The 115,343-nt window shown below is 63.9% G+C and carries 97 protein-coding genes, 3 tRNA genes and 6 pseudogenes (1 of these 106 cut by a window edge); 72 read left to right on the top strand and 34 right to left on the bottom strand.

The window, feature by feature from the left end; translation table 11 throughout:
* On the top strand, positions 1-762 hold the 3' portion of the coding sequence (locus ABIF91_RS40820) for a gamma-glutamyl-gamma-aminobutyrate hydrolase family protein (protein ID WP_028182122.1). It extends 12 nt beyond the left edge of the window; only the last 762 of its 774 coding nucleotides appear in the window; its start codon lies beyond the left edge, outside the window; it ends in the stop codon at positions 760-762.
* Positions 763-902: 140 nt separating this feature from the next.
* On the opposite strand, the gene glnA is transcribed toward ABIF91_RS40820, so the two are convergent.
* Entirely contained in the window at positions 903-2,312 is a 1,410-nt protein-coding gene (gene glnA / locus ABIF91_RS40815) for a type I glutamate--ammonia ligase (RefSeq protein ID WP_028182123.1), read from the bottom strand.
* A gap of 152 nt (positions 2,313-2,464) precedes the next feature.
* Entirely contained in the window at positions 2,465-2,803 is a 339-nt protein-coding gene (locus ABIF91_RS40810; RefSeq protein WP_007603495.1) for a P-II family nitrogen regulator, read from the bottom strand.
* 380 nt (positions 2,804-3,183) lie between these two features.
* Between ABIF91_RS40810 and ABIF91_RS40805 the strand changes: the two genes are divergently transcribed.
* Together ABIF91_RS40805 and ABIF91_RS40800 are read left to right on the top strand one after the other, a co-directional pair.
* Positions 3,184-4,683: a bifunctional ADP-dependent NAD(P)H-hydrate dehydratase/NAD(P)H-hydrate epimerase gene (locus ABIF91_RS40805; RefSeq protein ID WP_028182124.1), complete on the top strand. Its 1,500-nt coding sequence runs from the start codon at positions 3,184-3,186 to the stop codon at positions 4,681-4,683.
* Positions 4,684-4,745: 62 nt separating this feature from the next.
* A protein-coding gene (locus ABIF91_RS40800) for an IS5 family transposase (RefSeq protein ID WP_110115998.1) occupies positions 4,746-5,506 on the top strand; the annotation gives its coding sequence in 2 pieces (ribosomal slippage) (positions 4,746-5,085 and positions 5,085-5,506; 762 coding nt in all).
* A 91-nt stretch (positions 5,507-5,597) separates the two neighbouring features.
* Here the strand turns inward: ABIF91_RS40800 and ABIF91_RS40795 are convergent.
* The 3 genes and pseudogenes from ABIF91_RS40795 to ABIF91_RS40785 all read right to left on the bottom strand — a co-directional run.
* A pseudogene (locus ABIF91_RS40795) lies at positions 5,598-6,289 on the bottom strand (IS5 family transposase); the annotation flags it as partial.
* A 414-nt stretch (positions 6,290-6,703) separates the two neighbouring features.
* Positions 6,704-7,930 (bottom strand): IS91 family transposase, encoded by a 1,227-nt coding sequence (locus tag ABIF91_RS40790; protein WP_424579164.1) that lies wholly within the window; start codon positions 7,928-7,930, stop codon positions 6,704-6,706.
* Positions 7,930-8,790 (bottom strand): tyrosine-type recombinase/integrase, encoded by an 861-nt coding sequence (locus ABIF91_RS40785; RefSeq protein WP_035695117.1) that lies wholly within the window; start codon positions 8,788-8,790, stop codon positions 7,930-7,932. The genes ABIF91_RS40790 and ABIF91_RS40785 overlap by 1 nt, the downstream gene beginning before the upstream one ends.
* Positions 8,791-8,917: 127 nt before the next feature.
* Here ABIF91_RS40785 and ABIF91_RS40780 point away from each other — a divergent pair, with 127 nt between their 5' ends.
* Genes ABIF91_RS40780 through ABIF91_RS40770 form a run of 3 tightly spaced genes read left to right on the top strand, consistent with a single transcriptional unit; the run spans position 8,918 to position 9,977 of the window.
* On the top strand, positions 8,918-9,367 hold the full coding sequence (locus ABIF91_RS40780; protein ID WP_028181335.1) for a GNAT family N-acetyltransferase: 450 nt from the start codon (positions 8,918-8,920) through the stop codon (positions 9,365-9,367).
* Positions 9,368-9,391: 24 nt separating this feature from the next.
* Entirely contained in the window at positions 9,392-9,688 is a 297-nt protein-coding gene (locus ABIF91_RS40775) for a type II toxin-antitoxin system RelE/ParE family toxin (protein WP_028181336.1), read from the top strand.
* A gap of 1 nt (position 9,689) precedes the next feature.
* Positions 9,690-9,977, top strand: a complete 288-nt coding sequence (locus ABIF91_RS40770) for an addiction module antidote protein (protein WP_028181337.1) — start codon at positions 9,690-9,692, stop codon at positions 9,975-9,977.
* A 7-nt stretch (positions 9,978-9,984) separates the two neighbouring features.
* Here ABIF91_RS40770 and ABIF91_RS40765 read toward each other — a convergent pair whose 3' ends face one another.
* Entirely contained in the window at positions 9,985-11,286 is a 1,302-nt protein-coding gene (locus tag ABIF91_RS40765) for a multicopper oxidase family protein (RefSeq protein WP_424579758.1), read from the bottom strand.
* 154 nt (positions 11,287-11,440) lie between these two features.
* Between ABIF91_RS40765 and ABIF91_RS40760 the strand changes: the two genes are divergently transcribed.
* From ABIF91_RS40760 to ABIF91_RS40750, 3 genes are all read left to right on the top strand, one after another.
* Positions 11,441-11,525: transfer RNA gene (locus ABIF91_RS40760), tRNA-Leu, on the top strand.
* A gap of 172 nt (positions 11,526-11,697) precedes the next feature.
* A complete protein-coding gene (gene tig / locus ABIF91_RS40755) occupies positions 11,698-13,059 on the top strand; it encodes a trigger factor (RefSeq protein WP_028181339.1) in 1,362 nt (453 codons plus the stop codon).
* Between the two features lie 280 nt (positions 13,060-13,339).
* Positions 13,340-13,975 (top strand): ATP-dependent Clp protease proteolytic subunit, encoded by a 636-nt coding sequence (locus ABIF91_RS40750; protein ID WP_028181340.1) that lies wholly within the window; start codon positions 13,340-13,342, stop codon positions 13,973-13,975.
* Positions 13,976-14,030: 55 nt separating this feature from the next.
* Here the strand turns inward: ABIF91_RS40750 and ABIF91_RS40745 are convergent, their stop codons facing one another.
* Positions 14,031-14,240, bottom strand: coding sequence for a hypothetical protein (locus ABIF91_RS40745; protein ID WP_155252037.1), 210 nt, complete (start codon positions 14,238-14,240; stop codon positions 14,031-14,033).
* Between the two features lie 179 nt (positions 14,241-14,419).
* Here ABIF91_RS40745 and clpX point away from each other — a divergent pair, with 179 nt between their 5' ends.
* The 3 genes from clpX (at position 14,420) to ABIF91_RS40730 (ending at position 18,912) form a co-directional block, all read left to right on the top strand.
* On the top strand, positions 14,420-15,691 hold the full coding sequence (gene clpX, locus ABIF91_RS40740; protein ID WP_008547851.1) for an ATP-dependent Clp protease ATP-binding subunit ClpX: 1,272 nt from the start codon (positions 14,420-14,422) through the stop codon (positions 15,689-15,691).
* Positions 15,692-16,013: 322 nt separating this feature from the next.
* Entirely contained in the window at positions 16,014-18,437 is a 2,424-nt protein-coding gene (lon, locus tag ABIF91_RS40735) for an endopeptidase La (RefSeq protein ID WP_028181341.1), read from the top strand.
* Between the two features lie 70 nt (positions 18,438-18,507).
* Positions 18,508-18,912, top strand: a complete 405-nt coding sequence (locus ABIF91_RS40730; RefSeq protein ID WP_028181342.1) for a GFA family protein — start codon at positions 18,508-18,510, stop codon at positions 18,910-18,912.
* A gap of 40 nt (positions 18,913-18,952) precedes the next feature.
* Here ABIF91_RS40730 and ABIF91_RS40725 read toward each other — a convergent pair.
* A tRNA-Val gene (locus ABIF91_RS40725) sits at positions 18,953-19,029 on the bottom strand.
* A 302-nt stretch (positions 19,030-19,331) separates the two neighbouring features.
* On the opposite strand from ABIF91_RS40725, the gene istA (ABIF91_RS40720) reads away from it, so the two are divergent.
* From istA (ABIF91_RS40720) to ABIF91_RS40710, 3 genes are all read left to right on the top strand, one after another.
* Positions 19,332-21,053: an IS21-like element IS1631 family transposase gene (gene istA, locus ABIF91_RS40720; protein WP_063824294.1), complete on the top strand. Its 1,722-nt coding sequence runs from the start codon at positions 19,332-19,334 to the stop codon at positions 21,051-21,053.
* Positions 21,054-21,057: 4 nt separating this feature from the next.
* Positions 21,058-21,825, top strand: coding sequence for an IS21-like element IS1631 family helper ATPase IstB (istB, locus tag ABIF91_RS40715; protein WP_038952109.1), 768 nt, complete (start codon positions 21,058-21,060; stop codon positions 21,823-21,825).
* A gap of 97 nt (positions 21,826-21,922) precedes the next feature.
* Positions 21,923-22,744, top strand: coding sequence for a class I SAM-dependent methyltransferase (locus ABIF91_RS40710; RefSeq protein WP_051394075.1), 822 nt, complete (start codon positions 21,923-21,925; stop codon positions 22,742-22,744).
* A 344-nt stretch (positions 22,745-23,088) separates the two neighbouring features.
* Here the strand turns inward: ABIF91_RS40710 and ABIF91_RS40705 are convergent.
* The 6 genes from ABIF91_RS40705 to ABIF91_RS40680 all read right to left on the bottom strand — a co-directional run bounded on the left by ABIF91_RS40705 (position 23,089) and on the right by ABIF91_RS40680 (position 31,192).
* Positions 23,089-24,218 (bottom strand): IS3-like element ISRj2 family transposase gene (locus ABIF91_RS40705; RefSeq protein ID WP_129557670.1). Its coding sequence is split into 2 segments (ribosomal slippage): positions 23,089-23,966 and positions 23,966-24,218, totalling 1,131 coding nucleotides; the frame shifts between segments, so codons are not numbered across the junction.
* Between the two features lie 140 nt (positions 24,219-24,358).
* Positions 24,359-25,315 carry a cation diffusion facilitator family transporter gene (locus ABIF91_RS40700; RefSeq protein ID WP_028178226.1) on the bottom strand — a complete coding sequence of 319 codons (957 nt, stop codon included), beginning with the start codon at positions 25,313-25,315 and terminating at the stop codon, positions 24,359-24,361.
* 2 nt (positions 25,316-25,317) lie between these two features.
* A complete protein-coding gene (locus tag ABIF91_RS40695; protein WP_424579757.1) occupies positions 25,318-28,536 on the bottom strand; it encodes an efflux RND transporter permease subunit in 3,219 nt (1,072 codons plus the stop codon).
* Entirely contained in the window at positions 28,529-29,503 is a 975-nt protein-coding gene (gene ihpB, locus ABIF91_RS40690; protein WP_028178224.1) for a divalent metal ion exporter adaptor subunit IhpB, read from the bottom strand. The genes ABIF91_RS40695 and ihpB overlap by 8 nt, the downstream gene beginning before the upstream one ends.
* On the bottom strand, positions 29,500-30,774 hold the full coding sequence (ihpA, locus tag ABIF91_RS40685) for a divalent metal ion exporter subunit IhpA (RefSeq protein ID WP_028178223.1): 1,275 nt from the start codon (positions 30,772-30,774) through the stop codon (positions 29,500-29,502). The genes ihpB and ihpA overlap by 4 nt, the downstream gene beginning before the upstream one ends.
* A gap of 55 nt (positions 30,775-30,829) precedes the next feature.
* A complete protein-coding gene (locus ABIF91_RS40680; RefSeq protein WP_028178222.1) occupies positions 30,830-31,192 on the bottom strand; it encodes a hypothetical protein in 363 nt (120 codons plus the stop codon).
* 456 nt (positions 31,193-31,648) lie between these two features.
* On the opposite strand from ABIF91_RS40680, the gene ABIF91_RS40675 reads away from it, so the two are divergent.
* The gene (locus ABIF91_RS40675) at positions 31,649-32,539 is read left to right on the top strand and encodes a hypothetical protein (RefSeq protein WP_028178221.1); all 891 of its coding nucleotides are present in this window, start codon (positions 31,649-31,651) and stop codon (positions 32,537-32,539) included.
* 66 nt (positions 32,540-32,605) lie between these two features.
* On the opposite strand, the gene pepT is transcribed toward ABIF91_RS40675, so the two are convergent.
* From pepT to ABIF91_RS40655, 4 genes are all read right to left on the bottom strand, one after another.
* Positions 32,606-33,856: a peptidase T gene (pepT, locus tag ABIF91_RS40670; protein ID WP_028178220.1), complete on the bottom strand. Its 1,251-nt coding sequence runs from the start codon at positions 33,854-33,856 to the stop codon at positions 32,606-32,608.
* Between the two features lie 108 nt (positions 33,857-33,964).
* Positions 33,965-34,279 carry an HU family DNA-binding protein gene (locus ABIF91_RS40665; RefSeq protein ID WP_028178219.1) on the bottom strand — a complete coding sequence of 105 codons (315 nt, stop codon included), beginning with the start codon at positions 34,277-34,279 and terminating at the stop codon, positions 33,965-33,967.
* Between the two features lie 194 nt (positions 34,280-34,473).
* Positions 34,474-34,550 (bottom strand) — tRNA-Asp (locus ABIF91_RS40660).
* A 159-nt stretch (positions 34,551-34,709) separates the two neighbouring features.
* Positions 34,710-34,913: a hypothetical protein gene (locus ABIF91_RS40655; RefSeq protein WP_028178218.1), complete on the bottom strand. Its 204-nt coding sequence runs from the start codon at positions 34,911-34,913 to the stop codon at positions 34,710-34,712.
* A gap of 546 nt (positions 34,914-35,459) precedes the next feature.
* Between ABIF91_RS40655 and ABIF91_RS40650 the strand changes: the two genes are divergently transcribed.
* Positions 35,460-37,712 carry a TonB-dependent siderophore receptor gene (locus ABIF91_RS40650; protein WP_424579756.1) on the top strand — a complete coding sequence of 751 codons (2,253 nt, stop codon included), beginning with the start codon at positions 35,460-35,462 and terminating at the stop codon, positions 37,710-37,712.
* 273 nt (positions 37,713-37,985) lie between these two features.
* Here the strand turns inward: ABIF91_RS40650 and ABIF91_RS40645 are convergent.
* Positions 37,986-39,115, bottom strand: a protein-coding gene (locus tag ABIF91_RS40645; protein WP_086023025.1) for an IS3-like element ISRj2 family transposase whose coding sequence is annotated in 2 segments (ribosomal slippage) — positions 37,986-38,863 and positions 38,863-39,115 — 1,131 coding nt in all. Because the reading frame shifts where the segments join, the coding sequence is not laid out codon by codon here.
* A 686-nt stretch (positions 39,116-39,801) separates the two neighbouring features.
* Between ABIF91_RS40645 and ABIF91_RS40640 the strand changes: the two genes are divergently transcribed.
* The 22 genes from ABIF91_RS40640 to ABIF91_RS40535 all read left to right on the top strand — a co-directional run bounded on the left by ABIF91_RS40640 (position 39,802) and on the right by ABIF91_RS40535 (position 59,812).
* A complete protein-coding gene (locus ABIF91_RS40640) occupies positions 39,802-40,167 on the top strand; it encodes an NADH-quinone oxidoreductase subunit A (protein ID WP_008136158.1) in 366 nt (121 codons plus the stop codon).
* A complete protein-coding gene (locus tag ABIF91_RS40635) occupies positions 40,164-40,745 on the top strand; it encodes a NuoB/complex I 20 kDa subunit family protein (protein ID WP_370124085.1) in 582 nt (193 codons plus the stop codon). The genes ABIF91_RS40640 and ABIF91_RS40635 overlap by 4 nt, the downstream gene beginning before the upstream one ends.
* Positions 40,746-40,756: 11 nt before the next feature.
* Positions 40,757-41,371, top strand: coding sequence for an NADH-quinone oxidoreductase subunit C (locus ABIF91_RS40630; protein ID WP_424579755.1), 615 nt, complete (start codon positions 40,757-40,759; stop codon positions 41,369-41,371).
* Positions 41,372-41,373: 2 nt separating this feature from the next.
* Entirely contained in the window at positions 41,374-42,570 is a 1,197-nt protein-coding gene (locus ABIF91_RS40625; RefSeq protein WP_028178213.1) for an NADH-quinone oxidoreductase subunit D, read from the top strand.
* Entirely contained in the window at positions 42,570-43,532 is a 963-nt protein-coding gene (locus ABIF91_RS40620; protein WP_424579754.1) for an FkbM family methyltransferase, read from the top strand. The genes ABIF91_RS40625 and ABIF91_RS40620 overlap by 1 nt, the downstream gene beginning before the upstream one ends.
* A gap of 10 nt (positions 43,533-43,542) precedes the next feature.
* A complete protein-coding gene (gene nuoE / locus ABIF91_RS40615; RefSeq protein WP_028178211.1) occupies positions 43,543-44,154 on the top strand; it encodes an NADH-quinone oxidoreductase subunit NuoE in 612 nt (203 codons plus the stop codon).
* The gene (locus ABIF91_RS40610) at positions 44,154-44,360 is read left to right on the top strand and encodes a hypothetical protein (protein WP_028178210.1); all 207 of its coding nucleotides are present in this window, start codon (positions 44,154-44,156) and stop codon (positions 44,358-44,360) included. The genes nuoE and ABIF91_RS40610 overlap by 1 nt, the downstream gene beginning before the upstream one ends.
* 15 nt (positions 44,361-44,375) lie before the next feature.
* Positions 44,376-45,701 (top strand): NADH-quinone oxidoreductase subunit NuoF, encoded by a 1,326-nt coding sequence (gene nuoF / locus ABIF91_RS40605; RefSeq protein ID WP_028178209.1) that lies wholly within the window; start codon positions 44,376-44,378, stop codon positions 45,699-45,701.
* Positions 45,702-45,706: 5 nt separating this feature from the next.
* Positions 45,707-47,782, top strand: a complete 2,076-nt coding sequence (gene nuoG, locus ABIF91_RS40600) for an NADH-quinone oxidoreductase subunit NuoG (protein ID WP_028178208.1) — start codon at positions 45,707-45,709, stop codon at positions 47,780-47,782.
* A 10-nt stretch (positions 47,783-47,792) separates the two neighbouring features.
* Entirely contained in the window at positions 47,793-48,860 is a 1,068-nt protein-coding gene (gene nuoH / locus ABIF91_RS40595) for an NADH-quinone oxidoreductase subunit NuoH (RefSeq protein WP_085966504.1), read from the top strand.
* Between the two features lie 8 nt (positions 48,861-48,868).
* Entirely contained in the window at positions 48,869-49,363 is a 495-nt protein-coding gene (gene nuoI, locus ABIF91_RS40590) for an NADH-quinone oxidoreductase subunit NuoI (RefSeq protein WP_191093171.1), read from the top strand.
* A 9-nt stretch (positions 49,364-49,372) separates the two neighbouring features.
* Positions 49,373-50,011, top strand: a complete 639-nt coding sequence (locus ABIF91_RS40585; protein ID WP_028136073.1) for an NADH-quinone oxidoreductase subunit J — start codon at positions 49,373-49,375, stop codon at positions 50,009-50,011.
* On the top strand, positions 50,008-50,316 hold the full coding sequence (gene nuoK, locus ABIF91_RS40580; RefSeq protein WP_008547737.1) for an NADH-quinone oxidoreductase subunit NuoK: 309 nt from the start codon (positions 50,008-50,010) through the stop codon (positions 50,314-50,316). Before ABIF91_RS40585 ends, nuoK begins: the two co-directional genes overlap by 4 nt.
* A gap of 8 nt (positions 50,317-50,324) precedes the next feature.
* The gene (nuoL, locus tag ABIF91_RS40575; RefSeq protein WP_028178205.1) at positions 50,325-52,409 is read left to right on the top strand and encodes an NADH-quinone oxidoreductase subunit L; all 2,085 of its coding nucleotides are present in this window, start codon (positions 50,325-50,327) and stop codon (positions 52,407-52,409) included.
* A complete protein-coding gene (locus ABIF91_RS40570) occupies positions 52,410-53,918 on the top strand; it encodes an NADH-quinone oxidoreductase subunit M (RefSeq protein WP_028178204.1) in 1,509 nt (502 codons plus the stop codon). It abuts the gene before it with no gap.
* A gap of 22 nt (positions 53,919-53,940) precedes the next feature.
* A complete protein-coding gene (gene nuoN / locus ABIF91_RS40565; protein WP_028178203.1) occupies positions 53,941-55,377 on the top strand; it encodes an NADH-quinone oxidoreductase subunit NuoN in 1,437 nt (478 codons plus the stop codon).
* A gap of 1 nt (position 55,378) precedes the next feature.
* Positions 55,379-56,185, top strand: coding sequence for a biotin--[acetyl-CoA-carboxylase] ligase (locus ABIF91_RS40560; protein ID WP_028178202.1), 807 nt, complete (start codon positions 55,379-55,381; stop codon positions 56,183-56,185).
* Positions 56,185-57,855 carry a ribonuclease J gene (locus tag ABIF91_RS40555; RefSeq protein ID WP_028178201.1) on the top strand — a complete coding sequence of 557 codons (1,671 nt, stop codon included), beginning with the start codon at positions 56,185-56,187 and terminating at the stop codon, positions 57,853-57,855. The genes ABIF91_RS40560 and ABIF91_RS40555 overlap by 1 nt, the downstream gene beginning before the upstream one ends.
* A gap of 67 nt (positions 57,856-57,922) precedes the next feature.
* Entirely contained in the window at positions 57,923-58,327 is a 405-nt protein-coding gene (mce, locus tag ABIF91_RS40550; protein WP_028178200.1) for a methylmalonyl-CoA epimerase, read from the top strand.
* 10 nt (positions 58,328-58,337) lie between these two features.
* The gene (locus ABIF91_RS40545; protein WP_028178199.1) at positions 58,338-58,613 is read left to right on the top strand and encodes a DUF1467 family protein; all 276 of its coding nucleotides are present in this window, start codon (positions 58,338-58,340) and stop codon (positions 58,611-58,613) included.
* A gap of 209 nt (positions 58,614-58,822) precedes the next feature.
* Entirely contained in the window at positions 58,823-59,176 is a 354-nt protein-coding gene (locus tag ABIF91_RS40540; protein ID WP_028178198.1) for a hypothetical protein, read from the top strand.
* Positions 59,177-59,191: 15 nt separating this feature from the next.
* Positions 59,192-59,812 (top strand): class I SAM-dependent DNA methyltransferase, encoded by a 621-nt coding sequence (locus tag ABIF91_RS40535; protein WP_035717685.1) that lies wholly within the window; start codon positions 59,192-59,194, stop codon positions 59,810-59,812.
* Positions 59,813-60,156: 344 nt separating this feature from the next.
* On the opposite strand, the gene ABIF91_RS40530 is transcribed toward ABIF91_RS40535, so the two are convergent.
* The gene (locus ABIF91_RS40530; protein WP_028178196.1) at positions 60,157-60,420 is read right to left on the bottom strand and encodes a GlsB/YeaQ/YmgE family stress response membrane protein; all 264 of its coding nucleotides are present in this window, start codon (positions 60,418-60,420) and stop codon (positions 60,157-60,159) included.
* 32 nt (positions 60,421-60,452) lie between these two features.
* Positions 60,453-60,902, bottom strand: a complete 450-nt coding sequence (locus tag ABIF91_RS40525; protein WP_028178195.1) for a YidB family protein — start codon at positions 60,900-60,902, stop codon at positions 60,453-60,455.
* Positions 60,903-61,171: 269 nt separating this feature from the next.
* On the opposite strand from ABIF91_RS40525, the pseudogene mtnK reads away from it, so the two are divergent.
* The 8 genes and pseudogenes from mtnK (at position 61,172) to istA (ABIF91_RS40485) (ending at position 71,347) form a co-directional block, all read left to right on the top strand.
* Positions 61,172-62,460 (top strand): annotated as a pseudogene (mtnK, locus tag ABIF91_RS40520) (S-methyl-5-thioribose kinase).
* Between the two features lie 427 nt (positions 62,461-62,887).
* On the top strand, positions 62,888-64,648 hold the full coding sequence (locus tag ABIF91_RS40515; RefSeq protein WP_424579753.1) for a B12-binding domain-containing radical SAM protein: 1,761 nt from the start codon (positions 62,888-62,890) through the stop codon (positions 64,646-64,648).
* Between the two features lie 486 nt (positions 64,649-65,134).
* Positions 65,135-66,223 (top strand): helix-turn-helix transcriptional regulator, encoded by a 1,089-nt coding sequence (locus ABIF91_RS40510; protein WP_028178193.1) that lies wholly within the window; start codon positions 65,135-65,137, stop codon positions 66,221-66,223.
* A 141-nt stretch (positions 66,224-66,364) separates the two neighbouring features.
* A protein-coding gene (locus tag ABIF91_RS40505; RefSeq protein WP_424579752.1) for an IS630 family transposase occupies positions 66,365-67,307 on the top strand; the annotation gives its coding sequence in 2 pieces (ribosomal slippage) (positions 66,365-66,700 and positions 66,702-67,307; 942 coding nt in all).
* Between the two features lie 156 nt (positions 67,308-67,463).
* Complete coding sequence (locus ABIF91_RS40500) at positions 67,464-67,685, top strand: DUF1127 domain-containing protein (protein ID WP_424579751.1); 222 nt, start codon at positions 67,464-67,466, stop codon at positions 67,683-67,685.
* Positions 67,686-67,744: 59 nt separating this feature from the next.
* Positions 67,745-68,874 (top strand): IS3-like element ISRj2 family transposase gene (locus ABIF91_RS40495; protein ID WP_129557670.1). Its coding sequence is split into 2 segments (ribosomal slippage): positions 67,745-67,997 and positions 67,997-68,874, totalling 1,131 coding nucleotides; the frame shifts between segments, so codons are not numbered across the junction.
* A 378-nt stretch (positions 68,875-69,252) separates the two neighbouring features.
* Positions 69,253-70,521 (top strand): IS256 family transposase, encoded by a 1,269-nt coding sequence (locus ABIF91_RS40490; RefSeq protein WP_014497957.1) that lies wholly within the window; start codon positions 69,253-69,255, stop codon positions 70,519-70,521.
* Positions 70,522-70,567: 46 nt separating this feature from the next.
* A complete protein-coding gene (gene istA / locus ABIF91_RS40485) occupies positions 70,568-71,347 on the top strand; it encodes an IS21 family transposase (RefSeq protein WP_424579750.1) in 780 nt (259 codons plus the stop codon).
* 35 nt (positions 71,348-71,382) lie between these two features.
* Here istA (ABIF91_RS40485) and ABIF91_RS40480 read toward each other — a convergent pair whose 3' ends face one another.
* Positions 71,383-72,609 carry an IS256 family transposase gene (locus ABIF91_RS40480; protein WP_038960272.1) on the bottom strand — a complete coding sequence of 409 codons (1,227 nt, stop codon included), beginning with the start codon at positions 72,607-72,609 and terminating at the stop codon, positions 71,383-71,385.
* 63 nt (positions 72,610-72,672) lie between these two features.
* On the opposite strand from ABIF91_RS40480, the pseudogene istA (ABIF91_RS40475) reads away from it, so the two are divergent.
* The 5 genes and pseudogenes from istA (ABIF91_RS40475) to ABIF91_RS40455 form a co-directional block, all read left to right on the top strand.
* A pseudogene (istA, locus tag ABIF91_RS40475) lies at positions 72,673-73,695 on the top strand (IS21-like element IS1631 family transposase); the annotation flags it as partial.
* Between the two features lie 4 nt (positions 73,696-73,699).
* On the top strand, positions 73,700-74,467 hold the full coding sequence (gene istB, locus ABIF91_RS40470) for an IS21-like element IS1631 family helper ATPase IstB (protein WP_038952109.1): 768 nt from the start codon (positions 73,700-73,702) through the stop codon (positions 74,465-74,467).
* Between the two features lie 195 nt (positions 74,468-74,662).
* Entirely contained in the window at positions 74,663-75,235 is a 573-nt protein-coding gene (locus ABIF91_RS40465; protein ID WP_348522437.1) for a hypothetical protein, read from the top strand.
* Between the two features lie 91 nt (positions 75,236-75,326).
* On the top strand, positions 75,327-75,428 hold the full coding sequence (locus tag ABIF91_RS40460) for a RidA family protein (protein ID WP_162131049.1): 102 nt from the start codon (positions 75,327-75,329) through the stop codon (positions 75,426-75,428).
* Positions 75,429-75,473: 45 nt separating this feature from the next.
* Entirely contained in the window at positions 75,474-76,175 is a 702-nt protein-coding gene (locus ABIF91_RS40455; RefSeq protein WP_028177666.1) for an L-2-amino-thiazoline-4-carboxylic acid hydrolase, read from the top strand.
* 441 nt (positions 76,176-76,616) lie between these two features.
* On the opposite strand, the gene ABIF91_RS40450 is transcribed toward ABIF91_RS40455, so the two are convergent.
* The 3 genes from ABIF91_RS40450 to ABIF91_RS40440 all read right to left on the bottom strand — a co-directional run bounded on the left by ABIF91_RS40450 (position 76,617) and on the right by ABIF91_RS40440 (position 78,969).
* A complete protein-coding gene (locus ABIF91_RS40450; protein ID WP_028177664.1) occupies positions 76,617-77,147 on the bottom strand; it encodes a VOC family protein in 531 nt (176 codons plus the stop codon).
* Positions 77,148-77,244: 97 nt separating this feature from the next.
* Positions 77,245-78,093, bottom strand: a complete 849-nt coding sequence (locus tag ABIF91_RS40445; protein ID WP_028177663.1) for an alpha/beta fold hydrolase — start codon at positions 78,091-78,093, stop codon at positions 77,245-77,247.
* 51 nt (positions 78,094-78,144) lie between these two features.
* On the bottom strand, positions 78,145-78,969 hold the full coding sequence (locus tag ABIF91_RS40440; RefSeq protein WP_028177662.1) for an oxidoreductase: 825 nt from the start codon (positions 78,967-78,969) through the stop codon (positions 78,145-78,147).
* Between the two features lie 304 nt (positions 78,970-79,273).
* On the opposite strand from ABIF91_RS40440, the gene ABIF91_RS40435 reads away from it, so the two are divergent.
* Positions 79,274-80,128, top strand: coding sequence for a LysR family transcriptional regulator (locus tag ABIF91_RS40435; protein ID WP_028177661.1), 855 nt, complete (start codon positions 79,274-79,276; stop codon positions 80,126-80,128).
* Positions 80,129-80,391: 263 nt separating this feature from the next.
* Here the strand turns inward: ABIF91_RS40435 and ABIF91_RS40430 are convergent, their stop codons facing one another.
* The 4 genes and pseudogenes from ABIF91_RS40430 to ABIF91_RS40415 form a co-directional block, all read right to left on the bottom strand.
* The gene (locus ABIF91_RS40430) at positions 80,392-81,417 is read right to left on the bottom strand and encodes an ABC transporter permease (RefSeq protein WP_028177660.1); all 1,026 of its coding nucleotides are present in this window, start codon (positions 81,415-81,417) and stop codon (positions 80,392-80,394) included.
* Between the two features lie 11 nt (positions 81,418-81,428).
* Positions 81,429-82,931, bottom strand: a complete 1,503-nt coding sequence (locus ABIF91_RS40425; RefSeq protein WP_028177659.1) for a sugar ABC transporter ATP-binding protein — start codon at positions 82,929-82,931, stop codon at positions 81,429-81,431.
* A gap of 21 nt (positions 82,932-82,952) precedes the next feature.
* Positions 82,953-83,975 (bottom strand): sugar ABC transporter substrate-binding protein, encoded by a 1,023-nt coding sequence (locus ABIF91_RS40420; protein WP_028177658.1) that lies wholly within the window; start codon positions 83,973-83,975, stop codon positions 82,953-82,955.
* 95 nt (positions 83,976-84,070) lie between these two features.
* Positions 84,071-84,455 (bottom strand): annotated as a pseudogene (locus ABIF91_RS40415) (globin).
* Between the two features lie 498 nt (positions 84,456-84,953).
* Here ABIF91_RS40415 and ABIF91_RS40410 point away from each other — a divergent pair.
* From ABIF91_RS40410 to ABIF91_RS40375, 8 genes and pseudogenes are all read left to right on the top strand, one after another.
* On the top strand, positions 84,954-85,319 hold the full coding sequence (locus tag ABIF91_RS40410; protein ID WP_028177657.1) for a DUF2946 domain-containing protein: 366 nt from the start codon (positions 84,954-84,956) through the stop codon (positions 85,317-85,319).
* Positions 85,320-85,414: 95 nt separating this feature from the next.
* Positions 85,415-87,814 (top strand): TonB-dependent receptor family protein, encoded by a 2,400-nt coding sequence (locus ABIF91_RS40405; protein WP_028177656.1) that lies wholly within the window; start codon positions 85,415-85,417, stop codon positions 87,812-87,814.
* Positions 87,815-87,840: 26 nt separating this feature from the next.
* Complete coding sequence (locus ABIF91_RS40400) at positions 87,841-89,052, top strand: sialidase family protein (protein WP_424579749.1); 1,212 nt, start codon at positions 87,841-87,843, stop codon at positions 89,050-89,052.
* Positions 89,049-89,543, top strand: a pseudogene (locus ABIF91_RS40395) (TlpA family protein disulfide reductase); the annotation flags it as partial. The gene ABIF91_RS40400 and the pseudogene ABIF91_RS40395, both read left to right, overlap by 4 nt.
* 30 nt (positions 89,544-89,573) lie before the next feature.
* Positions 89,574-90,110 (top strand): copper chaperone PCu(A)C, encoded by a 537-nt coding sequence (locus ABIF91_RS40390; RefSeq protein ID WP_028177668.1) that lies wholly within the window; start codon positions 89,574-89,576, stop codon positions 90,108-90,110.
* Positions 90,111-90,323: 213 nt separating this feature from the next.
* Positions 90,324-91,643 (top strand): proline--tRNA ligase, encoded by a 1,320-nt coding sequence (gene proS / locus ABIF91_RS40385; protein ID WP_028177654.1) that lies wholly within the window; start codon positions 90,324-90,326, stop codon positions 91,641-91,643.
* A gap of 73 nt (positions 91,644-91,716) precedes the next feature.
* The gene (locus ABIF91_RS40380; protein ID WP_028177653.1) at positions 91,717-92,997 is read left to right on the top strand and encodes a lipoprotein-releasing ABC transporter permease subunit; all 1,281 of its coding nucleotides are present in this window, start codon (positions 91,717-91,719) and stop codon (positions 92,995-92,997) included.
* A 7-nt stretch (positions 92,998-93,004) separates the two neighbouring features.
* A complete protein-coding gene (locus ABIF91_RS40375; protein WP_028177652.1) occupies positions 93,005-93,709 on the top strand; it encodes an ABC transporter ATP-binding protein in 705 nt (234 codons plus the stop codon).
* Between the two features lie 93 nt (positions 93,710-93,802).
* Here the strand turns inward: ABIF91_RS40375 and ABIF91_RS40370 are convergent, their stop codons facing one another.
* Positions 93,803-94,882: a zinc-binding dehydrogenase gene (locus ABIF91_RS40370; protein ID WP_424579748.1), complete on the bottom strand. Its 1,080-nt coding sequence runs from the start codon at positions 94,880-94,882 to the stop codon at positions 93,803-93,805.
* 108 nt (positions 94,883-94,990) lie between these two features.
* Between ABIF91_RS40370 and ABIF91_RS40365 the strand changes: the two genes are divergently transcribed.
* Positions 94,991-95,776 (top strand): helix-turn-helix transcriptional regulator, encoded by a 786-nt coding sequence (locus tag ABIF91_RS40365; RefSeq protein WP_028177650.1) that lies wholly within the window; start codon positions 94,991-94,993, stop codon positions 95,774-95,776.
* Positions 95,777-96,031: 255 nt separating this feature from the next.
* Positions 96,032-99,183, top strand: a pseudogene (locus ABIF91_RS40360) (GAF domain-containing protein).
* 148 nt (positions 99,184-99,331) lie between these two features.
* Here the strand turns inward: ABIF91_RS40360 and ABIF91_RS40355 are convergent.
* Positions 99,332-100,738, bottom strand: coding sequence for a PLP-dependent aminotransferase family protein (locus ABIF91_RS40355; protein WP_424579747.1), 1,407 nt, complete (start codon positions 100,736-100,738; stop codon positions 99,332-99,334).
* A gap of 115 nt (positions 100,739-100,853) precedes the next feature.
* On the opposite strand from ABIF91_RS40355, the gene ABIF91_RS40350 reads away from it, so the two are divergent.
* A complete protein-coding gene (locus tag ABIF91_RS40350) occupies positions 100,854-101,315 on the top strand; it encodes a carboxymuconolactone decarboxylase family protein (protein WP_028177647.1) in 462 nt (153 codons plus the stop codon).
* 42 nt (positions 101,316-101,357) lie between these two features.
* On the top strand, positions 101,358-101,996 hold the full coding sequence (locus tag ABIF91_RS40345; protein ID WP_028177646.1) for an HD domain-containing protein: 639 nt from the start codon (positions 101,358-101,360) through the stop codon (positions 101,994-101,996).
* Positions 101,997-102,040: 44 nt separating this feature from the next.
* Here ABIF91_RS40345 and ABIF91_RS40340 read toward each other — a convergent pair whose 3' ends face one another.
* Both ABIF91_RS40340 and ABIF91_RS40335 read right to left on the bottom strand, forming a co-directional pair.
* Positions 102,041-102,307: a DUF3551 domain-containing protein gene (locus ABIF91_RS40340; protein WP_028177645.1), complete on the bottom strand. Its 267-nt coding sequence runs from the start codon at positions 102,305-102,307 to the stop codon at positions 102,041-102,043.
* 1 nt (position 102,308) lies between these two features.
* Positions 102,309-102,617, bottom strand: a complete 309-nt coding sequence (locus ABIF91_RS40335) for a DUF3551 domain-containing protein (RefSeq protein WP_028177644.1) — start codon at positions 102,615-102,617, stop codon at positions 102,309-102,311.
* Positions 102,618-102,871: 254 nt separating this feature from the next.
* On the opposite strand from ABIF91_RS40335, the gene ABIF91_RS40330 reads away from it, so the two are divergent.
* The 4 genes from ABIF91_RS40330 (at position 102,872) to ABIF91_RS40315 (ending at position 111,455) form a co-directional block, all read left to right on the top strand.
* Positions 102,872-103,597 (top strand): outer membrane protein, encoded by a 726-nt coding sequence (locus tag ABIF91_RS40330; RefSeq protein ID WP_424579746.1) that lies wholly within the window; start codon positions 102,872-102,874, stop codon positions 103,595-103,597.
* A 470-nt stretch (positions 103,598-104,067) separates the two neighbouring features.
* Positions 104,068-107,571, top strand: coding sequence for a DNA polymerase III subunit alpha (dnaE, locus tag ABIF91_RS40325; RefSeq protein ID WP_028177642.1), 3,504 nt, complete (start codon positions 104,068-104,070; stop codon positions 107,569-107,571).
* Between the two features lie 130 nt (positions 107,572-107,701).
* Positions 107,702-108,445, top strand: a complete 744-nt coding sequence (locus ABIF91_RS40320) for a carbonic anhydrase (protein ID WP_028177641.1) — start codon at positions 107,702-107,704, stop codon at positions 108,443-108,445.
* A 367-nt stretch (positions 108,446-108,812) separates the two neighbouring features.
* On the top strand, positions 108,813-111,455 hold the full coding sequence (locus ABIF91_RS40315; protein ID WP_028177640.1) for a caspase family protein: 2,643 nt from the start codon (positions 108,813-108,815) through the stop codon (positions 111,453-111,455).
* Positions 111,456-111,464: 9 nt separating this feature from the next.
* Here ABIF91_RS40315 and ABIF91_RS40310 read toward each other — a convergent pair.
* Positions 111,465-112,225, bottom strand: a protein-coding gene (locus tag ABIF91_RS40310; protein ID WP_110115998.1) for an IS5 family transposase whose coding sequence is annotated in 2 segments (ribosomal slippage) — positions 111,465-111,886 and positions 111,886-112,225 — 762 coding nt in all. Because the reading frame shifts where the segments join, the coding sequence is not laid out codon by codon here.
* A 276-nt stretch (positions 112,226-112,501) separates the two neighbouring features.
* Here ABIF91_RS40310 and ABIF91_RS40305 point away from each other — a divergent pair.
* The 3 genes from ABIF91_RS40305 to pyrH all read left to right on the top strand — a co-directional run bounded on the left by ABIF91_RS40305 (position 112,502) and on the right by pyrH (position 115,330).
* Positions 112,502-113,497 (top strand): 30S ribosomal protein S2, encoded by a 996-nt coding sequence (locus ABIF91_RS40305; protein WP_028177639.1) that lies wholly within the window; start codon positions 112,502-112,504, stop codon positions 113,495-113,497.
* A gap of 132 nt (positions 113,498-113,629) precedes the next feature.
* Positions 113,630-114,553 carry a translation elongation factor Ts gene (gene tsf / locus ABIF91_RS40300; protein ID WP_028177638.1) on the top strand — a complete coding sequence of 308 codons (924 nt, stop codon included), beginning with the start codon at positions 113,630-113,632 and terminating at the stop codon, positions 114,551-114,553.
* Positions 114,554-114,613: 60 nt separating this feature from the next.
* The gene (gene pyrH / locus ABIF91_RS40295) at positions 114,614-115,330 is read left to right on the top strand and encodes a UMP kinase (RefSeq protein ID WP_028177637.1); all 717 of its coding nucleotides are present in this window, start codon (positions 114,614-114,616) and stop codon (positions 115,328-115,330) included.
* The last annotated feature ends 13 nt before the right edge of the window (positions 115,331-115,343 follow it).

The following is a 115,343-nucleotide window of genomic DNA, read 5'->3' as shown; positions in this document are numbered from 1 at the left end:
GTCGTCGGCGTGATCGGGAATTCCCATCGCGTCGAAAATCGATTTCAGGTCCAGATGGTCGGCGAGCGAAACCTGCGCGCCGTGGCCGAGGTCTCCGGCGGCTTGCCGGTGATGTTCGCGGGCTCGCCCGACATCACAGATGTCGCCGCGCTGCTCGATACCGTGGACGGCATCATTCTCACCGGCGCCCGCGCGAACGTGCACCCGACCCGTTTCAACGTCGATCCTTGCGAGAAGCACGAGCCCTACGACATCCACCGCGACGAGGTGGCGCTGGCGCTCTCCGTCGCCTGCGTCTCCCGCGGCATCCCGCTGTTCGGCATCTGCCGCGGTCTCCAGGAGATGAACGTCGCCTTCGGCGGCTCCCTGCATCCCGAGATCCGCGAGATCCCGGGCCGCATGAACCATCGCATGCCCCGGCTCGAGAACGGCGAGATACATCCCGATCCGACGGTGGTGTTCGCCGACCGCCATGATGTCGACCTGACGCCGGGCGGGGCGTTCGCAAAAATCCTCGGCTGTGAGAAGATCCGGGTGAATTCGCTGCACGGCCAGGGCATTCTCGAACCCGGCAAGCGCGTTCTGATCGAGGGCATCGCCGAGGACGGCACCATCGAAGCGATCCGCATCGCTGAAGCCCCGACCTTTGCGCTCGGCGTGCAATGGCATGCGGAGTACGATCCGCAGCACAATCCGATCAACCGCAAGCTGTTCGAGGCCTTTGGCCAGGCATTGGCCGCGCGGCAAAAGGCGGCGGCGTAGCTCGCGCTTGCGTCCGGGCGCGCTGCAGCGTTCCCAAGCTGCCAGCACCGTCAGCCGTGTCATGCGGCTGCGGCCTCCTCAAACGAAAAGGCGCCTCCTTCCGGAAGCGCCTTTTGCCTGTCGTGGTCTGTTCGAGCCGATCAGCCCGAATAGTACATGTCGAATTCGATGGGGTGCGGGGTCATCTCGAAGCGCTCGACCTCGGTCATCTTCAGCTCGATATAGGCGTCGATGAAGTCGTCGTCGAACACGCCGCCGGCCTTGAGGAAGGCGCGGTCCTTGTCGAGGTTTTCGAGCGCCTCGCGCAAGCTGCCGCATACCGTCGGAATCTGCTTCAGCTCTTCCTTCGGCAGGTCGTAGAGGTCCTTGTCCATCGCCGGACCCGGATCGATCTTGTTCTTGATGCCGTCGAGGCCGGCCATCAGCATCGCGGCGAAGCCGAGATAGGGATTGGCGAGCGGATCGGGGAAGCGCACCTCGACGCGCTTGGCCTTCGGCGAAGCGGTGTAGGGGATGCGGCAGGACGCCGAGCGGTTGCGCGCGGAATAGGCGAGCAGCACGGGGGCCTCATAGCCCGGGACCAGACGCTTGTAGGAGTTGGTCGAGGGGTTGGTGAAGGCGTTGATCGCCTTGGCGTGCTTGATGATGCCGCCGATGTAGTGGAGGCAGGTCTCCGACAGGTCGGCATATTTGTTGCCGGCGAACACCGGCTTGCCGTCCTTCCAGATCGACTGGTGCACATGCATGCCCGAGCCGTTGTCGCCATAGACCGGCTTCGGCATGAAGGTTGCGGTCTTGCCGTAGATATGGGCGACCTGGTGGATGCAGTACTTGTAGATCTGGATGTGGTCGGCCATCAGCGTCAGCGTGTCGAACTTCATGCCGAGCTCATGCTGGGCGGAAGCGACCTCGTGGTGATGCTTCTCGACCTTGACGCCCATCTTGGCCATGGCCCCGAGCATCTCCGAGCGCATGTCCTGCACGGAGTCCTGCGGCGGAACCGGGAAATAGCCGCCCTTGGTGCGGACGCGGTGGCCGAGATTGCCGCCCTCATATTCGGTGTCGGAATTGGTCGGCAGCTCCGAGGAGTCGAGGCGGAAGCCGGTGTTGTAGGGGGTGGAGGAGAAGCGCACGTCGTCGAACACGAAGAACTCGGCTTCGGGACCGACGAACACGGTGTCGCCCACGCCCATCGACTTCACCATCGCCTCGGCCTTCTTGGCGATGCCGCGGGGGTCGCGGTTGTAAGGCTCGCCGGTGGTCGGCTCGAGCACGTCGCAGGTGATGACCATGGTGGTCTCGGCGAAGAACGGATCGATCGTCGCGGTCACCGGATCGGGCATCAGGCACATGTCGGACTCGTTGATCGCCTTCCAGCCGGCGATCGAGGACCCGTCGAACATCGTCCCTTCGGCGAAGATGTCTTCATCGATCATGCTGACGTCGAACGTGACGTGCTGCCACTTGCCGCGCGGATCGGTGAAGCGCAGGTCGACGTACTTGACGTCGTTGTCCTTGATCGATTTCAGGACGTCTTTGGCGGTCTTCATGCATACCCCTTTTGGCTCTGCGGATCGGTTTCCAGATGAGCAAACTCGTTCTCGCTTTGGGCGAGTTTTGCGCGACCGCACAAACGAAATCAGGCCGCCGAAGCAGCCTTATTTCTTGTCGGAGTGTCGCAAAACGCGGGATAGCACCCGGCTCAGATAGCGTCCAGCCCGGATTCGCCGGTCCGGATGCGGATCGCCTCTTCGATGTTGGAGACGAAAATCTTGCCGTCGCCGATGCGGCCGGTCTGCGCGGCGCGGCGGATCGCGTCGATGGCGCGCTCGACCAGATCGTCGCCGATCACGATCTCGATTTTTACCTTCGGCAGGAAGTCGACGATGTATTCTGCGCCGCGGTAAAGTTCGGCGTGACCCTTCTGGCGGCCGAAGCCCTTGGCTTCGGTGACGGTGATGCCCTGAAGACCGACTTCCTGAAGCGCTTCCTTCACCTCGTCTAGCTTGAATGGCTTGATGATGGCTTCGATTTTCTTCACTGCGCGACTCCCGGCCTTTCGATCAAATAGCAACGTCTTCGTCAGGATGCGCATTTCTCAACGCACGATCTTGTCTTCTCTATGCCGGGATCCCTGACCAGTCCGGCAACAACGGCTGGCCACACCCTGTAAGATGCCAGTGAGCACGACGAACCGAAGCGGCTTCCTCGAAAGCAGGGTCTATGCCAAGTTGCACATGCCCTGGTTATTGGAGCGTTATCAGCCTTTTAACGAGCATCCTGGGTGGTGGCGCCGATCTGCACAAAATACCGAAGACTACGAAATAGGCAAACGGTTCAATATATGTGCAGGTCGATGTTTCCGCCGTCGGATCGGCACGGCATGTGCCTGTTGAAGAGGCGTTTGTACTAGGAAGTGGCATGGAAGTTCTGACCAACGCCGAAATGCAGCGCGCCGACCAGCTCGCCATTGCGGCCGGTACGCCCGGTTTCAAGCTGATGCTGAGCGCGGGCCAGGCGGTCGCCAAGGCCGCCCATGCGCTGGCGGAGGAGGGGCCGATCCTGATCGTGGCCGGCCCGGGCAACAATGGCGGCGACGGCTTTGTCGCAGCCGCCGAGCTCGCCGCCCAGGGGCGGGAGGTCTCGGTGATCCCGATGTGCGAGCGCGATCGGCTCCAGGGCGACGCGGCCTCCGCGGCGCGCGGCTGGAAGCATCCGGTGCTTCCGTTCAACCCCCAGGCAATCGGAAAGCCTGCGCTGATCGTCGATGCGCTGTTCGGCGCCGGTCTCAGCCGTCCCGTCGACGGCGAAGCGCGCGAAATGATCGAGGCGATCAACGCCAACGGTGCCCCGGTGCTCGCGGTCGACCTGCCGAGCGGCATCAACGGCACCAGCGCGGCCGTGATGGGGGCGGCGGTGAACGCCACCGAGACCGTCACCTTCTTCCGCAAGAAGCCGGCGCATCTGCTTCTGCCCGGGCGGATGCATTGCGGCCGCGTGCGCGTCGCCGACATCGGCATCGATGCGCAGGTGCTGGACGAGATCGCGCCGCAGACATTCGAGAACGATCCGGACCTCTGGGGCGCCGCCTTTCCGGTGCCGCGCATCGATGGCCACAAATACGCGCGGGGTCACGTGCTGGCGGTGTCCGGTGATGCGGCAGCGACAGGCGCTGCGCGGCTCGCTGCGCGCGGAGCGCTGCGGGCCGGCGCGGGCCTCGTGACGCTGGCGAGCCCGCGCGATGCGCTCGCGATTAATGCGGGCGCGCTGACTGCGGTGATGGTTCGCAGCGTCGACACCGCCATCGAGTTCGGCGAGCTGCTTGGCGACAAGCGCTATAGTACCTGCATCATCGGTCCCGGCGCGGGCATCGGTCAGCGCACCTGCGACCTCGTTCACACCGCTCTCAACGCGCAGCGCCACCTGGTGCTCGATGCGGACGCGCTGACGAGCTTCGCCGCGACCCCCGAGCGCCTGTTCGAATCGATCAAGTCCTCGCAGGACAATTCGGTGGTGCTGACCCCGCACGAGGGCGAGTTTCCGCGCCTGTTCTCCGATCTCAGCAACAAGCATCCCGGCCGCTCCAAGCTCGAGCGCGTCCGCGCCGCCGCCGAGCGCTGCGGCGCCGTCGTGCTCCTGAAAGGCCCGGACACCACCATCGCCGCCCCTGACGGCCGCGCCACCATCGCCGCCAACGCGCCGCCCTGGCTCGCCACGGCCGGTGCCGGCGACGTGCTCTCCGGCATCATCGCAGGGCTCCTGGCGCAAGGCGTCCCGGCTTTCGAAGCCGCCAGCATCGGCGTCTGGATGCACGGCGAGGCGGCAAGCGAGGCCGGGCCGGGATTGATAGCGGAGGACCTGACCGAGACGCTGCCGGCCGTGCACCGGCGGATCTATGACGCGCTGGGGGTGGAGTACTAGGGTCTGTACCTAAATAGCGCCACGTGATTCTCTTGCCTACGTGTTGATTCGGGGGCGAGAGAATGCGCGCTGGTTTGTTTTGGCTGAACGACAGGCAATGGGCGCGTATCGAACCGCATCTGCCGAGGGGACTGACGGGGCCGGATCGGGACGACGACCGACGCATCGTCAGCGGCATCATTCACATGCTGCAATCGGGTGCACGATGGCGTGATTGTCCACGTGAATACGGCCCTTACACGACGATCTACAATCGCTTCAATCGCTGGGCCAAGCGAGGACGATGGTGCGCAATCTTCGAAGCGCTGGCCAAGCCTGGCGAAGACGGCGTCGTACTGTCGCTCGACTCGACCTCGATTAAAGCTCACCGGTGTGCCTCCGGCGGAAAAGGGGGGAGCACAATCAAGCAATCGGCCGCTCGCGCGGAGGCCGCACGACAAAAATCCATGCGCTGAGCGATCCGCTCTGCCGGCCGGTCGTCCTGCATCTGACTCCAGGCCAGGATGCCGATATCGCTGCGGCTCCCGATGTCCTGGCGCTCGCGCCACCCATGAGCGTGCTCCTCGCCGACAAAGGGTATGATGGCGACAAGCTTCGCGGCGAAATCATTCGTCGTGGCGCCAAGCCCGTAATCCCCAATAAATCTAACCGTGTCGTCATCCATCGCTTCAACAAACGCGCCTACAAAGGACGAAATGTCATCGAACGCTGCTTTTGCAGGCTCAAGGACTTCCGGCGCATCGCCACGCGATATGACAAGCTCGCCCGTAATTTTTTGGCCGCTGTTCATCTCGCCGCTCTCGTCGCATATTGGCTCAATTGAGTCCGGACCCTAGGGTCCGGACTCAATTGATCCACCAAGTGATCGCAGCGGCCAGAAGGATTGCAGACAGGAAGATGTCTGCACGCTTGTCGTATCGGGTTGCGATCCGGCGGAAGTCCTTGAGACGGCAGAACATACGCTCGATGACGTTGCGCCCTTTGTAAGCGGTCTTATCGTAGCGATGCGGATGCTTGCGGGTCGGATTTGGCGGGATCACAGCCTTGATGCGGCGTGCGGCCAGTTCGTCGCGCAAGCTCCTGGCATCGTAGGCACGATCAGCCAACAGACGGCGCGGGGTACGAACCATGCTGATCAAACCGCGTGCACCGACCAAGTCGTGGGTGTTGCCAGGGGTAATCAAGAAGGCAAGCGGACGGCCGATATCGTCGGTCAGCGCGTGGATTTTGGTGGTCTGCCCGCCGCGTGAGCGGCCGATCGCATTGTTGAAGGCCCCCCCTTTGCGCCGGCCGCGGAGCGATGGGCTTTGATGTAGCTGGAATCCACCGACATCGATCCGTACATGCCGGTCGATCCGGTCAGGGCGTAAAAAATATCCGTCCAAATCCCCTGTCGGCTCCAGCGGTTGAAGCGGTTGTAGACCGTCGTGTAGGGGCCGTAGACTTCCGGGCAATCGCGCCAGCGCGAACCAGATTTCAGCATGTGCATAATGCCGCTGATCACGCGTCTATCATCGACCCGATGCGCTCCCTTGCGCCCTCGTGGCAACAACGGCTCAATCCGCCGCCATTCCGCATCGCTGAGCCAGTAGACCTGCTTTGCCATTCAAGCCTCCCTTCCGCTGAGAAGCTTGAATCACAGTCCAATTCCAGATGGAATCTGGAGGGTTCTGTGAGGTCGCGCTCACGCGAGGGCGCGGCAAGCGCTTGTAACGCGACCTCATTGAAGCCGGATTGAACGAAGCCGCGGGAGAATATGCACGGTGGTGCGGCTATGGGGATAGTTTGAGATCGCGGGTTGCTATCGGCAGACTGCGGAGCTGACGCGGCGACGTTTTGGTTGCGCAATGGCGGCAACTTGAGACAGAGAGCATTTTACCGGCTGTAGCGATCGATGGCCCGCTGCATCGAACAATTTCCATCGCGCTGTTTGGCCGCACGGATTCGGCAGCGTCTGCGATGATCGAGACGATGGGATCATAATGACGAATGACGATCTTCGTGCACGGTATAAGTTGGCTCACGATGTGTCGCACCGGTACGATTGGGTGGGAGCGCCGGAACAGCTGAAGCTGTGTCGAAAGCGCTCGATGATGCGCATGACGCCACCACAATCAGGGCAGGCGGGAGCCTTGGCCCACGTCAGAGCGTCCGAATCCACAGGCGACGGCTCGCCATCGTTTGGCGGTGTCCGCTCACGATCGAGAAGTTTGCGGCAAAGAGCAAGTTTGGCAGCGCGATGGCCGTTGGCCATGAAGCCGAAGTGGCGGATGCGATGGAAGCCATCGGGCAGCGTGTGAAGAAGGAAGCGGCGGATGAACTCGTCGGGCTTGAGCTTCATGATCTTTGTCGCGCCATTCTGGCGGTAGTCCTTCCAGGTAAAGGCGACGTGATCCTCGTCGAGGGCGACGAGCCGGCTGTTGGCGATTGCAACGCGATGGGTATAGCGGCCGAGATAGGCCAGCACCTGCGCGGGGCCGCCGAACGGCCGTTTGGCGTAGACGACCCAGCTGATGCGCCGCATAGCGACGAGGTGAGCTGCGAAGGCGGCAGGCTCGGCCAGGGATGCGAGATCGCCGAAGAAGTTCAGGGTGCCGGCGTCGAAGGCGGCGGTCAGACGTTCGAGGAACAGGCGTCTGAACAGCCGGGCGAGCGGTTTGACGGCCAGGAAGAAGTTTGGTCGGCTGGCGATCCAGTGCGCGCTATCGGGCGAGAGGCCGCCGCCCGGCACGACGCAGTGGACGTGGGGATGGTGCGTCAGCGCCTGCCCCCAGGTGTGGAGGACGGCGACGACGCCGATCCCGGCGCCGAGCCGGCGTGGATTGGCGGCGAGCGTCGACATTGCCTCGGCGGCGGCTTTGAACAGGATCGCATAAACGATGGCCTTGTTCTGAAAGGCGATCGCGGCGATCGGAGCCGGCAGTGTGAAGACGATGTGGAAATAGGGAACCGGCAGCAGGTCGGCTTCTCGCGCGGCGAGCCACGCGGCTCGGGCTGGCCCCTGACACTTCGGACAGTGCCGGTTGCGACAGGAATTATAGGCGATCCGCGTCATGCCGCAGTCGTCGCAAGCCTCCATGTGGCCGCCGAGCGCCTCGGTCCGGCACGCCACGATCGCGCTCATCACGCGCCGCTCGACCCGACCGAGATGACCGGCATGTACACGGCGATAGGTGTCGCCATGCCGGCGCAGAATATCGGCGATCTCGATGGCGGGCCTGTTGCAGCGGCTGTCGGGGCGGATCATCACCCGCATCCCGCCGCGGCCAGCGACAGGCGATCGAGCGGGCTCTGCGTCGCCCGGATCGTATCGGTGGCGACCTGCGTGTAGCGCGCTGTCGACGACAAATTATTGTGCCCGAGCAAGACCTGGATGATCCGGATATCGGTTCCGTTCTCGAGAAGATGCGTCGCGAAGCTGTGGCGCAGCGTGTGGAGCGTGACGCGCTTGGTCAGGCCCGCAGCCTTCACCGCCGACCGACAGGCGGCGTGCAACACGGTCTGATCGATCGGATGATCTTCGTCACGACCAGGGAACAGATAAAGCCGCGGCCGGGCGAGCCGCCAGTACGTGCGCAGGATACCCAGCAGCTGGGGCGACAGCATCACGTTGCGGTCCTTCGCCCCCTTGCCGTGGCGCACCTGGATGACGCCGCGGGCGCTGTCGATGTCTTCGATCCGCAGTCCCGCGACTTCGGAGGCCCTGAGTCCGGCCGCATAGGCCGTGGTGAGCGCGGCGCGGCTCTTCAGGCTGGACACGGCCTCGAGGAACTGAACCACTTCGTCGGCGCTGAGCACGACCGGCAGCTTGCGCGGTTCTCGCGCATAGGGAATGCGCTCCGGGATCAGTGCCTCGCCGAGCGTGACGCCGTAGAAAAACCGTAGCGCACAGACGATCTGGTTCAGCGCCGGCCATGAGATGCCGGTCGAGACCAGATGCACCTGGAAGGCGCGGACGTCTTCCAGCTCTAACCGGTCAGGCGATCGGCCAAAATAGCGGCTGAACTTCGAAACCGCGCTGATGTAGGATCGTTGCGTCGCCGGCGACAGATTGCGGACGGTCATGTCTTCGATCATGCGGCGGCGAAGAGGGCTCAAATCGGCCATCTCATACTCCTGTCTGAGGGGGTGGGCTCCAACACCCACATCCTCTCAGCCAGGAGGCGATCTACGCCACCTTGCCCCTCACGCCGCGGCAGCGGCTTCGTTCAATCCCTATTGAGTACAGACCCTAGTGCTGAGGCAGCTCGCGCTCGCCGACGTGGACACGGCGGCGGGCGTCCATCGGACGGCGTTTGACCAGGCGATGCCGTGGCTCGCCGGGTTGCACACACCGGACGAGGACCGTTGGTTCTATCGTGAGCGTGTCTTTCCGACGTGCCGCGTGTGGGGCCGTTTCGACGGCGATGAGCTTTGCGGGATCATCGCCTTCCGCGACGGCTGGGTCGAACAGCTCTACGTGCTTCCCTCCGTTCAAGGCTGTGGCGTCGGCACCGAACTCCTGGGCGTCGCCAAGAGTGCCTGCGACCAGCTGGAGCTCTGGACCTTGCAGCGCAACGCGCCGGCACGAAGGTTCTATGAAGGGCAGGGGTTCACACTCGTCGAACTGACCGACGGGGCGCGGAATGAGGAGCGGGAGCCCGACGCGCGCTATCTCTGGCGGCGCCGACCACTTGATACGTGATCGATCGTAGTTTATAAACTACATGTGGTCGAGCTCAAACAGACTGAGACGTTTCGGAAGTGGCGATCGCGTCTCCGGGATGAGCGTGCCAGGGCGCTAATCGCTTCGCGACTGGATCGGTTGGCTCAAGGACACCCCGGAGATGTCGCGCCGGTAGGCGATGGAGTGAGCGAACTGCGTATCCATCACGGCCCCGGCTATCGCATCTATTTTCAGAAGCGGGGCAATACGATCATCGTTTTGCTGTGCGGTGGCGACAAGAGCACGCAGGCGAAAGACATCAAGGCGGCCAAGCGCCTTGGCAAGATGTGGAGCGAATGAGATGGGCGAGAAGCTGACGACTTATGATCCGGCCGAGGACCTTCAGTCCGACGAGGCCATCGCCGTCTTCATGGAAGAGGCGTTCAAGACGGAAGATGAAGCCTATATCGCACACGCGCTTGGTGTCGTCGCCCGTGCCAAGGGGATGACGCAGATCGCCAAGGAGACAGGTCTTTCTCGCGAGCAGCTCTATCGCTCGTTCAGCGCCAACGGCAATCCGACGCTCAAGACGACGATCGCGGTGATGAAGGCGCTTGGAATCGAACTCACGGCCAAGCCGCACGCCTAATGGAGCCTCACTCCACCGCGTACCACCGCACCAGTCGCGGCGCAGCCCAATCGGTTACAACCGACTCGAGCAGCCATCGCCCGGGCGCGGTCGCCGCAAACGCGATGCGCTGGGTCTGGCCGGGCTCGATCGCGAGCGTGTCGAGCCAATAGGGCTTCCAGCCGTCGTCGAGCGTGTCGAGCAGGCGGAAGGGGTGGCCGTGCAGATTGAAGATGGTGGCGATCGGACCGGCGTTCTTCAGCGTCAGCACGACGGTGCGGCCGGTCTTGGCGCGTAAGATGGGGGCGGAGGCCGTTGAGAAGTTCGCGGGCCGCGTCCAGGCGGCGTCGGCCGCGCCAAGCGCGACATCGAACCGCAGGGCGCCTCTCAGATCGAGCTTCTCGGGAAGGTCGTTCGAAGGGAGCGGCTGCGGCGGCAACAGCGGCACGCGCTCCAGCTTCCCGGAGATGGCGAGGCTTCCGACCTGGCGCGCCTCCTTGCCGTCATGGAGCAGGAATGGGGCCGATGTCGCCGCATCCACAAATGCGTCGGCTCGCGCCCCCGGGGCCAGCACCAGGGCGCCATTGCGCGCGGGGAACGGCTCGGCCGGCTGGCCGTCCAGGGCCATCACGCGGACCTCGTGATTTCCTAATTTGATCGCCAGAACAGTACGTTGGGAGCCGTTGATGAAGCGTGGTCGCAGCCGCTCATTGGCCGCGGCTGAGAGTTCGAATGAAGTTCTGCCATTGACCGTGTAGAGCGGTGTCGCGTCCTTCGGGTCCTGGCCCGGCGGGACCGCGGTGCCGTCCGGCCGCAGACGCCATTCCTCGATCAACAGGACCTCGTCACGGTCGGCGGCAACCCGGCTGGTCTCAGCCACGATGATCGGGAGCGGGCGCGCAGGCTGCTTCAGGCTGCCCTCGAAGAGACGGAAGTCCGCCAGCAGGGTTCCCGCGTTTGGTGTTGAAATAATTGATGTTTCGGTCGTGTCTGGTGCAGCGGGCGCGCGCCCTCGCAGCGGGCCGGCGGCAGTCGCGCCATTGAGGCCGTACCAGACCGGCGCAAGTGGCACAGGCAGGTCGTTGCGAAACACCACCTCACATCGGTCGCCGCGCTTGAGACGGACGGTCCCGAGATGGCTTACGGCGGCCAGCTCCCAGATCGCCGTAGCTGGTTGCCCCGCCTTCGAAGCCAGGGTTGCCGGCCTTGCCTGAAGCGCAAGCTGGGCGGTCACAAGCGGGCCTGCGCCGCCGGTCATCAGTCCAGCCGCCGAGGCCCCGAGACCGGTCAACACCTCCCGTCGGGTCGGGTCAAGAATCCGCGGTTTCATGGGTCGATCCGGACCATGCCATGCTGGATAAGTCCAGCCATCGAGCCTACTTGAAGCATGCCTCCAACCGGCCATTTTTTTGCTGCGAACAGTCAGGCACATGCTATAAGCCCGGCCGCCCGCGGCATCGCGGCCGGTCTTGATGCAAATTCACGCGGGCGTGGCGGAACTGGTAGACGCGCTGGATTTAGGTTCCAGTGACGAAAGTTGTGGGGGTTCGAGTCCCTCCGCCCGCACCAAGCGCTTATCGCGTTTGCACGGATTACGAGACCAGCTTCTGCGGATGATCGTCCGTCTGGAGCCGGTCCGATGAACCACCGGTGGTGAGGCGTTTGCCTCGCGCCGGATCGATTAATGACAGCGTCCCGACGCGCGACGTGCCGGGACCGAACGAGAAGAAGATTGGACGCCATGCAGGTCACAGAAACCCTCTCGGAAGGTTTGAAGCACGAGTTCAAGATCAGCGTTCCCGCGTCTGATCTCGATGCCAAGGCCGGCGCCAAGCTCGTCGACCTCAAGGACAAGGTCCGCATCAACGGCTTCCGTCCGGGCAAGGTGCCGGTCGCGCACCTGAAGAAGGTCTATGGCCGTTCTGTGATGGCCGAAACCATCGACCAGACCATTCGCGACACCAACACGCAGCTGTTCTCCGAACGCGGCTTCCGCCTCGCGACCGAGCCGAAGATCACCATGCCGACGGAGCAGAAGGATGTCGAGGAGCTGCTGAGCGGCAAGACCGATCTGACCTACACGGTCGCGATCGAAGTGGTGCCGGCGATCGCGCTCGCCGACTTCAAGACCTTCCAGGTCGAGAAGCCCGTCGCCGACGTCACCGATACCGACGTCGACGAAGCGATCAAGCGCATCGCCGATACCAACCGCACCTTTGCCGACAAGGGCGAGGGTGCCAAGGCTGCCTCGGGCGACCGCGTCACCATCAACTTCAAGGGCAGCATCAACGGCGAAGTCTTCGAGGGCGGCACCGGCGAAGGCATCCAGGTCGTGATCGGCTCCAACACCTTCATCCCGGGCTTCGAGGAGCAGCTGATCGGCATCGGCGCGAACGAGACCCGCACGCTCAAAGTGTCGTTCCCCAAGAACTACATGAACGACAAGCTCGCCGGTCAGCCGGCCGAGTTCGAGACCACCGCGACCCTGATCGAGGCGCCGCAGGACCTTGCGATCGACGACGCATTCGCCAAGTCGCTCGGCCTGGAATCGCTGGACAAGCTCAAGGAAGCCGCGCGCGAGCGCCTTTCCGCCGAGTTCGCGACCGCGACGCGCCAGCGCGTCAAGCGCGCGCTGCTCGACCGCCTCGACGAGGCGCATCGCTTCGAGGCGCCGCCCTCGCTGATCGACGAGGAGTTCAATCTGATGTGGAACTCGGTCAAGGCCGAGATGGATTCCGCCGGCAAGACCTTCGCCGACGAGGACACCACGGAGGACGCCGCCAAGGAGGAGTACCGCAAGATCGCCGATCGCCGCGTGCGGCTTGGCCTCGTGCTCTCCGAGATCGGCGAGAAGAACAAGATCACCGTGACCGACGACGAGGTCGGCCGCGCCGTGATCGAGCGCGCGCGCTCGATGCCCGGCCGCGAGAAGGAAGTCTGGGACTATTACCGCAACAACGCCCAGGCGCTGGCCCAGCTTCGTGCACCGATCTACGAGGACAAGGTCGTCGACTTCATCCTCGAACTCGCCAACGTGACCGAGAAGAAGGTCTCGCGCGAGGACCTCTACAAGGACGACGACGCGGAAAAGACCGCAGCCTGAGGGCCTTGGAACAGTCTTCCATTAAGGATGATCAGCGAAGAGGCCCAGCTAGCCAGATGGCCGGCTGGGCCTCTTTGTGCGAATCAGCTTCAACTGCCGCACGGATTAAGCCTTAATGCGCTCCGCACTTGTCAGAAGCGAATTGGGCTATATCTGTCGCTACGCCTTCTACCTCTACCAAGTTCCTGCATCACAGGACGTCCATTCGCCCTTCCGGCAAATCCAGCCAAACTGGCGGCCAGGCCCGGCGATGTCCGTCTCCGAAAACCCTAGGTGACTCATGCGCGATCCGGTTGAAACCTACATGAACCTCGTGCCCATGGTGGTCGAGCAGACCAACCGTGGCGAGCGCGCCTACGACATTTTCTCGCGCCTCCTGAAGGAGCGCATCATTTTCCTGACCGGGCCGGTCGAGGACGGCATGTCGACGCTGGTCGTCGCGCAGCTGTTGTTCCTCGAGGCGGAAAACCCGAAGAAGGAAATCTCGATGTACATCAACTCGCCGGGCGGCGTGGTGACGTCGGGCCTTGCGATCTATGACACCATGCAGTTCATTCGCCCGCCGGTCTCGACGCTGTGCACGGGCCAGGCGGCCTCGATGGGCTCGCTGCTGCTCGCCGCCGGCGAGAAGGACATGCGCTTCTCGCTGCCGAACGCGCGCATCATGGTGCATCAGCCCTCCGGCGGCTTCCAGGGCCAGGCCACCGACATCATGCTGCACGCCCAGGAAATCCTCAACCTGAAGAAGCGTCTCAACGAGATCTACGTCAAGCACACCGGCCAGACCTACAAGGCGATCGAGGATGCGCTGGAACGCGACAAATTCCTGACTGCGAACGACGCCAAGGAGTTCGGCCTGGTCGACAAGGTCATCGACAGGCGCGCCGAGGAGCCGGCGCCGGTGAAGGCTCCGTAGCACTACGGGGTCGTCACGGCGATCCTCAGATCGCCGTGGACCCGTCGGGGTGCGTTCACGTTAGGTGCGGGTGCGCGCGTCGCAAAACGCGGTTTTGCGCGCTGCGACACGCAGAAAGTTCCGCTTTCGTGCTTTTTTCGTGGCAATCCAGCAACGCCGGGGTGATTTCGATCACTTCGTCCGTGCCAAGACCGGAAATCACGGTATTGTCACGGGTAGCCGGCGGCGTCCGATTAGCGAATTCTTGATAGTCGGGTGACAGCATGGTTGGCTACGACTGATCGGCTATGATCGCGGGAGAATCGAGTGACCGTGATTCGCACGGGATGTGATGCGTAGGGTCTTTTTTGGTACGGAATTTGCTCTACTTAAGCTTCATGCCGGCCATCGTGTCGGAATGGAGCGATCGAGCGGAACGGGATCGAACCGCGGACGGAGACAGGAATGAGTAAGGTCGGCACGAGCGACTCCAAGAACACGCTATATTGCTCGTTCTGCGGCAAGAGCCAGCACGAAGTCCGCAAACTGATCGCGGGTCCCACGGTCTTCATCTGCGACGAGTGCGTCGAGCTCTGCATGGACATCATCCGCGAGGAGAACAAGTCCTCGCTGGTCAAGTCGCGCGACGGGATTCCGACGCCGAAGGAAATCTGCAAGGTGCTGGACGATTACGTGATCGGCCAGAGCCATGCGAAGAAGGTCCTGTCGGTCGCGGTGCACAACCACTACAAGCGCCTCAACCATCAGACCAAGCACAACGACGTCGAGCTCGCGAAGTCGAACATCCTGCTGATCGGTCCGACCGGCTCGGGCAAGACGCTGCTCGCGCAGACGCTCGCCCGCATCCTGGACGTGCCGTTCACGATGGCGGATGCGACGACATTGACCGAAGCCGGCTATGTCGGCGAGGACGTCGAGAATATCATCCTGAAGCTGCTCCAGGCCGCCGACTACAATGTCGAGCGCGCCCAGCGCGGCATCGTCTATATCGACGAAATCGACAAGATCAGCCGCAAGTCCGACAATCCCTCGATCACGCGCGATGTGTCGGGTGAGGGCGTGCAGCAGGCGCTGCTCAAGATCATGGAAGGCACGGTGGCTTCGGTCCCGCCGCAGGGCGGCCGCAAGCATCCGCAGCAGGAGTTCCTGCAAGTGGATACCACCAACATCCTCTTCATCTGCGGCGGCGCTTTCGCCGGCCTCGAGAAGATCATCTCGGCGCGCGGGCGGTCGACTTCGATCGGCTTCGGCGCCCAGGTGCTGGCCCCGGAGGACCGCCGTACCGGCGAGATCTTCCGTCACGTCGAGCCTGAGGACCTCCTGAAGTACGGCCTCATCCCCGAGTTCGTCGGCCGTCTGCCGGTCGTGGCGACGCTCGAGGACCTCGACGAGACCTCGCTGAAGAAGATCCTGACCGAGCCGAAGAACGCGCTGGTGAAACAATACCAGCGGCTGTTCGAGATGGAGAACATCGAGCTGACCTTCGCCGACGAGGCGCTTGGCGCGGTCGCCCGCAAGGCGATCGAGCGCAAGACCGGCGCGCGCGGGTTGCGCTCGATCCTCGAGGCGATCCTGCTCGAGACCATGTTCGACCTGCCGGGCCTGGAAGGTGTGGAAGAAGTCGTGATTTCCCGCGAAGTGGTGGAAGGAACGGCGCGTCCGCTCTACATCTATGCCGATCGATCCGATCGCGCCGTCGAGAACGCCAGCGCCTGATCCGGCGGCGCTGAAACGCTCCAATTGTGTCCCCTCGAGATGGGCTGCGGAACTGTATCTCCGCAGCCGGTGTTGCGTCGCTTGTTTGCGTGCGTAAGCGCCTGATGGCGCGCGTTTTTCAATGACTTGACACCCCCCGGGTCGATAGCCACCTAATGTCGGCGGCGAGCGAAAATTCTCTTCAAGATTCGCCTCAGTCCATCCGGCGAGCCGGTCCAACTCGTAGAGGACCGATCGGTTGTGCGGATCACCTCGGCACCTTGTGGCGGTTGCGCATCATCAGCGGGCTGCGTGCAAGGGGGCAAAGCAAAAGGAAAAGGCCATGACCAATCCCAAACCCCGGCCAACCATCGTCCATGGCGAAACGCACGCTTATCCCGTGCTGCCGCTGCGCGACATCGTCGTCTTCCCGCACATGATCGTGCCGCTCTTCGTCGGCCGCGAGAAGTCGATCCGCGCGCTCGAAGAGGTGATGAAGAACGATGCGCTGATCATGCTCGCGACGCAGAAGAACGCGTCCGACGATGATCCGGCGCCCGATGCCATCTACGAGACCGGGACGCTTGCCAGCGTGCTCCAGCTCTTGAAGCTCCCGGACGGCACCGTGAAGGTGCTGGTCGAAGGGCTCGAGCGTGCGCGCGTGGCGAAGTACACCGATCGCGCCGACTATTACGAGGCGACCGCAGTCGCGCTCGCCGATACCGATGCGAAGTCGGTCGAGGCGGAAGCACTGGCGCGCTCGGTCGTGTCCGATTTCGAGAGCTATGTGAAGCTCAACAAGAAGATCTCGGCCGAGGTCGTCGGCGTCGTGCAGGCGATCACCGACTTCGCAAAGCTCGCCGACACCGTTGCCTCGCATCTCGCAGTCAAGATCGCCGACCGCCAGGGCATCCTGGAGACGCTGTCCGTCACCACGCGCCTGGAGAAGGTGCTGGGCCTGATGGAGAGCGAGATCTCGGTGCTGCAGGTCGAGAAGCGGATCCGCTCGCGCGTCAAGCGCCAGATGGAGAAGACCCAGCGCGAGTATTATCTCAACGAGCAGATGAAGGCGATCCAGAAGGAACTAGGCGACGACGATGGTCGCGACGAGCTCGCCGATCTCGAAGAGAAGATCTCCAAGACCAAGCTCTCCAAGGAAGCGCGCGAGCGGGCGCAGCATGAATTGAAGAAGCTGCGCCAGATGTCGCCGATGTCCGCGGAAGCGACCGTCGTGCGCAACTATCTGGATTGGCTGCTGTCGATTCCGTGGAACAAGAAGTCCAAGGTGAAGAAGGACCTGGAGGCTGCACAGGCCATCCTGGATTCCGATCACTATGGGCTCGAGAAGGTCAAGGAACGCATCGTCGAGTATCTCGCGGTGCAGTCGCGCGCCAACAAGCTGACGGGCCCGATCCTGTGCCTCGTCGGACCTCCCGGCGTCGGCAAGACCTCGCTCGGCAAGTCGATCGCGAAGGCGACGGGGCGCGAATTCGTGCGTGTCTCGCTCGGCGGCGTGCGCGACGAGGCCGAGATCCGCGGTCACCGCCGCACCTATATCGGCTCGATGCCCGGCAAGATCATCCAGTCGATGCGCAAGGCGAAGTCGTCCAATCCGCTGTTCCTGCTGGACGAGATCGACAAGATGGGCGCCGATTTCCGCGGCGATCCGTCCTCGGCCTTGCTCGAGGTGCTCGACCCCGAGCAGAACGCGACGTTCAACGACCACTATCTCGAGGTCGACTACGATCTGTCCAACGTGATGTTCATCACGACCGCGAATACGCTGAATATTCCCGGCCCGCTGATGGACCGCATGGAGATCATCCGGATCGCGGGCTACACCGAGAACGAGAAGGTCGAGATCGCGCGCAAGCACCTGATCCCGAACGCGGTGTCCAAGCACGGCCTGGACTCCAAGGAGTTCTCGATCGACGACGACGCGCTGCTGCTTCTGATCCGCCGCTACACCCGCGAAGCGGGCGTGCGCAATCTGGAGCGTGAGCTCTCGACACTCGCCCGCAAGGCGGTGAAGGAGCTGATGATCTCCAAGAAGAAGTCGGTCAAGGTCACCGAGAAGACTCTGGAAGAGCTGCTCGGCGTGCCGAAGTACCGCTTCGGCGAGATCGAGAGCGAGCCGCAGGTCGGCATCGTCACCGGCCTTGCCTGGACCGATGTCGGCGGCGAGCTGCTGACGATCGAAGGCGTCATGATGCCCGGCAAGGGCAAGATGACGGTCACCGGCAATCTGCGTGACGTGATGAAGGAGTCGATCTCGGCGGCGGCGTCCTATGTCCGCTCGCGCGCGATCAACTACGGCGTCGAGCCGCCGCTGTTCGACCGGCGCGACATCCACGTGCACGTGCCGGAGGGCGCGACGCCGAAGGACGGCCCGTCCGCGGGTGTCGCCATGGCCACGGCGATCATCTCGGTCATGACCGGCATCCCGGTCCGCCACGATGTCGCGATGACCGGCGAGATCACGCTGCGCGGTCGCGTGCTGCCGATCGGCGGCCTGAAGGAGAAGCTGCTGGCGGCGGCCCGCGGCGGCATCAAGACGGTGCTGATCCCCGAGGACAACGCCAAGGATCTCACGGAGATTTCCGATGCGATCAAGGGCGGCATGGAGATCATCCCGGTCTCGCGCCTCGACGACGTCATCGCCAAGGCGCTGGTGAGGAAGCCCGTGCCGATCGTCTGGGAAGAGGATACCAAGGTGACGGTGAAGCCGGACGGCGACGAGGCCGCCGGCGGCCTGACCGCTCACTGAGGTTCGGCGAAAGATGATAAAACGGCGCCTTCGGGCGCCGTTTTTGTTTTGGGGGGAAGGGGAGGAGGCAATGCACATCGACGGGCAATGCCATTGCGGGCAGATCACCTTTGAAGCCGAGATCGACCCCGAGGCCGTCTCGGTCTGCCATTGCCGGGACTGTCAGACGCTGACGGGCTCGCCGTTCCGGGTCACCGCGATCTGTTCCGCGGCCGATGTCCGCCTGACCGCCGGCACGCCAAGAATTTACGGCAAGCGCGGCGACAACGGCCGGATGCGCTTCCAGCACTTCTGCGCCGACTGCGGTTCCCCGCTGTTCACGAGCGGCGAAGGCGACCAGGCCGACGATTGGGGCATCCGCTGGGGCTCGATCCGCCAGCGCGACCAATTGCGGCCGGTTCGGCAGATCTGGTGCCAGTCGGCGGCGGTGTGGATCGATGCCGTGCCGCTGCTGCCGGGAAGGCCGGGGGATTGAGGTCGGGCTTGCTGAGCCGTAGCGGGCGAAGAGGGAAGCCTGGTGGGCGGTCACGGATTCGAACCGCGGACCCTCTCGGTGTAAACGAGATGCTCTAACCAGCTGAGCTAACCGCCCCACGGCGCCTCTTTAGCCTTGCCACGGGTGTCGGAGCAAGGGGGCGGTGACATTGCGCCCGACCTCAGTTGACCGGCTGATCTGTTTCCGACGTGGTATGACCTCGCAGCGCAGCAGCGCAGCGATGGAGGCCCCAATGGAACAGCCTAGCGGACACGAGCCCCGTGGGTCGGTCAAAATCCCCCGGGTATGGTCACTTGAAACTCCCCCACCTGATGATCGCCGTCAGCGCCGCTGAACAGCAGTAGCCGGTCAGGCAGGACGTTTATGTTCGACCCCTTAGCCAGCAAGGGGCCGGGGAGTTGAACGTCTTGAAGCGACATCTGCAAAGCACCGTACTTACATTACTTGATCGCAACACCAGCCAGCGCGAGATTCACCGGCTGACGGGTGTCGATCGCAAGACGATCCGGCGTTATCAGGCGCTGCGGGCCGGTGCGGAGGCAAATTCCCCCGGGGAAGTGACCACCGGCTCGGTGAGCGCGGACGGCCAAATTCCTCCACCCCGACCACCGGCTTTTGGGACATCGGAAGCGACGGTCACCAGCAGCCTGGCCCGTTCGGCTTGCGAAGCGCATCGGACGTGGATCGAAGAACAGGTCCGGCTGAAGCGGAACGCGCAGGCGATTTACCAGGACCTGGTTGATCAATTTGGCTTTCCGTCCAGCTACCAGAGTGTCAAGCGGTTTGTGCGCCGGTTGCGGCACGCTGATCCTGAGCAGTTTGATCGTCTTGAGTTCCTCCCCGGCGAGGAAGCTCAGGTCGACTATGGCGAGGGCGCGCCGACGGTTGATCCGAAGAGCGGGCGGTACCGTCGTCCCCGCCTGTTCGTGATGACGCTACGCTACTCGCGGCGCAGCTTCCGGCGGGTAGTCTGGAAGTCCAGCCAACAAGTCTGGGCGCAGCTCCACGAAGAGGCGTTCCGGTATTTTGGCGGGGTCCCCAGCTATGTCGTGCTCGACAACCTGAAGGAAGGCGTCCTCAAGCCGGATTTGTACGAGCCCCAGCTCAACCCGATTTACAGCGCGATGCTGGCTCATTACGCCGTGGTCGCCGATCCCGCGCGCGTGGCCGATCCAAATCGGAAAGGATGCGTCGAGAATGCGATTCAACATACCCAGGGCACTGCGCTGGCCGGACGGCGCTTCGAGACGCTGGAGGCGCAAAACGAGTTCTTGAGGCACTGGGAGGAGAACTGGGCTTCCAAACGCATCCACGGCAGCACGCGCCGTCAGGTCGAGGCGATGTTCCAGGAAGAGAAGCCGCACCTGCGGCCGCTGCCTGTCGCTCCCTTCCGCATCTTCACCGAAGTCGTCCGGACTGTCTGCGACGACACCACCGTACGCGTCGACAACAGCTATTACGCCGCGCGGCCCGCGCCGATCGGCAGCCAGGTCGTCGTGCGCATCTACACCACCACGATCGAGATCCGTGATCGCCACACCCGTGCGCTGCTGCGTGTTCATTCCCGGATGGCGCACCCCGGTTCTGTCGTCCTGCCGACCAGCGAACGGCCGTTCAACCCGTCGCGGCAAACCGCCGTGCTGCTGGCGAGCGCCGAGCGCATCGGACCGCAGACCAGGGCCTTGTGCCAGCAGGTGTTCGACACCGAAGGGCGCCCCGGACAGCGCGCGATGTGGGGCATTGTCGGGCTGGGCCGGAAGTATCCGGCGCGGCTGGTCGAGCAGGCCTGCGCGCACGCCATCGACAACCGCATCTACCGCTACAAGCACGTGCGTGCGACCGTCGAGCGGTTGTTCGAACAGGCGATCGAGCAGGTTGGAGTGACGCCACAGCCGGCATCGCCGCTCACCCAGGATCATCCGCTGATCCGTACCCCCGCGGAATACGGCGACCTCTTCAGCCGCGCTGTGCGGCGCGACGCCGACGACAATGGTCGGCAGGCCGAGGCTCACGACGATCACGCCACGGCAATCCGCGCTCGTGTCGCCTGCGCAACCCCGGCCAACTCCGGCGCCACGAGCGCTCCCGCTGCACCTTCTCACCTTAAACTGGAGACCTAGCCACATGATGACCATGCCGGAAATTGAGCGTTGCCTACGACAGCTGCGCCTGTCGGGTGTCCGCGACACGCTGCAGACGCGCGTGCTCCAGGCGCAGGGCGCCAACCAGCCCTTCCTCGAGACCTTCTCCCTTATCCTGCAGGATGAACTGGACCGTCGTCAGTCCCGTCTTATCGAGCGGCGATACCAGCAATCCGGGCTCGACGAAAAGCTGACGCTCGCCGAGTTCGACTGGTCCTTCAATCCCAAACTGCCACGTCAGACCTGCTTCCAGCTCCACACCCTGGCGTTCATTGCCGCTGGCGAGAACGCTCTGCTTGTTGGCAAACCTGGCACCGGGAAGTCGCACATCGCCAAGGCGATTGCCTATCAGGCGATCCTGCAAAGCCACAAGGTCCAGTATCTTGAGACCGACGACTTCTTCCACCGCTACGCCCTGAACTCTCCGGCACAACGCGAGGTCCGGCTGCGAACCATCATCGACTGCGATCTCCTCGTGCTGGACGATCTATTCCTCGCACGCGCCATCCCCGACGACGCCGGCACTTTGCTGCAGACCCTGATCCATCAGCGTTACAAACTGCGCCGCAGCGTCATCGTCACCTCCAATCGCGTCGTGCAGGATTGGGGGGCATACCTTGGGGACAACACTATGAGCACGACGATCCTCGATCGCCTTATGCATCATTGCCATCTGCTTGAGTTCGACGGACGCAGCTATCGGCTCAAAGAAGCCGCTGAAGCTCTTGCCCGGGAAACAAACTCAAACTAACAGTCCCTTGTCCTGCCTCGCGGGTGGAGGAATTTGACTGACCACACCCGGAGGAATTTGAAGTGACCCGCGGGGACACGAGCAAAACGCCGACCAGATCGCCTATTGGAACGGGCCGAGCGGGCAGCGCTGGGCCGATCGCCATTCGGTGCAGGAGAGACTGCTCGGGCCGATCGCGGAGGTGCTGATTGACCGAGCAAAGCCGAAGCCGGGCGAGCGTGTGATCGATGTCGGCTGCGGCTCCGGTGCGACGACGGTGGCGTTCGCGAAGACCGTGGCGCCGGATGGCTTTGCGCTCGGCCTCGATGTCTCCGAGCCGATGCTGGCGCAGGCGCGCGCGTTTGCGCCGAAGGGCCTGCCGCTCGATTTCGTGCTGGCGGATGCGACCGTCTATCCGTTCGAGCCGGCGAGCTTCGATCTGCTCGCCTCGCGTTTCGGCGTGATGTTCTTCGCCGATCCCATTGCGTCCTTCACCAATCTGCGCCGTGCGCTGAAGCCGTCCGGGCGGCTCGCCTTCGTCTGCTGGCGCGAACCGAAGGAAAATCCATGGATGATGGCGCCGCTGATGGCGGTGTACAAACACGTCCCCAAAATGCCGCCGGTCGGGCCGGAGGAGCCGGGCCCGTTCGCCTTCGCATCGGAGGAGCGCGTGATGCGCATCCTCAAAGGCGCAGGCTTCGTGGACGTGGCGATGGAGCCGCACGATCTCGCAATGGACGTCGCGATCGGCGGCGGCCTCGATGCCGCCGTCGACGGCTCGCTGCAGATCGGTCCGGCCAGCCGCGCGCTCCAGGGCCATCCGCCGGAGACCTATGAGGCCGCAAAGGCTTCGATCCGCGAGATGCTGACGCCGTTCCTGAAGGGCCAGAGCGTGGCATTGCAGGGCGCGATCTGGATCGTGACGGCGAAGGCGGGGTAGCGAATTCGCTGCTCCGTGACGTTGTGGCGTGCACTGTTGCCGCAAACTCGGCGTCGTCCCCGCGCAGGCGGGGATCCATAACCACAGGGAGTAATTTGGCGCGCAGCTGGTTACTCCGAGTCTTCGCCAAACCGCTCCCTGTGGTTATGGATCCCGGATCGGCGCTGCGCTCACGACAATGCTGCGCGTTGTCGTGTGAGAGCTGGCCCCGGTTGTTTGGACAGCGCCCCGCTGGATTTAAGTGGATTCCTGCCGGGTTATGCTGAACGCGGGGCTTTACGGTTTTGTCGTTGCGTCGGGAGGGCGTAGCCCGACCAGAGCGACGACAAAACCGTCGGCGACGGTCATGCGGCCATCACCATAGCTTGCGTGCCGAAGTAAGCCTCGTCGGGCGTGCGCCCGTCAAGGCTCGAGTGAGGGCGTCCCTGATTGTAGAAGGCCAGATACTTGGCAATTGACGCTCGCGCCTCGGACACGCTGTCGTAGGCGCGGAGATATACTTCTTCGTATTTGACCGTGCGCCAGAGCCGCTCGACAAACACGTTGTCGCGCCAGGCGCCCTTGCCGTCCATGCTGATGGCGATCTTCGCGTCCAGCAGCACATCGGTGAACTCGAGGCTGGTGAACTGGCTGCCCTGATCCGTGTTGAAAATCTCGGGCCTGCCGTGCTTCGCCAACGCCTCCTGGACCGCTTCGACGCAGAAGGCCGCCTCCATTGTGATCGAGACGCGATGGGCCAGGACCCGTCGGCTGAACACATCGACGACCGCCGCGAGATAGACGAAGCCACGCCGCATCGGAATGTAGGTGATGTCCATTGCCCACGCATGGTCGGGCCGCTCGATCTTCAATCCGCGCAACAGGTACGGGTAGATCTTGTGACCCGGAGCCGGCTTGCTCGTGTTCGGGCGACGATAGACCGCCTCGATCCCCATGCGCTTCATCAGCGTCGCGATGTGGCGGCGACCGGCGTATACGCCCTCCCGCCGCAGCAACGATCGCAGCATACGCGCTCCCGCGAAGGGATAATCGAGATGCAGCTCATCGAGCCGACGCATCAAGGCAAGGTCCTCGGCCGAAACTGGCCGAGGTTCATAGTAGACCGTGCTGCGAGCCAGCTTCAGGACCTTCGCCTGGCGCACGATAGAAAGATCATGATCGCGGTCGATCATCGCTTTGCGCTCAGCAGGCCCGCCTTGGTGAGCGCGCCGGACAAAAAATCGTTTTCCAACGCCAGCTCGCCGATCTTGGCATGTAACGCCTTCAAATCGACCGGCGTCTCGGCCGATGTCTTGTCATGCCCAAACACGCCGGCGGCGCCTTCCAGGAGCTGGTTTTTCCAGATCGTGATCTGGTTCGGATGAACATCAAACAGTTGCGCCAGCTCCGCCAGTGTCTTGTCGCCTTTGACCGCAGCCAAAGCAACCTTCGCCTTGAATGCCGGAGAATGCGTCCGGCGGCTCTTCTTCGTCATCTTCGCTCCTGATTCGCAGCAAGAATCCTCGCCGCTGTCAGGCAGAAAATCCACTCAAGCTACTGTCCGAATTTGCGGGGCCAGCTCTGTGCTACGCTTGTCCGGGACGACAGCGGAGATTGGAGCGGCCACGCATCCCCTCACACCACATCATCCGGCGCCAGCGCGCAACCGTTGTCGGGATGCGTCTCGACCTGAAGCGTGGTGTGGCCGATGCGGAAGGATGTCTTCAAGAGCTGCGCCGTCTGCATCAGGAATGCGTCGTCCGTGCCTGTTGGCATGACGAGGTGGCAGGTCAGCGCCGTCTCGGTGGTCGAGATCGGCCAGACATGGAGATCGTGGATTGCGGACACGCCCGGCCGCGCGAGCAGGAACGCCCTGATCGCGGCGAGGTCGGTGCCTTTGGGCGCCGCCGCCATCGACATGTCGATGGAGCCCCGCAGCAGGCTGGTGGTGCTCCAGAGGATAGTGGCGCAGATGACGAGGCTGGTAATGGGATCGAGCCAGAGCCAGCCGGTCCAGATGATCAGCGCCGCCGAGACCACGACGCCGAGCGAGACCGCGGCGTCGGCGGCCATATGCAGGTAGGCGCCTTCGATGTTGATGTCGTCCTTGCGTCCGCTCGCGAACAGCATGGCGGTAAACCCGTTGACGAGGATGCCGATGCCTGCGACCACCATCACCGTAACGCCTGCGACCGGCTCCGGCTGCTGCAGGCGCAGGATTGCCTCCCAGCCGATCGCGCCGGTTGCGACCAGCAGGAACACCGCGTTCGCAAGTGCCGCGAGGATGGTGGAGGCGCGCAGGCCGTAGGTGAAGCGGCCGCTCGGGGCACGGCGCGCTGCGATCGAGGCGCCCCAGGCCACCACCAGGCCGAGCACGTCGGAAAGATTATGGCCGGCGTCAGCGAGCAGGGCGGTGGAGTTGCCGATATAGCCGTAGACCGCCTCGGCCACCACCAGCGCGATGTTGAGCGAAATGCCGATTGCGAACGCCTTGCCGAAACTGGCGGGCGCATGGACATGGACGTGGCCATGACCATGATCATGGCCGGCATGGTCATGGTGGTGATGACCGTGATGGTCGTGGCTTCCCACCTCTAGCGCTCCCCGGAAGCTGCCAAGTCGGGCGCCATTGTAGGCGCTTCCCGCGCTACGTCACGACGGAACAGGACATAGAGCGCCGGCAGCACCAGGAGCGTCAGCATGGTCGAGGAGATGATGCCGCCGATCACAACGGTCGCGAGCGGCCGCTGCACCTCGGCGCCGGCACCGGTGGCGAGCGCCATCGGCACGAAGCCGAGGGAGGCGACGAGGGCCGTCATCAGCACGGGCCGTAGCCGCGTGAGTGCGCCCTCGCGAACGGCCTCCACAACGGATCGTCCCTCGCCGCGCAGACGCTCGATGAAGGCGATGATCACGAGCCCGTTGAGCACGGCGACGCCCGACAGCGCGATGAAGCCGACGCCGGCGCTGATGGACAAGGGAATGTCGCGCAGCAGCAGCGCCGCGACCCCGCCGGTCAGCGCCAGCGGCACGCCTGAAAACACCAGTGCTGCATCCGCCGCCGATCCCATGCCCATGAACAGCAGCAGGAACACCAGCAGCAGCGCCACCGGTACGACGATGGTGAGCCGCTTGGTCGCGGAGACCAGCTGCTCGAACTGTCCGCCCCAGCCGATGAAGTAGCCCGGCGGCAGCTTGACCTTCTCGGCCACGGCCGCCTCGGCCTCGGCCACGAAGGAGCCGAGGTCGCGCGCGCGGACATTGGCGGTGACGACGATCCGCCGCTTGCCGTTCTCGCGGCTGATCTGGTTGGGTCCGGGCGTCGCATCGACGGTTGCGACCGACGAGAGCGGCACATAGCGCATCTGGGTGAGGGAAGAGGCGGACAATGCTGTTCGGAGCGGCGTGTTGGCCGTGGCCTCCTCGCCGGGCGGCAGTGGGATCGGGATCGCCCGGATCGCCTCGAGATTGCCGCGCAGATGCTCAGGCAGGCGCGTGACGATATCGAAGCGGCGGTCGCCCTCGAACAGCTTCCCGGCCGACTTGCCGCCGACGGCGATCTCGACGATGCCCTGCACCTCGGCAACGCTGAGGCCGTAGCGGGCGAGCGCCTGGCGGTCGAGCCGCACGGTGAGGATCGGCAGGCCCGCGACCTGCTCGATCTTGACGTCGCTGGCGCCGCGGATGCCCCGGATCGCGGCCTCCACCTGTTTTGCGGCGCCTTGCAGGATGTCGAGGTCATCGCCGAAGACCTTGATGCCGACATCGCTGCGCACGCCGGAAATCAGCTCGTTGACACGGAACTGGATCGGCTGGGAGATCTCATAGGCGCTACCCGGAATCTCGTCGGCAGCATGGTCGATGGCCTCGATCACCTCGGCTTTCGGCTTGTCCGGGTCGGGCCATTCGGCGCGCGGTTTGAGCATGATGTAGCCGTCGGTTTGCGCCGGCGACATCGGGTCGGTCGCGATCTCCGCGGTGCCGATGCGGGTGAAGAACTCCTTCACTTCAGGGATCTGCTTGATGCGCTTCTCCAAGGCCTTCTGCAGGTCCAGCGACTGGGTGAGGCTGGTGCCGGGAATCCGGATCGACGCCAGCGCGACGTCGCCTTCGTCCAGGCTCGGAATGAACTCGCCACCCATCCGCGCGGCGGCGATGCCGCTCGCAACCACGATGACCACGGCCATGATGGCGACCGCGGCCCGGTTGTCGATGGCAAAGCGGAGCAGGGGGAGATAAGCGCGCTTGGCGACCCGCATGAACAGGTTTTCGTGTTCGGACACCTTGCCGGTGACGAAGATGGCAACGGCCGCCGGCACGAAGGTGATGGAGAACAGCACGGCGGCGCCGAGCGCCATCAGCACGGTCAGCGCCATCGGCGTGAACATCTTGCCTTCGACGCCGGTCAGCGTCAGCACGGGCAGGTAGACCACGGCGATGATCAGTGTTCCGAACAGGCTCGGCTTGATGACCTCGCTCGACCCGCGCTGGATCGCCCGCAGCCGCTCCGGGAGCGTGAGCAGGCGACCCTTCTCGCGCTGGGCCTCGGCCAGCATGCGCAGGCAATTCTCGACGATGATGACGGCGCCGTCGACGATGATGCCGAAGTCGATCGCACCCAGGCTCATCAGGTTCGCGCTGACCTTGGTCTCGACCATGCCGGTGATCGTCATCGCCATCGAGAGCGGAATGACACAGGCGGTGACCAGTGCGGCGCGGATGTTTCCGAGGATCAGGAACAGCACGGCCACCACCAGCGCCGCGCCTTCCAGCAGATTGTTCCTGACCGTTCGGATGGTGGCCTCGACGAGGTCGGTGCGATCGTAGACAGTCCGCGTCACGACGCCTTCGGGCAGCGACTTGGCGATGTCCTCGATGCGGGCTGCGACCCGGCGGGCGACGCTGCGGCTGTTCTCGCCGATCAGCAGCATCGCAGTGCCGAGCACGGCTTCCTCGCCGTCTCGCGTCGCCGCGCCCGTGCGCAGATCGCGGCCTTCGATGACGGTCGCGACATCCCTGATCCTGACGGGATTGCCGCCGCGCGAGCCGATCACGATGTCCTGGATTTCGGCGATGTTGCCGACCTGCCCCGGCGAGCGCACCAGATATTGCTCGCCATTGCGCTCGATATAGCCGGCACCGACATTGGCGTTGTTGGCGGCCAGCGCCGTCATGACGTCGCGAAAGCCGAGCCGGTAGGCCATCAGCTTGCCGGGGTCCGGCAGCACGTGGAATTGACGCTCGAAGCCTCCGATGGTGTTGACCTCGACCACGCCCGGCACGTTGCGGAGCTGCGGCCGAATGATCCAGTCCTGCACGGTGCGCAGATCGGTCAGCGAATAGTCGTGGCCGCCTTGCGTCGTGGCGCCCGCCTTGGCCTCGACGGTGTACATGAAGATTTCGCCGAGGCCGGTCGAGACCGGCCCCATCGCGACCTCGACGCCCGCCGGGAGCTGGTCCTTCACCTGCTGGATGCGCTCGCCCACGAGCTGGCGGGCGAAATAGATGTCGGTGCCGTCCTTGAAGACGATCGTCACCTGGCTGAGGCCGTAGCGCGACAGCGAGCGGGTATAGTCGAGCTTCGGCAGCCCGCTCATGGCGGTCTCGACCGGGAAGGTGATGCGCTGCTCGGTCTCGAGCGGTGAATAGCCGGGCGCGCGGGTGTTGATCTGGACCTGGACGTTGGTGATGTCGGGCACGGCGTCGATCGGCAGGCGCTGAAAATTCCAGGCGCCGAAGGCGACGGCGCCGAGCGCGAGCAGGAGGACCAGCCAGCGCTGATGCAGCGAGGCGGCGATGAGACGCTCAATCATGCTCGGCCTCGCCCTTGCCCATCTCCGCCTTCACGACGAAGCTGTTCTCCGCGACGTAGTGCTCGCCGGCCGCGAGCCCGGCCTTGATCTCGACGAACCTCGGATCGGAATCCCCGAGCTCGACCGGGCGCGCCTCGATCTTGTCGCCGTCCTCGCGCACGAACACGATAGTCCTGTTCTCCAGCGTCTGGATCGCGCTACGGCGCACGGCGACCGCGACGTTGCGCGCGGCGAGGATCAGCCGCGCCGTGACGAACAGACCGGGACGCAGGCGTCCGTCGGGATTTACCAGCACCACGCGCGCCAGCGCGGTCTGGGTCTCGCTACTGCCGATCGGCGCCATGTAGGAGATCGTGCCCTTGATCTCACCGCGGCCGTCGTCGGGATCGATCAGTACCTCGTCGTTGATGCGGACGCGCCTCAAGTCCTGCCGGTAGATCGACAGATCGACCCAGATGGTGGAGAGGTCGGCGACGACGAAGGCCGGCTTCTGCTCGGAGGCGTATTCGCCGAGCGAGATCTGCCGCTCGATGATGGTGCCGGCGAATGGCGCCTTCAGCTCATAGACGGTGAGACTCTGGTTGCTCTCGATCGTGGCGAGCAGATCGTCCTTGGCGACCTTGTCGCCGATGCGCTTCAGGATGGATTTGACGACGCCCGGAAAGCGCGGCGTCACCTGCACCACGGCTTCCTGGTTGGCGCGCAGGATGCCGTTGAAGGCGAGGGTGTCGGTCAGCGTGGCGCCCGCGGCTTCGGCCAGCGTGACGCCCGCGGCCGCGAGCTTGACGTCGGAGATCCGGATGCGGTCGGCGCCGTGCTCGTCCTGCTCGACATGGTCGTTCGGCTTCTTTTCGGAATGCTCGGCATGCTCGGTGTGTACGAGCTTGGCCGGGGCAAGGAGGGAATAGCCGTAAGCACCGAGCGCGGCGGCAACGATGGCAACGACGATGGTAGAGGATGTCCTCATCGTACGCTCTCCCGCGCCAGCGTGAAGGGATTGCCGACGAGGCCCTCGATGATGGCAACGCCGGCATGGAAATTCTGCAGCGCCTCCTGCTCGCGCAGCCGCGCCTGGGTGACGCTGGCCTGGGCGTCGAGCACCTCAAGCAGGGTGAAGCGGCCCTGGCCGTAGCCCTGCGAGATCGCCTCGGACGCCTCAACGGCCTTGGGGATCGCGGTCTCACGCAGCACGGCGAGCTCGCGCAGCGAGCCCTGGAGCGAGTCGTAGGCGCGGCCGGCAATCACGATCAGCGTGTTGCGGTTGGCCTCGCGCTCGGCCCTGGTCTTGGCGAGGCTTTCCTGCGCCGAGAGGATGTTGCCCTGGTTCTGGTCGAACACGGGGATCGGCACCGAGACGGTCAGGCGCGCCGCATCGTCGCCCGTTTCGTTGAAGTGGCGCCAGCCGGCGGCGATCCGCACGTCGGGATAGGGTTTGAGCCGCGCCAGCAGCAGCTCGGCATTGCGCTGCGCGTAAACGGCGGTCCAGCGCACCAGTTGCGGATTGGCATCGATGGCGGCAACCACCGCCTGGAAGGTGGGCGGGCGTCCCGTGGTGTCGAGCCGGCCGGAGACCTCGCCGTATTTTGCGGCTGGATCGCCCATCAGCACCGCAAGCTCGCGCCGGGCGCTGGCCAGCGTCGCCTTGAGGCGCTCACGGTCGGCTTTCACCAGAGCGGAGGCGACCTCGGCACGGCCGGTCTCGGCGGGCGAGGAGGCGCCGGCCTCGACGCGGCGGCGCAGGAGGGGCGTCAGGCGGTCGATGGCGGCAATCTGCTCGTCGAGGATCTGAATGCGCCGCTGTGCGCCGAGCACGCTGAGGAAGGCGATCGCGGTCTCCGACAGCACCTCCAGCCTGACGGCCTTGCGCTGAATCGCGGCCACTTCGACGCCGGCGACGCCTGCGGCAATCCGCGCATCGCGCTTGCCGAACAGCTCGAAGGCCTGGCTGATCTGCAGCGTAGTCTCGGCCGATCGTGTCCCGCGATATTTGCCCGAGCCGAATGAATCGTCCTGTTCGTAGGACAGTTCCGGGTTGAAGAGGGCGCCCGCCTGGATGCGCTGGCCCGTGGCGATGCCGACGTCGCGCTCCGCCGCCGTCAGTCGCGGGCTTGCGGCCAGCGCGCGCGACAACGCGCTCCGCATCGTCAAAGTCTGGGCGTGAGACGGCGCAATCGCGAGTCCGGCAATCAGACACGCCGCCGCGCACGCCAGGCGCGCGGCCATTCCTCTGAAAAACATCAAGCCGACCTGTGAAGGATGAACCTAATGGGCGCGGGACGCCCGACCAATCCGTTCAGGCAATATGTTTAGGAGGCGGCGAGTCGGTGTCCAGGACAATTCCGGCGAGCCGGGGCGCATGTTGCGGGCTCGGTGCGGAAACAAGCGCGACCGATGCGGTCGACGGCGCCGGCTGTGTCACCGTCAGCGAAAAGCAGCCATGACAGTGATGGCCGCCGATGACCTTGTGGTCGCTGTGGCCTGCGGGGCCATCAAGGGCCGCCACGATCTCCGAGCCGCCGCCGGGCGTGGTGACGTCGATGTCATGCGAGCCGTGCAGCGCGCTCGCGAGCAGATAGACGGCCGCGATCAGCACAGACAGCAGCCCGCGCCAGTTGCGCGGGCGGCACGATCCTGAGGGCTGGCGGTTTGCGAGCACGACGTCTCTCTGGTTGCGGTCTGTGCCCGGCCTAGCATGGGCGCGGGAACAGTGTCGACCCGCAACATTGTTACGTCACTGGAACAATTGCCGCAGCGGCGTTGCCGGCCTCTCACTGGCGGGTCATGGCGCGTCGCTCTGAGGTCAAGGCTTGATGGCAGCCGGTGCGGGACGGAGGCAAAGCCGACCGCAACGCGAAAAGGCCCCAGCCCGAATGAACGGGCTGAGGCCTTGTGTGCTCACAATCTCTATCCTTGGGACTTGAGCGGATAACCCTCAATTGCGCAGTTCGTTCCCGCGGCTCTGTCCAAATAGGAACGTTCCTCATACCCAGCGATTTAGCGATCGGAAGAAACCGAGGAGGACCAACAATGGACGGACTGATTTACTTGATCGGCTTGGTCGTGGTCATCATGGCGATCCTGTCGTTCTTCGGCCTGCGCTGAGAGCGACGCGATGACGATGGAAACTCTCGTGCGCGAAGAGATCTTGGAAGGCGGCCCGGAAGGCGAGGCTCCTCGAACCATCCAGTGGAGCTCGGTGTTCGCAGGCGCGCTGGCGGCGGGCGCAATGTCGTTCATACTGCTGGGCTTTGGTGTTGCGATCGGCCTTGGTGTCAGTTCGGCCTCGCCGACCTGGCGCGATGCCTCGGCTGCGCTGGCGCTGCTCTCCGGGCTGTATCTGATCATCCAGGCGGTCATCAGCTTCGGCTTCGGCGGCTACATCGCCGGACGGACGACGCGGCCGGCACCCGCGCTGGCGACGATCGAGGACGACGGCGAGCGGCGGGACGGGCTGCATGGGCTGATGTCCTGGGCGCTCGCCGTGCTGCTCGGAGCCGCTCTGCTCGCGCTGCTCGGGGCATCTGCGGTTGATCGTTCGCCGATGCGCAGCTCGGCCAGCAACACGTCCGCGGCCGAGCCCCTGCTAAGCTATGAGCTCGACAAGCTGTTCCGCGCGCCGCGGCGTCCGCCCAACACGGACCTTCGCGAACCGCGCGCCGAAGCGGGACGCATCCTGATGACGTCCTCGAGCCACAGCGGCGTCACCACCGACGACAGGGCCCATCTCGTGCAGCAGGTGGCCGCGCTCACGGGGCTTGCGGCGCCCGATTCCGAAAAACGGGTCGATGCGCTGATCGCGGAGTCCAGGACGGCGATCAACCGGGCGCGGCGCAACACGATCATCGTCGCGTTCTCGGTCGCAGCCGCGACCCTGATCGGCGCGGTGGTGGCCTGGGCGGCGGCCGCCGCCGGTGGGCGGCATCGTGACGGCGCACCGTTGCCGAACTGGATGGCGAATTCAAATCGCTTCCATCGCAATCCGCGCGCGATGCCGGTGCCGTAGTCTCAAAGCAAATGGCCGGGCGTGAGCCCGGCCATTTCAATATTTACGACGGTGAGGGGCCCTAGACTAGGCCCGTTCCTCCCAGATCATGGCGAGGTGGACGATGGTCTGCACCGCCTTTTCCATGTCCTGCCGGCTGACCCATTCGAGCCGCGAATGAAACGCGTGCTCGCCGGCGAAGATGTTGGGGCAGGGCAGGCCCATGAACGACAGGCGGGAGCCGTCGGTGCCGCCGCGGATCGCGGTGCGCATCGGGCGCAGGCCGGCGCGGCGGATCGCCTCGATGGCGTATTCGAGGACGTGCGGGTGACGATCGATCACCTGCTTCATGTTGCGGTATTGCTCCTTGACCTCGAATTTGTAGGTCGAGCGCGGATAGTCCTTCATCACGTCCTTGACGAGGCCCTCGAGCAGGACCTCCTTCTCCTTCAGTCCCTCCTCGGTGAAGTCGCGGACGATGAAGGAGAGCGTCGCCTGTTCCAGCGCGCCCTCGATGCCGATCGGATGCAGGAAGCCCTGCTTGCCGGAGGTCGTCTCCGGTGAGTAGCCTTCCTTCGGCAGCCGCTCGACGATGGCGGCGGCGATCTTGATCGCGTGCTCCATCTTGCCCTTGGCGTAGCCGGGATGGGCGCTGACGCCGTTGATGGTGATGGTGGCGCCGTCGGCCGAGAAGGTCTCGTCCTCGACGCAGCCGGCGCTCTCGCCATCCATGGTGTAGCCGAAATCGGCGCCCAGCTTCTTCAGGTCGACATTGTCGACGCCGCGGCCGATCTCCTCGTCCGGCGTGAACAGGATCTTGATGGTGCCGTGCTTCACATCGGGGTTGTTGAGGAAGAAATGCGCGGCATCCATGATCTCGGCGACACCGGCCTTGTTGTCGGCCCCCAGCAGCGTGGTGCCGTCGGTGGTGATGATGTCGTTGCCGATCTGGTTCTTCAGCGCGGGGTGCTCGGCAAAGCGGATCACCTGGCTGGCGTCGCCGGGCAGCACGATGTCGCCGCCGCGATAGTTCTTCACCATTTGCGGTTTGACGTCCTTGCCGGTGACGTCGGGAGATGTGTCCATGTGCGAGCAGAAGCAGATCACCGGCACCTTCTTGTCGGTGTTGGCCGGGATGGTGCCGTAGACATAGCCGTAATCGTCGAGATGGGCGTCCTCGACGCCCATGGCCTTCAGCTCGGCGGCGAGCACGCGGCCGAGATCCTTCTGCTTCTCGGTCGAGGGGGAGTGAGGAGAGTCCGGATCGGACTGGGTGTCGATGGTGACATAGCGCAGGAAGCGCTCGGTCACGGTGTGCGAAAAGGTGAGGGAGGACATTTCTGGTCGAACCGCCGAACTTGAGGGAAGCAGGCGGTATATCAGAAAAGCCGGCCGCGATGCGGCCGAACGAACCCCGATCAGGCCTAATGAATCGTAAGCGCTAGTCTAGATCGCCTCTTTCAGTTCCTTCACCGCGCGGAACGCGACCTTCCGGCTGGCCTTGATGTGGATCGCTTCGCCGGTGGCGGGATTGCGGCCGGTGCGGGCGGCGCGCTTGCGGACCTGGAGGATGCCAAGGCCCACGATACGGACACGGTCGCCCTTCTTGAGGTGTTTGGTGATCAGGTCGACCATATCGGTCAGGACGGATTCGGCGTGCTTTTTCGAGAGGTCCTGGCGCTCCGCGATATCGGCGGCGAGGTGCTTGAGCGTGATGGTCGCGGGAGCGGCTGCCTTCTTCGCCGAATCCTTCTTAGCCATGACTGGCCTCCTCGATTCCACAGGAAGCCCCGGAAAAGCCGGAAACGTGCGGGGATCCCTCTAAGTCTCGGAAGGCGTAGACGATTCGGACGTGGGCTGACTATGCCGAGAGTTCCCGCCGCGCGCCGGTAATCGCTGGCAGATGCGACAGGCGTGGAGAAATTCGGGCTAAGGCTATGAAGGGATTGCCAAAATGGCGCGAGAGACGGGGCTCGAACCCGCGACCTCCGGCGTGACAGGCCGGCGCTCTAACCAACTGAGCTACTCCCGCGTGGTTCGCTCGACGCGCGCGGAACGAGGGGGGACTTAAAGGGGGGACATGGTGAAGTCAAGGACGTTGCGCTTTACTGGCCTGTCTCGGCTAAGCATTGCCCTGGAAAACAAAAAGGCCGCCCGGGGGCGGCCATTGGTCAGCCCGGAACAGGACGTATCAGCGAATCTCCGAGCTCGCCGCACTCGTGACCGCCACCGGCTTGCCGGCCTTGATCACAGGCGTCGACTGGGCCGTCTGGCCGTAATCGCCATGGGTGCGGGCTGCGATCCCGAAGCCGGCCACGACGATACCGGCCACCAGCGCCACCACCACGATTTTCAGGTGGGTCGCACGATCAGCGGAATGAATTGAGTGGTTCATCTGAGCCTCCCGACGGGCTTTGCCGCCGTCTATGGCTTTGTCTTAAGGGCGATCTGTTTCCGGATCGTTTCGCGGGTTCCGCAAAATGGTTTCATCTCCCCGCCCGGCTGGTTTCGTCCGGGGACGGAAGCGGGCCCGGACGAACAGCGGCGTCGAGGCCGTCGGCCGGGACAGGGACAGATCAGCCCACGTTCGCAGATCCGTTGTCGCGCAAGCTGATCGTGAAATCCGAAGTCCGAAGTTGCGGCGAGAACTGACCTCCTGATCGCGGTGGCCTCGGCGCAGCCGAACTCCTTGCAGTGCTGCGACAGGCGGTGAGCTCACGGTGATCGCCGCCGGGATGTTCGAGAGCGAGAAGAATGCGCGCTGATCTCGCTGCAACAACGAGAAATGTTGGAGCACTTCTAAGAGTCTCTCTAAGAAGCTTTCAATTAGGGATTCCGCGCGCTCTCACATAAGCGTCATCGCAAGCGCATGCCGTTTCGGGACAGGCGGCATGATGCATCACACATGCAGCTTTGGGGTGGCGCGTTGAACAGTCTTGGAATGCTGCGGTCTGCCGTGTTGGCGACCGCATCCGCTTGGGTCTTGATGCCGCAGGCATCGCTCGCACAATCTTCCTCGCAAAGTGGCGCGCAGAACCTGCCGGCGGTGACCGTCACTGCGCCGGAAGCGCGTCGCCGCGCGGCCACGACTCCTCAGCGCCGTTTGCCGCGGGCGTCGGAACAGGTCGCCACTCGAAACAGACCGCAGCAGCCGCAGCGCAATGTCGGCTTCGTCGAGACGCCGCGCGGCCCGGTGAACGGCTACGTCGCCGGCCGCAGCTCGTCCGGCACCAAGACCAACACGCCGATCATGGAAACACCGCAGTCCGTGTCGGTGATCAGCGCCGAGCAGATCCGCGACCAGAAGCCGATGAAGCTCGACGAAACCCTGCGCTACACCGCCGGCGTGCGCGCCGGGACGTTCGGCGCGGACACCCGCAACGACTGGTGGCTGATCCGCGGCTTCAAGTCCGACGACATCGGGCTGTTCCTCGACGGCCTGCAACTGTTCTACACGTCCTATGCGAGCTGGCGGCTGCCGCCGTCCAACATGGAGCGCGTCGAGGTGCTGCGCGGTCCGTCCGCCGTGCTCTATGGCGGATCGAGCCCGAGCGGCATCGTCAACGTCATCAGCAAGATGCCGCCGGCCGAGCCGATCCGTTACATCGAGACCGGCGTCAACAATTTCGGCAACGCCTATGTTGGCTTCGATGTCGGCGGTCCCATCGCAACGCAGCCCCAGGACGGCAAGCTGTTCTACCGCGTCGTCGGCGAGGTCAGGACCGGCGGGACGCAGGTCGACTTCACGCCTGACAACAACTACTTCATCGCACCGTCATTCACCTGGAAGCCTGATGCCGATACGACCTTCACGGTCCTTGCGTCGGCGTCGAAGACGGACACCCGCGGCATCAACTTCCTGCCTTACCAGGGCACGGTGACCAACGCGCCGTTCGGGATTCCGACCAGCTTCTTCGTCGGCGATCCCAGCGTCGACAAGTTCACGCGCGAGCAGGAGATGCTCGGCTACCAGTTCGAGCGCAATCTCACCGACGACCTCACCTTCCGGCAGAATGCCAGATTTGCGCATATCGACCTGACCTATCGCGGTTACATCGGCAACGGTTGGGACAACGTCAACACGGCGACGATGGGCCGCTATAACTGGTATGCGAAGAACGCCGCGAACCAGGCCAATCTCGACAACCAGCTGGAGTATCGCTTCAACACCGGTGCCGTCAGGCACACGATGCTGTTTGGCGTCGATCTCAAGGGCTATCAGATCGACGACTACCAGAGCTTCAATTTCGGCACCGTCCCCTCGATCAATGTCTTCAATCCTGTCTATGGTTTGAACATTCCACTCACGGGCGCCCCGTTCCGCAACTTCCTGATCACGCAGAAGCAGGCGGGCACTTATGTTCAGGACCAGATGAAGCTCGGAAACTTCACGCTGGTGCTGAGCGGTCGCAATGACTGGGTCGAGACGACGCAGGCCGCCCGTGACAGCGGCGTGACACTCGCCAGCCGTGACGACAGCAGGTTCAGCGGGCGGGCCGGGCTGATCTACAATTTCGACAACGGCATCGCGCCCTATGTCTCCTATGCAACGAGCTACAATCCCGTCGTCGGCCTGAACGCCAGCAACCAGTTGCTGCTTCCGGAGACCGGCAAGCAGGCCGAAATCGGCGTGAAGGTGGCACCAAAGGGATTTGACGGCTATTTCACCGCCTCGGTCTTCGACCTGAAGCGCCAAAACGCGCTGACGACCAATCCGACGAATTCGTTGCTGCAGAACCAGACCGGTGAGGTAACCTCGCGCGGCATCGAGCTCGAAGCGGTGGCCAACGCCACCAAGGAACTGAAGCTGATCGGCGCCTTCACCGCCTACCATCTCTTCACCAGTAAGGACCTCGATCAGTCGCTCGTCGGCAAGACGCCGACCAACACGCCTGAACTCCTGGTGTCGGGTTGGGCCGACTACACCTTCAAGGACGGGCCCCTCGAGGGCTTCGGCTTCGGCGGTGGCGTGCGCTACATCGGCTCGTCCTGGGCCGACGCCGCAAACACGCTCGAGGTTCCCGCAGTCGTGCTCGGCGATCTCGCACTCCATTATGAATGGCAGAACTGGCGCACGGCGCTGAACGTGATCAACCTGACCGACAAGATCTATGTCGCGAGCTGCGCGTCGGCCTCGTCCTGCTTCTACGGCGACCGCCGGCGCATCACCGCCAGCGTCTCCTACAAGTGGTGAGCGAGGGCGCGACCTCGTGCAGCCCGCGAGAGGCGGCCAGTCGATCGCGACCGTCCTTCTGCTCCGCCTCACCGGGCAAACCACGGATCTTCCGCCAGGAGATCGATGAGCTCACGGGCCATGCCCCAGAGCTGGCCCCGGTTGTTTGGACAGCGCCCCGCTGGATTTAAGTGGATTCCTGCCGGGTTATGCTGAACGCGGGGCTTTACGGTTTTGTCGTTGCGTCGGGAGGGCGTAGCCCGACCAGAGCGACGACAAAACCGTCGGCGACGGTCATGCGGCCATCACCATAGCTTGCGTGCCGAAGTAAGCCTCGTCGGGCGTGCGCCCGTCAAGGCTCGAGTGAGGGCGTCCCTGATTGTAGAAGGCCAGATACTTGGCAATTGACGCTCGCGCCTCGGACACGCTGTCGTAGGCGCGGAGATATACTTCTTCGTATTTGACCGTGCGCCAGAGCCGCTCGACAAACACGTTGTCGCGCCAGGCGCCCTTGCCGTCCATGCTGATGGCGATCTTCGCGTCCAGCAGCACATCGGTGAACTCGAGGCTGGTGAACTGGCTGCCCTGATCCGTGTTGAAAATCTCGGGCCTGCCGTGCTTCGCCAACGCCTCCTGGACCGCTTCGACGCAGAAGGCCGCCTCCATTGTGATCGAGACGCGATGGGCCAGGACCCGTCGGCTGAACACATCGACGACCGCCGCGAGATAGACGAAGCCACGCCGCATCGGAATGTAGGTGATGTCCATTGCCCACGCATGGTCGGGCCGCTCGATCTTCAATCCGCGCAACAGGTACGGGTAGATCTTGTGACCCGGAGCCGGCTTGCTCGTGTTCGGGCGACGATAGACCGCCTCGATCCCCATGCGCTTCATCAGCGTCGCGATGTGGCGGCGACCGGCGTATACGCCCTCCCGCCGCAGCAACGATCGCAGCATACGCGCTCCCGCGAAGGGATAATCGAGATGCAGCTCATCGAGCCGACGCATCAAGGCAAGGTCCTCGGCCGAAACTGGCCGAGGTTCATAGTAGACCGTGCTGCGAGCCAGCTTCAGGACCTTCGCCTGGCGCACGATAGAAAGATCATGACCGCGGTCGATCATCGCTTTGCGCTCAGCAGGCCCGCCTTGGTGAGCGCGCCGGACAAAAAATCGTTTTCCAACGCCAGCTCGCCGATCTTGGCATGTAACGCCTTCAAATCGACCGGCGTCTCGGCCGATGTCTTGTCATGCCCAAACACGCCGGCGGCGCCTTCCAGGAGCTGGTTTTTCCAGATCGTGATCTGGTTCGGATGAACATCAAACAGTTGCGCCAGCTCCGCCAGTGTCTTGTCGCCTTTGACCGCAGCCAAAGCAACCTTCGCCTTGAATGCCGGAGAATGCGTCCGGCGGCTCTTCTTCGTCATCTTCGCTCCTGATTCGCAGCAAGAATCCTCGCCGCTGTCAGGCAGAAAATCCACTCAAGCTACTGTCCGAATTTGCGGGGCCAGCTCTCCCCCAGCCCGAAGCTCATCCGAGCGCGGCGCGTGCGACCAACCAGCAAGTCGCCGCCGCCGCGCTCGCGGCCGGTCCGGGGTGGGGCGCGGGCCGACGCATTCGCCAGACGAGACCCGGCCTCGTCGTGACGCATGGCTCTTCCGATCGCGCGCAGTTGTGGATAGTGTCTCGGCAGCACCTGTCCTGATCGCGGCGGGCGCCATGATTGGCTCCCTTGGCTGTGCTGCTCTGTGGAGACCGTTGGCAAAATCTGCTACTGCAGTGGCGGGAGGGGACCTGCGGCGGGTTTGAGTGTGCTGCCGACCCAAGAAAACCGAGCATTTTGGTCGTCAGCGCATCGCGCATAGCTGTCCCGGCCCGAGCGCCGCAATCTCAGAACTGCTGACCTGCGAAACCGTGACTGCCCTTGCTGGGTCAGGCGATCTGCTCCATACCAGCCGCGGGGTGATTCCGGGATTTTCACCGTTCTGGGAGCGGCAAAGGGCCTGAAAAGAGCGTGTCTTGCGCCCATTGGTGCACTGCGCTAAGGCTCAGAATAATTCCAAATCGGACGAATCCGTGGCTGTCCCGAGGCTGCGGGAAAAAGGGCTCGTCAATGAGCGGCATTCTTCAGAACTATCTACCACTCGTCGTCTTTATAGGGGTAGCGGGCCTGATTGGCCTGGTGCTGCTGATCGCGCCCTTCATCGTGGCGTTTCAGCAGCCGGACCCGGAAAAGCTGTCGGCGTATGAGTGCGGTTTCAACGCCTTCGACGACGCCCGCATGAAGTTCGACGTCCGCTTCTATCTGGTCGCCATCCTCTTCATCATCTTCGACCTCGAGGTGGCGTTCCTGTTTCCCTGGGCGGTGGCGTTCGGCAAGCTTGGCGCGACCGGCTTCTGGTCCATGGTGGTGTTCCTCGCCGTGCTGACGGTCGGGTTCGCCTATGAGTGGAAGAAGGGAGCACTGGAATGGGATTGAACCCTGCACCGTCCGCCGGTCCGGTTGTCGCGCCGGCCCCCAAGGGCATCCTGGATCCATCGACCGGCAGGCCGGTCGGGGCCAATGATCCGTTCTTCCTCGAGGTCAATTCCGAGCTGTCCGACAAGGGCTTCTTCGTGGCCGCGACCGACGACCTTATCACCTGGGCGCGCACCGGCTCCCTGATGTGGATGACCTTCGGTCTTGCCTGCTGCGCGGTCGAGATGATGCAGGTGTCGATGCCGCGCTACGACGTCGAGCGCTTCGGCTTCGCGCCGCGTGCCTCGCCGCGCCAGTCCGACGTGATGATCGTGGCGGGAACCCTGACCAACAAGATGGCCCCGGCGCTGCGCAAGGTCTACGATCAGATGCCCGAGCCGCGCTACGTCATCTCGATGGGCTCCTGCGCCAATGGCGGCGGCTATTATCACTATTCCTACTCGGTCGTGCGCGGCTGCGACCGCATCGTGCCGATCGACATCTACGTGCCGGGCTGCCCGCCCACGGCGGAAGCGCTGCTCTACGGCGTGCTGCTGCTGCAGAAGAAGATCCGGCGCACCGGCACCATCGAACGCTAAGGTTTTACGTCATGGATGACGCCAAGCTCGACGCCCTGGGGCAGACGATCGTTAGTGTGCTTCCGGGCGCCGCTACCGGTCACTCGGTGGCGTTCAACCAGCTCACCGTGGATGTCGAGGCCGCCAAGATCGTCGAGGTGGTCAAGTACCTCCGCGATGACCCGAACTGCCGTTTCGTCAACATCACCGACATTACGGCGGTGGACTATCCCGATCGTGAGAAGCGTTTCGACGTGGTCTATCACTTCCTGTCGCCGACGCTGAACACGCGGATCCGGCTCAAGGCGCAAGCGGACGAGACCACGCAGGTGCCGTCGCTGATCGACGTATTCCCGGGCGCAGACTGGTTCGAACGCGAGGCCTACGACCTCTATGGCGTGTTCTTCGTCGGTCATCCCGACATGCGGCGCCTCCTTACCGACTACGGCTTCGAGGGGCATCCGCTGCGCAAGGACTTCCCGCTCACCGGTTTCGTCGAGGTCCGCTACGACGACCAGGAGAAGCGCGTGGTCTACGAGCCCGTGCGGCTCAACCAGGAATTCCGCAAGTTCGATTTCCTCTCGCCGTGGGAGGGGGCGGACTATCCGGTTCTTCCTGGAGATGAGAAGGCGGGACCGAAGGTCTGATCATGAACGAGCAACCCGAAAACCTTCGCAATTTCACCATCAATTTTGGGCCGCAGCATCCGGCGGCCCATGGTGTGTTGCGTCTCGTGCTCGAATTGGATGGTGAAGTCGTCGAGCGCGTTGATCCGCATATCGGCCTGCTGCATCGCGGCACCGAGAAGCTGATCGAGCAGAAGACCTATCTCCAGGCGATCCCGTATTTCGACCGGCTCGATTACGTCGCGCCGATGAACCAGGAACACGCCTTCTGCCTCGCGGCCGAAAAGCTGCTCGGCATCGAGGTGCCGCGCCGCGGCCAGCTGATCCGCGTGCTGTATTGCGAGATCGGCCGCATCCTCTCGCATCTGCTCAACGTCACCACGCAGGCAATGGACGTCGGCGCGTTGACCCCGCCGCTGTGGGGCTTCGAAGAGCGCGAGAAGCTGATGGTGTTCTACGAGCGTGCCTCGGGCAGCCGCATGCATGCAGCCTTCTTCCGCGTCGGCGGCGTGCATCAGGACCTGCCGCAGAAGCTGGTCGACGACATCGAGGCCTGGTGCGATCCGTTCCTGAAGGTAGTCGACGACCTCGACCGGCTGCTCACCGCCAACCGCATCTTCAAGCAGCGCAACGTCGACATCGGCGTCGTGTCGCTCAAGGAAGCCTGGGAGTGGGGCTTTTCCGGCGTGATGGTGCGCGGCTCCGGCGCGGCGTGGGACCTGCGCAAGTCGCAGCCCTACGAGTGCTATGCCGAGATGGATTTCGACATTCCGATCGGCAAGAACGGCGACTGCTACGACCGCTATCTGATCCGCATGGAAGAGATGCGCCAGTCGGTGCGCATCATGAAGCAGTGCATCCAGAAGCTGAATGCGCCTGAGGGCAAGGGCCCCGTCGTCGTCGAGGACAACAAGGTCGCGCCGCCGCGCCGTGGCGAGATGAAGCGCTCGATGGAAGCGCTGATCCACCACTTCAAGCTCTACACCGAGGGCGTCCACGTGCCGGCCGGCGAAGTGTATGCCGCGGTCGAAGCGCCGAAGGGCGAGTTCGGCGTCTATCTCGTCGCCGACGGCACCAACAAGCCCTATAAGTGCAAGATCCGCGCGCCGGGCTTTGCGCATCTGCAGGCCATGCATCACATCTGCCGCGGCCATCTGCTCGCCGACGTCTCGGCGATCCTCGGCTCACTCGACATCGTGTTCGGAGAGGTCGATCGGTGATGGCGCAGGCGCCAATCCAGTTTGACCGTGCCTCGGGGGCCCTTGAAGGGGCCAACCTGTGGGAGCGGACGGCTGCCTTGGCGCTGGTGACGGGATCGAAGATCTCCTCGCATTTCTCGCACATGGGATACATCGCCTGCGCGAATTTGCTGCGCAGGACGCTGCCGGAGCGCAACATCGCGATCAGGCTCAATCCCGACGCCGTGTTCGAATTCCCCTACGGCGACGGCTATTGGAGCAAGCTACTCAACCGCTCCTACAATTACGAGGACGAGCTCGAGCTGCTGTTCGCCGACTCCATCGACGTCGACTACACGCTGCTCGATTGCGGCGCCAACTACGGCTACTGGTCGGTGCTGGTGTCGAGCAGGCCGTTTGGTTCGCACAAAGCGATCGCGATCGAGCCGTCGGGCCAGAACTATCCGAAGCTCGCCAACAACGCCCGCGTCAACGGCAACCGCTTCGAGACCATGAAATGCGCCATCGGCGCGGCCCGCGGCACCGCGCGGCTGTCCGGCAGCAAGCACGAGGCATTCAGCATTGCCGGCGATCCGTCGGCGGGCGGTGAAGAAGTGTCAGTGATCGCGCTCGACAACCTCATCGACGACGGCAAGGTCGCGGCCACCGGCAAATACCTGATCAAGCTCGACGTCGAGGGCGTCGAGATCGAGGCGATCAAGGGCGGCGCCCGGCTGCTCGAGGCCGACAGCGTCATCATGTGCGAGGAGCACGGCAGCGACCGCTCCCATGCCGTGTCGCGCTTCATCCTCGAACAGACCCCGCTGAAGCTGATCGTGTTCGATCCGCGCAGCAACCGGATGGAGACCGTGACCGAGCTGTCGATCCTCGACCGCATCAAGGTCTCGACCCACGTCGGCTACAACGTTTTCGGCACCGCAAGCGCATTCTGGCAGGACAGGATCGATGCCCTGAATGCGAAAACCGCGCGCCGTATGCAGTGAGAGATTAGAGATGTCCGTTCGCCGATTAGCACCGAAGGAAGTCCAGCCCGCGAGCTTTGCGTTCACGGAGGAGAACCTCGCATTCGCCAGGCAGCAGATCGCGAAGTACCCGGCCGGCCGCCAGGCCTCCGCGGTCATCGCCATCCTCTGGCGCGCGCAGGAGCAGAACGACGGCTGGGTGTCGGAAGCCGCGATCCGCGTCATCGCCGACATGCTCGACATGCCCTATATCCGCGTGCTGGAGGTCGCGACCTTCTACACGATGTTCCAGCTCGCCCCGGTCGGCAAGAAGGCCCATGTCCAGGTCTGCGGCACCACGCCGTGCCGCCTGCGCGGCGCCGAGGATCTGATCCACGTCTGCGAGCACCGCATCCATCACGAGTCCTTCCATCTCTCCAAGGACGGCAATTTCAGCTGGGAAGAGGTGGAGTGCCTGGGCGCCTGCGTGAACGCGCCGATGGTGCTGATCGGCAAGGATACTTACGAGGACCTGACCAAGGAAAGCTTCGGCAAGGTGCTCGACGGTTTTGCTTCGGGCAATCCGCCCAAGCCGGGTCCGCAGAACGGCCGCCAGTTCTCGGCGCCGATCACCGGGCCGACCACGCTGAAGGAGGTCACCTGATGCGTGATCTCTCGTCGCCGGCAATGCAGGGGAGCGGTGCCATGGAGAAGTGGGGCTTCATCGCGATGCACGCCGTCGTGGCGGCCGCTTTCATCTTCCTGCTGCAGCGTTTCGGCCTGAACGCGTCGCTGGAATCCAGTCTGCTCTGGGCGCTGACGTTTGGTATTTGCGCCGCCGGACTTGCCTACAAGCAGTCCAATCGTTGATCGGAAAGCACTGATATGCTCGAGGACAAGGACCGCATCTTCAAGAACCTCTACGGCCTCCACGATTGGGGGCTCGAGGGCGCGCGGCGCCGCGGCGCCTGGGACGGCACGAAGAACATCATCGACAAGGGCCGCGACTGGATCATCAACGAGATGAAGGCCTCGGGTCTGCGCGGCCGCGGCGGCGCCGGCTTCCCGACCGGTCTGAAATGGTCCTTCATGCCGAAGGAATCGACTGACGGCCGGCCGAGCTATCTGGTCGTCAACGCCGACGAATCCGAGCCCGGCACCTGCAAGGATCGCGAGATCATGCGGCACGATCCGCATCTCCTGATCGAGGGTTGCCTGATCGCCAGCTGCGCGATGAACGCGCATGCCTGCTACATCTATGTCCGCGGCGAGTTCATCCGCGAGCGTGAGCACCTCCAGGCCGCGATCGACCAGGCCTACGAGGCCAAGCTGGTCGGCAAGGACAACGTCAACGGTTGGCCGTTCGACATCTACGTCGCCCACGGCGCCGGCGCCTATATCTGCGGCGAGGAGACCGCGCTGCTCGAAAGCCTCGAAGGCAAGAAGGGCCAGCCGCGGCTGAAGCCGCCGTTCCCGGCGAACGTTGGTCTGTTCGGCTGCCCGACCACCGTCAACAACGTCGAGTCGATCGCCGTTGCGCCGGACATCCTGCGCCGCGGCGCGGCGTGGTTCGCCGGCATCGGCCGCCCGAACAACGTCGGCACCAAGCTCTTCTGCATTTCCGGCCATGTCGAGCGGCCCTGCAACGTCGAAGAAGCCATGGGCATTCCGTTCCGTGAGCTGATCGAGAAGCATTGCGGTGGCATTCGCGGCGGCTGGGACAACCTCAAGGCCGTGATCCCCGGCGGCTCGTCGGTGCGCATGGTGCCGGCCGAGCAGATCATCGACACGCCGATGGATTTCGATTCCCTGAGCAAGCTGCGCTCGGGCCTCGGCACCGCGGCCGTGATCGTGATGGACAAGTCCACCGATCTGATCCGCGCCATTGCCCGCATCTCCTATTTCTACAAGCACGAGAGCTGCGGCCAGTGCACGCCGTGCCGCGAGGGCACCGGCTGGATGTGGCGGGTCCTGACCCGCATGGCCGAGGGCCGCGCCCACAAGCGTGAGATCGACATGCTGCTTGAAGTGACGAAGCAGGTCGAAGGCCACACCATCTGCGCGCTCGGCGACGCGGCGGCCTGGCCGATCCAGGGCCTGATCACGCATTTCCGTCACGAGATCGAAGCGCGCATCGACCAGTATTCGCACAAGGCTGACATCGACGATATCGGCGTCCGCGATCCCGTGAACATGGTCGCGGCGGAGTAAGAGACATGACCAAGCTCATCATCGACGGCAAGGAGATCGACGTCCCCGCCGAATACACGCTGCTCCAGGCGTGCGAGGCCGCCGGTGCCGAGATTCCGCGCTTCTGCTATCACGAGCGGCTGTCGATCGCCGGCAATTGCCGGATGTGCCTCGTCGAGGTGAAGGGCGGCCCGAAGCCGGTCGCCAGCTGCGCCTGGGGCGTGCGCGACTGCCGTCCGGGTCCCAAGGGCGAGCCGCCGGAGATCTCCACCCGTTCGCCGATGGTGAAGAAGGCGCGCGAAGGCGTGATGGAGTTCCTTCTCATCAACCATCCGCTGGACTGCCCGATCTGCGACCAGGGCGGTGAGTGCGACCTCCAGGACCAGGCGATGGGCTATGGTGTCGACACCAGCCGCTTCGCCGAGAACAAGCGTGCGGTCGAGGACAAATATCTCGGCGCGCTGGTCAAGACCTCGATGAACCGCTGCATCCAGTGCACGCGCTGCGTCCGCTTCTCGGCGGAAGTCGCCGGCGCCCCCGAGATGGGCGCCACCGGCCGCGGCGAGGACATGGAGATCACCACCTATCTCGAGCACGCGCTGACGTCGGAACTGCAGGGCAACCTCGTCGACATCTGCCCGGTCGGCGCGCTGACCTCGAAGCCCTACGCGTTCGCGGCGCGTCCCTGGGAGCTCGGCAAGACCCAGTCGATCGACGTCATGGATGGCCTGGGATCTGCGATCCGCGTCGACACGCGCGGCCGCGAGGTGATGCGTATTCTGCCGCGCATCAACGAGGCCGTGAACGAGGAGTGGATCTCCGACAAGACCCGCCACGTCGTCGACGGCCTGCGCACCCAGCGGCTCGACCGGCCCTATATCCGTGAGGCCGGCAAGCTGCGCGCAGCGAGCTGGACCGAGGCCTTCGCCGCGATCGCCGCCAAGGCGGCGCGCACCGACGGCAAGCGCATCGGCGCGATCGCCGGCGACCTCGCCGGTGTCGAGGAGATGTTCGCGCTGAAGGATCTGCTCGCCAAGTACGGCTCGAGCAATCTGGCGGTGCAGGGGGGCGATGCGTTCGATCCGGCGCTTGGCCGCGGCTCCTACATCTTCAACCCGACGCTCGCAGGCGTGGAGCAGGCGGATGCGCTGCTCATCATCGGCGCCAACCCGCGGAAGGAGGCGGCCGTGTTCAACGCCCGCATCCGCAAGCGCTGGCGTGCCGGCGGCTTCAAGGTCGGCGTGATCGGCACCAAGGCCGATCTCACTTACGACTATGACCACCTCGGCGCAGGTACCGAGACGCTCGCCGACCTCGCGGCCGGCAAGCACTCCTTCATGGACGTGCTGAAGAACGCCAAGAATCCGATCATCCTGGTCGGTGCGGGCGCGGCCGCCCGTCACGATGGCGCTGCCATCCTCGCTGCCGCCGCCAAGCTCGCGCTCAATGTCGGCGCGGTGAAGGACGGCTGGAACGGTTTTGGCGTGCTGCACGAGACCGCTTCGCGCGTCGGTGCGCTCGACATCGGCTTCTCCGCCACGGGCGGCGGGCTCAACGCGGCGCAGATGACGACGTTCGGCACGCTCGACCTGCTGTTCCTGTTGGGGGCCGACGAGATCAAGGCGCCGGACGGCACCTTCGTCGTCTATATCGGCACCCATGGCGACCGCGGCGCGCATCGCGCCGACGTCATCCTGCCGGCGGCCGCCTACACCGAGAAGTCCGCGATCTACGTCAACACCGAAGGCCGCGTGCAGATGACCGGCCGCGCCGCGTTCCCGCCGGGCGAAGCCCGCGAGGACTGGGCGATCATCCGCGCGCTGTCGGAAGCGCTGGGCAAGAAGCTCGGCTACGATTCGCTCGCGCAGTTGCGCCAGGCGATCTTCAAGGCCGTGCCGCATCTGATGCGTCTCGACCAGATCGAGGCCGGCTCCGCCGACCAGATCAAGAAGCTGGCCGGGAAGGGCGGTTCGCCCGAGAAGGCGCCGTTCAAGCCCCTGGTCGAGGACTTCTACCTGACCAACCCAATCGCGCGTGCATCCGCCGTAATGGCGGAATGCTCGCGCCTCGCCTCCGGGCATATGCTGACCGCAGCGGAGTGAGCGTGATCTGATGGAATTCTTCGAAAGCGCATTCTGGACCGGGTTCCTCTGGCCGCTGATCATCATGGTCGCGCAGAGCGTCCTGGTGCTCGTCGTCCTCCTGGTCGCGATCGCCTACATCCTGCTCGCCGACCGCAAGATCTGGGCGGCGGTGCAGATCCGCCGCGGCCCGAACGTGGTCGGCCCATGGGGCCTGCTGCAATCCTTCGCCGACCTTTTGAAGTTCGTGCTGAAGGAGCCGATCATTCCGGCCGGCGCCAACAAGGGCGTGTTCCTGCTGGCGCCGCTGGTGTCCTGCGTGCTGGCGCTCGCCGCCTGGGCGGTGATCCCGACCAATCTCGGCTGGGTGATCGCCGACATCAATGTCGGCATCCTCTTCATCTTCGCGATCTCGTCGCTGTCGATCTACGGCATCATCATGGCCGGCTGGTCGTCGAACTCGAAATATCCGTTCCTGGCCGCGCTGCGCTCGGCGGCGCAGATGGTGTCGTACGAAGTCTCGATCGGCTTCGTCATCATCACGGTGCTGCTCTGCGCCGGTACGCTGAACCTGTCGGCCGTCGTCGAGGCCCAGCACGCGCGCGGTCTCGCCAGCCTGATCGGGCTGCCGCAGCTCACCATCCTGAACTGGTACGTATGGCCGCTGTTCCCGATGTTCGTCGTGTTCTACGTCTCGGCGCTGGCGGAAACCAACCGTCCGCCCTTCGACCTCGTCGAGGCCGAATCCGAGCTCGTCGCCGGCTTCATGGTCGAATACGGCTCGACGCCGTACCTGCTGTTCATGCTCGGCGAGTATGTCGCGATCGTCACGATGTGCGCGCTGGCGACCATCCTGTTCCTCGGAGGCTGGCTGCCGCCGGTGGACCTGCCGCCCTTCAACTGGGTGCCGGGGATCATCTGGTTCTCGCTGAAACTGTTCTTCATGTTCTTCCTGTTCGCGATGGCGAAGGCGATCGTGCCCCGCTACCGCTACGATCAACTAATGCGCCTCGGCTGGAAGGTGTTCCTGCCGCTGTCGCTGGCGATGGTGATCGTGGTGGCCGGCGTGCTGCATTTCGCCGGCATCGCGCCGAAGTGAGGGCCGTCATGGGTATCAACGTCAACGCCACTGCACGCTCGCTTCTGCTGTCGGAATTCGTCTCGGCGTTCTTCCTCGCCATGCGCTATTTCTTCCAGCCGAAGCCGACGCTGAACTATCCGTTCGAGAAGGGCCCGATCTCGCCGCGCTTCCGCGGCGAGCACGCGCTGCGCCGCTATCCGAACGGCGAGGAGCGCTGCATCGCCTGCAAGCTGTGCGAAGCGGTCTGCCCGGCGCAGGCCATCACCATCGAGGCCGGGCCGCGCCGCAACGACGGCACCCGCCGCACCGTGCGCTACGACATCGACATGGTGAAGTGCATCTATTGCGGCCTCTGCCAGGAGGCCTGTCCTGTGGACGCCATCGTCGAAGGCCCGAACTTCGAGTTCGCGACCGAGACCCGCGAGGAACTGTTCTATGACAAGGCCAAGCTGCTCGCCAACGGCGACCGCTGGGAACGCGAGATCGCGAAAGCGATCGAGCTCGACGCGCCGTACCGGTGAGGTGAGGGCATGATCCTTCCCGCGCTGTTCTTCTATCTGTTCGCCGGCATCTGCGTCGCCTCGGCCGTGATGGTGATTGTCTCGCGCAATCCCGTGCACTCCGTGCTGTATCTGATCCTGGCCTTCGTCAACGCCTCCGGCCTGTTCGTGCTGATGGGCGCCGAGTTCCTCGGCATGATGCTGATCGTCGTCTATGTCGGCGCGGTCGCGGTGCTGTTCCTGTTCGTGATCATGATGCTCGACGTCGACTTCCTCGAGCTGCGCGAGGGCTTCATCGAGTACCTGCCGGTCGGCCTCGTGATCGGCGGCATCTTCCTGTTCGAGCTGCTGCTCACGGTCGGCTTCTGGGTCATCAATCCCGGCGTCTCCAAGACGATCACGGCGGCGATCCCGGCCAATGTCAGCAACACCGAGGCGCTCGGCCTCGTGCTCTACACGAAGTACATCCACTACTTCCAGCTCTCGGGCATGGTGCTGCTGGTCGCCATGATCGGCGCCATCGTGCTGACGCTCCGGCACAAGGCGAGCGTGAAGCGGCAGGACATCAACGTTCAGAACGCGCGCACGCCCGAGATGGCGATGGCGATGCGCAAGGTGGCGCCGGGGCAGGGGCTCTCGGACGCCGATGCGGCGGAGTGGGTGAAATGACGATCGGGCTCGGACATTATCTGGCGGTCGGCGCGATCCTGTTCACGCTCGGCATCCTCGGCATCTTCCTGAACCGCAAGAACATCATCGTCATCCTGATGTCGATCGAGCTGATCCTGCTCTCGGTCAACATCAACCTCGTGGCGTTCTCGACCTTCCTCGGCGACATCGTCGGCCAGGTCTTCGCGCTGCTGGTGCTGACGGTTGCGGCTGCTGAAGCTGCGATCGGTCTCGCCATCCTGGTGGTCTATTTCCGCAACCGCGGCTCGATCGCGGTTGAGGACGTCAATCTGATGAAGGGCTGAGCTCTCAAATGGTTCAGGCAATCGTTTTCCTGCCTCTGCTGGGCGCCATTCTGGCTGGCCTGATCGCGCTCTTCGGCGCGCATGCCCGCAACCCCTCGGGCGACGAGCTCGACCATCACGGCGATCACGGGCATGGCCACGGCGACGCTCATGCGTCGGCCGCCCATGATGACCATGGTCATGACGATCACGGCCACGACGATCACGGCCATGGCCCGACCGAGCCGCCGGCGGCGGGCTCGCGCGGCGCCGAGCTGATCACCACGGCGCTGCTGTTCGTCTCGGCGGCGTTGTCCTGGATGACGCTGGTCGATGTCGGCTTCATGCACCACGACTACAGGATCCAGCTGCTGCCCTGGATCTTCTCCGGCGACCTCCAGGTCTGGTGGACGCTGCGCGTCGACACGCTCACCGCCGTGATGCTGGTGGTGGTGACCACCGTGTCCTCGCTCGTGCACCTCTATTCCATCGGCTACATGGACGAGGACCCGAACCGACCGCGCTTCTTCGGCTATCTCAGCCTGTTCACCTTCGCGATGCTGATGCTGGTGACGGCGGACAACCTCGTGCAGCTGTTCTTCGGCTGGGAAGGCGTGGGCCTGGCCAGCTACCTGCTGATCGGCTTCTGGTACCAGAAGCCGTCGGCGAACGCGGCCGCGATCAAGGCCTTCGTGGTCAACCGCGTCGGCGATTTCGGCTTCGCGCTGGGCATCTTCGCGATCTTCATGCTGGTCGGCTCGACCGATTTCGAGACCATCTTCCACGCTGCGCCCGGTCTCACCGGCAAGACCATCAACTTCCTCGGCTGGCACGTCGACGCGCTGACCCTGACCTGTCTCCTCCTGTTCATGGGCGCGATGGGCAAGTCGGCGCAGTTCCTGCTGCACACCTGGTTGCCGGACGCGATGGAAGGCCCGACCCCGGTCTCGGCGCTGATCCATGCCGCGACCATGGTTACCGCCGGCGTGTTCATGGTGGCGCGCCTGTCGCCGCTGTTCGAGCTCGCCCCGAATGCCCAGGCCGTCGTGATGTTCTTCGGCGCGACCACTGCGTTCTTCGCCGCGACCATCGGCCTCGTCCAGAACGACATCAAGCGCATCGTCGCCTATTCGACCTGTTCGCAGCTCGGCTACATGTTCGTGGCGATGGGGGCGGGGGCCTACTCGGTCGGCATGTTCCACCTGTTCACGCACGCCTTCTTCAAGGCGCTGCTGTTCTTGGGCTCCGGCTCGGTGATCTACGCGATGCACCACGAGCAGGACATCCGCAACATGGGCGGCCTCTGGAAGAAGATCCCCTACACCTACGCGGTGATGGTGGTCGGCACCCTGGCGCTCACCGGCTTCCCGCTCACCGCCGGCTACTTCTCCAAGGACGCGATCATCGAGTCCGCCTACGCCTCGCACAATCCGTTCGGGGTCTACGGCTTCCTGATGACGATCGTCGCCGCCGGCCTGACCTCGTTCTACTCCTGGCGCCTGATCTTCAAGACCTTCCACGGCGAGCCGCATGACGAGCATCACTACGAGGCCGCGCATGAGGCTCCGATCTGGATGCTGATCCCGATCGGCGTGCTCGCGGTCGGCTCGTTCGTCGCGGGGCTGCCGTTCAAGGAGCTGTTCGCCGGTCACGGCATCGAGGAGTTCTTCCGCGAATCCGTGAAGATGAACCCGCACATCATCGAGGAGATGCACCACATCCCGCAGACCATCGCCTTCCTGCCGACGGTGATGATGGTGCTGGGCTTCCTGGTGTCGTACCTGTTCTACATCCGCCGGCCCTACTTGCCGGTCGAGCTCGCGAAGACGCAGCCGATGCTGTACCAGTTCCTGCTCAACAAATGGTACTTCGACGAGCTCTACGACCTCATCTTCGTGCGTCCGGCGAAGTGGATCGGCTATCAGCTCTGGAAGAAGGGCGACGGGTTCATCATCGACGGCTTCGGCCCCGACGGCGTCTCGGCCCGCGTGCTGGACGTCACCCGCAACGTCGTGAAGATCCAGACCGGCTATCTCTATCACTACGCATTCGCCATGCTGATCGGCGCCGCTGGCCTGATCACCTGGTTCATGTTCGGCTTTGGAGGCCAGTAAATGACAACCTGGCCCATTCTTTCGGTCACGACGTTCCTGCCACTGGTCGGCGCGCTGATCGTCTATCTCAGCCGCGGCGATGACGAGGCGGCCAAGCGCAATTCGCGCTGGATCGCGCTGTGGACCACGCTGATCACCTTCGCGGTGTCGGTGATCCTGGTCATGCGCTTCGACCCCAGCAACCCCGACTTCCAGTTCGTCGAGAAGGCGAACTGGCTCGCCACCGGCATCACCTATCACATGGGCGTCGACGGCATCTCGCTGCCGCTGGTGATCCTCACCACCGCGGTGATGCCGTTCTGCATCATCGCGAGCTGGAAGGCGATCACGAGCCGCGTCCGCGAATACATGATGGCGTTCCTGATCCTGGAAACGCTGATGATCGGCACCTTCTCGGCGCTCGATCTCGTGCTGTTCTACCTGTTCTTCGAGGGCGGCCTGATCCCGATGTTCCTGATCATCGGCGTGTGGGGCGGCCCGCGCCGGGTCTACGCGTCGTTCAAGTTCTTCCTCTACACGCTGCTCGGCTCGGTCCTGATGCTCCTCGCCATCATGGCGCTGTACTGGAACGGCGGCACCACCGATATCCCGACCCTGATGCACACGGCCGTGCCGCGGTCCCTGCAGACCTGGGCGTGGCTCGCCTTCTTCGCCTCCTTTGCGGTGAAGATGCCGATGTGGCCGGTCCACACCTGGCTTCCCGACGCGCATGTCGAGGCGCCGACCGCGGGCTCTGTGGTCCTCGCCGCGATCCTCCTGAAGATGGGCGGCTACGGCTTCCTGCGCTTCTCGCTGCCGATGTTCCCGCTGGCCTCGCACGATTTCGCGCCGCTGGTGTTCACGCTCTCGGCCATCGCCATCATCTACACCTCGCTGGTGGCCCTGATGCAGGAGGACATGAAGAAGCTGATCGCCTACTCGTCGGTGGCGCATATGGGCTTCGTCACCATGGGCATCTTCGCCGGCACCATGCAGGGTGTCGCCGGCGGCGTGTTCCAGATGATCTCGCACGGCATCGTCTCCGGCGCGCTGTTCCTCTGCGTCGGCATCGTCTACGACCGCCTGCACACCCGCGAGATCGCGGCCTATGGCGGCCTCGTCAACCGGATGCCGCTCTACGCGATGACCTTCATGGTCTTCACCATGGCCAATGTCGGCCTGCCCGGAACGAGCGGCTTCGTCGGCGAGTTCATGACGCTGCTCGGCACCTTCAAGGTCTCGATCCCGACCGCGTTCTTCGCCAGCTTCGGCGTGATCCTGTCGGCGGCCTATGCGCTGTGGCTCTATCGCAAGGTGGTGTTCGGGGCCCTGGTCAAGCCGTCGCTGATGAGCATGAAGGATCTCACCTTCCGGGAGTGCCTGACGCTGTTCCCGATGATCGCGCTGACGATCCTGTTCGGCGTATATCCGAAGCCGGTGCTCGACATGTCGGCCGCCTCCGTCCAGCAACTCGTCAACAACTACAACACCGCTGTGACGGCCATGAAGGCCGCCGCACTGCTCCAGTGATCGGGCAGGTCAGGATATCGCCATGAGCTTTGAGACTGCAGGTTATCAACTGGCGCCGGTGCTGCCCGAACTCGTGCTCGCGGTCGGCGCGATGGCGCTTCTGATGCTGGGAGCCTATCGCGGGCAGGAGACGACCAGGACGGTCACGTTGCTGTCGGTGGTGCTCCTGATCGTGGTCGGCGCGCTCGTCTACATGCAGCCCGCGGGCAAGCAGGTGACCTTCGGCGGCAGCTTCATCGCCGACGACTTCGCCCGCTTCATGAAGATCCTGGCCCTGATCGGTTCGGCGGTGACGCTGATCCTGTCGACCGAGTTCCTGTCCGACCCGTCGCGCCGCATCTTCGAATATTCGATCCTGGTGCTGCTCTCGACGCTCGGCATGATGGTGCTGATCTCGGCGGGCGATCTGATCTCGCTCTATCTCGGCCTCGAGCTGATGTCGCTGGCGCTCTACGTCGTGGCGGCCTCGAACCGCGACAATGCCAAGTCGACCGAAGCCGGCCTGAAGTATTTCGTGCTCGGCGCGCTGTCCTCGGGCATGCTGCTCTACGGCGCCTCGCTGGTCTATGGCTTCACCGGCACGGTGAGCTTTACCGGTATCGCCGCGACCGCCACGGTCTCGAATGTCGGCCTTCTGTTCGGCCTGGTTTTCCTGCTCGTCGGCCTCTGCTTCAAGGTCTCGGCCGTGCCGTTCCACATGTGGACGCCCGACGTCTATGAGGGCGCCCCGACCCCGGTTACCGCCTTCTTCGCCTCGGCGCCGAAGGTGGCCGCGCTCGCCGTCTTCACCCGCGTGACGCTGACCGCATTCCCCGGCATCGTCTCGCAGTGGCAGCAGATCCTGGTGTTCGTGTCGATCGCCTCGATGGCGCTCGGCTCCTTCGCCGCGATCGGCCAGAGCAACATCAAGCGCCTGATGGCCTATTCGTCGATCGGCCACATGGGCTTCGCGCTGGTCGGCCTTGCCTCCGGCACGGTCGAGGGCGCGCAGGGCGTCCTGATGTACATCGTGATCTATGTCGCGATGACGCTCGGCTCGTTCTCGATCATCCTCGCCATGAAGCGGAACGGCCAGGCGGTGGAGCAGATCAGCGATTTCGCAGGCCTGTCGCGGACCAATCCGCTGCTCGCCTTCATGTTCGCGATGCTGCTGTTCTCGCTCGCCGGCATCCCGCCGCTCGCCGGCTTCTTCGCCAAATGGTACGTCTTCGTCGCCGCCATCAAGGCGAACCTGTTCACGCTCGCCGTCATCGGCGTGCTGACCAGCGTGGTGGGTGCCTATTACTACCTCGCCATCGTCAAGACGATGTACTTCGACGAGCCGGCCGGCCAAGTCGATCCGGTGCGCATCGAAGTGCGGACGGTGCTGGCGGTCGCGGGCCTGTTCAACATCCTGTTCGCGCTGTTCGCAGGTCCCGTGGTGAGCGTTGCCTCCGCCGCGGCAAAGTCGCTGTTCTAGGATGGCTTTCACGCTCGGTCCTCGCGCACTGTCGGCGGGCTACAAGCTCGCAGCTTTCGAGCGGACCGGCTCGACCAATACCGAGGCGATCGAGCACGCCAGGGCCGGCGAGCGTGGCCCGATGTGGTTCGTCACGTCGGAACAGACCGCCGGCCGCGGCCGCCGCCAGCGCGCCTGGATTGCGCCGCGCGGCAATCTCGCCGCCAGCATCCTCGAAGTGATGGACGTTACCCCGGCCGTCGCCGCCACGCTGGGCTTTGCCGCCGGGCTGGCGGAAGAGGCGGCACTGGAGAAGGTAAGCCTCGAGGCCGCGCTCCGCCTCGGCGAGGGCCGCCCCCGCTACGCCCTGAAATGGCCGAATGATGTGCTCGCCGGCGGCAGGAAGCTGGTCGGCATTGGGCTTGAAGCCGAGGCCGTTGGCAATGGTCTCGCCATCGTCGTCGGCATCGGCACCAACGTGGTTGCAGCGCCCGAGGGCACCCCGACGCCTGCGGTGTCGCTGGCCGCCCTCGGCGTCCAGATCAGTGCGGAGGAGCTGTTCTCGGCCCTCTCGGATGCCTGGGTCGAGTTCCGGGGGATCTGGGACAATGGCCGCGGCTTTGCCGAGATCCGGAAGCTCTGGCTCGAGCGCGCTGCCGGCCTCGGGGAGAAGGTCGCGATCCACACGGGAGCGATGACGCTGGAAGGCATTTTTGACACCATCGACGACGCTGGCTGCCTGATTGTCCGCACCGCGGAGGGCCGCCTCGTGCCGGTGGCTGCGGGCGAGGTGTTCTTCGGCCCCGTCGCCTCCGTGGGAGCTGCGTGATGGCAAGGCCCGACGAACTCGTGTTTGCACCCCTCGGCGGCGTCGGCGAGATCGGCATGAACCTGTCGATCTACGGCCTCGGCAACCGCCACCAGCGCGCCTGGCTGGCGGTCGATCTCGGCGTGTCCTTCGGCGACGAGGAGCATCTGCCGGGCATCGACCTGATCATGCCCGACATCAGCTTCCTGGAGAAGGAGCGCAAGAACCTGATGGGCCTCGTGCTGACCCACGCCCATGAGGACCATTTCGGCGCCATCATCGATCTCTGGCCGAAACTGAAGTGCCCGATCTACGCCACCAGGTTCAGCGCGGCGCTGTTCGAGGCCAAATGCGCTGCCGAGCGCAATGCGCCCGAGATCCCTGTCACTGTGGTCCCGTCCGGCGGACGCGTCGATATCGGCCCGTTCAACGTCGAGTTCATTCCCGTCGCGCATTCGATTCCGGAAGCGCATGCGCTGGCGATCCACACCGAAGCCGGCATCGTGCTGCATACCGGCGACTGGAAGATCGACCCGACTCCGACCCTTGGGGCGCCGACCGACGAGAAGCGGCTGCGCGAATTGGGCGAGCAGGGCGTGCTCGCCTTGATCGGCGATTCCACCAACGCTGTGCGCGATGGCCGCTCGCCGTCGGAAGCCGAGGTCGCCCGGACCATCATCGAGCTCGTCAAATCAGCCAAGGGCCGCGTTGCGGTCACGACCTTCGCCTCCAACGTCGCCCGCATCAAGGCGGTCGCCGACGCGGCGAAGGCTGCCGACCGCGAGGTCGTCGTGGTCGGCCGCGCCATGGAGCGCGTGGTGCAGGTCGCCCGCGAGACCGGCTATCTCGACGGCGTGCAGAATTTCCGTTCGCCCGAGGTCTACGGTCACCTTCCGCAGGACAAGGTGCTGGCCCTGTGCACCGGCAGCCAGGGCGAGTCGCGCGCAGCGCTGGCGCGCATCGCCAACGACGACCATCCCGAGATCACGCTCAACCGCGGCGACAGCGTCATCTTCTCCTCGCGCACCATTCCGGGCAACGAGAAGGCTGTCAGCTCGATCGTCAACAATCTGGTGCTTCAGGGCGTCGAGATCATCACCGACCGCGACGCCCTGGTCCACGTCTCCGGCCACCCCCGCCGTGAGGAATTGCGCGACCTGATTTCGTGGGTGAAGCCGCAGCTCCTGATCCCGGTCCATGGCGAGGCTTTGCACCTGCATGAGCACGCAAAGCTGGCGCGCGCCGCCGGCGTGCCGCGCGTGCTGGTCTGCCGCGACGGTGACCTCGTCAAGCTCGGCCCCGGCGATCCCGGCATCATCGGTGAGGTGCCGTCCGGCCGGCTCTACAAGGACGGCACGATCCTGGAGGATTCCAAGTCGCGCGCCGTCGTCGAGCGTCGCCGCATGGCCTTTTCCGGCTGCGCCTTCGTCGCCATCGCCATGACCGGGCAGGGCGAGCTGGCCGACGATCCCGAGGTCGATCTCGTCGGCATCCCCGAGAAGAACCGGGCCGGCGAGCTCTTCGACGACATCGTCTTCGACGCCGTCATGTCCACCATCGAAGGCCTGCCGAAGGCGCGCCGCCGCGATCCCGACGCCCTGGCCGAATCGGTGCGACGCGCCGTCCGGGCCGTGATCAACGAACATTGGGGCAAAAAGCCTCCCTGTCTGGTACATGTACTGACAGTGTAGTTGTGTCAGCATCTCCGGGAGGGCGGCCCGCCGCTTGTCCGGATCACGCGCTGAGGGAGAAGAAACCATGCTGGGCCGGCTCAACCATGTGGCGATCGCAACCAGGGATGCGGTCAAGGCCGCGAAGATCTACGGTGCGGCGTTCGGGGCCGAGATCTCGGAGGCCGTTCCGCTGCCCGAGCACGGCGTCACCACGGTGTTCGCGACCTTGCCCAACACCAAGATCGAATTCATCGAGCCGCTTGGCGAGGCCTCGCCGATCGCGAAGTTCCTCGAACGCAATGCCGATGGCGGCATTCACCATCTTTGCTACGAGGTCGTGGACATCATCGCCTCGCGCGACACGCTGGTGAAGGAGGGCGCACGGGTGCTCGGCGACGGCGTGCCGAAGATCGGCGCCCACGGCAAGCCGGTGCTGTTCCTGCACCCGAAGGACTTTTCCGGCGCGCTGGTCGAGATCGAGCAGGCGTAAGGCCGTCCCCATGGCCATCCAGATATCGACTGCGATCGCGATCTACTTCGTCATCTGGTGGGTCGCGCTGTTCCTGACGCTGCCGTTCGGCGTGCGCAGCCAGCACGAGGATGGCGTCGGCGCACCCGGCACCGACCCCGGCGCGCCGATCCTGACGCGGATGGGGCGCAAGCTGATCTGGACCACGATCATCTCGGCGGTGATCTACGGCATTGGCGTCGCGGCCTATCATGCCGGCTATCTCTCGATCGAGCGCCTGTCGAAATTGATGGGAATGCCGTTCTAGATCTATCGGAGCATCCTTCGAGACGCCCGCCTTTGGCGGGCTCCTCAGGATGAGGACAGGAGTGCGCGGCAGCAGTCTCAACGGGCATCGCTGTCGGTTAGCCTCATCTTGAGGAGACCGCGAAGCGGTCGTCTCGAAGGACGAGGCGCTTGCTTCATCTCACTGCGTGCTTAGAATTTTGCGCTTGTTTGATTGTTCGGGGGAAACCAATGACTTTTCAGCGTATCGTCGTCGCGCTTCTGGTGCTGATCGTCGCCGGCCTTGGTGCCATCGGCTATTTCGAATGGAGGATGGCCGTGCAGGTCCGCACCCTGAAGGCGTTCGTCGAGGGCTATGTTTTCAACGAGGCGGTGATGGCCTGCGAGCAGTCGAAGAGCTCGACGCCGTTCAGGTGGAACGGAGGCAAGAGCACCTCGGTGATCGGCCTGAGCTCGGTCAAGCTCGACAAATACAACGTCAGCGCCAGCTACACGCGGGTGGCGGACGGCGTCTATTGTGACTACGATCCGATCAAGAGAAAGGCCGACATCGGCTCCAGCTTCCTGGAGCGGGAGACCTTTTAGTCGCGAGCGAAGCGCGTGAGCTCTCGAACGACATCGGACGCCGCCGACCACATCATAGATCTCTATCAGCGCAAGGCATCGGACTGGATCGACAGCCGTGCACGGAGCAGTCTGTTCGAACAGGCCTGGCTCGACCGTTTCCGCGCGCTGCTGCCGCCTGCCGGCTCCGTCCTCGATCTCGGCTGCGGCTCGGCAGAGCCGATGGCGGAATATCTGATCGGACTCGATCATCCCATGACGGGAGTGGATTCCTCGCCGGCCATGATCGATGCGTGCGAACAGCGCTTCCCGAAGCAGGAATGGATCGTTGCCGATATGCGCCAGCTTGCGTTGGGACGGCGATTTTGCGGCATCCTTGCCTGGGACAGCTTCTTCCACCTCTGCTTTGACGACCAGCGGCGCATGTTCCCGATTTTTCGCGACCATGCGAGGCCGGATGCGGCGCTGATGTTCACGAGCGGCCCGGCGCAGGGCGAGGCGATCGGAGCGCTCGGCGGCGAGCCGCTGTATCATGCCAGCCTGGATCCGGCCGAATATCGTTCACTGCTGGATCGGAATGGATTCCGCGTCGTGTCGCACGTGGTCGAGGACCCCGATTGCGGTGGGCACACCATCTGGCTGGCGCAGCGCCTTTGAGACGCTGCGGCAAGTCGCGGCAGCAGCGGCGTCGCCGTGAAGCAGGCATCCGGCGAGCCTTCCGTCACACATTCCGCTTGAGCGAGTCCGCCAGCAGGTCTCGGCCAGTTCTAAAGCATGATGCGATAAGGTTTGATTGCGCCACCGGCGGTGCACTTCCTCTCCCGCTTGCGGGAGAGGGTTGGGGAGAGGGTGTTTCCGCAATGGGACAATCCCCTCGAGGAGAAAGCCCTCACGCGGCGCGCGGGACGATGCTTCGCATCGCCTGGACGCGTCGACCTCTTCCGCAAGCGGGAGAGGTGTACGAGCCGCACCGATCATCTATTCAACCTAAGCCATTCCGCTTAGATCGCCCGGCGTTGCCGGCCAGCGAAGAGACCGTAAACAAACAGCACGACGATCGCGCCAACCACCGCACCGATCAGGCCGGCCCCTTCACCAGGGCGATACCAGCCCAGCGCTTGTCCGAGATAAGAGGCCACGAACGCGCCGACGATGCCGAGAATGGTCGTCAGGATGAAGCCGGAAGGTTCATTGTCGCCCGGCATGATGAACTTGGCGATCACGCCGGCGAGAAAGCCAATGATGATGGTCCAAAGAATGCTCATGGGTACATCTCTTCTGAGTTAAGCCGCTGCTTCTATGCTTCGGGCAGGCGTCCATCCGGCGTGTATTTGTCGATTGCGGAAGGAAGTTCACGGGACAGCCGTGTGATGATCTCGTCTTGAGAAAGCCCGGTCTGCTCTGCGAGCTTCTCCAGGACGTCGCTGCCGATAGCTTGTTTGAGCTGCGGCGAGGAGATGTCCTTGTTGGGCCCGGGCTTCACCCATGAGTCGGCGATTTCGCCCTGGCCATTCTGGTTGAACCTCTCCAGGAGCTCGCCAATTCCGCCATTGAGCAGGCCCCCGATTCCGCCCGCGCCGAGCATGCCGCCGAGATTGCCGAGCATGCCCCCAGGCGGCTGCGGACCGCCCGCAGACGAGCCGCCCCCTGCGCCTTTCAACAGCTCAGCCAATTTGTCGCGGTTCTGATATCCGGCAATGGCCAGCATCGCCAGAAGGGCAGTCATGGAGGGCATTCCGCGGCTCATCTGCAGCTCCTCTACAAGGTCAGAAACTCAAAACTGTCTCAGCCTGCTTGGGTTCCTCAATCAGCCAATCCTGGCTCGCGGCCAAGCGTCCCAGCTGGTTGCCCGATGCCCATAACGTGCGCCCATGCCCCGCGCGCCGGCACGACAACGCACCAGGTGGCGGGCGGCGTTGATTGCGATTACGATCCGATCAAAAGAATGGCCGGGATCGGCTCGGGCTTGCCAGCCTCGGGAGTAACGATCCGGCCCAGACAAGGGGTGGGATCGTCATGAGCGGGGACCGGGCAGGGGATTATCGAATTCTGCACGAAGGCGACTTGCGCGACTATCTCGCGGGCCTCTCCGGGCTCAGGGCATTGCTTGGCGGCGAGCCGGCGTCCTGGTCCATCACCGAGGTCGGCGACGGCAATCTCAACCTCGTCTTCATCGTCAAGGGCGCGGGCGGCGGCATCGCGGTGAAGCAGGCGCTGCCCTACGTCCGCCTCGTCGGCGAGAGCTGGCCGCTGCCGCTGTCGCGGGCCCATTACGAGTATCTCGCGCTGTCCCGGCAGGCCCAGCTCGCGCCCGGCCTGGTGCCAGCCGTGCTGCACCACAACGACGCCCTTGCCCTCACGGTCATGGAGCTGCTCGAGCCCCACATCATCATGCGCAAGGGGGTGGTTGCGGGGAAGCAATATCCGCGCTTCGTCGACGACATCACGACCTTCATGGCGAGGACGCTGTTCTTCACCTCAGACCTCGCGCTCTCCGCGGCCGAGAAGAAGGAGGGGATCGCCGCCTTCGCCGGCAATCATGCGCTTTGCAAGATCACCGAAGACCTGATCTTCACCGATCCCTACCGCATTGCCGAGCAGAACCGCTGGACCGCCCCGTACCTCGACAGCCTGGCCGCGGAGCTGCGTAACGACATGGAGCTGCATGTCTCGGTCTCCCGCCTGAAGCTGAAGTTCATGGCAAGCCCGGAAGCGCTGCTCCATGGCGATCTCCACACCGGCTCGATCATGGTGACGGAGAGCGAGACGCGCGTGATCGATCCGGAATTCGCGTTCTACGGCCCGATGGGTTTCGACTCCGGCGCCGTGCTGGCCAATCTCCTGATGGTTATTTCGCCTCCGTCGGCCACGAGCGCGCGGCGGGCGAGCGGGCTGCCTTCGAGGGTTGGGTTCTGGAGACGGCCGAAAAGGTCTGGAACGAGTTCGCCCGCAAATTCCTCGGCCTCTGGCGCGCTGGAGCCACCGGGGACGCCTATCCGCCATCGCTGTTCACCGGCGACAAGGGAGCCGCACGGCTGGAAACCGAGCGGCAGGCCTACATGCAGCGCCTGTTCGCCGACACCGTCGGCTTCGCGGCGGCCAAGATCATCCGTCGCATCTTCGGTCTCGCCCACAACATCGACTTCGAGCTGATCGAGGATGCAGGGAAACGCGCGGTCAGCGAGGCCCGTGCTGTGAGGCTGGCGCGCGCGATGATGGTGGAGACGGAGGCGTTTTCGGTGATCGCCGACGTCACCGGCGCCGCGCGAAAACTGCGCGATTGGCAGCCGGAATTGTCTGGCTGAGACGGAGCTTCTCCGTCCGTCAGGGGTCACTTCGACATGCTCGCGCGATGCGCCAGGGCGCTGGGCCAATGCGCCGATGGGGGGGAAGGCGACGTCCATTTCCACCAGGGCGTGTACTCACCAGGGTCGAACATGTCAGCGCAAAGGGGCATGGGGAAATCTCGCGATCAATCAGAGCATTATCGCGCGTGACCCGGAGCGGACGTCTTGCGCGCTAAAGCGAGATGAGACTTGGATCAGCAATCATCGCGCTTTAGGTCGTTGTTTGCGCATGACCTTTCCGGAAAAGCGCTTCGCACTTTCAACCTGCCATGGCGCCGTCTGCGGTCAGCTGACAGGATGTTTTCGGGCCACAGCTCATCGTCTTTTCGCGAGGAGGTGGCGGAAACCAGTTGGCCTTTGACCGAGATCGAGCTACCCGTTGCTCATGAGGAAGAACAAGACTTTCCGGCTTGTTCTGATCAAGCCGTCACATTACGACGACGAAGGCTATGTCATTCGATGGTGGCGCGGCGGCCTGCCTTCGAATTCACTGGCTTGCCTTTACGGCATCGCGCTCGATTGTCGCGAACGCGGGGTTCTCGGGCCCGATTGCGACATCGAGATCGACGCCATCGATGAGACCAACTGGAAGGTGCGCGTCGCGGATCTGGCGCGCGCGATCAAGGCCGCTGAGGTCGGCATGGTGATGCTGGTCGGGGTCCAGTCCAACCAGTTTCCCCGATCGCTCGATCTGGCGAGGCAGTTTCGCAAGCTCGGCATCCACGTTGCGATCGGCGGCTTCCATGTATCCGGCACCCTCTCGATGTTGCCGGAGCGGGATGCCGGCGTTCAGGAGATGATGGACCTCGGTGTGTCGGTCTTCGCAGGCGAAGCCGAGGGACGGCTCGAGGAGCTGTTGCAGGATGCGGTCGCCGGGCGGTTGCGGCCTCTCTACAACTACATCGAGGATCTGCCGCACCTGGAGAGCCAGCCTTTGCCGATCATTCCCCGCCAGCAGATCGGACGGGTCATCGGCCACACCACGAGCTTCGATGCGGGGCGCGGCTGCCCGTTCCAGTGCTCGTTCTGCACCATTATCAACGTGCAGGGGCGCAAGTCGCGACGCCGCAGCGCCGACGACATCGAGGCCGTGATCCGCGCCAACGTCGCTCAGGGCGTCTTCGCCTTCTTTCTCACCGACGACAATTTTGCGCGCAACAAGGATTGGGAAATTTTGCTCGACCGCATCATCGCGCTGCGCGAGAAGGAGGGCTGGGACCTCCGTTTCACGATCCAGGTCGACACGCTCTGCCACAAGCTGCCTGACTTCATCGAGAAATGCGCGAAGGCCGGCGTCCGGCGTTGCTTCATCGGTCTTGAAAACATCAACCCGGACAGTCTGCTCGGCGCCAAGAAGCGGCAGAACAAGATCACCGACTATCGCGAGATGATGCTGGCCTGGAAGAGGGCCAGGATCATGACGATCGGTGGCTACATTATCGGCTTTCCCAACGACACACCGGAATCGATCGTCCGCGACATCGAGATCATCAAGCATGAGCTGCCGATCGACATGCTGGAGTTCTTCTTCCTGACGCCGCTGCCAGGCTCGGAAGACCACAAGACGCTCTACCTGAAGGGCGTCGCGATGGATGCGGACCTCAACAAATACGACCTGGACCACGTCACGACGGACCACCCCGCCATGTCCAAGGCGGACTGGGAGCGCGCCTACGAGCTCGCCTGGAACACCTATTACACCTGGGAGCACATCGAGACGCTGATGCGGCGTGCCGCGGTGACGGGCAATAATGTTGGCAAGATCGGCACCTACGCGCTCTATTTCAAAGGCTACCATCCCATCGAGCGCGTCCATCCGCTCGAAGGGGGGGTGCTGCGGCTGAAGAGCCGCGATGAGCGCCGTCCGCATCTGCCGGTCGAGCCGGCCTGGTCGTTCTATCCTCGCTATGCCGCCGACACTGCCGTGAAGGCCGTACAATGGGCTTCGCTCGCTCTGCGCCTCCACCGGCTGGCGCGCAAGGTCAAGTCGGATCCGCACCGGCTCGCCTATGTCGATGCGGCGATCACCCTGCAGTCTGACGAGACCGCAAGTCTGGATTTGTACAAGACGCGGTCCAGCCAGGCGTTTCTCGATCAGCGGCGGCATATCGAAGAGGCACAGAAACCTAAGCTAGCCGGGGGATAGCGATTTCTCGCCGCCGCGCGAACCATCGAGTCAGATTGACCGACGTCCAGTTGCGCCGAACAGCCCAAACCATCACTTCGGCTTCTGGCCCGCCGCGACCCAGCCGAATGCTCGTTGGCGCGCCGGCTGTCGGGCATGAACTGATCGCAGCTGTCTAGACTGGACGCTCCGGCGTGCCAGTCGAGATGATTAGCTAAGCGACCAGGATACATTCTACACGAGGGTGATTTTCAGGTGGCCGCGTTCCCGTTTAGCGGTACGCCAACTTAGCGAGAGACGGCGCGAGGCTTCCAATGTCGTCTTGCGGGTCAGTTGGGAACGTTGTCGAAAAGAGTAGGTCACGATTTTGGGCTTACGAGACAGTCGATGCCGAGCCCCGGCCAAGCTTGCTGATTGAGGGGCCTGTCTCAACTTCAGAGAGCAGCATTTTCAGAAAGGCTGGCCGCACAACATGACCTGCGTTAACATACGCAGGGAGGGTATGCGATGTCCCACCTCATCGATCGAATTTACGAGTGCGCCTTTGTACCTGAACTGTGGCCGGGCATTCTCGCTGAATTAGTGCAGATCGACGGCGCGCTGGCCGGCTGGCTATGTATCTCGAACGGAAGCGTCGTCAGATGGTCTGCTTCGAGCCAGCAGGCAAGAGATGATCTGCGGCCATTAATGGAGAGCGGATGGGTCCCGCGATCGGAGCGTTTCAACCGCCTGCTTCGCGCGAAACAGTCCGGCTTCATACCGGACAGCATTCTGTATACGCCCGAAGAGATGCGCAATGATCCGGCCTACAGGGACATGTTGTACCCCCGCGGTATGGGATGGGCCTCAGCTACCGCGATCGCGCTGCCGACGGGCGATGACATGGTGATCGCGTTGGAGCGAGCATACGACCGAGGATCGGCGTCTCCCGCTGTGCTGGGACGACTCAACGAGGTGCACGCTCATTTGGCCAGGGCTTCGTTGGTTGCGGCCCGCATGCAGCTGGAACGTGCCCGGGCCGCGGCCCAGGCACTCGCTCTACTTGGCATTCCTGCGCTCGTGTTCTCGCGCGAAGGGAAGATCCTGGCTGCGAATCCGTTAATCGAAGGCTTGAGTGGCTTCATCTCTTGGCGAGCGAAAGACCGCATTGCGCTGAAGGACGTGCGCGCCGACGCACTGTTGCGCGACGCCATCGCAACGGTGGATCAAGACGATGCCCCCGGTGTGCGCTCATTTCCAACCCGCGACATCAGCTCCACGATGATCGCGCACGTCGTGCCGATTCGCGGTTCGGCGCGCGACACCTTTTCCCGATGCGCGGCCATGTTGATGCTGACACCCGTGACCAGGCCGGAGGCTCCCTCGGTCGACCTCATACGCTCCCTTTTTGATTTGACCCCCACCGAAGCTCGCATCGCTCGGGGCCTGGCCGGAGGCCAGACGGTCAAGGCCATGGCAACAGAGAGCGGCACATCCACGAATACTGTTCGTTGGCATGTCAAGGTTGTGTTGAGCAAAATGGGCTACAATCGGCAGTCTGACGTCGTGGCGCTACTGAATGGACTTCGCCCGCCCGGCTGCGTGAACGATTCCTGAAATCATGTAGCCCCCCGGAACGTGGCGACCGGGCGGCTCCCAGAGGGCCACTAGAGCGTGATGTTTTTGACTGGAATCGGGGTTCCCAGAGCGGGCGATTTCTGATTCAAGCTCCATGCTGGAGTGCGGAGGCCAGCATGGATGACGCGCCCCTATTCGGAAGACATCCGTGAACGCGCCTTGGCTCGCGCTGACGCGGGCGAGACGGTTCGTTCGATCGCAGAGGCGCTACAGATCAGCCCCTCGTGCGTGACGAAGTGGAAGAACCTAAGGCGTGATACCGGAGGCCTGGCGCCCGGCCAGATCGGCGGCCACAAGAAGCGGGTTCTGTCGGATGCCAACGCCGACTGGCTGCGCAAACGCATTCGCTCGGGGCCATTCACCTTGCGCAAGCTGACGCAGGAGCTGGCTGCACGGGGGATCAAGACAGACGTGCGGGCGGTGTGGACTTTTGTTCACGCCGAGGGGCTCAGCTTCAAAAAAAACGCTTCTACCAGCCGAGCAGGATCGCCCAGACGTCGCCCGTAAGCGGACCCGATGGAAAGCGCATCAAGGCAGGATTGACGTCACGCGGTTGGTTTTCATCGACGAGACGTGGATCAAGACCAATATGGCGCCGCTACGCGGCTGGGGGCCTTGTGGGCAGCGCCTCCAAGCATCTGCACCTTTCGGCCATTGGAAGACCATGACCTTCATCGCGGCGCTGCGTCATGATCGGATCAGTGCGCCTTGGGTGATTGATGGTCCCATCAATGGTGAACTCTTCACGCTGTACGTCGAGAAGGTGTTGGCACCCACCCTCGCACCGGGCGAGATCGTCGTTCTCGACAATCTTGGCAGCCACAAGGGCAAAGCGGCTCGCCAAGCTATCCGCGCCAGAGGAGCCCACCTTATCTTCTTGCCGCCCTACAGCCCTGACCTCAACCCGATCGAGCAGGTCTTCGCCAAACTCAAACACCTCATGCGATCCGCAGAACCTCGTGACGTGGAGGCAACCTGGCGGAAGGTTGGTGAACTCCTCGATCTCTTCTCCCAGAAGGAGTGCACCAACTACTTCAAAAACTCAGGCTATGGTTCCGTGTAAATACATCATGCTCTAGACTAGCGCCAAATTCCTCCGCACGCTCTCGAGGTAGCCGATCGAAAATATTCGGCCGCCCCCCCAAAACGGATGGGGCGCCGAGCGCCGAAGCGCGTCCAGATCGGCCGGAGACATTGGCCGAGACTGGGAGACGCCACAATGAGCTCAATCCACCGAACCACCGAGCCAACACAGGAATCCGTAAAGCGACAGGTCTACAGTCCTATCGAAGCATATTGGGATGCATTTCAAGAGTGGCGCAAACGCGAGACGTTGCGAACTGAATTGTGCCGCCTGACCGAAAGGGAGCTTGCCGATATCGGCATCACGCGCGGTGAGATCGACTACGTTGAGAGCTGGCCCCGCAAATTCGGACAGTAGCTTGAGTGGATTTTCTGCCTGACAGCGGCGAGGATTCTTGCTGCGAATCAGGAGCGAAGATGACGAAGAAGAGCCGCCGGACGCATTCTCCGGCATTCAAGGCGAAGGTTGCTTTGGCTGCGGTCAAAGGCGACAAGACACTGGCGGAGCTGGCGCAACTGTTTGATGTTCATCCGAACCAGATCACGATCTGGAAAAACCAGCTCCTGGAAGGCGCCGCCGGCGTGTTTGGGCATGACAAGACATCGGCCGAGACGCCGGTCGATTTGAAGGCGTTACATGCCAAGATCGGCGAGCTGGCGTTGGAAAACGATTTTTTGTCCGGCGCGCTCACCAAGGCGGGCCTGCTGAGCGCAAAGCGATGATCGACCGCGATCATGATCTTTCTATCGTGCGCCAGGCGAAGGTCCTGAAGCTGGCTCGCAGCACGGTCTACTATGAACCTCGGCCAGTTTCGGCCGAGGACCTTGCCTTGATGCGTCGGCTCGATGAGCTGCATCTCGATTATCCCTTCGCGGGAGCGCGTATGCTGCGATCGTTGCTGCGGCGGGAGGGCGTATACGCCGGTCGCCGCCACATCGCGACGCTGATGAAGCGCATGGGGATCGAGGCGGTCTATCGTCGCCCGAACACGAGCAAGCCGGCTCCGGGTCACAAGATCTACCCGTACCTGTTGCGCGGATTGAAGATCGAGCGGCCCGACCATGCGTGGGCAATGGACATCACCTACATTCCGATGCGGCGTGGCTTCGTCTATCTCGCGGCGGTCGTCGATGTGTTCAGCCGACGGGTCCTGGCCCATCGCGTCTCGATCACAATGGAGGCGGCCTTCTGCGTCGAAGCGGTCCAGGAGGCGTTGGCGAAGCACGGCAGGCCCGAGATTTTCAACACGGATCAGGGCAGCCAGTTCACCAGCCTCGAGTTCACCGATGTGCTGCTGGACGCGAAGATCGCCATCAGCATGGACGGCAAGGGCGCCTGGCGCGACAACGTGTTTGTCGAGCGGCTCTGGCGCACGGTCAAATACGAAGAAGTATATCTCCGCGCCTACGACAGCGTGTCCGAGGCGCGAGCGTCAATTGCCAAGTATCTGGCCTTCTACAATCAGGGACGCCCTCACTCGAGCCTTGACGGGCGCACGCCCGACGAGGCTTACTTCGGCACGCAAGCTATGGTGATGGCCGCATGACCGTCGCCGACGGTTTTGTCGTCGCTCTGGTCGGGCTACGCCCTCCCGACGCAACGACAAAACCGTAAAGCCCCGCGTTCAGCATAACCCGGCAGGAATCCACTTAAATCCAGCGGGGCGCTGTCCAAACAACCGGGGCCAGCTCTTTGCCTCGAAGCGAGGAATTGCAACATCGCATCACTCCCCGTGGGTCGGTCAAAATCCCCCGGGTATGGTCACTTGAAACTCCCCCACCTGATGATCGCCGTCAGCGCCGCTGAACAGCAGTAGCCGGTCAGGCAGGGAGCTATGCGGGAAACTGGGTGATGACGGAATGAGATAGGCGGCGTATCGAGGCGGGTGTCGAGCCTGCCAGAACCTCAAGGAGAGCGATACGCCATGAACGAGCATAGCAACATTGTCCCACTGCGTCAGCCCGATGAGATCGACGATCCACTGACGAATATTTTGCGATCTGGAGCTCGGCAGCTGCTTGCGCAGGCTGTCGAGATGGAAGCCGAGGCGTTTCTCGCCGCGATGAAGGGCTTGAAGCTTCCCGATGGCCGCGACCGCCTCGTGCGACACGGCCATGGTCCAGTGCGGACGATCCAGACGGGGATCGGCGCCGTCGAAGTCGCCCGGGTAAAGATTCGCGATCGCGCGGTGACCAGCGATGGCGAGCGGATCCGCTTCACCTCGGCGATCCTGCCGTTGTGGGCACGGCGCACGAAGAGCTTGGATGCACTTTTGCCGGTTCTGTACCTGCGAGGCATCTCGACGGGCGACTTCCAGGAGGCGCTGGCGGCGCTCTTGGGCAAGGATGCGCCGAATCTTTCTCCGGCGGTGGTTTCCAGACTGACGACGGAGTGGCAGCTCGAGTACGAGCGTTGGCAGAAGCGCGATCTGTCGGCGCGCCGGTACGTATACGTGTGGGCGGACGGCGTCTTCCTGCAGGCTCGCATGGAAGACCACAGCGAATGCATGCTGGTGCTGATCGGCGCGACGCCGGAAGGCAAGAAGGAACTCATCGGCTTCCAGGTCGGCGTGCGCGAGAGCACGCAGAGCTGGCACGAACTGCTCGTCGAGGCGAAAACCCGAGGGCTGAAGATCGCCCCGGAAATCGCCGTCGGTGACGGCGCGCTCGGCTTCTGGAAGGCGCTCGACGAGGTCTTTCCCGCCACGCGACATCAGCGGTGCTGGGTGCACAAAACCGCGAATATCTTGAACAAAGTCGCAGTGTCGGTACAGGCCAGCATGAAGAAGGATCTGCGCGAGGTCTATTTGGCGTCCAACCGAGCTTCGGCCGAAGTGGCGATCGATGTCTTTGCCGAGAAATACGGAGCGAAGTACGACAAGGCGGTCGAGTGCCTGACGAAAGATCGCGACGCAATGCTTGCGTTCTACGAATTCCCCGCCGAGCATTGGGACCACTTGCGGACGACGAATCCCATCGAAAGCGTGTTCGCGACGGTCCGGCACAGAACGGTGCGCACGAAAGGTTCGTTATCGTCAACGACTGCCAAGTTGATGGTGTTCAAGCTGCTCTGCGCCGCATCAAAGACCTGGCGGCGGCTGAAAGGCACAAATCAGTTGCCGAAGGTCAGCGCAGGTGTCAGATTCGAAAACGGCATCGAGGTCATCCAAGTGCCGGAAAACCACGCCGCCTGATCGCCTCGTCACCCAAAATCCCGCATAGCTCTCAGGCAGGACGTTTATGTTCGACCCCTTTAGCCAGCAAGGGGCCGGGGAGTTGAACGTCTTGAAGCGACATCTGCAAAGCACCGTACTTACATTACTTGATCGCAACACCAGCCAGCGCGAGATTCACCGGCTGACGGGTGTCGATCGCAAGACGATCCGGCGTTATCAGGCGCTGCGGGCCGGTGCGGAGGCAAATTCCCCCGGGGAAGTGACCACCGGCTCGGTGAGCGCGGACGGCCAAATTCCTCCACCCCGACCACCGGCTTTTGGGACATCGGAAGCGACGGTCACCAGCAGCCTGGCCCGTTCGGCTTGCGAAGCGCATCGGACGTGGATCGAAGAACAGGTCCGGCTGAAGCGGAACGCGCAGGCGATTTACCAGGACCTGGTTGATCAATTTGGCTTTCCGTCCAGCTACCAGAGTGTCAAGCGGTTTGTGCGCCGGTTGCGGCACGCTGATCCTGAGCAGTTTGATCGTCTTGAGTTCCTCCCCGGCGAGGAAGCTCAGGTCGACTATGGCGAGGGCGCGCCGACGGTTGATCCGAAGAGCGGGCGGTACCGTCGTCCCCGCCTGTTCGTGATGACGCTACGCTACTCGCGGCGCAGCTTCCGGCGGGTAGTCTGGAAGTCCAGCCAACAAGTCTGGGCGCAGCTCCACGAAGAGGCGTTCCGGTATTTTGGCGGGGTCCCCAGCTATGTCGTGCTCGACAACCTGAAGGAAGGCGTCCTCAAGCCGGATTTGTACGAGCCCCAGCGGGAGTGTCAGAAGTTTTGTGTAAGAGCGTCTCTGTGAGGGGTTTGCGGGGTCAGCGGACTGACCCCATGGGGTCAGTCCGCTGAGCCTGCAAAGCGCTCGCCGAACTGGATGGCAAACTGGCCCATTGCGGCCGTCCATGCAACCGGTCGTCGCCAATGGATGCCGGCATTTCTGATGGCGAGGTAAAGCAGCTTCATCGCCGCCTCGTCGTTGGGGAAGCTGCCGCGTGTTTTGATGATCTTGCGCAGCGAACGGTTCAGCGCCTCGACCGCGTTGGTGGTATAGATCATTTTGCGTATCTCCGGCGCGAAGGCGAAGAACGGAATGACGTGCTCCCACGCCCGGCGCCAGGCCGCCCCGATCGCGGGATAGCGCTTGCCCCACTCGGCTTCGAAGTCCTCGAGCCTGAGCAGAGCGGCGTCGGCATTCTCGGCATGATAGATCGCCTTGATCGAGGGAAGGATCGCCTTGCGATCCTTCCAGGACACGAAGGATAGGCTGTTGCGGATCAAATGCACGATGCAGGTCTGGACCATCGCCTTGGGAAAGACGCTGTTGATCGCCTCGGGAAAGCCCTTCAGACCGTCGACGACGGCGATCAGGATGTCGGCGACGCCGCGGTTCCTCAGATCGTTCATGACCTTGAGCCAGAATTTGGCGCCTTCGGTTTGCTCGATCCAAAGCCCGAGCACGTCTTTCTCGCCCGATGCAGTGATGCCCAGCACGACGTAGACTGCCTTGTTCTTGACCATCCCCTCATCGCGAATCTTGACCCTGAGCGCGTCGAAGAAGACCACCGGATAGATCGCTTCCAGCGGCCGGCTCTGCCATTCGCGGACCTCGTCGAGAATCGCGTCGGTGACCTTGCTGATCAGATCGGGGGACACCTCGGTGCCGTAGAGCTCGGCCAGATGGCCCTGGATCTCCCGTACCGTCATGCCCCGCCCGTAGAGACTGATGATCTTCTCGTCGAAGCCGTCGAAGCGGGTCTGGCCCTTCGCGACGATCACCGGTTCGAACGTGCCGGCGCGGTCGCGCGGCACCTCGATCTCGATCTCGCCGTCGTCCGTCAACAGCGCTTTGCTGCTTGTGCCGTTGCGGCTGTTGCCCGACCCGCGGCCCGCCGGGTCGCCCTTCTCATAGCCAAGGTGGTGGGTCAGCTCCGCACCCAGTGCGCGCTCCAGAAGCGCCTTCTTCAGTCGTCTGAAAAGCCCGTCTTCGCCGGCTAAGTCTTCTGGCTTGAGGCTGCCCCCGGCAAGAAGCTGGTCCAAAATCTCAGGTGAAAAATCCGTAGCCATGTGAGTCTCCTGTCAAAGGTAAACTCACAGAAACCATCTTACACCGAGTTACTGACACCCTCGCCCCAGCTCAACCCGATTTACAGCGCGATGCTGGCTCATTACGCCGTGGTCGCCGATCCCGCGCGCGTGGCCGATCCAAATCGGAAAGGATGCGTCGAGAATGCGATTCAACATACCCAGGGCACTGCGCTGGCCGGACGGCGCTTCGAGACGCTGGAGGCGCAAAACGAGTTCTTGAGGCACTGGGAGGAGAACTGGGCTTCCAAACGCATCCACGGCAGCACGCGCCGTCAGGTCGAGGCGATGTTCCAGGAAGAGAAGCCGCACCTGCGGCCGCTGCCTGTCGCTCCCTTCCGCATCTTCACCGAAGTCGTCCGGACTGTCTGCGACGACACCACCGTACGCGTCGACAACAGCTATTACGCCGCGCGGCCCGCGCCGATCGGCAGCCAGGTCGTCGTGCGCATCTACACCACCACGATCGAGATCCGTGATCGCCACACCCGTGCGCTGCTGCGTGTTCATTCCCGGATGGCGCACCCCGGTTCTGTCGTCCTGCCGACCAGCGAACGGCCGTTCAACCCGTCGCGGCAAACCGCCGTGCTGCTGGCGAGCGCCGAGCGCATCGGACCGCAGACCAGGGCCTTGTGCCAGCAGGTGTTCGACACCGAAGGGCGCCCCGGACAGCGCGCGATGTGGGGCATTGTCGGGCTGGGCCGGAAGTATCCGGCGCGGCTGGTCGAGCAGGCCTGCGCGCACGCCATCGACAACCGCATCTACCGCTACAAGCACGTGCGTGCGACCGTCGAGCGGTTGTTCGAACAGGCGATCGAGCAGGTTGGAGTGACGCCACAGCCGGCATCGCCGCTCACCCAGGATCATCCGCTGATCCGTACCCCCGCGGAATACGGCGACCTCTTCAGCCGCGCTGTGCGGCGCGACGCCGACGACAATGGTCGGCAGGCCGAGGCTCACGACGATCACGCCACGGCAATCCGCGCTCGTGTCGCCTGCGCAACCCCGGCCAACTCCGGCGCCACGAGCGCTCCCGCTGCACCTTCTCACCTTAAACTGGAGACCTAGCCACATGATGACCATGCCGGAAATTGAGCGTTGCCTACGACAGCTGCGCCTGTCGGGTGTCCGCGACACGCTGCAGACGCGCGTGCTCCAGGCGCAGGGCGCCAACCAGCCCTTCCTCGAGACCTTCTCCCTTATCCTGCAGGATGAACTGGACCGTCGTCAGTCCCGTCTTATCGAGCGGCGATACCAGCAATCCGGGCTCGACGAAAAGCTGACGCTCGCCGAGTTCGACTGGTCCTTCAATCCCAAACTGCCACGTCAGACCTGCTTCCAGCTCCACACCCTGGCGTTCATTGCCGCTGGCGAGAACGCTCTGCTTGTTGGCAAACCTGGCACCGGGAAGTCGCACATCGCCAAGGCGATTGCCTATCAGGCGATCCTGCAAAGCCACAAGGTCCAGTATCTTGAGACCGACGACTTCTTCCACCGCTACGCCCTGAACTCTCCGGCACAACGCGAGGTCCGGCTGCGAACCATCATCGACTGCGATCTCCTCGTGCTGGACGATCTATTCCTCGCACGCGCCATCCCCGACGACGCCGGCACTTTGCTGCAGACCCTGATCCATCAGCGTTACAAACTGCGCCGCAGCGTCATCGTCACCTCCAATCGCGTCGTGCAGGATTGGGGGGCATACCTTGGGGACAACACTATGAGCACGACGATCCTCGATCGCCTTATGCATCATTGCCATCTGCTTGAGTTCGACGGACGCAGCTATCGGCTCAAAGAAGCCGCTGAAGCTCTTGCCCGGGAAACAAACTCAAACTAACAGTCCCTTGTCCTGCCTCGCGGGTGGAGGAATTTGACTGACCACACCCGGAGGAATTTGAAGTGACCCGCGGGGCACTCCAGGGGATGGCACGGCGGCGTTCTCGTCATTCTAATGCTCTGCAACGCTTGCGTCCTCCTTTTCGCGGACGAAGCCAAAGCTCAGTGCACGGCGAGAGATGTTTTGCAGGCTCGCTTGGCGCTCAAGGAGGTTGCCGGAGTTCGCAAGCCGCAGACTGGCGTTGAATCCGCTGCCGATGTTCCGGTGTGGAGGAAGACGACGGTAGGGACATTTCCAGATTCGGTCGCTCTTCGTAACGCGTTGAATGCGCGAGGGTGTGGTGTTGGAGAGTTGGCTAGTGAAATCATGGCTCGACCAGCCTTTACCCTAAACACCGCGAAAGCAGACTTGGAGCTTGTCACGGTTTCGGCGGCGGAGCTCGGCTTTCAGACCGAGACGGTGTTGCTCGGGCAAATTTACGCCCGTGCCCAACAACTGGGTTTTGGGCTTGCGCCAGCAGAGATTGCTCCGCAATTGAGGCTTCAGTATCTGGATCAGCCGATCGGTGAATTTCTCACCATCGGTATGAACCCGATCAAGACATCGAAGGGAGCGCCCGTTATTCTGAACGTAGCCAATGGCGGAGCGGGACTCATTCTCATCGGGCAGGATGGTCGCGCCGACGCGGAAATCTTTGTTGGGTCCGTTTTTGTGTTCCTGCGGTCGAAAGAAGCGGCACCTGCGGAGACAACACTCGTCCATCGCTGATTTCCAGAGCCCGCATGGCCTCGCCGGAAGGCGAAGGCATTCGGAAGCCGCATAGGTCAGTTGTACTCTGTAAGTCCGTCAAGCCCGCGGTTTGCTGTTTGGTGCAAAGCACCAGCCGGCGCTGACCGTCGTGGTGGTCGAGACCGTCGACAGCAAATGGCTGCTGGAGATCGAGGCGATCGCCGCCGAATGAGGCGGCTCGTCGATGCTGCAATGAGCCAATCCTATCGGGTGTCCAATGGCTGAGATTCATCCGTTCTACCAGACGCACCGCCACGCGATGGAGGCCGCCATGCGCGAGCGAATAAACCTCGCTGAACCGATGCTCCGCGAGCGCGCGCATCTCTCCGATATGGACAAGGTCAGGCTGGAGGTGACGGACGAATTCGAGATCGTCCTCACGCAGATGCCCTATGTCGGCGGTGCAGCCAGCCGCATGAGCGATTTCTTCATGCGCCTAACCGGCTTCATGGCCATCAGTCGGGTGCTGCGGCGCCACGGCGTGCCGGTGCCCGTGATCGGGGAGATCGAGCGGGAAACCTACAAGGCGCAGCTGCTGACGATTCCCGAAGCCGAGCGTCTCGCCGCAGGGCGTCAGTTCATGTCACGGGAGAACCAGGCCTTGATGCGCGAACAGGCGGCAAGGAGCGTTACACAAGCTCACCAAGCGGAGTTTCCGGAAGATTTCGCCTACGATTTCGTCGAGCCGGGTCCGCAAGGCAGCTTCGAATTCGGCGTCGACTACAAGGCCTGCGGCTTCTGCAAGCTCGCTGCGCGCCGCGGCGACGCGGATATACTGCCGAACATCTGCGGCCTCGACTTCGTCGCCTACGCCGCGCGAGGCATCCGCCTGGAAAGGACGCAGACGCTTGCGGGCGGCGCCAGCCATTGCAATTTCCGCTTCTCGCGGCTGCCGCCGGACCGGGAGATCGGGAGCTAAAGCATGATGTGACCAGGCTTGATCGCGACAGGGGAAGGTGCGCTCCCTCTCCCGCTTGCGGGAGAGGGTCGGGGAGAGGGTGTTTCCGCAATGGGACAATCGCCAAGAGGAGAAGGCCCACTTCCGGCGCGCGGGACGATGCTGCGCATCGCCCGGACGCGCCGACCTCTCCCGCAAGCGCAGCGCAATCGCATATGGCTCTATCGCAAGACCTGAGCGCGCGCCTCGTCCTTCGAGACGACCGCTTCGCGGTCCCTCAGGATGAGGCTAAGCGGCACCGGCGCCCGTTGAAACTGGCGCAAACGCACTCGCTCCTCATCCTGAGGGCCCGCCAACGGCGGGCGTCTCGAAGGATGGCCACAGGCGATATCGCTCCATATGCGATTGCCCTGCCCGCAAGCAGCGGGAGAAACTGATGCGGATCCCTTTTCGCGCCCCTGCTCAGTCCTCGTCCTGCCACCTGCGCAGATCCGTCTGGTCATGATAGGCCATGCGGTCCGGCGTGGTGATGAATTCCATCGTCGTGCCCCACGGCATGCGGCAGTAGCAGACCTTGTTTCCAGGACCTTTCTCGGTTGCATAGGGAATAGCGCGCGGCGCGGTGAGGGGCGTGCCTCCAGCCTTCTCGAAGCGCTCGACCGATGCGTCGATGTCGTCGGTGTAGAGAGCGAAGTGCGTGATGCCGAAGTCGCTCGCCCGGATCGGCTGGGCTTGCTCGGGCCCGTGCATTTCGAAGAGCTCGATATCGGGTCCGGTTCCGATCTTGACCATCGCCTGCGCACGCACGACCGTTCCGGGAAAAGCGCCGACGGCCCGCTCGAATTCGGGTCCTTGCCGCGGCGGATCCTGCGGTCCGAAGGACTGGTAGATCACCTGGCCGCCGAAAGCTTCCACCAGGAACGATTTTGCTGCTTCGATGTCGGGCACCGTGATTCCGATATGATTGACGCCGCGAATGACGGGTGCGGTCATGACAGTCTCCTTTGCTGTTTATTCGATCCATCGCGTTTCTGCGGCGCAATTCGCCCGCAGCGATCCGCCCGGCCCACGACGGCGCGGGCGCCGAGTTTCAATTGGCCTTGAGGAACTCGATCAGGGCGGCCGCGACTTCATCCGGCCGCTCGTCCGCGACATAGTGGCTGCACCGCGCGATCGAGCCGCCCCTCGCATGGGTGGCGAACTCCTTGAGCATCGGCACCATCTGCGCACCGAACCGCTGGTCCCCACCCAGGCCAAGCACCGGTATCTCGAGCGGTTGCTTCTTGTACTCGAGCGCAGTCGCATGATCGGCGGCGAGGGTGCGGTACCATTCCATGCCGCCACGCGTGCGGCCAGGAAGCGCCATCGCCTTGGCGTAGATCTCGATGTCCGCCGGATTGAAGGTGCTGTGATCGTAGAACCGCTCTGCCATGAAGGTCGAAACATAGTCATATTCACGGCCATGAATCAGGCGCTCGGGCAGGTCGCGGTTCATATGGAAGCTGAAGTGCCAGAGCCTTGCGGTCGTCGCCTCCCATCCGGTCCAGCCGGGAAGCGGAACGTCGAGGACGGCCAGGTGGGTAACAGCCTCCCGATAGATGGCGGCCTGCGGCAAGGCGACCATTCCGCCGATGTCATGTCCGCACGCGGCGTAGCGTTCATGCCCAAGGGCAACCATCACGTCATGCGCGTCGCGCGCCATCGTCGCCTTGTCATAGCCGTCGAGCGGGCAGTCGGAAAAGCCCGCGCCGCGCAGATCCATGGCCACCACGCTGAAATGCTCGGCCAGCAGCGGCATCACCTTGTGCCATTCCCACCATGTTTCCGGCCAGCCGTGAAGGAGAAGGATCGGCGGGCCTGAGCCTCCCGTGACGGCGTTGATCTTGATGCCATTCACCGGCACCAGCTGCTGGGTAAACCCCTTCAAAGATGCGATCATGATCGCTTTCCAGTCGGATGTTGACGTTCAAACAAAGCTCGCGGCCAGCGCTCAGGGCTGGTCGAAATCGGTGGCGATCGTGATGTCGCGCCAGGCGTCGATATCGCTGCGGAAGGCAGCCAGCTTTCGCTCGGCGATCGCGTGCGCAATCGGGCCGAGCGGCAGATGAAGCGGGGCGTCATCGGCGTCGACTGCCTGCAGGATCACCGCGATCGCCTTGTCGGGATCGCCCGCCTGATTGCCGTTGTTGGTTTCGCGATAGGGCTTGCGCGAGCTCGCGGCGTATTCCGGCATCTCGTTGGCGGCCATCGTGATCGAACGGCCAAGGAAATCGGTGCGAAACGGCCCAGGTTCGACGATCAGCACGCGAATGCCGAACGGCTCCAGCTCGCCGGCGAGCGCTTCGGAAATCCCTTCCACGGCAAACTTGGCGGCGTTGTAATAACCTCCGCCGCCGCCACCCGCGATGCCCGCGCCGGACGACATGTTGACGATCGTTCCGCCCGAACGTCGCAGGACGGGCAGGGCGGCTCTGGTGGTTTCGATCAGACCGAAGACGTTCACCTCGAACATCGGCCGATATTCCTCGGGCGTGCCTTCCTCGATCGCGCCGAACAGTCCGTAGCCGGCATTGTTCACGAGCACGTCAAACCCGCCAAAGGTCTCGACCGCCCTTGCGACCGCTGCCTTGGCCGCCGCCGCATCGGTCACGTCGAGTGGCAAAGTGATCATGCGGCCGCGGAAAGGCTCGGCCATTTCCTCGATCGTCTTGACATTGCGGGCCGTCGCGATGACCCGATCGCCGCGCTGTGCTGCAGCGAGTGCGAGCCGCTGGCCGAAGCCGCTTGAGCAGCCTGTGATGAGCCAAGTTTTCATGACTTCTTCTCCGAGTTGTTTTCAGACGATTTGGTCACCAGCATCGTGATCATCATCGAGTCCTCAATTGCGGACATCGGAGCGGTCCACCGCGTTCTGCGACCGCTCCAGCAAATCTCTTTGCTGTCTGGACGAGCTTGCCGTGGGTTTCGCAGCCGGTTCAACCAAGCCGCCGCCCTGATGGGTCGGGGGAATCCACAGAAGGACCCACCTCCAGGCGATGGCGGGAATCTAGGTGCTTAGATTTGTTCTTTTAACTGACATAACTGTACTCTTGGCGTTCAGTTTTGTGTGGGTGGGCGCGATGGAATGGAGTGACGTCAGGATCTTTCTTGCGATTGCGCGAACCGGCACGCTCGGCGGCGCCGCGCGTTCGCTTCAGACAAGCCATCCGACCGTCGGCAGGCGCCTTCGCGCGCTCGAGCAGGCGGTCGGCCACGCGCTCTTCCAGCGCACAGCGGACGGTCTTGTTCTGACCGAAGAGGGCCACGGGATCGTCGCGCTGGCCGAGCAAATGGAAGAAGGCGCGCTGGCCATGGAGCGCCGGCTTGCGGGGCAGGAGCAGAATCTCAAAGGCAATCTGCGCATTTCATCAACGGACTGGTTCGGGGCCTATGTCCTGCCTCCCATCCTGGCGGATTTCTCGAACGCATACCCCAATGTCGACGTTGAAATCCTGACCGGCACGCGCCGGTTCAGCCTCGCGCAGCGGGAGGCCGAAGTCGCTTTTCGTGCCGTTCCGTTCGACACTGCCGATGTCGTTCAGCGGCGGCTCTTCAGGCTCGAATACGGCGTCTACATCGCGGAGGAGGCGGCTGATCCCAAATATGGCGATGGGACTGGTTTCCGGCTGATCACGCCATCCACGCCCCACTTCCCTGACATCGCGTGGCTCATCGAGAGTTTCCCCAACGCCAGACTGGTCCTGCGATCGAACAACCGCAACGTCCAGGGGCGCATGTGCAGGCAAGGGGTCGGCATTGCTGTCCTGCCGCGTGTGGTCGGCAATCAGATCCCGGGTATTCGCAGACTGGAACTGCCGACGCCGCCCCCGGCACGAGACATTTGGATGGGATACCACCGGGACCTGCGGCGTCTCGAGCGTCTTCGCGCGTTCATCTCGACGGTATCGGACCATCTCGCGAACGCGACCGCATGATGTGCGGCCCGGAAACGATCCAGACTGTCGCCGCAGAATGATTCTGGATTGCTCGCTGTGCGCGCAATGAGGGGGAAACAGCGGTGCTCCGTCGCTCGCTTCTGGAACGCCGCCATGATGACACCATACCCCTGTTTTGCCCGACGGGTCAAAATTAACTTCGCGAAATCCGCAATTTCGCGAGGTCACCGGTAAGCCATTGATTCCGCTGGCCCCGGCTACTGTGCATGGGGTTGTTTTCGCATTTTTGCTTTGGCAGCCGTCTACTCCGCCGCTTTTTCCCTCAAGCGCTGCGCGTAGACGTTGATGACCAGCGCCGCCAGGAGGATCAGGCCGCGGATCAGGATCTTCAGGAAGCTGTCGATGTTGACGTGGTCCAACCCGTTGTTGAGCACGCCGAGCACGAACAGGCCGACGATGGTGTTGCCGATGCCGCCGCGGCCGCCGAACAGGCTGGTGCCGCCGACGACGACGGCGGCGATGGAGTCGAGCAGATAGGTGTCGAATTCGTTCTGCTGCGCGCTGCCGAAATGGGCGACGCCGAGCATGCCCCCGATGCCGGAGCACACCGCGGAGATCACCATGACGGCGCCAAGGATGAGCTTGACGTTGAGGCCGGAATATTCCGCCGCCTCGCGGTTGCCCCCGACCATGTAGACGTAGCGGCCGAAGCGCGTGTAGGTCAGCACCAGGTGCCCGCCGAGCAGCATGATGGCGGCGACGATGACGATCCAGGGGATGCCCCCGATCGAGCCGGAGCCGAGCGTCGTGATCAGGCTCGGCACCTTGTAGGCGATCTGGCCGCGCACCAGCAGCGCGGAGATGCCGGCCGCGATCTGCATCATCGCGAGCGTCATGATGAAGGAGGGGATGCCGATCACGGTCAGGCCAAGCGCATTGACAAGGCCGAGCAGGGCGCAGAGCAGGATCGACAGGATGATCGCGACTGCGCCGGGCAGGGGGACGTTGGCGATGTTGACGTAGGATTCCTGCAGCGTGAAGTAGGCGACCGCGATGCCCGTGACGTTGGCGATGCTGGCGATCGACAGGTCGATCTCGGCGCAGAGGATCACGAAGGTGAGGCCGACCGCGATGATGCCTGTGACCGACACCTGGGTCAGGATGTTGCCGAGATTGTCGAGTGTCGCGAAGGAGGGGCTGGCGAAGGCGAAGAAGGTGGTCAGGAAGATCAGCGTCAGGAAGGGGGCGATGTTGCGCATCTGCGAGCGCAGGAAGGGCGCAAGCCCCCGCGCCCTCCGTCCCGCCGCCAAGGCCGTCTCGCTGCTCATGTGCTTCTCCGTCACGCCGCTTCCAGCAGGCGGTCCTTGCTGACCGGCTCGTTCTTGAACTCCCGCACCACTGTGCCGCGCTTGAGCACGAGGATGCGGTCGGCCAGCGACAGCACCGTTTCCGGCTCGGTCGACAGCACGATGATGGCGAGCCCCCTGGCGCGGAGGTCGCGGACGATGTTGATGACGTCGTTCTTGGCGCCGACATCCATGCCGCGGGTCGGCTCGCACAGCACCAGGAGCTTGGGCGGATAGGTCAGCCATTTCGCCAGCGCGACCTTCTGCTGATTGCCGCCCGAGAGCATGCCGAGATCGAGGCCGACCACCGGCGGCCGGATCTGCAGCTGCTCGACCTGGCGCTTGGCGATGTCGCGCTCCCGCGCCGGCTTGAGCAGCAGGGCCGAGATGCGATCGAGAATGCTGATCGAGATGTTCTTGTAGACCGGCTCCTGGTGAAACAGCATGTCGCGCCGGCTCTCCGGCACCAGCGCCACGCCGGCGCGCCGCGCCGCCGCCGTGCTGGCGAAGGTCTTGGGCGTGCCCTCGACGGCAAGCGTGCCGCCGTCCGGTTTCAGCTTGCCGAACAGGATGCGCGACAGCTCCAGCTGGCCGCAGCCCATGAAGCCGTAGATGCCGAGCACCTCGCCCGCGCGCGCCTCGAACGAGACGTCCTGAAGGCTGCTGGACAGCGACAGCTGATCGGCCTTGAGAACGACTTTCCTGTCGCTCGGCTGCGGCAGCATCAGATCGTCGGTGTAGCTATGCCCGAGCGCCTCGCCGCCGCGGCCGATCATGGCCTCGATCAGCGCGCCCTTGCTGGTCGCGGTGCTTGCCGTCTCCGCGACCTTCCGTCCGTTCCGGAACACGGTCACGGTATCGGAGACGCGCAGGATGTCCTCGATGAAGTGCGAGATGAAGACGATCGCAGTGCCACCCTCGCGCAGCCGCTTGAGCGTGGCGAACAGCCGCTCGACCTCGGGCGGGGAGAGGGCTGAGGTCGGCTCGTCCAGGATGACGATGCGCGCGCCGGAGAACAGCACGCGCGCGATCTCGATCAGCTGCTGCAGCCCGATCGGGAGGTCGCCAAGCCGGCTCATGGGATCGACGTCGATGCCGAAGCGGGCGAGCTGCTCGCCCGCCTCCCGCGCCATCCGCCGCCATTGCACGAGGCCCAGCCGATTGATCGGCTGGTTGCCCAGGAAGACGTTCTCCGCGACCGTCAGATCGGGCGCGACACTGAGCTCCTGATGCACCATGGCGATGCCGGCGGCGTGCGCATCGCGGGCCGAGCGGAAATGCATCTCCTTCCCGTCGACCAGGAAGCGGCCGGAGAATTCGGTGTGCACGCCGGCGATGATCTTCATCAGCGTGCTTTTTCCGGCGCCGTTCTCGCCGACGAGACCATGGATCTCGCCGGGATAAAGCGCGAAGTCGACACCACGTAGAGCTTCGACCCCGCCGAAGCTCTTCGTGATGCCCTGCAGTTCCAGGATGGGCTGTTGTCCCTCAGGCATGAACGTTCAGATATTGGAGGCTCAGATCAGGAAGTGATCCTGCATCCACTGCATCCCGGCGGCGTTGGCCTTGGTCACGACCGGGCCGTCGGTGACGACGTTCTTCGGGATTCCCTGTCCGCTCTTCTCGCCGCCGACCACGGCCGACACGCCTGCAATGATGGCGCCGCCATGGATGCGGCAGGAGGGATTGCGCACCGTGGCGAACATGCGGCCTTCGCTGACCGCCTGGATCGCCGGCGGCATGGCGTCGACGCCGCCGATCAGGATGTTGGTGCGGCCCCGCGCCTTCATGATGTTGGCGGCGGCGAGCGCCATGTCGTCATTGTGGAAGAACGCGGCGTCGATCTGCGGGTATTTCGTCAGATACGTTTCCCAGAGGCGGGCGGTCTTGGAGACGTCCCAGTCGGCCGGCTGCGTGTCGAGCACCTCGATGCCGGGGAATTGCTTGACCACCGAGTTGAAGCCCTTGGCCCGTCCTTGCGCGCCGGTATGCCCGAGCGCGCCCTGCGTCATGATGATCTTGCCCTTGCCGCCCATGGCGTTGCACAGCGCCTGCGTCACCGAGGCGCCCATGAACTCGTTGTCGGGGGCGAGGAAGGAGTGGACGTTGATCTGATCAAGCGGCGCGATCAGCGTATCCATGTCGATCACGGGCGTGCCGGCGTCGATCATCTTCTGCACCGGCTGGGTGAGGGTGCCGATGCCGAAGGCCTGGATCGCGACGAAATCCCATTTCTGCGAGGCCATGTTGTCGATCGCCGCGCGTTGCTTCACCGCATCGAGCTGGCCGTCGAACCAGGTCACCTCGACGTTGAACAGCTTGCCCCAGAATTCCGCGGCCTGCTTGCCTTGCGCGCACCAGGTCGCCTGGAGGCCCGCATTGGAGAAGGCCGCCTTCAGCGGCTTCTCGCTGCGTCCGACCGCGGCTGCCAGTGCGGGGTTTATGCCCATGCTGCCAAGGATGGCAGTTGCGGCGCCGGCGGTCGCTGCCGCCTGAAGAAGATCGCGCCTCGTCGTCGAGAAATCTTTCGTCCCGGACATCGCTCGCTCCCATGAATTTTGTCGTCGGCGCGTCATTGCTTGCGCGACCGATCTCCGAAAGTCTCTCACAAGAGTTGTTGGCACTCAATCTGCAATCAGCCGCGAGATCGCCGCAGCCAGTGTTGGTGCAGCGCAAAGCGTCGGGCCGGAGCGGCGGCGCATGCGTCGATATCCGCGAGCAATGTATCCCAGGCCTGCGCGATCTCCGGCGTCCATTTAGGTCAAGCGGACCGCGGAGCGTATCCCTGACGACGCCGCGTGCCGTAAGCATCGTGCGAGGCGACCTCGCAGGCGATCAGCCGGAAATGTCCGCGGCGCTCACCGGCGAAGTCGAGGATCGCTTCGATCGTCAATGCGAGCGTCGATCCCTCGCCAACTCGCTGCCTTCGAGCGGAACATCGCCTGCGTTTCCGCATCCGGCTCGAACAGACGTTGGTAAACGGCCGGGGTGTGATCGCCGCGCGGTGTCCAGGATTGGATGAGAGGCCACGTTCATCGGCAGTTCAGCCGCGCCGGGCAAAAAAAGAGCGGGGCCCTGGCCCCGCTCGAAAATTGTGTCGACCCTATTATCCCCGATTCTAAGATTTGCTCTTGATTGACGGGGCGACGCTGCGTTTTGCGCGCCAGGGGCTCCTCCCGAGACTTGGACCACCAGACTTCGACCTCGCGGCCAGCCTGAGCAAGGGGGATGCTAGATCAACTTTTCTCACTTGTCATCATTTTCGGCAACGAATGTTCAAAATTCGAGCAGTTAACGAAACGATCGAGCTCAAAGTCATCTAAATATATGACAAGTATAAGAAATTTGTGGATAGGCGGGATGGTTGCCCTGCCTTAAATGGCGGACGGGCGCCGGTGCTGGAGCACGCCGACCACAGTCTTCGAGAAATTTGCGCTGGGCCAAGAAGGCGGCGGAACTGACCTCGACTCGGCCCTGACTGCAGTGTTTAGTTGGCTGACGAACGAATGGTTCGGCGGATGCGCGCACGGCTACAGAAGTTCCTCCCCATCGTCCTGCTCGCCCTGGTGATGCAGGTGCTGGCGCCGATCGCCGCGTGCTTGGCGGCCGGCCAGGCTATGGCCGATCCGCTTTCCGCCGCCGTCATCTGCCACAGCGCGAGCGAGCAGGGCGGCGGACCGAACGTTCCGACCGCGCATGCCGGCGCATGCGCCCTTTGTTGCCTGGCCCAGGCCAACGCGACGCTCGATTCGCCGCCGCAGGTTGCGCTCGCCACTCCCTTGCGTCACGCTGAACGTGTCGTGTGGCTCGCGGCGGACGTGTCCGCCATGCCCGCTTACAAGGGCTCGAGCGCCCAGGCTCGCGCACCCCCTCGATTTTCCTGACGTAGCGACAAACCGAACCATTGGCGCGCGCCGTTGCCGTGCCGATGGCGTGTGCAATGGACCGGCCGACGTGCCGGATGTCAGGAATTCAAGAGATGTTACGCATTCGTGCGATCAGCCGCGCGAGCTTGCCCGTGCTTTGCGGGCTGGTGTACTCGATCGGCTCGGACGCGCTGGCCCAAGGCGCCTCGGAATCGCTTCCCGCGGTGACGGTTGAGGCGCCGCAGCCTTCGCGTCCCAAACCAATCACCCGACCATCGCGACTGCGCTCAGCTTCGGCGGGACGCGCAGCCAGACCCGTTGCGCAGAATGCGACCGCCAGCGCGCCGGCCCAAAACCTGGCCGCGTCTGCCGGCGCAGCGCGGGCTGGTCTCAATCAATCGCCGGCCGGCCAGACCGCGACGACCATCGATCGCAGCCAGTTCGACAATCGCCCGGCGTTTTCGGTCAGCGACGTCTTGCGGGACAGTCCGGGCATTTCGATCAAGCAGGGCAATGGTCCCCGTGATTTCGGAATCTCGATTCGCGGATCCAACGCCCGCAACGGTTTCGCCATCCGCAATCTCGTGATCTTCGACGATGGCTTCCCGGTGACGCAACCGGACGGCCTGTCGCGCAGCGACCTGATCGATCCCCACGCCTATGGCGCGATCGACGTGATCCGCGGCCCCTCGTCGGCGCTCTACGGCAACTATGCGACCGGCGGTGCGCTGAATTTTCGGACGCGGCCCGGCGGCACGATCGACGGCGTCGAATATGGCGTCGACGGCGGCAGTTACGGCTACCTCAACAACTATCTGGCGGCCGGCAAGAAGGTCGGGAATTTCGAGGGCTCGCTATTCGCAAGCGACGTGCGGGGCGATGGCTACATCGGCAATAGCTGGTTCAATACGCAGACCGTCAACTTCCTCGGCACGCTGAAGGCGACGCCGGACGATCGTTTCACGGTCAAGATCATCAACAATGATCTCAGCACGCGGCTGCCGATCCGGCAGTCGCTGAACCAGTACGACCTCAACCCGTTCCAGCAGGGATGTGCCACCGGTACCACCGCCGCGCCCGGATGCGGGACGGTTAGGTTGTTCAACAACGGCTTCAACGCAACTGCCGGAACCGACACGGAAACGGCCCTGCAGGCCGGCCTCGGCCGCGACGACCGTCGGACCATCGTCGGCGGCCGGTGGGAGCACGATTTCGACAACACGATGACGTGGCGCAACCAGTTCGTGTTCGACGACAGGAACATCAGCCAACCGACTGGACAGACCAGCTCGATCGGAGATTTTCCGTCGTACAATTACATGAGCGATCTCACCAAGCGCGGCGAGATCTTCGGGATGGAGTCGACCGCGTTCTTCGGTGCCTTCTACAACACTCTGACGGCGTCGAGCGACACGCGAAATGTGATGCCGGGGGGCAATGCCACGCTCGGCAGGCTCTCGAGCAATCTCTTCAGCGAAACGACCAATTATGGTGTGCGTGCCAGGGAAGAGCTCAGGCTGACAACCTCGCTGACGGCGGTCGCCGGCATTGGTTGGGAGACCACGCTACTCAAGGGGACAAACACCGCGTATGCGTACGCGGGTCCCACCGGCGTCACCACAACAACCCTGACGACCGCGGACCGGCAGTTTCAGAATGCTGCGCCAGAGTTGGCGCTCCTGTACAATCTCAACAACGAATGGCTCTTCCGCGGACGAGTTGCCACGGGATACGGCACTCCGCAGGTTTCGAACCTCTTCGTCCTTCCGACGGGTTTGTCCGGCAACAATACGCAGCTCCAAACCCAGAAGAATCTAGGTTACGACCTCGGGTTCGATTGGACGCCGAACAACACGCTCAAGCTCAGTGCGACCGGCTTTTACGAGTTCTTCCGCAACGAGATCGTCAGTCAGGCGACTCCGATTGCGGGCATATCCTATACGTTCAACGCGCCGCGGTCGGAGCACCGCGGCATCGAGCTTGCCGCTGACTGGAAATTTCATCCGGGCTGGCGGTTCATGGCGGCGTACACCTATCTCGACGAGGTCTACACCGAGTATGTCGAGAACATCACCAATGGCGCGGTGTTCAGCTTCAACCGGGCAGGCAACAAGATTCCCGGCATCTCCCCCAACGAGCTGACGGCGCGAATTGGGTATGACGAGTTCGCCGGGCCGCTTGCAGGTCTCGGAGGCTTTGTCGAACTGCAGTGGAAGGACTCCTTCTACATGGACAACGCGAATCTGCTGAAGGCGCCCGGCTATGAGCTGGTCAATTTGAATGTTCACTACAAGACCGATCTGGTGTCGGACACCTTCAGATCGCTGAATCTGTTTCTCGAGGTCAGGAACGTATTCGACCGGACCTACATCGCTTCGGCAAACAACATCGCCAACACGGTGACGGCGGCTGGCCTTCAAAATCCTGCGAGTGTGCTCGCAAACACCACAGGATCGATCTATGCCGGCTCGCCGCGCACCTTCGTTGCGGGTATGAAGGTGGCGTTCAAATGATCGGGGTTCTCGAAGGGAACAGGGCCATGATCCGAACTGGCCTGCTCGGGATCGTCGCTCTCGCATTGCTGCAAGGTGCGGCGCTCGGACAGATGCGTGCTGCACATGCGTCCGAAGCGGTGTGTGAGGAGCCGACGCTGCGCTGTGCAACCAAGGCGACGCCCGCATTCGCTCCGGACGGAACGCTGTGGCTGATCTGGATGGCGGGAGGGCAGGTCTCGGTCGCGAGTTCGCAGGATGCGGGCCGCAATTTCTCGGTCCCCGTCCAGGTCACGACGAAGCGGCTGAACCTTGATTGGGGGCCGGATGCGCGGCCGAAGATCGTGGTCGATCGCAAGGGCGGCATTGCCGTCGCGTTCTCGACCTTCAGGGACGAAGCCTTCAACGGCCAGGTGCTCTATACGCGTTCGGCCGATGGCGGAAAGAGCTTCGCGGAGCTGAAACTCATCACCGCAAGCAATGAGAGCCAGCGTTTCGAAGCGCTGGCGCTCGATCAGGACGGAACGGTGTTTGCGGCCTGGCTCGACAAGCGCAATCGTGTCCCCGCAAGGGAGGCGGGACGAAAATATGAGGGAGCCGCGCTGTTCTTTGCCTCGTCTCGCGATGGCGGTGCCACCTACACCGAGGCAAGTCTCGCCCGTGACGGCACCTGCGAGTGCTGCCGGTTGGGGCTGACGTTCGCGGCGCCCGGCCGGCCGGCCGTGATCTTCAGAAACATCTTCGAGGGGGGCGTGCGCGATCACGCGATCATGACGTTCACCGACGTCTCGACGCCAGGGGAGATCCATCGGGTCAGCAACGACGACTGGCAGATCAATGCCTGCCCGCACCACGGGCCCAGCCTCACGGTTGCGCCGAACGGAACCTATCACGTCGCCTGGTACACGAACGGGAAGGCTCGTAAAGGATTGTTCTACGCCCACTCGCGCGACGAAGGTCGCACGTTCTCTGCGCCGATGGCGTTGGGGCGGCCGGATCGCAATCCGACGCGCCCCTTCGTGCTCGCGGGCCCGCCGGGGACGGTGATGGTGTGGAAGGAGTTCGATGGCGAGAAGACCACGGTCCAGATGACGATCTCTCACGACGATGGCGAGACCTGGTCGCCACCGAAGGCGATATCGAGCACGACCGACACATCCGACCATCCCTTGCTCGTCTCCAATGGCGGACAGGTCTACCTGTCATGGATGACGAAAGCGGACGGCTACCGCCTCACAGCGATCGAGGACCAACGATGAGACGTCGATTTGCAGCCATTCTGGGTCTGGGTATCCTGTTCGCATCGGCGTCTGCGCTCGGATCGCCTCCGGGCCTCAAGCCGTTCGAACGCGGCACCTGGCAAAGCTTGCTCAAGGGGCATGCCGACCGCCCGACGCTCGTGCATTTCTGGGGCGTGACCTGCGGGCCCTGCAAAGTCGAGCTGCCGTTGCTCGGGAAGTTTGCGAAGGACCATCCCGATATCGATGTCGTCACGGTCAGCGCCGATCTCGTGCCGAACCTGCCGGCCGCGACGCAATCGATGCTCGACAAGGCGGGGCTGTCGTCGACTGAGAACTTCATCTTCAACGACGGCTTTGTCGAGCGCTTGCGGTTCGAGATCGATCCTGCCTGGCAGGGCGACATCCCCAGGACGATGCTCATCTCTCGGGACGGGAGCATCACGACGATCGAAGGCTCCGCCGAAATGTCCGACCTGGAGAAATGGTCGGCGCAGCAACTCTCCAAACACTGTCATTCAATCTGCAAAGGAAATACCGATATGAAGACAAGGCTGAAAGATGTGCTGCTCGCTGCGTTCGCTCTTGCACTCTGCGCAGCACCGGCGATCGCCGACGACGTCAAGGCCGGCGATCTCGTCATCTCGCAGGCGTGGAGCCGTGCGACGCCGGGCGGTGCGAAGGTCGCCGGCGGCTATCTGATCATCGAGAACAAGGGGACCGCGGCGGACAAGCTGGTCGGCGTGTCCGCCGATATCGCCGGCAAGGCCGAGATCCACGAGATGGCCATGGACAACGGCGTGATGAAGATGCGCCTGCTCGACAAGGGGCTCGCGATCGATCCCGGCAAGACGGTGAAGCTCGCGCCCGGCGGCTATCACCTGATGCTCCAGGAACTGAAGGGTCCGTTCAAGCAGGGCGACAAGGTGCCCGTGACGCTGCAATTCGAGAAGGCCGGCAAGGTCGCCGTCTCTCTCGACGTCCAGGGCGTCGGCGCGCAGGCGCCGGGCGATGCGGGGCACTCGGGTCACATGGACATGAAGAAAATGCCGGATCACTCGGGAATGAAGATGAAGTGAGACGGATCAAGGTTCTCGGGAGCCAAGGCGGCTTTCGTGACGGCCCTCCCTGGAACGCCGCCTTCGCAAGCAACTCTTCAAGCTGAACCTGAAGTCGACGGAAAAATGACAAGGAATTTCGCTGCGTTAGCGGCTTTTCCTCATTCCCGGCCTTGTGTTTTCGCTCTTAATCCGGTTTCACTGCGGACGATCACTGATTCCCAGAGTGCTAGCATGCGGTTGTCGCGGTTCTTTCTGCCCATCCTGAAGGAAAATCCGAAAGAGGCGGAGATCGTCTCGCATCGGCTGATGCTGCGCGCGGGCATGATCCGGCAGGAGGCCGCCGGCATCTATGCGTGGCTGCCGCTCGGCTTCCGCGTGCTGAAGAAGATCGAGCAGATCGTGCGTGAGGAGCAGGACCGGTCCGGCGCGATCGAGGTCTTGATGCCGACCTTGCAGCTCGCCGATCTCTGGCGCGAGAGCGGGCGCTACGACGCCTATGGCCCGGAGATGTTGCGCATTGCTGACCGCCACAAGCGCGAGCTCTTGTACGGGCCGACCAACGAGGAAATGATCACCGAGATCTTCCGCGCCTACGTCAAGTCCTACAAGAACCTGCCGCTCAATCTCTATCATATCCAATGGAAATTCCGCGACGAGCAGCGCCCGCGTTTCGGCGTGATGCGCGGCCGCGAGTTCCTGATGAAGGACGCCTATTCGTTCGACCTCAACGAGGCCGCCGCGCGCGTCGCCTACAACAAGATGTTCGTCGCCTATTTGCGCACCTTCGCGCGGATGGGGCTGAAGGCGATCCCGATGCGCGCCGAGACTGGGCCGATCGGCGGGGATCTCAGCCACGAATTCATCGTGCTCGCCGAGACCGGTGAATCCGGCGTGTTCATCAATCGCGACGTGCTGGACCTGCCGGTGCCGGACGAGAACGTCGACTACAACAGCGACCTGACGCCGATCATCAAGCAGTGGACCTCGGTCTATGCGGCGACGGAGGACGTTCACGACGCCGCGCGCTTCGAGCGGGAGGTGCCCGAGGACAAGCGGGTCAACACCCGCGGCATCGAGGTCGGGCAGATCTTCTACTTCGGCACTAAATATTCCGAGCCGATGAAGGCGCTGGTGGCGGGCCCCGACGGCGTTGACGTGCCGATCCACGGCGGTTCCTACGGCGTCGGCGTCTCGCGCCTGTTAGGTGCCATCATCGAGGCCTGCCATGACGATGCCGGGATCAAATGGCCGGAGGCCGTCGCGCCGTTCCGCGTGTCGATCCTGAACCTCAAGCAGGGCGACGCCGCGGTCGAGGCGGCCTGCGAGAAGCTCTATGCGGAGCTCACGGCCAAGGGCGTCGACGTGCTCTACGACGACACCGATCAGCGCGCCGGCGCCAAATTCGCCGCCGCCGACCTGATCGGCATTCCCTGGCAGATCATGATCGGGCCGAAGGGGCTCGCCGACGGCAAGGTCGAGATCAAACGACGCAGCGACGGCGCTCGCGAGACGATGTCGCCTGCCGACGCTGTCGCCCGGCTGGTCGGCTGAATATTGTTCATCGCCCGAGATCGCGGCCGCCAATCCGGCCACAATTGACCCCGAATCATGGGATTATCGAGCGATGGATGAGACCATGACCGAAACCGTGCAAACTGCGCCTTTTGCGCCATTCGAGTGGATGCTGTCGGCGCGCTATCTGCGGGCGCGGCGGAAGGAGGGATTCATCTCGGTCATCGCCGGGTTCTCCTTTCTCGGCATCATGCTGGGCGTCGCGACGCTGATCATCGTGATGGCCGTGATGAACGGCTTCCGCAAAGAGCTGCTCGACAAGATCCTGGGGCTCAACGGCCACATCCTGGTCCAGCCACTGGAATCGCCGCTGACCGACTGGAAGGACGTCGCCGAGCGCATCAGCCAGGTCGAGGGCATCCGCCTCGCGGCGCCCGTCGTGGATGGTCAGGCGCTGGCGTCGTCGCCATGGAACGCCTCGGGCGTCCTGGTGCGGGGCATCCGCTCCGACGATCTCAACAACCTCACCTCGATCGCCAAGAACATCAAGCAAGGCTCGCTCGAAGGCTTCGACGACGGGCAGGGCGTCGCGATCGGCCGCCGCCTCGCCGACCAGCTGTCGCTGCATGCCGGCGACAGCGTGACGCTGGTGGCGCCGAAGGGCGCGGTCACGCCGATGGGCACGACGCCGCGGATCAAGCCGTACAAGATCGTCGCCGTGTTCGAGATCGGCATGTCCGAATACGATCTCGGCTTCGTGTTCATGCCGCTGGCCGAGGCGCAGGCCTATTTCAACCGCAGCAACGACGTGACCTCGATCGAGGTGTTCACCACCAACCCCGACAGGATCGACGCCTTTCGCAAGGCGGTGACGGAGGCGGCGGGTCGGCCGGTGTTCCTGGTCGACTGGCGGCAACGCAACTCGACCTTCTTCAATGCGCTCCAGGTCGAGCGCAACGTCATGTTCCTGATCCTGACGATGATCGTGCTTGTCGCCGCGCTCAACATCGTCTCCGGCCTGATCATGCTGGTGAAGGACAAGGGCAGCGACATCGCGATCCTGCGCACGATGGGCGCCTCGCAGGGCTCGATCATGCGCATCTTCCTGATCACGGGCGCCTCGATCGGCGTGGTCGGCACGCTGGTCGGCTTCTGCGTTGGCCTCGTGATCTGCCTCAACATCGAATCGATCCGGCAATTCCTGTCCTGGCTCACCAGCACCGAATTGTTCTCGCCGGAACTCTACTTCCTGTCGAAGCTGCCCGCTGAAATCGACGTCGGCGAGACCACGGCGGTGGTCGTCATGGCGCTGACGCTGTCGTTCCTGGCGACGCTCTATCCGTCGTGGCGCGCCGCGCGGCTCGATCCCGTCGAAGCGCTGCGGTACGAGTGAGGGGCTGATGGAGCAGCAGCAGGGGGCGGAAGATGTACCGGTCATTTATCTCCACGAGATAAAGCGGCAGTACCTGCAGGGCGAGGTGCCGCTGACGATCCTCGACGGTGCCAATCTGGCGCTGTGGGCAGGCCAGTCCGTCGCGCTGGTGGCGCCGTCGGGCTCGGGCAAGTCGACGCTGCTGCATATCGCGGGGCTGCTCGAAGCGCCCGATTCCGGCGAGGTCTATGTCTCGGGCGCGCCGACTTCGCAGCTGCCCGACATCGAGCGTACGCAGCTTCGCCGCACCGACATCGGCTTCGTCTACCAGTCGCACCGGCTGCTGCCGGAGTTCTCGGCGCTCGAGAACGTCATGCTGCCGCAGATGATCCGCGGCCTGAAGAAGTCCGAGAGCGTCAAGCGCGCCAAGGAGATCCTGGGCTATCTCGGCCTCGGCGACCGCATCACCCACCGCCCGGCCGAGCTGTCTGGCGGCGAGCAGCAGCGTGTTGCGATCGCACGTGCGGTCGCCAACGCACCGCGCGTTCTGTTCGCGGACGAGCCGACCGGCAATCTCGACCCGCACACGGCGGATCACGTGTTTCAGGCGCTGATGCAGCTGGTCAAGGCGACGCGGGTGTCGATGCTGATCGCGACCCACAACATGGAGCTCGCCGGCCGCATGGACCGGCGGGTCTCGCTGTCGAACGGCCAGGTGGTCGAGCTCGAATAACAAAACTGCGAAAACAACCCCATGCACAGTAGCCAAGTGCTTGGCGGGACTTCCGAAAAAATCGGCGACGACGCTTGGCCGCCGCCCTGGGGCTCAAGGGCGGATCACGGTCATTTTGAACGGTCCGCCATTGGCGGCGGCGTGTTCCACCGCTTCATTCGCGTGGTCGAGGTCGAAGGCCGTGGTCTCGTACTCGTCGAGCCGCAGCAGCCCCGCGCGTACCAGCGCGATCAGGCGGCTCGCCGCATCCGGCGGATACATCCAGACGCCGTGGATGCTGATGCAGTTGCGCATGATCCAGGGGTAGGGCAGCTCGAGGCCCGCGCCGCCCGCCATGCCGACGCCGCCCATCAGCACGATGCGGCCGTAAGCGCGCACCGTCATGACCGCCGCGCGCACGACGGTCGGGCTCACCGAAGGCGGCATGATGTCGAACACGCAGTCGATCGGGCCCGGCGCGGCGCGCCTCATGCACTCGCGGTCGTCGTCCTCGTTACCGGTGAGCCTGACCGGCTTCACGCGGTCGCCGAAGCGACGGACGAGGTCGGCGAGGATCTCTTCGTTGCGGCCCGGCGCTACCACGCAGGCTGCGCCCATCGCCAGTGCAACGGATACCGCAGCGCTGCCGAAATTGCCGGTGGCGCCGCTCACCAGCACGGTCTCGTCAGGCCGAAGATCGGCGGCGAGGAAGCCGCCATAGGGCACCAGCAGCGTGCCCAGCGCGCACCAACGCGTCGCTTCCTCCGGTGTGATCGCGCCGAGGCGTTTGACGTTCTCGGTCGGCAGGCGCATCTGCTCGGCGAAGGAGCCATGGCGAAAGTGCTTTTGCAGAAGCATGCCGCCGGGCCCGGCGGCGGTGAGGCCTTGCAGCGCGATATCGGGAGCAACGGAGTCATCGCGCGAGCGCACTGTGGGGTCGCAGAACACCCAGTCGCCGATGGCAAGCCTGGTCGCGTCCGGACCGATCGCGCGGACCCGGCCGATGCCGCCGGGGCCCGGGACGATGGGCAGCTCGAGCGCATAATTGCGCGTCCCGTCGAGGACCTCGTTCATGTAGGACAGCACGCGCGTGGCGACGACGTCGATGATCACCTCGCCGGTGCCGATGGTTGGGTCCGGAACGTCCTCGATCACGAGTGGCGATCCAAAGGATTTGAGCACGGCAGCTTTCATGATGTTCACCTCAAGGTCGGGTGAAGCCCTATGCGCTGCCTTGGAGGTGACAGGAAGGCCTGGTATTATCCTAGTATTCTTTGGGCCCTCCATTGCAGGACACGCGTCATGGCCGATCCACGCCGGGTTGAATTCGGCGACTTCCTGAGGTCCCGCCGCGAAAAGCTGTCGCCGAAGACCGTCGGGCTTCCGATGGGCCGGCGCCGGCGCACCGCGGGGCTGCGCCGCGAGGAGGTCGCGCAACTCGCCGGCATCGGCGTCGACTGGTACATCCGCCTCGAGCAGGGCCGCACGGTCAGCCCGTCCGTCACCACGATCGACGCACTGGCCCGCGCGCTGCGCCTCAGCAAGACCGAGCACGCGCACCTGAGGGCGCTGGCGCGCGACGGCGACAAGCGCCCCTTCGCGCGCGAAATCGTGCCGCCGCCGATCCGGCGGATGATCGAGAGCCTGCACCAGCCGGCCTACATCACCGGGCGCCGCTGGGATGTGCTGGCCTGGAACGAGGCGGCCGAGGACGTCTTCGCCTTCGGGCGATTGCCGGAGCAGGATCGCAACACGCTGCTCCTCATGATGACCAACAAGCAGACGCGAAAATCCTATGGTGCCGGCTGGGCGGATGTCGCCAAGGCCATGGTCGCGATGTTTCGCGCGACCCACGACGTCTGGGCCGGCGATCCCGCCTTCACGGAGTTGCTCACGCGACTGCGCCAGGGCAGTCCGGAATTCGTCAAATGGTGGGAGGCACACGATATCCGCAGCACCATCTCGGGCCGCAAGACCATGAACCATCCGACCAAAGGTCTGCTGCACTTCGAGCACACCAGCTTCCAGGCCAACGACGATCCCGCGCTGAAGCTCGTGATCTATACGCCGGTGCAGGACGGACATTGATTCAATAGAGCGTCTGCCTTCGAAGCCATTCAGGCTTTCGAATACGACCGCTGCAGATCTCGTTCCGAGCGCAATGAAGCGGCTTCAGCCGGATCCCAAGGGCCCGCGGAACCCAAGTGTCACCCGGAGGTTAATTGGTCGGTCAGTCGACATCGACGTCAGGTCGGGCTGCCCCGATCGAATTGAACTGCGCAACGCGGAATACCGTTTCATCAGCCTATTGAGTGGAGGCAGGGAAGTGTCCGGGGAAGACCGATGACGACAGCGACCGGGCTGCTCTCGGCCGACCGCAATGCCGTCTTGGCCACCCTCGGCGACTACATTCGAGAAATCGGCAACCCCGACGATCTCGCCTATGCCGCGGCTGAGCTGCTCGGCCGCAGCCTCAATGTCAGCCGGGCAGGTTACGGCACCGTCGATACCTCGGCCGAAACCGTCACGATCGCTCGCGACTGGAACGCTCCCGGGATCTCGAGCCTGGCCGGCGTGCTGCGCTTTCGCGACTATGGCAGCTACATCGAAGACTTGAAGCGCGGCGAAACGGTCGTCTGCGCCGATGCCGAGAAAGACTCTCGCGTCGGCGACCGCGCCCGAGCTCTCGAGGCGATCTCTGCACGCGCGCTCGTCAACATGCCGATCTCCGAGCCCGACGGGGTCGTGGCGCTGTTGTACCTCAACAATGCCGCGCCGCGCGAATGGAGCCCTGAAGAGCTGGAGCTCATTCGCGACGTTGCCGAGCGCACGCGCACCGCGGTCGAACGCCGCCGTGCGGAAACCGCCGTGCGCGAGAACGAAGCCCGGCTGCTCTTCCTGGACGCCCTCAACAAGGAGACGGCCAAGACCCGCGATGCCGATGGCGTGATGGCGGTGACGACGAGGATGGTCGGTGAGCATCTCCGCGTCTCGAACTGCGCCTATGCCGACATGGATCCTGATCAGGACGGCTTCACCATACGCGGGGACTGGGCAGCCCCCGGTGCGGTGCACATCGTGGGGCACTATAGCCTTGCCGACTTCGGTGAGAAGGCGGTGCGAGAGCTGAGCGCCGGTAGGCCCCTTGTCATCAACGACAATCTGAAGGAGATCGCGCCGGAGGAAGCCGCCGCTTTCCAGCGCATCGGCATAGGTTCGACCATTTGCATGCCCTTGGTGAAGGAAGGGCGACTGACGGCCTTGATGGCGATACATCACCGGGGCCCGCATCTCTGGACGCCGCGAGAGCTTGCCTTGCTCACCGAGGTGACGGAGCGATCGTGGGCGCACATCGAGCGCGTCCGGTCGGAGCAGGCAGCCCGGGAATCTGCGGAACGGCTGGTCCTCGCGAACAAGGCGGCGGGCATCGGCACCTGGGACTACGATCTGCTCAACGACATTCTCCGATGGGACAGCCGCTGCAAGGAGGTGTTCGGTCTCCCACCGGACGCCGACGTCAGCTATGAAGGATCATTCCTGAGGGGCGCATTCATCCTGAGGACCGGCAGCGCGCCCATGAGGCCGTATCGGCAGCCCTGAAGCCCCATTCTCCGGCAAGCTACAACATCGAATACCGGACCGTCGGTATCGAGGATGGCGTCGAGCGCTGGATCGCCGCAACCGGTCGCGCAATTTTTTCCGACGGCCAGGCCACTCGATTTATTGGGACCGTGCTGGATATCTCCGCACAAAAGAAAACCGAACGTCATCTCAGGATCCTGAACGATACGGGGGCATCGGTTGCCCGCGAGCGCGATCTCGAGAAGATCGTTCAGATCGTGACCGATGCCGGCGTCGAGCTGACGGGCGCCCAATTCGGAGCCTTCTTCTACAACGTCCTGGCAGCGGACGGCGGCAGCTACATGCTGTACTCGCTGTCCGGCGTGCCTCGATCCGCTTTCGAAAACTTCCCAATGCCGCGCAACACTGCCGTGTTCGAGCCGACGTTCAGGGGGACGGGCGTGGTGAGGTCGGACGACATTCTGCAGGACCCGCGCTATGGCAAGAATGCGCCGCGGAAAGGCATGCCCGAGGGCCATCTTCCGGTCCGCTCCTACCTGGCAGTCCCCGTGATCTCGCGAAGCGGCGAAGTGCTCGGTGGGCTTTTCTTCGGTCACGCGGAAGTAGGTCAATTCTACGAAGAGCATGAGGCCGCATTGCTCGGCATTGCCGGTCATGCCGCGACGGCCATCGACAACGCTCGGCTCTTGACCAAGCTCGAGGCGCTCAATGCCGAGCTGGAGCAGCGTGTCGCCGACGAGATCGGCGAGCGCATGAAGGCCGAGGAGCAATTGCGGCAATCGCAGAAGATGGAAGCCGTCGGGCAATTGACAGGAGGCATCGCCCACGACTTCAACAATATGCTGGCCGTGATACTGGGCAGCCTGAATCTTGCAAAGCGGCGGCTCAGCAAGGGCGAGGTGAACGTTGACCGCTTCCTCGAGGGTGCCATCGACGGCGCAAACCGTGCGGCCACCTTGACGCAAAGGCTGCTCGCGTTCTCGCGTCAGCAGCCTCTTGCGCCGGAGGTCCTGGACATCAACAGGATGGTCGGCGAGATGAGCGAGTTGCTCGAGCGATCGCTTGGCGAGCTGGTCCACCTCGAAACGGTCCTCGCTGCTGGTCTCTGGCGCGTCAAAGCCGACCCCGCCCAGCTGGAAAGCGCGGTCATCAATCTCGCGGTGAATGCGCGCGACGCGATGCCGAAGGGCGGCAGGCTGACGATCGAAACCAGCAACGCGTCGATAGATCGAAAATATGCCCGCGAATATGCACTGGCACCCGGGCAGTATGTTCTCATTGCCGTGACGGACAACGGCATGGGAATTCCGGCGGAGATGCTGGGAAAGGTCTTCGATCCGTTTTTCACGACCAAGGTCGTGGGCAAGGGCACCGGCCTTGGACTTAGTCAGGTCTACGGCTTCGTGCGGCAATCGGGCGGCCATGTCAAAATCTACTCGGAAGTCGAGGTCGGCACGACCGTGAAGATCTACCTTCCACGCTTCATCGGCGAGGAGACAACCTCGGACTCCTCGCGCGGGATCATCCATCCCGGCGCAAGCCATCAGAACGAGACGATTCTCGTCGTGGAAGACGACGAGCGTGTCCGCAGCATCTCATCTGAAAGCCTGCGCGAGCTCGGCTATACCGTCATCGAAGCTGCGAGCGCCATGGAGGCGATCAGGACGATCGAAAACGGCACCGTTCCGGATCTGCTGTTTACGGATGTCGTCATGCCCGAGATGACCGGCGCTGAACTCGCGGCACAGTTGTCGAAACGACATCCCGGCCTGAAGGTGTTGTTTACCACCGGCTACACGCGCAATGCGATCGTTCACAACGGCATGCTCGACGCCGGCAAGCATCTGTTGTCGAAGCCCTTTGCGATCGAAGACCTGGCCGCCAAAATTCGCAGTCTGCTCGACGAGTGTTGAGCACGTCGTGTCAGGCGCCGTTCGATTCGAGCACGCCGGGCGATGAAGCTCGTCCCAGACGATTTTCGGATAGATCTCTCCCGTTGCATGAGGGCGTTGTCCAGGCTTTCGCAAGTAGACCTTTGAGGGACACGCCGACGCGCATTGATCACGTCAGTCGATCGATGATCTGAAGGAGCCGATCGCAGGACGCCTCGATCTTCTTAGGAGGAGACATTGCGACGCCGAGCAACAGTCCTGGGCGTGCTGAGCCCTTCGACGCAGACCAGAGCGATAGCGGCGTAGGCGCGAGGCCAAGCGGTGCCGCTTCCTTGGCGATGGCCAGATCGGATGCTCCCTCCGGCAAGCGCAGGACCGCCGCCAATCCGGCAATCGCAACGTTGGCAGTGCGCGGGCGCAGGTATTTCAGCAATGCATCGGCTTGCGCTGCGTAGACCCGTTTCGTGCGCCGAAGATGCCGCAGATAGTGGCCGTCGCTGATGAAATCGGCCAGCGCGAGCTGCACCGCAGGTCCAGGCGCAGGTGCGAGGCACGCCGCAACTTCGGCAAATCGCGCCGCCAGAGCGGCGGGTGCAACCACAAAGCCCAGTCGCAGCGCAGGGGTCACGGTCTTGCTGAAAGAGCCGATGTAGATGACGCGGCCGGCGCGGTCGAGCGAGGCGAGCGCCGGCGTCGCCCGGCCCTTGAGCTGAAGTTCGCTCAGATAGTCATCCTCGATCACCCACGCCTTGCTTCGCGTGGCCCAGTCGAGCAGGCGTGAGCGTCTTGCCAGCGACAATGTCGCTCCGAGCGGCGCCTGCTGCCCTGGCGTCACGACCACCAGTGCCGCATCAGGAGCATGCTTCAGGCCGAAATCGACATCGATGCCGTCGGCGTCAACGGGGATCGGCACGATCGATGTTCGCGCGAGCTTGAGGCCGTGCCGGGTGAAGGGAAAGCCCGGATCCTCCATCCAGGCCTTCTTCTGCTCGAGGCCGAGGACGCGGAGCGTCAGGCCAAGGCCGCCGCTGAAACCGCCGGTGATGATGATCTGGGAGGGCGCGCATTCGATCCCGCGCGCCAGCGCAAGGTAGGCCGCGATCTCGCGCCGCAACGCCGGCTCACCGCGCGGATCAGGATAGATCGCCGGTGCGCTCATCTCGATGCGGACCGCCTGCGCGCGCATCCGCGCCAGTAACGTCGCAGGAAGGGTCTCCTGCGCAGGCACGCCCATCTGGAAGATCGCCGGCCCGGCCGTAAGCTCCTGGTACATCTCCATGAACGAGCCTGGGGCCGGGGCCTTGTCCCGCCGCACCGGAAAGCGTGGCCGGTCCGCGACATGTGTTCCAGTCGCGCGGCTTGCGACGATCAGTTGGGCGGATGAGAGCTTTTCGTATGCGACCCGCACGGTGCCGCGCGCGACGCCGAGCTGGGCGGCCAGATCCTGCCAGGAGGGCAGGCGGGCGCCCGGGGCGAGCACGCCGCTCTCGATGGCGGCTCTGATTCCCCTGTGGATCTGCTCGGCCAACGGCGTCTTCGCAGATCGATCCAGCTCCAGGCGCAGCGGCTTGGTCATGCCTGAGTGGTACACGATTTTTGCGCGTTCTTGGTACTGTTTCGTGGACCAGAACAGGGACACCTAAGGGGGTAACGGGGAATGTTCATCCCTCCGATCATCAAGGAGCAAGCAGATGAGTGAACGTCTCGACTACAACCACGTTGCACCGGCAGGCGCGAAGGCGCTGGGCGGCGTCTACGGCTACGTCATGCAGAGCGGGCTTCCCGCGACGCTGGTCACCCTGGTCTATCTCCGCGTGTCGCAGATCAACAACTGCGCCTATTGCCTCGACATGCATATGCGCGACCTGCTCAAGGGCGGCGCGAAGATCGAAAAGCTGGCGCTGGTCCAGGCGTGGGCGGAGGCCGGCAATCTCTTCGACGAGCGCGAGCGCGCCGCCCTTGCATGGGCCGAGACGGTCACCCGCGTCGCCGAGACCAACGTTCCGGATGATGCCTATCGAGCCGCCCGCAAGGTCTTCAATGAGCGCGAGCTCGTCGATCTCACGATCGCGATCAGCCTGATGAATGCGTACAATCGCATGTCGATCAGCTTCCGGAAAACGCCGCAGGCCGTGCTCGAGAGTGCCGCCTGACGGCGAATGGCATCAGCCGAAACAGAAAGCAGGAGCCTGAAAATGACGAGCGTGATCTCCGGCGTCAAAATTCCCGACAGTCAATTGGCGCGCGAGGCAGCCGAGCTGGTGCGCAGCTACGAAGGCGAGATGTTGTTCAACCATTCGGTTCGCGTCTACGTGTTCGGCGCGATCAAGGGGCTGCGTCAGAAGCTGAAGTTCGATCCCGAACTGCTGTATGTCGCAGCGCTGTTTCACGACCTCGGTCTCGTCGATCACTACCACACCGACACCAAGCGGTTTGAGGTCGACGGCGCCGACGCCGCGCGCGACTTTCTGCGGGCGCGCGGCATTGCCGAGCCGCAAGCCGACCTGGTGTGGGAAGCAATCGCGCTACACACCACCCCCGGCATTCCGCAATATATGAGACCGGAGATCGCGCTCACCAACGCAGGCGTCCTGGTCGACGTCGTGGGCATTGGATATGACGAGTACACGCCGGAGCAGCGCGACCAGGTGATCTCCGCGTTCCCGCGCGGCGACTTCAAGAACGAGTTCCTGAAGGTGCAGACCTGCTCCGCGCTGAAGAAGCCGCAGACGACGTTCGGGACGGTCAACTTCGATTACATCGAAGATCACGATCCGGGCTTCCGCAAGCCGAACGCGTGCACGCGCATCCGCAACACGCCCTGGCAGAGCTGAGGGGAGGCTGCCGCTCCGTCACGGCATCAGCGGAACGGTTTTGATCATCCGGCGCGAACGGCGGGGCGTCTCGGGCGGTGAGGGGACGCCGGTTTGCTCGACGGAAAATACGGATTTACCACGCAACTCGCGGAGCGCCCGACGGCGAGATAGCGGCACTGCGCAAGCGATGCGTAGCTGCAGTCGAAATAGCCGACGGGACCGTAGATCTGCATGCAGATCGGATAGCTCGGATCGTAGGTCTGTGCATGCGCAAGTCCGCCGGCCGAGAGCTGGGCGATCGCGATGAGCGCGAGGTGGGCGCGGCGCATCTCAGCGCGGCAGGAAGTAGCCCGGCGTCTGTGCGCGCGGACGATTTTGATACGCGTATGGATCGTCGCTCTGTCCGACGAAATACGGATTGGCGATGCAGGTCAGCGCACGACCGGATGCGCTCTCCTGACACTGCGCGTAGGTGTCGAACCTGCAATTGCTCAGTCCCGGCCATTCATCGCCGGTGAGGCAGAATGGATGATTTTTGCCGAATGCGTGCGCCGGTGTGCTTGCACCTGATGCGAATGCAAATGTGACGAATGCGAGCGAAAATGTGGCGACAATAGGCAAGGGAACTCGACCGCGCATTTCGATTCTCCAATCACGCGAATGTGCGCGCGATGTCGTTACGCGCACATGCAGTTTATGTCCTCTAGTCGACATTGGAACTCGTGAAAACACTTGTTTCATAGGGTTTCCGCATACCTGCTGATAAACATTCGTTAACGAGCGAGGTCCTTTCGACCAAACTGTTGCGTCGCGGTTACAGCAATTCCGTCGTCCACTGCTAAGACATTGCGCACGGCCCGGGGGCCTACTGAAGAAACTGGAACGGGAATCAAATGAAGAAGAGTTTGTTGCTTGCCGCTGTCAGCCTTGTCGCGCTCAGCGCGGCTGCACCGGCGATGGCTGCTGACCTCGCGGCGCGGCCCTACACCAAAGCTCCGCCGGCGGCGATCGCTGCCGTTTACGACTGGAGCGGCTTCTACATCGGCGTCAACGGCGGTGGCGGTTCGGCGGATACGTCGTGGGATCTCGTCAACTTCGGTCCTGAAGGTTCGCACAACTCGACCGGCGGGACGGTCGGTGGCCAGATCGGCTATCGCTGGCAGACTGGCCAGTTCGTTTTCGGTGTGGAAGGCCAGGGCAACTGGGCCGACTTCTCGGGCGACAACATCAGCCTGATCCCCCCCGGCAATCGTAACCGGACCAAGATGGACGCATTTGGGCTCATCACCGGTCAGGTTGGCTATGCCTGGAACAACGTCCTGCTCTACGTGAAGGGTGGTGCGGCTGTTGTCAGCAACAAGTACGACGTCTACAGCGTTGCCACGGGTGCAAACCTCGACAACGCGGACGAGACCCGCTGGGGCGGCACGGTTGGCGCAGGCCTGGAGTTCGGTTTCGCTCCGAACTGGACAGTCGGCGTCGAGTACAACCACATCTTCCTCGGCGACCAGAATGTCACCTTCGCCAGTGGTGCAGTCGACCGCATCAAGCAGGACGTCGACATGGGCCTCGTCCGCCTGAACTACAAGTTCGGCGGCCCGCTGCTGGCTCGCTACTAAGACAGCTCGCTCAACGCGAGCGGCTGACGAAAGCCCCGGCTTCGGCCGGGGCTTTTTTATTGTTTGCATTCAGCGAGTTAACCATCCCGTTTCGCGCGGTCTCGGATCGCTTGACTCCCCTGAACAAAATGAGAACAATGTTCTTCATACGTTCCAACAAGGGAGCAGGCCATGTTCAGGGTTTTCGTGGAAGAAGCCGCCGCACTGGCGTCCATCACGCTGTTCGTCGGGATGATAGCGATCTGGGCGCAGGTGATTCCGCAGCTCTAGGTCGGTGAGCGTCCCGCTGCCGCTTGGGGAAAAGCGGGACGACTTGGCCGATCCGCCGCTCCGGCGTGGACTCTGGAGCAGTGACGCCTCACCATTGTGAGGCGAGTCGGCCGGGGGGTGCAGGATCCTCTTTGATCTGCCTGACATCTTCTGGCGCTGGCGACCGCTCCATTTCATCTGCAAGAGGCCGACACGCGACCATGCCGAGCGCCGGATTCGTTCACCTTCACGTTCACTCGGCCTATTCGCTGCTCAAGGGCTCGATCAAGATCGCCAAGCTCGCCGAGCTTGCGAAGAAAGACCACCAGCCCGCGCTGGCGCTGACCGACACCGACAATCTGTTCGGTGCGCTGGAGTTCTCCGACAAGATGGCGAGTTCCGGCATCCAGCCGATCGTCGGCTGCGAGCTGGCCATCGATTTCGGCGACCAGGATCCGAATGCGCGGAACGCGATGGGGCCGTCGCGGGTGGTGCTGCTGGGAGCGCAGGAGCGCGGCTATCGCAGCCTGATGCGGCTCAACTCGCGCGCGTTCCTGGAATCGCCGGACAGCCATGCTCCGTTCATCAAGTTCGATTGGCTCGAGGGTGAGACCGAAGGCCTGATCGCGCTGACGGGCGGACCGGACGGGCCGATCTCGCTGGCGCTCGCCGGCGGTCATGCCGAGCTCGCCGCGCAGCGCTGCGAGCGACTGGCCGGCCTGTTCGGCGACCGCCTCTACGTCGAATTGCAGCGCCACAATACCGAGAAGGAGCGGCGCGTCGAAAGCGGCTTGATCGACATCGCCTACGCCAAGGGACTGCCGCTGGTTGCGACCAACGAGCCGTATTTCGCCGCGACCGACGATTACGAGGCGCATGACGCGCTCCTCTGCATCGCGGGCGGGCGGCTGATCGCCGAGACCGAGCGCGAGCAGCTCACGCCGGATCATCGCTTCAAGACGCGCGCCGAGATGGCGGTGCTGTTCGCCGACATCCCGGAGGCGCTGGCCTCGACGGTGGAGATCGCCGAGCGCTGCTCGTTCCGGCCGATGACGCGCAAGCCGATACTGCCGTTCTTCACCGTCGGCGCCGCGTCGAGCTCGGATGCGGCTGCGGTGGAGGCCGCCGAATTGAAGCGCCAGGCGGAGGAGGGGCTCGCCAACCGCCTGCGCGTGCACGGCCTGTCGCAGGGCACGACGGAAGAGACCTACGCCAAGCGGCTCGCCTTCGAGCTCGACGTCATCACCCGCATGAAATATGCCGGCTACTTCCTGATCGTGTCCGACTTCATCAAATGGGCGAAGAGCCAAGGGATTCCGGTCGGGCCGGGGCGCGGTTCCGGCGCCGGCTCGCTGGTCGCCTGGGCGCTGACCATCACCGATCTCGATCCGATCAAGTTCGGCCTGCTGTTCGAGCGCTTCCTCAATCCCGAACGCGTCTCGATGCCGGACTTCGACATCGACTTCTGCCAGGACCGTCGCGGCGAGGTGATCAGTTACGTGCAGCAGCGCTACGGCCGCGACCAGGTCGCGCAGATCATCACCTTCGGTACGCTGCAGGCGCGCGGCGTGCTGCGCGACGTCGGGCGCGTCCTGCAGATGCCCTATGGCCAGGTCGACAAGCTCACGAAACTGGTGCCGCAGAATCCTGCTGCACCGGTGACGCTGGCCGCCGCGATCGAGAGCGAGCCGAAGCTCCAGGCGTTTCGCGACGAAGACCCGGTGGTGGCGCGCGCCTTCGACATCGCGCAGCGCCTCGAAGGCCTGACGCGCCACGCCTCGACCCATGCGGCCGGCATCGTGATCGGCGATCGCCCGTTGAGCGAGCTCGTGCCGCTCTACCGCGATCCCAAATCCGACATGCCGGTGACCCAGTTCAACATGAAATGGGTCGAGCCCGCGGGGCTCGTGAAGTTCGACTTCCTCGGCCTCAAAACGCTCACGGTCCTCGACGTCGCGGTGAAGCTGCTCAAGCCGCGCGGCATCGATGTCGATCTCGCCACGCTGCCGATCGACGATGCCGAGAGCTACCAGATGCTGGCCCGGGGCGACGTGGTCGGCGTGTTCCAGGTTGAAAGCCAGGGCATGCGGCGGGCGCTGATCGACATGCGCCCGGACCGATTCGAGGACATCATCGCGCTGGTCGCGCTCTATCGACCGGGGCCGATGGCGAACATCCCGACCTACTGCGCGCGCAAGCACGGCGACGAGGAGCCGGAATATCTGCATCCCGTGCTGGAGCCGATCCTCAAGGAGACGTTCGGCGTCATCATCTACCAGGAACAGGTGATGCAGATCGCGCAGGTGATGTCCGGCTATTCGCTCGGCGACGCCGACCTCCTGCGCCGCGCCATGGGCAAGAAGATCCGCGCCGAGATGGACAAGCAGCGCGACATCTTCGTCGCGGGCGCGGTGAAGAACGGCGTGCCGAAGGGGCAGGCCGAGACCATCTTCGAGCTCCTGGCGAAGTTTGCCGACTACGGCTTCAACAAGAGCCACGCGGCGGCTTACGCGCTGGTGTCCTACCACACCGCCTACATGAAGGCGCATTATCCGGTGGAGTTCATCGCCGCGTCGATGACGCTCGATCTCAACAACACCGACAAGCTTTCCGAATTCCGCTCCGAAGCGCAGCGTCTCGGCATCAAGGTCGAGCCGCCCAACATCAACCGGTCGGGCGCGACCTTCGAGGTCGGCGAGAAGACGATCTACTACGCGCTCGCAGCGCTCAAGGGCGTCGGCATCCAGGCGATCGAGCAGATCATCGCGGAGCGGACCAGAGGCGGCCTGTTCACCTCGCTCGCCGATTTCGCTGCCCGGGTCTCGCCGCGCGCGATCAACAAGCGCATCATCGAAAGTCTCGCCGCCGCCGGCGCCTTCGATATGCTGGAGCCGAACCGGGCGCGCGTCTTCGCCGGTGCCGACTCGATCCTCGCCGCCTGCCAGCGCGCGCACGAGGCCGCGACCATCGGCCAGAACGACATGTTCGGCAGCTCGGCCGACGCCCCGACCATCATGCTGCCGCAGGTCGAGCCGTGGCTGCCGGCCGAGCGGCTGCGCCGCGAATACGACGCGATCGGCTTCTTCCTGTCGGGACATCCGCTCGACGACTACGCGACCGTGCTGAAGCGGCTGCGGGTGCAGAGCTGGGCCGAGTTCTCGCGCGCGGTGAAGACCGGCGCCACCGCCGGCAAGGTCGCCGCGACCGTGGTCTCGCGCATGGAGCGGCGCACCAAGACCGGCAACAAGATGGGCATCATGGGGCTGTCGGATCCCACGGGCCATTTCGAGGCGGTGCTGTTCTCCGAGGGCCTTGCGCAATATCGCGACGTGCTGGAGCCGGGCGCGGCCGTGCTGCTGCAGTTAGGGGCCGAGCTCCAGGGCGAGGACGTCCGTGCCCGCGTGCTGCATGCCGAGCCGCTCGATGACGCCGCGGCCAAGACGCAGAAGGGCCTGCGTATCTTCCTGCGCGACACCAAGCCGCTGGACTCGATCGCCAAGCGCCTCGCCGGACCCGACATGGCGGCCTCGAACGGCGGCGCGCCGAAAGTCGGGAGTCCCGCGCTTGCGCCGCGCTCCAACGGTGACGGCGAGGTCTCGCTGGTGCTGATGCTCGACCTCGAGACCGAGGTCGAGATGAAGCTGCCCGGCCGTTTCAAGGTCTCGCCGCAGATCGCCGGCGCGATCAAGGCGGTCGCGGGCGTGGTGGACGTGCAGCAGCTCTGAGGTCGCCGGCACCGCCGCAAACCAAAGCTTAACTATTTGGCTCGCGTGTGGTTTCGAAGTCGCTCGAGCGCAGCTATCAGTTGTCGACTCGACGATCTCGTTTGACGAGAAACCTGGAAGGACAACAACCATGTGCGACAAATGCTCCGAAAATCTGCATCAACCTGTTGCTCCCTCCCGGCGCTCCATGATGCTGCTTGCCTCGTCGGCGCTTGCGGCGGCGGCGTTTGGCGGGGCCGCCTTCGCCAAGGAGAAGAAGGCGCCGCCGAAACCGCAGAACGTGCTGTCGCCCGATGCGGCGCTGAAGCGGCTGTTGGAAGGCAATGCGCGCTACGTCTCGGGCGTGTCGCGCCGCCACGACTTCAAGCATGAGCGCGAGGCACTGGTCGGCGGCCAGAATCCCTACGCGGCCGTGCTGAGCTGCGCCGATTCTCGCATCGCGCCCGAATATGCCTTCGACAGTGGACGCGGAGACCTGTTCGTGTGCCGCGTCGCCGGCAATTTCGCTGGCGACGAGACCGTTGCGAGCATGGAATACACCGTCGCGGTGCTCGGAACGCCCCTGATCCTGGTGCTCGGCCACGACAATTGCGGCGCGGTCGATGCGACCATCAAGTCGCTGAAGGACGACAAGCCGCTGCCGGGGCACATCCCCACGCTGGTCTCGGCGATCGCGCCGGCGGTGAAGACGGCGGCCCAGCAGAGCGGGAATGCGCTCGACAACGCCATTCGCCAGAATGTCCTCGACAACGTCGCCAAGCTGAAATCGGCCGCCCCGATCCTCAATGCGGCGGTCGAGCAGGGCAAGCTCAAGGTGGTCGGCGGTATCTATCGGCTGAGCACAGGAAGCGTCGAGTTGGTCGCCCAGGGCTGAGCCCACCCGAGCATCGAGCCTTTCGGTCGCGCCTCTTTCCTCCAGAGGCCGGCCGCAAGGTCGACAAGCAGCAATTACCCTCGCGATGACGTCGGCATACAAGATCCGGGGCCGGTCGATTTCTCGCCCGTTGATGAATCGGCTGCCCGGACGACCGCCGCCGAATTGAAATTGGCCGAGTGATCCGCGGGCGAGAGGACGCGTCGTGATATCGTCGCAGCGGGGCTGACGCCGGCGATGGGGCGGCCATGCCACCGCCTCAATCCAAGCTTTTCGTCGTTCATCAAGCCTTTCGTTCAACCGCCGTTCAGCCGGCTGCGCGCCTCATGCGTGCCGGACCTTGACAACAATAGCGGGCGAGCAAGCCATGCGTGGGACGCTCAGAGCTTTCATCTGCCTTCTGCTGCCGATCCTGGCCCTCGCCGCCGGCGTACCGGAACCGGCGCGCGCCCAGCAGCCGGAAAAGCGCCTCGCGCTCGTGGTCGGCAACGGCGCCTACGCCAAATCGCCGCTGGCGACGACGGCCAACGATGCCGGCCTGATCGCGCAGACGCTCCAGGCGGCGGGCTTCGACGTGGTCGGCGCGCGCGATCTCGACGGCGACACGCTGCGCAAGAGCTTGCGCGATTTCATCCAGAAGGCCCAGGCTTCGGGCCCGGGCACGGTCGCGATGATCTATCTCGCCGGCTACGGCGTGCAGCTTGCCGGCGAGAACTATTTCATCCCGGTCGATTCCAACATCACCCGCGACACCGACATACCGACCGAGGCCTTGCGCATCAGCGACTATGTGCGCCAGCTCGCATCCATTCCGCTCAAGGCCGGCATCGTCGTGCTCGACGCGGCGCGCGCACAGCCCTTCATCGAGGGCGGTCAGCCGATCGCGAGCGGCCTGGCGCTGGTCGAGCCCGAGGCGAACATGCTGATCGCCTTCAACGCCGCGCCCGGCACGGTGGCGCCGGAGGAGTCGGGGCCTTACGGCATCTATGCCCAGTCGCTCGCCGAGATGATCCGCACCGGCGGCCTGCCGCTGCCCGAGGTGTTCGACCGCGTGCGCTTGCGCGTCAACGAGGCCTCCAAGGGCGCGCAGGTGCCCTGGAACGAGCAGAAGATATCGGCGCAATTCTCGTTCTTCGAGCGTGGGCCCGACGCGCCGCCGCCGGAGACCACGCCCGACCAGGCTGCCGCGATCCGCAACAAGCCGATCCGCGATCTCGGCGTGCAGGATGCCTATGCCGCCGCGCTCGAGCGCGACACGCTGGCGGCCTATGAGGAGTTTCTCGCGGCCTATCCGAATGACCCGCTTGCAAAGCGCGTCCTGGCGATCGTGGCGGCGCGCCGGGAGGCGATCACCTGGCGGCGAACCTATCGCGCCGATACGCCGGACGCCTATTGGTCGTATCTGCGCCGCTATCCGCGCGGGCCGCATGCAGGCGATGCCCGGCGCAGGCTCGCGATCCTGACTGCGCCGCTCGAGCCGCCGCCGACTTTCACGATGCTGGACTACGACGTGCCGCCACCGCCGCCGGAGGAGGTCATCTATGTCGACCGCCCGGTGCTGTATTTCAGCGATCCCGATTTCGGCTTCGCGCCGCCACCGCCGCCGCCGGTCTATTATCTGCCGCCGCCGCCGCCGGATTTCGTCGTGCTGCCGCCGCCGCTGCCTGTGGTCGGCCTGTTCGTGCTGCCGCAGCCGGTGTTCGTGCCGATCCCGGTGTTCGTCAGGCCGCCGGTCTATGTCGCGTCGCCGCCGAACAACATCATCTTTCAGAACATCCACAACACCACGGTCATCAACACCGTGATCAACCGCCCGCCCGCGCCGCCGCCGGCCGCGGGGCCGGCGCCCGGTCCGGGCAATCTGGGCCCGGCGGTTGCCGGCCGCGGCACGCCGGCAGGCGCCGCCGTGCCCCAGGCAGTCATGCAGCGTGCCGCGCTGATCCAGCAGGGCAAAGCGCCGATGCCGCCGAGCGCGACGATCCAGCCGACGGTGAGACCGGGTATCGCGGCTCCAGCTCCAGCCAATGTCGCTCCTGCCACGACAGCCCAGCCGCCGGCTGCGGCCAGGCTGCCCCAGGCCAATACCTTGCCGGGAACTCCTGGCGGTCCACCGGCGGGGACGGCGCCCGGCGCCGTAACGCCAAGCGGCAGGCCCGGTCCGAGCGCGACGGCACCCGCCGGCAACGTTCCTGCTGCGACACCCCAAGCACCGGCGGCCACCAGGCTGCCGCAGGCCAACACGCTGCCGGTGCCCGGAACTCCGGGCGGACCGCCTCCGGCCGGGGCAGGGGGCGCGCCCGGCGCTGCTCCGCCTCATGGCAGACCCGCTGCCACCGCCACGACGCCAGCCGGCAACGTCCCGCCGGCACCACCGAACGCGGCAGCCGCTACAGCGCCCAACCACCCACCGGCTCCCGGAAGCTCGACGCCGCCGTCCGCTGGCCTGCCCAAGCCGCCGGGGCCGACAACGCCACCTGCGGCTGACCTGCGCGGCAGGCCGGCCGGGTCCCAATCGGGCGCTTTGCCGCCGCCGAGCGCGGCCCCCGGCAAGCCGGTCGTCCCGCCCACGGTCAAACCCGCGGCACCGCCACCGCCGCCAGTGGCGGCGCGGGGGCCGTCCGGAGTTCGGGATCACCGGCCCGCGCCGCCGCCGCAGGCCGCCAAGCCAGCCGCACCGCCACCGCATCCTCAAGCCTTGGCGAAGCCGACGCCGCCGCCTCCGCCGCGAGTCGCACCACCCCCGCCGCCGCGCGCGGCGCCTCCGCCCGCAGCCGTGGCCCGACCGGCGCCACCGCCGCCCGTTGCTCGACCGGCGCCGCCTCCGCCTGCGATGGCGCGTCCTGCACCGCCTCCACCTCCAATCGCACGGCCCGCGCCGCCGCCACCTCCGGTCGCGCGTCCTGCACCGCCTCCCATGGCGGCCGCGCCGCCGCGTGCGGCGCCGCATCCGCCGGCACGGCCAGCCGGCCCGCCACCAAAGGCCTGTCCGCCCGGCCAGCCCAAGTGCTAGGGTCCAGACTCAATTGAGCCAATATGCGACGAGAGCGGCGAGATGAACAGCGGCCAAAAAATTACGGGCGAGCTTGTCATATCGCGTGGCGATGCGCCGGAAGTCCTTGAGCCTGCAAAAGCAGCGTTCGATGACATTTCGTCCTTTGTAGGCGCGTTTGTTGAAGCGATGGATGACGACACGGTTAGATTTATTGGGGATTACGGGCTTGGCGCCACGACGAATGATTTCGCCGCGAAGCTTGTCGCCATCATACCCTTTGTCGGCGAGGAGCACGCTCATGGGTGGCGCGAGCGCCAGGACATCGGGAGCCGCAGCGATATCGGCATCCTGGCCTGGAGTCAGATGCAGGACGACCGGCCGGCAGAGCGGATCGCTCAGCGCATGGATTTTTGTCGTGCGGCCTCCGCGCGAGCGGCCGATTGCTTGATTGTGCTCCCCCCTTTTCCGCCGGAGGCACACCGGTGAGCTTTAATCGAGGTCGAGTCGAGCGACAGTACGACGCCGTCTTCGCCAGGCTTGGCCAGCGCTTCGAAGATTGCGCACCATCGTCCTCGCTTGGCCCAGCGATTGAAGCGATTGTAGATCGTCGTGTAAGGGCCGTATTCACGTGGACAATCACGCCATCGTGCACCCGATTGCAGCATGTGAATGATGCCGCTGACGATGCGTCGGTCGTCGTCCCGATCCGGCCCCGTCAGTCCCCTCGGCAGATGCGGTTCGATACGCGCCCATTGCCTGTCGTTCAGCCAAAACAAACCAGCGCGCATTCTCTCGCCCCCGAATCAACACGTAGGCAAGAGAATCACGTGGCGCTATTTAGGTACAGACCCTAGGAGGCTGAAGGGCAGGGACGTCGGAAGTGACAGGGAGCTTGCGGGCGTCCCGGATGGCCCCTTATTTCCTTGCTTCTGGCCGAAATGGCGCTATATAGCGCGCCATCTCACACGGAAACATGGCTCACAAGGCCGTCCGGTGGCAACCGGGGCGAGAACGCTCCGTTTTGCTCACACGTTTCCGGAGGAACCAACCGGAGAATTAGAACGATGGCGCTACCCGATTTCACCATGCGTCAGCTGCTCGAAGCTGGCGTGCACTTTGGTCACCAGTCTCACCGCTGGAATCCGAAAATGGCTCCGTTCATTTTCGGCACCCGCAACAACATCCACATCGTCGACCTCGCCCAGACCGTGCCGATGCTGCACCAGGCCCTCCAGGCCGTCAGCGACACGGTTGCCAAGGGCGGCCGCATCCTGTTCGTCGGCACCAAGCGCCAGGCGCAGGACGGTGTTGCGGACGCGGCCAAGCGCTGCGCGCAGTACTTCGTCAATTCGCGCTGGCTCGGCGGCACGCTGACCAACTGGAAGACGATCTCGGCCTCGATCAAGCGCCTGCGTCACCTCGACGACGTGCTCTCGGGCGGCGAAGCCAATTCCTATACGAAGAAGGAGCGCCTGACGCTTCAGCGCGAGCGCGACAAGCTCGACCGTTCGCTCGGCGGCATCAAGGACATGGGCGGTCTGCCCGACCTGATCTTCGTGATCGACACCAACAAGGAAGACATCGCGATCCAGGAGGCCCAGCGCCTCAACATCCCGGTCGCCGCGATCGTCGACACCAATTCGGACCCGAAGGGCATCACCTACGTGGTGCCGGGCAACGACGACGCCGGCCGCGCCATTTCGCTGTACTGCGATCTCATCGCGCGTGCGGCGATCGACGGCATCTCGCGCGCCCAGGGCGATTCGGGCATCGACGTCGGCGCTTCGGCTCAGCCGGTCGCCGAGGAGCTGCCGACGCCTTCGTCGAGCGGTTTCCAGGGCCTTGCGGGTCCCCGCGGCACCGCCGACGACCTCAAGAAGCTCCCGGGCGTGTCGGGTGCGATCGAGAAGAAGTTCAACGACCTCGGCATCTTCCACTATTGGCAGCTCGCCGAGCTCGATCACGACACCGCGCACACGATCGGCGAAGAGGTCGGTCTGCCGAGCCGCGCGGACGCCTGGGTGGCCAAGGCCAAGGCGCTGACCGCAGAAGCGGAATAGTCAAAAAGAGCGATGGGTTGGCCGGATAGGATCCGGCCACCATTTCAGTTGACGCAAATTGCTGAGATGGAGCGCGGCGGGGCGCTATGATGCCACGCTGCGGCAAACCGGCAGGCACAAGGGATTTCAACGATGGCAACGATCACAGCGGCGATGGTCAAGGATCTGCGCGAGTCGACCGGCGCAGGCATGATGGACTGCAAGGCCGCGCTGACCGAGAACGACGGCAACATGGAAGCGGCGCAGGACTGGCTTCGCAAGAAGGGGCTGTCCAAGGCTGCCAAGAAGTCGGGCCGGGTCGCGGCCGAGGGCCTGATCGGCGCGCTCACCAAGGGCACCAAGGGCGTCGTGGTCGAGGTCAATTCCGAGACCGACTTCGTCGCGCGCAACGGCCAGTTCCAGGGCCTCGTCAAGATGATCGCCCAGGTCGCCTTCGACGCCGGCGCCGACGTCGAGAAGATCAAGGCCGCCAAGGTCGGCGACGTCACGATCGAAACCGCGATCAATGACGCGATCGCCACCATCGGCGAGAACATGACGCTGCGCCGCGCCGCCCAGCTCGAAGTGAGCCAGGGTGTGGTGTCGCACTATGTCCACGGGGCCGTCATCGACGGTGCCGGCAAGATGGGCGTGATCGTGGCGCTGGAATCGCCGGGCAAGGCCGACGAGCTTGCCGCGCTCGGCCGCCAGATCGCGATGCATGTCGCCGCCGCCAACCCGCTGGCGCTCGATCCGTCCGGCCTCGATCCGGCGGTGGTCAAGCGCGAGAAGGACGTGCTCGCCGACAAATATCGCCAGCAGGGCAAGCCCGAGAACGTGATCGAGAAGATCGTCGAGTCCGGCCTCAAGACCTACTACAAGGAAGTCTGCCTGCTCGAGCAGGCCTTCATCCACGACACCGGCAAGTCGGTGGCGCAGGCGGTGAAGGAGGCCGAGGGCAAGGTCGGCGGCGCTGTGAAGATCGCGGGCTTTGTGCGCTATGCTCTCGGCGAGGGAATCGAGAAGCAGGAAAGCGATTTCGCGGCCGAGGTCGCCGCGGCCAGCGGCAAGAAGTAAGCGCCGGAACGTTCCTTCCGGCGTGCCGCCGGAAGCGGCGCCCGGACAAGGAAGGTGCTCATGACTGATCCGGTCTACCGTCGCGTCGTGATCAAGCTGTCCGGCGAATATCTCGCGGGACAGCAAGGCTTTGGCATCGATCAGCCGACCGTCGACCGGGTCGTGGACGATCTGATCGCGGCCCGCCATCTCGGCACCGAGGTTGCGGTCGTGATCGGCGGCGGCAACATGGTCCGCGGCGTCGAGGTCTCGTCCCGCGGGGTGTCGCGCACAACCGGCGACACCATGGGCATGCTCGCCACCATGATGAACTGCCTCGCGCTGGAAGCGGCGATCGAGCGCAAGGGAACGCCGGCGCGGACGCTGTCGGCCTTCGTCATGCCGGAGATTTCCGAGCTGTTTACCCGTACTGTGGCACACAAATACCTGGCCGAGGGCCGGATCGTGCTGCTTGGCGGCGGGACGGGCAATCCGTACTTCACCACCGACACGACCGCGGTGCTGCGTGCCGCCGAGATCGGGGCGCAGGCGGTCCTGAAGGCAACCAATGTCGACGGCGTCTACTCGGCGGACCCGAAGACGGATCCGACTGCCACGCGGTTCGACCGTCTGACGCATTCGCAGGCGATCGAGGGCGGCTACAAGGTGATGGATGCGACCGCCTTCGCGCTTGCCCGCGAGACATCGCTGCCTATCATCGTATTCTCGATCGCGGAGCCGGGGTCGATCGGCGCGATTCTGCGTGGCGTCGGCCACGGAACCATCGTCGCCGGCTGACGGCTCGTCTTGC

The sequence above is a fragment of the Bradyrhizobium sp. USDA 241 genome, from assembly GCF_049739505.1.
Lineage (GTDB): Bacteria > Pseudomonadota > Alphaproteobacteria > Rhizobiales > Xanthobacteraceae > Bradyrhizobium > Bradyrhizobium liaoningense.
Note: the sequence above shows the minus strand (reverse complement) of the source record. Positions and strands in the feature narration are given on the sequence as shown.

Excerpts from the sequence above, each read along its gene's own strand:
- glnA (WP_028182123.1), bottom strand. The coding sequence starts at position 2,312 with ATGAAGACCGCCAAAGACGTCCTGAAATCGATCAAGGACAACGACGTC.
- ABIF91_RS40805 (WP_028182124.1), top strand. The coding sequence starts at position 3,184 with ATGGAAGTTCTGACCAACGCCGAAATGCAGCGCGCCGACCAGCTCGCC.
- ABIF91_RS40790 (WP_424579164.1), bottom strand. The coding sequence starts at position 7,930 with ATGATCCGCCCCGACAGCCGCTGCAACAGGCCCGCCATCGAGATCGCC.
- ABIF91_RS40785 (WP_035695117.1), bottom strand. The coding sequence starts at position 8,790 with ATGGCCGATTTGAGCCCTCTTCGCCGCCGCATGATCGAAGACATGACC.
- ABIF91_RS40770 (WP_028181337.1), top strand. The coding sequence starts at position 9,690 with ATGGGCGAGAAGCTGACGACTTATGATCCGGCCGAGGACCTTCAGTCC.
- ABIF91_RS40765 (WP_424579758.1), bottom strand. The coding sequence starts at position 11,286 with ATGAAACCGCGGATTCTTGACCCGACCCGACGGGAGGTGTTGACCGGT.
- tig (WP_028181339.1), top strand. The coding sequence starts at position 11,698 with ATGCAGGTCACAGAAACCCTCTCGGAAGGTTTGAAGCACGAGTTCAAG.
- ABIF91_RS40750 (WP_028181340.1), top strand. The coding sequence starts at position 13,340 with ATGCGCGATCCGGTTGAAACCTACATGAACCTCGTGCCCATGGTGGTC.
- ABIF91_RS40745 (WP_155252037.1), bottom strand. The coding sequence starts at position 14,240 with ATGCTGTCACCCGACTATCAAGAATTCGCTAATCGGACGCCGCCGGCT.
- clpX (WP_008547851.1), top strand. The coding sequence starts at position 14,420 with ATGAGTAAGGTCGGCACGAGCGACTCCAAGAACACGCTATATTGCTCG.
- lon (WP_028181341.1), top strand. The coding sequence starts at position 16,014 with ATGACCAATCCCAAACCCCGGCCAACCATCGTCCATGGCGAAACGCAC.
- ABIF91_RS40730 (WP_028181342.1), top strand. The coding sequence starts at position 18,508 with ATGCACATCGACGGGCAATGCCATTGCGGGCAGATCACCTTTGAAGCC.
- istB (WP_038952109.1), top strand. The coding sequence starts at position 21,058 with ATGATGACCATGCCGGAAATTGAGCGTTGCCTACGACAGCTGCGCCTG.
- ABIF91_RS40695 (WP_424579757.1), bottom strand. The coding sequence starts at position 28,536 with ATGATTGAGCGTCTCATCGCCGCCTCGCTGCATCAGCGCTGGCTGGTC.
- ihpB (WP_028178224.1), bottom strand. The coding sequence starts at position 29,503 with ATGAGGACATCCTCTACCATCGTCGTTGCCATCGTTGCCGCCGCGCTC.
- ihpA (WP_028178223.1), bottom strand. The coding sequence starts at position 30,774 with ATGTTTTTCAGAGGAATGGCCGCGCGCCTGGCGTGCGCGGCGGCGTGT.
- ABIF91_RS40675 (WP_028178221.1), top strand. The coding sequence starts at position 31,649 with ATGACGATGGAAACTCTCGTGCGCGAAGAGATCTTGGAAGGCGGCCCG.
- pepT (WP_028178220.1), bottom strand. The coding sequence starts at position 33,856 with ATGTCCTCCCTCACCTTTTCGCACACCGTGACCGAGCGCTTCCTGCGC.
- ABIF91_RS40665 (WP_028178219.1), bottom strand. The coding sequence starts at position 34,279 with ATGGCTAAGAAGGATTCGGCGAAGAAGGCAGCCGCTCCCGCGACCATC.
- ABIF91_RS40655 (WP_028178218.1), bottom strand. The coding sequence starts at position 34,913 with ATGAACCACTCAATTCATTCCGCTGATCGTGCGACCCACCTGAAAATC.
- ABIF91_RS40650 (WP_424579756.1), top strand. The coding sequence starts at position 35,460 with ATGCTGCGGTCTGCCGTGTTGGCGACCGCATCCGCTTGGGTCTTGATG.
- ABIF91_RS40640 (WP_008136158.1), top strand. The coding sequence starts at position 39,802 with ATGAGCGGCATTCTTCAGAACTATCTACCACTCGTCGTCTTTATAGGG.
- ABIF91_RS40630 (WP_424579755.1), top strand. The coding sequence starts at position 40,757 with ATGGATGACGCCAAGCTCGACGCCCTGGGGCAGACGATCGTTAGTGTG.
- ABIF91_RS40625 (WP_028178213.1), top strand. The coding sequence starts at position 41,374 with ATGAACGAGCAACCCGAAAACCTTCGCAATTTCACCATCAATTTTGGG.
- ABIF91_RS40620 (WP_424579754.1), top strand. The coding sequence starts at position 42,570 with ATGGCGCAGGCGCCAATCCAGTTTGACCGTGCCTCGGGGGCCCTTGAA.
- nuoE (WP_028178211.1), top strand. The coding sequence starts at position 43,543 with ATGTCCGTTCGCCGATTAGCACCGAAGGAAGTCCAGCCCGCGAGCTTT.
- ABIF91_RS40610 (WP_028178210.1), top strand. The coding sequence starts at position 44,154 with ATGCGTGATCTCTCGTCGCCGGCAATGCAGGGGAGCGGTGCCATGGAG.
- nuoF (WP_028178209.1), top strand. The coding sequence starts at position 44,376 with ATGCTCGAGGACAAGGACCGCATCTTCAAGAACCTCTACGGCCTCCAC.
- nuoG (WP_028178208.1), top strand. The coding sequence starts at position 45,707 with ATGACCAAGCTCATCATCGACGGCAAGGAGATCGACGTCCCCGCCGAA.
- nuoH (WP_085966504.1), top strand. The coding sequence starts at position 47,793 with ATGGAATTCTTCGAAAGCGCATTCTGGACCGGGTTCCTCTGGCCGCTG.
- nuoI (WP_191093171.1), top strand. The coding sequence starts at position 48,869 with ATGGGTATCAACGTCAACGCCACTGCACGCTCGCTTCTGCTGTCGGAA.
- ABIF91_RS40585 (WP_028136073.1), top strand. The coding sequence starts at position 49,373 with ATGATCCTTCCCGCGCTGTTCTTCTATCTGTTCGCCGGCATCTGCGTC.
- nuoK (WP_008547737.1), top strand. The coding sequence starts at position 50,008 with ATGACGATCGGGCTCGGACATTATCTGGCGGTCGGCGCGATCCTGTTC.
- nuoL (WP_028178205.1), top strand. The coding sequence starts at position 50,325 with ATGGTTCAGGCAATCGTTTTCCTGCCTCTGCTGGGCGCCATTCTGGCT.
- ABIF91_RS40570 (WP_028178204.1), top strand. The coding sequence starts at position 52,410 with ATGACAACCTGGCCCATTCTTTCGGTCACGACGTTCCTGCCACTGGTC.
- nuoN (WP_028178203.1), top strand. The coding sequence starts at position 53,941 with ATGAGCTTTGAGACTGCAGGTTATCAACTGGCGCCGGTGCTGCCCGAA.
- ABIF91_RS40560 (WP_028178202.1), top strand. The coding sequence starts at position 55,379 with ATGGCTTTCACGCTCGGTCCTCGCGCACTGTCGGCGGGCTACAAGCTC.
- ABIF91_RS40555 (WP_028178201.1), top strand. The coding sequence starts at position 56,185 with ATGGCAAGGCCCGACGAACTCGTGTTTGCACCCCTCGGCGGCGTCGGC.
- mce (WP_028178200.1), top strand. The coding sequence starts at position 57,923 with ATGCTGGGCCGGCTCAACCATGTGGCGATCGCAACCAGGGATGCGGTC.
- ABIF91_RS40545 (WP_028178199.1), top strand. The coding sequence starts at position 58,338 with ATGGCCATCCAGATATCGACTGCGATCGCGATCTACTTCGTCATCTGG.
- ABIF91_RS40540 (WP_028178198.1), top strand. The coding sequence starts at position 58,823 with ATGACTTTTCAGCGTATCGTCGTCGCGCTTCTGGTGCTGATCGTCGCC.
- ABIF91_RS40530 (WP_028178196.1), bottom strand. The coding sequence starts at position 60,420 with ATGAGCATTCTTTGGACCATCATCATTGGCTTTCTCGCCGGCGTGATC.
- ABIF91_RS40525 (WP_028178195.1), bottom strand. The coding sequence starts at position 60,902 with ATGAGCCGCGGAATGCCCTCCATGACTGCCCTTCTGGCGATGCTGGCC.
- ABIF91_RS40515 (WP_424579753.1), top strand. The coding sequence starts at position 62,888 with ATGAGGAAGAACAAGACTTTCCGGCTTGTTCTGATCAAGCCGTCACAT.
- ABIF91_RS40510 (WP_028178193.1), top strand. The coding sequence starts at position 65,135 with ATGTCCCACCTCATCGATCGAATTTACGAGTGCGCCTTTGTACCTGAA.
- ABIF91_RS40500 (WP_424579751.1), top strand. The coding sequence starts at position 67,464 with ATGAGCTCAATCCACCGAACCACCGAGCCAACACAGGAATCCGTAAAG.
- ABIF91_RS40490 (WP_014497957.1), top strand. The coding sequence starts at position 69,253 with ATGAACGAGCATAGCAACATTGTCCCACTGCGTCAGCCCGATGAGATC.
- istA (WP_424579750.1), top strand. The coding sequence starts at position 70,568 with ATGTTCGACCCCTTTAGCCAGCAAGGGGCCGGGGAGTTGAACGTCTTG.
- ABIF91_RS40480 (WP_038960272.1), bottom strand. The coding sequence starts at position 72,609 with ATGGCTACGGATTTTTCACCTGAGATTTTGGACCAGCTTCTTGCCGGG.
- istB (WP_038952109.1), top strand. The coding sequence starts at position 73,700 with ATGATGACCATGCCGGAAATTGAGCGTTGCCTACGACAGCTGCGCCTG.
- ABIF91_RS40455 (WP_028177666.1), top strand. The coding sequence starts at position 75,474 with ATGGCTGAGATTCATCCGTTCTACCAGACGCACCGCCACGCGATGGAG.
- ABIF91_RS40450 (WP_028177664.1), bottom strand. The coding sequence starts at position 77,147 with ATGACCGCACCCGTCATTCGCGGCGTCAATCATATCGGAATCACGGTG.
- ABIF91_RS40445 (WP_028177663.1), bottom strand. The coding sequence starts at position 78,093 with ATGATCGCATCTTTGAAGGGGTTTACCCAGCAGCTGGTGCCGGTGAAT.
- ABIF91_RS40440 (WP_028177662.1), bottom strand. The coding sequence starts at position 78,969 with ATGAAAACTTGGCTCATCACAGGCTGCTCAAGCGGCTTCGGCCAGCGG.
- ABIF91_RS40435 (WP_028177661.1), top strand. The coding sequence starts at position 79,274 with ATGGAATGGAGTGACGTCAGGATCTTTCTTGCGATTGCGCGAACCGGC.
- ABIF91_RS40430 (WP_028177660.1), bottom strand. The coding sequence starts at position 81,417 with ATGAGCAGCGAGACGGCCTTGGCGGCGGGACGGAGGGCGCGGGGGCTT.
- ABIF91_RS40425 (WP_028177659.1), bottom strand. The coding sequence starts at position 82,931 with ATGCCTGAGGGACAACAGCCCATCCTGGAACTGCAGGGCATCACGAAG.
- ABIF91_RS40420 (WP_028177658.1), bottom strand. The coding sequence starts at position 83,975 with ATGTCCGGGACGAAAGATTTCTCGACGACGAGGCGCGATCTTCTTCAG.
- ABIF91_RS40410 (WP_028177657.1), top strand. The coding sequence starts at position 84,954 with ATGCGCGCACGGCTACAGAAGTTCCTCCCCATCGTCCTGCTCGCCCTG.
- ABIF91_RS40405 (WP_028177656.1), top strand. The coding sequence starts at position 85,415 with ATGTTACGCATTCGTGCGATCAGCCGCGCGAGCTTGCCCGTGCTTTGC.
- ABIF91_RS40400 (WP_424579749.1), top strand. The coding sequence starts at position 87,841 with ATGATCCGAACTGGCCTGCTCGGGATCGTCGCTCTCGCATTGCTGCAA.
- ABIF91_RS40390 (WP_028177668.1), top strand. The coding sequence starts at position 89,574 with ATGAAGACAAGGCTGAAAGATGTGCTGCTCGCTGCGTTCGCTCTTGCA.
- proS (WP_028177654.1), top strand. The coding sequence starts at position 90,324 with ATGCGGTTGTCGCGGTTCTTTCTGCCCATCCTGAAGGAAAATCCGAAA.
- ABIF91_RS40380 (WP_028177653.1), top strand. The coding sequence starts at position 91,717 with ATGGATGAGACCATGACCGAAACCGTGCAAACTGCGCCTTTTGCGCCA.
- ABIF91_RS40375 (WP_028177652.1), top strand. The coding sequence starts at position 93,005 with ATGGAGCAGCAGCAGGGGGCGGAAGATGTACCGGTCATTTATCTCCAC.
- ABIF91_RS40370 (WP_424579748.1), bottom strand. The coding sequence starts at position 94,882 with ATGAAAGCTGCCGTGCTCAAATCCTTTGGATCGCCACTCGTGATCGAG.
- ABIF91_RS40365 (WP_028177650.1), top strand. The coding sequence starts at position 94,991 with ATGGCCGATCCACGCCGGGTTGAATTCGGCGACTTCCTGAGGTCCCGC.
- ABIF91_RS40355 (WP_424579747.1), bottom strand. The coding sequence starts at position 100,738 with ATGACCAAGCCGCTGCGCCTGGAGCTGGATCGATCTGCGAAGACGCCG.
- ABIF91_RS40350 (WP_028177647.1), top strand. The coding sequence starts at position 100,854 with ATGAGTGAACGTCTCGACTACAACCACGTTGCACCGGCAGGCGCGAAG.
- ABIF91_RS40345 (WP_028177646.1), top strand. The coding sequence starts at position 101,358 with ATGACGAGCGTGATCTCCGGCGTCAAAATTCCCGACAGTCAATTGGCG.
- ABIF91_RS40340 (WP_028177645.1), bottom strand. The coding sequence starts at position 102,307 with ATGCGCCGCGCCCACCTCGCGCTCATCGCGATCGCCCAGCTCTCGGCC.
- ABIF91_RS40335 (WP_028177644.1), bottom strand. The coding sequence starts at position 102,617 with ATGCGCGGTCGAGTTCCCTTGCCTATTGTCGCCACATTTTCGCTCGCA.
- ABIF91_RS40330 (WP_424579746.1), top strand. The coding sequence starts at position 102,872 with ATGAAGAAGAGTTTGTTGCTTGCCGCTGTCAGCCTTGTCGCGCTCAGC.
- dnaE (WP_028177642.1), top strand. The coding sequence starts at position 104,068 with ATGCCGAGCGCCGGATTCGTTCACCTTCACGTTCACTCGGCCTATTCG.
- ABIF91_RS40320 (WP_028177641.1), top strand. The coding sequence starts at position 107,702 with ATGTGCGACAAATGCTCCGAAAATCTGCATCAACCTGTTGCTCCCTCC.
- ABIF91_RS40315 (WP_028177640.1), top strand. The coding sequence starts at position 108,813 with ATGCGTGGGACGCTCAGAGCTTTCATCTGCCTTCTGCTGCCGATCCTG.
- ABIF91_RS40305 (WP_028177639.1), top strand. The coding sequence starts at position 112,502 with ATGGCGCTACCCGATTTCACCATGCGTCAGCTGCTCGAAGCTGGCGTG.
- tsf (WP_028177638.1), top strand. The coding sequence starts at position 113,630 with ATGGCAACGATCACAGCGGCGATGGTCAAGGATCTGCGCGAGTCGACC.
- pyrH (WP_028177637.1), top strand. The coding sequence starts at position 114,614 with ATGACTGATCCGGTCTACCGTCGCGTCGTGATCAAGCTGTCCGGCGAA.